Raw genomic sequence first — 115343 nt, forward strand, 5'->3', positions numbered from 1 at the left:
CAAGGTTTGTCATGTTTGAGCGCATATCTTTCTTATTGTTTGGCAGTTTACTGTCATGCTTGGCGCATGGAGAAACCTTGCAAAATCGCTGGCAAGATCTCTACCAAAATACATGGCAAAACACTCCATATGCCCTTACACAGAACGAATTGAGTCGTTATCCACCAGCCTTATTAAAAAGTAGTGCACTCTATCCCGACTTCAAAACGTTTACTTGGCATGATTTACGACTCTTAAACGCCGCCGCGACCCATTGCCAAAGCATAAAGTCAGATAACGCCAAACTTAACCGAGCGATAGAGTTTGAGCTTGCACTTTGTAGAGGAAAACAATTAAAGCCGGACTGGTTTAGCTCAAACGATGTCATGCACCCAGCAGGCGGTGGTTATGCCGATCGATACCTCAAAAAATATAATAACATTGAGCCACAATCATTAATGGCAATTGCACCATTCACCACAATTTCCAACCCAATTAACCCCTTACATCGGAAGCTGGGTCCCCTTTCTCCGCAAGGACGAGATGCCCTGCTAAATGGTTATCGAGCATGGTTAGAGGCTGATACCCTATGGCTTGGGAATGAAAGTGGCTTAAAAGCGGTGTCTGCTTCGGTTTGGCAGCCGCTAGCTCAAAAAGCCAATCTGTCTTTACAAGGTGAGAATTGCGCTTTTACTTACAGTAATTTATGCATCGCAGAAAGAAACACATCGACAATTTCATGGCAGATCGTGCTTACTCTTTTAGGAGGCATTTGCTTAGCTTTTATTGCTCGACTGAGCTTTTTAAAGCATAAACAACGTAGAGAAAAACGTTTTATTTTACAGTTGCTCACTCATGAACTTCGAACCCCTATCACTAGCTTAGGGCTAACTGTAGATATATTTCGCCATCAATTTGATGATATGGACGAGACATTACAAGATACGTTTTGGCGTTTGGTTTCAGATTATCAGCGCCTTTCGCAACTTACTGAGAACAGTAAGACCTATTTGAGCACCTCAACATCAGATAAGTTGTTGTATCAAACCGCATCACTAGAAGAATGGCTAACCTACTGCTGTGAGAAAAATAATGTGAGATATCAACTCAACCAAGATAAGCAACTCAGCTTACCTTATTACTGGTTAACCATTTGTCTTGAAAACTTAGTCAAAAACGCTCAACAGCATGGAGCCGGAGCCATCACTGTGCATGTTCAAGTTTCTCAAACACTGACGATAGAAGTGCAAGATGAAGGTCAGTTCCCTTCTTATTGGCAACGGTTATTTCCTTCAAAAGCGGCTCATTCAAACAACATGGGGATTGGTTTAGATATTGTGAAACATTTAATGAAGATGGCGAATGGAAAACTCATCATTCTTCGTAACCCTACTCGTTGTATATTGGAGCTACCTTATGAAGACCATTCTGCTGATTGAAGATGATGAACTACTCGGTCAAGGCTTGGTTGCCTTTTTCACATCTCATCAGTTCAAGTGTTTGTGGGCGACCAATGCCGAACAAGCCAACAAACTCTGGTATAAAGCGGATGTGATAATTTTAGATCGTCAGCTAAATGACGGAGATAGTTTACAACACTTAGCTCAGTGGCTATTGCTGAAAGCGGTACCTGTTATCGTTTTAACGGCCAAAATAGAGGTTGAGCAACGTATTGAAGGACTAATGGCTGGCGCAAAAGATTACGTTACTAAACCATTTTCTAGCGAGGAGTTACTTGCAAGAGTACTCACTCAATTGCGCCCTCTTGGATCTAGTTTGTTGACGTACGAGAATATCGAATTGGATTTAGGGCAAAGAGTAGTGCGAGTTAAACAGCAGAACATTTCGCTAAAACCGAAAGAATTCCAGTTACTATTGCTGTTAGTTCAAAACCAAGGGCGAGTTTTTCACCGAGATGAATTGCTGAACAAAATTTGGGGGTATGAAGCCTTTCCCAGCACTCGTACCGTAGACAACCACATATTGCACTTAAGACAAAAACTGCCAAGCTTGAACATTGAAACGCATCGCGGTGTAGGTTATCGACTTCGTGAGGAACAAAAATGACACGAGTATGCAAAAGGCTCCTATTCGCTTTAGCCAGTGCGGGGATGGTTTTGTCAACTTATGCGCACGCAAACCTATTTACAGCCTCTCCGCTGGAACATACTTATCAAGCCACGTTGACTCATCAGCCTCAGTTGGCTTGGCAAGAGCTTTTTCTCGCTCTACGTCAGAATGAAATCAGTAGCAAATACTGGGTTCCTATCAAGAATGAACTCCTATCCCAAACCGCTTGTGGAACGGAGCTGAGTTCAGGGAAGAAATTGACTTCACAACTCACGCTTGGTGTGATTAGGCGATTTGGGCTCACCTCTCAAGGTTATCAAATCCGCCTTTCTGTTGAGCAATACACAAAAAATCAATCCGTTACACTCACATCGCCAAATGGTGTTGCATTACTTAAAGGTAACTTGATTGCCAACCCACAGTATCAAGAAATCGAGAGCATTGACCTGCTGCAAAAACCAGTCTCGGGAATTTACACCTTATCTCTTGGAAACCAGAAAATCGATTTACTGATTGCAATTCCGGAAGGTGCACCATGGTTATCTCTGGAAAATAAAGAAGGGCACAGAATAGTCGAAACAACTTTGCCAAGTAGCGTCTCATCTTGCCCAAAAGCCATGGCAACGTGGCAATGGTTTGATAAGAACTACAATTTGCTAGGCAGTACGATCCCATTTACCCATTCTCTTGAAGGCATTCCTAAACAACCGTTCACCGAGGACAAAGCAGAACATTTGACTGCAAGTGTTGAATTAGTTGAGTTTCAAAATGGCGTGCAAATTGAGTATATCCAGCGATTAGCCATCCCCTATCGATAAATAGAGACATATAGGTGACACGCGCAATATCGCACTTCGATTAAATGACGTTATCGTTAATTGGAGTTTAATTATGTCACCCAAAAAAGTTTTACTGTTTCTTTTTCTTAGTAGTATTAGTCTTATCGCAATCAGACCAAGTTTTGCCCGACCTATACACCTTCACGATCAAAACAACCAAATCTATATTGCACCGCAAACACTGGAAATTCGTTGGAATACATTATCCATAAACGAAGCCTCATTAACCGTCGACAAACAGAAGCAACAAAGTTATGAGATTCTTAAAATGGCAAAGAATCTTGTTTCTTGGAAGCTTATTCCTAGCCAAATAGAAGTCACAGCAAGATTATCAGACTCTACGCTCGACCTTTCCTTTGACTCTGGATCAAACACGACCGTTTCTCGCCAAAAACCAATGTCTCTGAATTGGTTTGATCTCAATGAAAATCGAAGCCAAACGCTTCTATTACCCTTTAGCGAGGGAATGCGAATTCCTATCTCTAACGCGCAATGGGCTGCGTTCCTCGAAGATAACTATTCGAGTTCAAACACGACACAAGATCTCAAAATGCCATTTTGGACAGTCGAACAAAACGGCAAGTACATCAACTATCTCATTACAACGCCAACCAATAACCTGCTCAACTTCGAACGCGTCAATGGACGAATTAACATGTCTGCGAGCCATCAATTTACGCAACTTAATAAAGATGAACCCTTTAAATTGCAAGTATCGATTGATGACACGCAGTTGAGCGGAGCAAAAGCATATCGTCTATGGCGCCAACATGAAGGATTCAGCGATCCTCTCAGTGCAAAAGCAAAACGCAATGCCAATTTAAAGAAACTGATTGGAGCAAGCCACGTGTATTTGTTTGGTAAAGGTCCGCTTAGCATTAGTGATGTAAAAGACTGGTGGGGTCTGAAGAGTTGGTATTTGACACAATCCAATTTGACAGTGCCAAGCTCCGCAAAACAAGAGCTAGACGCACTAAAAAAACAGCAAAAATGGTTTAGCCAGTATCATAAGCAACTGCTGCTCGATTCAATTATTGACTCGTTAACGACAAAGTTCCCAGTCTCTTATCCAACCTTAGACAACAATACTATCCAAGATCAGTACCGCGCGGCTCAATCTATTAAGACCTACTTAGCAACGCATGCTGGTCGCTATTTGAATGGCACAAATACTTGGGGACAAGCGTTTTCATCTGGCATGCTCGATAACTTTCACAAAGCGGGATTAGCTCATCTTTGGCTTGGTTTTGATAATTGGATGCCAAGCTTCTATAACCCACAACTTATAGATACCGCGAAACAACAAGGCTATTTAGTTGGCGTATACGATTCTTATAACACTGCGATTCACAAAGGCAGTAACGACGGTTGGTTAACGGCAAACTTGCCTGAAGAAATGCGCCTAGGGTGCGCAATTGAACTCGCTAGCGGAAAAAAGAAATCTGGTTTTCGCGGGAATGGATATTATCTCAACCCGAACTGTCAATTGGACTATGTAAAGCGTCGGATGTTAGATATTGTTAAATATGGTCACTTTAATAGTCTTTTCTTGGATGTCGATGCGACCGCAATGGCAAGAGAGGATTACCGCGACAACAGTGGCGAAAGTGACATGCTAGACGCGTTTAATCAAAGATTAGGTTGGTTGGCAAAACAAAGCGACCTTGTTTTGGGCTCTGAGGACGGCAACGGGTTAACCACCAAAGGCATTGCATTTGCTCACGGTCTAGAAACGGTTGGCTTTGATTGGGTTGACGCCGACATGACGAAACATCGCCAATCTGAGTATTACCTCGGTCGTTGGTACCCAGACCAAAAACCAGAGTACTTCTTTAAATCTGCAAAAGTAAAAGAGCCCTATCGTTCACTACTCTTTGCACCTCAATATCGTGTTCCCCTTTATCAAACGGTATTTCATGATGAAGTGATTAACTCTCATCATTGGCATACTGACAGTCTAAAATTCAGCAATGTAAAAATGGAGCGCGATCTAGCTGCGATGTTGTACAACACCCCAGCGATGGTACATCTCACTCGAGATGAAGCTCTGACAGATCAAAGCAAACGAATACAAGCGCTAAAGCACTATCAGGATGGCTTCGCTCCTATTCATCAACAGTTGTGGAACCAAGCGTTAGTGGATTTTTCTTGGTTAGATTCTGAGGGTAAGGTCCAGCAGACAACCTTTGAGAATGGCAGCCAAATCATTGCTAACTTCTCATCTTCTCCTTATGACAACAATAATATCGCCGTACAAGCAGGTTGCATTTATGCACAACTAAGTAATGGGCAAAAGATAAATTGGTGCAGTCAGGCGCAATAATCCAAAGGGAACAATCTAATTTCTACTGACACTTTCTCTACAGTGGTTACTTAGACGTAGACTAAGCAACCACCGTAGAGGGGTGACTTTAAACCTCTACCCCAGCTTCATCTTCTTCTACGATATCCGTTTCTTGACTCGCCTCTTCCAACCATTGCTGTAAAGATTCACTTGCTAGCACCTTCTGTTGGTAAGCTTTGGCACCTTTCGATAACTCGATGCCATAAGTTTGGAAACGCAATGCCACAGGTGCATACATAGCATCTGCAATCGACCATTCTCCAAATAACCAGCCGTTCGGATGCAGCTTGGCTTGTTCTGCCCAAATAGCGTCAATGCGAGCAATATCTTTACGTGCACCTTCAGTTAAATCGACTTTTCTGCGCGCGCGGATATTCATTGGGAGTTCGTTTCTTAAATCAAAGAAGCCCGAATGCATTTCTGAAGCGATGGCGCGTGCTTTAGCTCGTACTGCGGAGTTGCTTGGCCATGCTCTACCTTGCAAGTATTGCTCGTTTACGTATTCCAAAATCGCTAATGAATCCCACACTGTTGCATCGCCATCCATCAAGACCGGTACTTTCGCCGTTGGTGTAATATCTTCCAAGGTCTTATAAAAATCTTCCGTGAATAACTTGAGCTTGGTGACTTCCACATCCAGTTTGAATTGAGAAAAGATCAGCCATGCGCGAAGTGACCAGCTTGAGTAGTTTTGGTTAGCAATAAACAGTTTCATGACGCCTCTATGCGGTTCGTGTTTTGATTACCCATTCACAATATCTGATTGTATTTAAGGGGACTAACGGATAGTTTTGATAGAACACTTCAACAAAAACGATGGATGAGTTTTAGATATGGATATCGATGCGTTGCGCAGCTTTCTTGCTTTTGTAGAAACGGGAAGTTTCACTCGTGCTGCCAAGCAGATCAATCGCACCCAATCAGCGTTTAGTGCACAAATGCGTAAGTTGGAAGACGAGCTCAGTGTCAGCTTATTTGAAAAAGAAGGTCGCAATCTTGTCTTAAGTGAAGCGGGATTGGCACTACGCTCTCATGCAGAGCAACTAGTCAGCTTGCATAATCAAGCGCTGAAACAGGTGAAACGCTATGAAAATAAGCGTCCTCTTCGCTTAGGTTGTCCAGAAGATTACAACGACAATATCCTGCCTAAAGTCATTCGTGTATTACAACAATCTGAACCCACGTGTTCGATTCAAGTCTTCAGTGAGCCCAGCATCACCTTGAGAGAAAAGCTGGATGAAGGAAAGCTAGACGCCGCTATTGTGACTAGAGCACCGGACAGTGAAGAAGGTTATTGGCTAGCAAGCGACAAAGGCGTGTGGATTGCTCACCCTGATTTTAGCATCGAGACCGCCCAACCTCTCCCTCTTGCCCTTTTCCAAACCGACTGCAAATACCATGCGGCTGCGGTAGACGGATTAACCAAACGTGGTATCCCTTATCAACTACTGGCGTGTTGCAATACAGCATCGGCACAAAGAGCGATTGTACGTTCAGGCATGGCTATCGGTGCTATGGGCAGTATTAGCGTTAGCGATGATCTCGAGATCTTAAACGATATGCCATCGCTGCCTTCCGTGGATATAGTACTGGTCACGGGTGTTGAGCCTCATCCAATACTGGACAAAGAATACTTGGCGCAATTGGTTGAGTTAATGGCTTAATCGGATTAGCTAGCCAATCACAAAGTTAAATTCGCTCGTTAACCGCCCGTCGACTCGTATAGTTTCAAACTGCAGGTAATCACGGGCTTTGCCTCCCCACCATTCATCGCCAGTATTGCCTTTCAAGTACAACTGAGTGGTCAGAAGCTCTTGATTATCTCGCCACAACTTAACGTGAATGTGCGGTGGGCGAGAAGCATAAGGTACAGGGTATAAGGTCTGAAACAAGTAGCGACCATCCGATTGAGTTTCGACTGCGCCAAAGCCAGCAAAGTGAGCATCAAACTTATCGTTATTTGGTTGCTTAGGATGATCGTAAATCCCCTGCCCATCGCATTGCCAGATTTCTACTTTGATGCCTGAGGCAGGGTTTCCCGATGTATCTAATACTCTGCCTTGCAACACGATAGGTTCACCGACCAAGCCTTCTGATTGCAGAATCAAGTTTTGACGAGGAGGAATATCCACTACTGGATAAAATGGTCCTTCTGTTTGTGCTGGCGTCGACCGCATTGGTGTTTTCGCTTTTAAAGAGGGGGCGAACAACAATGTCCACAGTGCTAAAAAGTGTCTTCTTTCCATGATGCCACCAATGCAATTGGGTTGAATTAAGTTTGGTGGAACTCGAGGAATTTGCCATGACAAATATAAAAAATGCCCCTGCAAGAGAGTCATTCGCAGAGGCACTGTGGAACTAAACGATGAGTGTTGATTGAAGGATTATGCGGCTTCGAACGCCAATGCTTTCTTCTCTACCTGACGGAAAATGAGAGTCAGCACACCATTTACCGTTAAATAAAATGCGCCTGCAACACCAAATACTGTCAACGTATCGTAAGTTTGTGCGTTAATGCGCTGCGCGTAACCCATCAGATCCATGATCGTAATCGTACTTGCTAGTGACGTGCCTTTGAAGACCAAAATCACTTCGTTCGAGTAAGCCGGAACAGCACGACGAATAGCGTATGGCAGAAGCACTTTCAGTGTTGCTGTTTTGTTCATGCCTAATGCACGACACGCTTGCCATTGACCGGAAGGAATCGCGTTAAACGCTCCTTTGAACAACTGAGTGCTGTAAGCAGCGGTATTGAGTGCTAGTGCTAGCATCGCACAGAACCAAGGTTGGCTTAACCATGTCCAGAGTACGCTTTCTCTTACGACATCAAACTGACCTGGACCGTAATACACCAAGAAGATCTGCACCAACAAAGGTGTACCAGTAAACAAGGTGATGATGCCACGACTTAACCAATGCAAACCCGGAGTACGTAAGATCAGAGTCAGCGTCATCATCAAAGCTAAGAGACAGCCCACCACCAAAGAAGCGGCGGTCAATTGAAGGCTAGTGCCTAAGCCATCCAGCATTTGCCAAACGTGTTGTTCGTTCATGCGGTAGCCTCCTGTCCCATACTCATGCCTTGAATTGAGAACTTCTTATCAATCAGTTTTACGGCACGTTGCGTAATCAAAGTAATGCCTAAGTAAATCGCCGCAGCAGTTGCGTACCATGTAAACGCTTCATGCGTTGCTGCAGATGTTAGCTGCGCTTGCTTCAATAAATCCGTTACGCCAATCAGTGATACAAGCGCGGTATCTTTCAGCAAAACCAACCATTGGTTAGTTAAACCTGGTAGTGCGTGTCTTACTGCTTGTGGCAAAACAATGCGAACAAAAGCGTGTGCTTGACTGATGCCGAGTGCACTTGCTGCCTCTCTTTGCCCTCTTCCAACGGCTTTCAATGCGCCACGTAGAGTTTGAGAAGCATAAGAGGCGAAGATCAATGACAACGCCACCACGCCGGACAAGAACGGGCTAACCTCTATAAAGTCTCCGGTGATTAAAAACAGAACCTGCGTCGAACCAAAATAGATGAACAACACGACAAGGATTTCTGGCAAGCCACGTACAATCGTCACAAACGCCGTCATTGGCCATTTAACGAAAACACGGCGAGACATTTCACCACTGGCGAATACCACTGCCAGAATCAAACCGACTAAAAGGCTTGTGAAGGCTAGCTGGACAGTCATCCAACTAGCTTGAACAAGCGATAAAGAGTAACCCGTTAGTGCCATATTACTTACCGAAGTACTTGTTGTAGATTACGTCGTATTCGCCGTTTGCTTTCACTGTTTTCAGTGCCGTGTTCAGCTTGTTCACTAGCTCGTCGTTACCTTTGTTTACTGCGATACCGAAACCGTTACCGAAGTATTTAGGGTTAGTGACGTGCTCACCCACGTAAGCTAGGTTGTCTTCTTTCTTGAACCATTCTGCTACGACTGCTGTGTCACCAAATACAGAATCAATACGACCATTTTTCATATCGATGAACGCGTCTTGGTAGCTTGAGTAAGGAACCGCGGTTACGCCCGGCATTTGCTCAATCAGGTAGCTTTGGTGTGTTGAACCGTTTTGAACACCAACACGCTTACCTTCTAGTGCTTTTTGATCAGCCACTTTTTCTTTGATAGAAACAAACGCTGCTGAGTTGTCGTAGTAAGGGTCAGAAAAGTTTACTTGTTCCAAACGTGCATCAGTAATATCCATTGCAGAGATAGCCGCATCATAACGCTTGAATTTTAATGCAGGGATCAGGCTGTCAAAAGACTGGTTGTGGAAGGTACATTTTGCTTCCATTTCTTTACATAGTGCGTTCGCCAGATCCACATCAAAACCTTGGATTTGGTTGTTTTCATCCATGTATTCGAACGGTGCGTAAGTCGCTTCCATCGCAAATTTGATCTCTTCTTGTGCTGCTGCGTTCGCTGAGAAAAGGCCGATTAGTGAAGCTAGTAGAATCTTTTTCATTGCAATACTCCGTGTGTACTTAGTGGGCTGACACTCGCAATGACAGCCGAGCTTATCTGTTAAATAGACTGAACTTTAAAAACGTAATTTAGTGATTTAGGTAATCGGCAAACTGAGTGGTTTGCGGATTAACAAATGCGTCATGCGTGCCGTGCTCTACGATGTGCCCTTTTTCTAGGTATAGAACATGGCTAGCGATTTTCTTGGCGAAATCTACCTCATGGGTCACAACAACTTGTGTAATTCCCGTTTCGCTTAAATCATTAATGATCTTGACCACTTGATTCGTAATTTCAGGGTCAAGCGCTGCGGTAGGCTCATCAAAAAGTAAGACTTCTGGTTTCATCATCAGCGCACGGGCTATCGCCACACGTTGTTGCTGACCACCAGAAAGTTGCATCGGCCATGCATCCGCTTTGTCTGCCAAATGCAGCGTTGCGAGAATTTGCATTGCCTGCTTCTTCGCTTCTTCTTTATCCATGCCAGAGACTTTGACCGGAGCCTCAATCAGGTTCTCCATCACTGTCATGTGTGGCCATAGATTGTACTGTTGGAAAACCATGCCCACTTTACGACGAAGCGCTAAACCTTGTTTCTCTTTGATTTCAGTTGAAAAGTCGAATGCGTCATCAGCGATGTTTAATTGCCCGTTATCCGCGCCTTCAAGAAGGTTAAGAACACGTAGTAGAGAGCTCTTCCCTGCACCACTTGGACCGAGTAACACCAGCGTTTCACCGCTTTCACAATTAAAACTGACATCGTGTAAAACTTGGGTATCGCCGTAAGATTTATTGATACTTTTAACTTGAATACTCATGCTGCCATACTGCATTAATTGTCATCTGGGAGTTATACTAGCAAGAAAGAGATTTTATGCAATAAAAATGTATAAAAATTTAGATTGTTAATTTTTTGTATAATAAACAACCAACATAGCAGAGTATATGACTGGTGCAATGAGTTTAGGTTTAACGAGATTTGTTGAAAAACCTAATGGAAAGGAAGTCAATGAAAGGCAATAAAAAGAGAGGCATGCGCCTCTCTTTCGTTGGTGTTAAGTCTTAAACTTGAACGATATAACTTAGTTCAACTTAAACATGCTGACACTATCACGAAGCTTATTCGACATCGCAATCAAGGCTTCTGATGTATCCACATTGTCTTGAACATCTACCGTCGTATCACGTGCAAGATCATTCACGTTAATCACGCTTTCGTTGATCTCATGCGCCACCTGAGATTGCTCTTCAGCCGCAGTGGCAATTTGGTGGTTCATATCTTGGATTCGCTGGATTTCATGGCGAATCTGGTCTAGAGATAACGTCGCCTCTTCTGCCTTATCAAGCGTGCGTTTTGCACTGTCCGAGTTGTCTTGCATCAGCAATACCGACTTGTTCGCTTGCTCTTGCAGAACTTCAATCATCGATTGGATCTCATTGGTGCTTTGTTGCGTTTTCGTCGCAAGAGAGCGAACTTCATCCGCTACTACAGCAAAACCGCGACCATGCTCACCAGCACGTGCAGCTTCAATAGCAGCATTCAGTGCAAGCAGGTTCGTTTGATCAGCAATGCCACGAATCACATCCAGAATACCACCGACATTTTCCGTTTCTGTATGAACGTTACGTATCACCTGTTGGACCTGGTTGATGTCGTTTACAAGCGTCGTAATATCAGAGTTCATTTGAGCAACAACCGTCAAACCTTGCTCTGAGCTGTTATTTGCATCGCTTGATGAGCTTGATGCCTCAACCGCACTTTGGGCAACCTCAGCCACCGTTGCTGTCATCTCGTTCATTGCGGTTGCAACTTGCTCCAGTTGCATCATTTGAGATTTAGATGAGCCATCCACTTTGATAGATGAACGCTCCAGCTTGCTCGACGCTTCAATAAGCTCTTCCGAAGACAAATTGATGTCGGTGATCATAGTCTTCAACTTATCTGCCATTAACAGTGTTGAACGATACACACCAATGTCACTGCCTTTTGCAGCTGGAATATCAGTCAGATCACCATTCGCAATCTTGTCGACTAGACGTTCAATCTCTTTCGGCTCACCACCAATTGGGTTGTATAACAACTTTTGAATTAACAATGACGCACCTAGCGTGCCAATAATAATGAACACGAGACCAGAAACTAAGTTGGTGATCACTGCTTCACGAGACGTCGCTTTAATGTCTTCCCAGCTCGCGAAAGCCCAAACGGTCCAACCAAGCGCTTTCGAACGTTCAGATACAACGTAAAACTCACCACGGTCTGGAACCGTGTAAGAGTGTGAGCTAGATGCATCACTCGCGTACTGCTTGTATGAAGGTCGTAACTCAAACAAATCTTCGCCGACAAGCTGCTCTTCATACGCCGCCATCAAGTAACCATCTTCACGAGCAACAAAAACATTGCTGTCTTCCGCCAACCCATTAATGAAGCGAGTCAAATCGTTCATCAGCAGACTCAAACCAACAATCGCCACGACCTCACCGTTTCGTTTTACCGGAATAACGAGAGAAATAGACATCTGTCCCGTGCTCGCTTTAAACGGCTTAGTGACAACTTGGTCCTGCCCAGACATCGCCTTTACATACCACTCCCTTTGCAGCTTTTTAGCATTAAAAGTTGGATGCAGACCTTTTGAATCTGAATCGTAAAGAGTTCCGTCAGGAAGCGCGATAAAGTAGTTGGAAACCCCTAGGCTCTTTGTACCTTGAACCAACATCTCCACCATACGGTTATCAATAGATGCAGTTTGGTTGTTGACTTCAATGGCAGACGCTGTCGCTTCTAAGCTCGTAAAGTAAGTTTGGATCTTTTGTTCAACAGCTGACGTTATTAAATGTGTACTGGTAGAAAGGTTAGTTTGGTAAGAGTTTGTGGAAGAAGAGTTAATTTGGTTGTAACTCAACACTGAAATAATAGTTACGATCGTAATTATTAAAATACCTATTGATGCTAAAAGTTTATTCTTTGCATTCATGCGACATTTATCCAAAAGGGTCAAATGTTTACTTATTGTAAACAAGCGATTAAATAAAATACTTATATTTTTTCTATCTGACTTTTATAAGTGTATATAGACAAAAAAAGTTAGTTTCATATGCACTTTCAATATAAGAAAGTGGCAATGAACTGAATAAACAAAAGGCGGCTAGCCGTGTGAGGACTATCTAGCACAACTTCGGATTTATACGCTCTATATGCCAAAACTGAAAGAACCCCAGCGAGGCGAACTATATTGCCACTCTATTTTACCTTTATGAGTTTATTTTGATAATCATTTTGATGAATAACTCAACAAAGTTCACTTTTAAAATATAAAATCTGATGCTTATTTTAGCTCTTCATGAAATACCATCGTAAATACGTAAATTTTCATTTTGAAAAGAACTAGAAATATCGAAACTTTTATTCTTCAAGTTTCATTTTTGAGACAGTAAATATTAATTTTATAAATTACTGAATAGCGACAACTATTGATTCGATATAAAAGTGATAAACCAAAAGACACACTCACCCTTCCTTGAATTGGTCATACCTATCGCTAATACTTCTTCTTAATTTGATTCGCAATTTGAGTAATCAACATTTTTGATTGGGACAACTCAATGATGAAGCCAATGCATTTTATGCTCTCAGCTTTGGGCGCTCTGAGCTTACTTTCTGCGCCTATGACATGGGCAGCGACAGCAATCATTCTACCAGGGTTACATGAACAAGGCGTTGATATGCAAGATACCCCAATCTCAGCCGCTGCTGCGATTGAATGGGAGCTAGAGAATGCCGATGTTGTTTTTGGAACGTATCCAAACAAAGCCGATAACGAGCGCGTCAAAGCCATTGGCTACATGTACAACCAAAAACTTGAACTCAATACAGGATGGGTAGAAACGATATTCGCAACGAGGCAGAGCTGAATGGGATTGATTACGAGGATTACTTTCTCCATTTTGCCGAAGACACCATCATCGCCGAGGTAGACGAAACTCATGGCGAAAATACCCTGCTTAATCGAAAACCGATGATCGTTGGCTATACCGCTAGCGCCGACCACGCCGGTTTTTGGCTATATCAATCACCGCCATGGGACGCTGACGTATTCGGTCAAGCTCATAATGGCGGGGCGCTCTATGTTTATCACTCAGAAAAGTTCGACCGCTTAGCTTTTGAGTTCACCCAATTTGCTCAAGGTGGCAGCTTCACCATTGAATATCCTTCCTCTGTCGATTCGTTCGGTCAGGTAACAGAATGGACAAGCTTCGATATTAAGAAAGACAAAACCGAGAGCATGACCAAAAACCAGACTGTAAACTGGTCTGTTCCATCAGATTGGGTTCGTGCCACAACGCACGATGGCAGTGGACAAACCTATGGCGGCGGTCAGTACTTTGGTTCGACCTTCTTGCGAGATGGTGGTCGCTTGTATGTTGCGAGAGTGACTTGGCATGGTGACAATATTGAGAATCGCCCTCACCTAAAAGAAGTGAAGCTCAAGAACAGTTTTCCAACCGTTAAGTTGACGAATGCACCAACGGCAACACCTGACGGAAAAACGATTCAACGTTGGCGCAAAATTCGTGGCTTTGATAAATCTGCGGATCTTAACCAAGACAATTATCTCTCTTGGAATGAATATAAAAACCGCTCAAACAAAAATGCGACCGCTCGTTTCCGTTGGGAGTCTCGAGTCATTCCATTTGGGCGAATGTGGAACCAAACCTCCTCGTGGGCATTAACCAATCTCGGCAATCCCAACTTTGCCAACGCAGTTCGCCACTATTACCAAGCAGAATGGACGAAACAAGGCTTAAACGGTGCATACAATGACGATACAAACAAACTGCTTGGTGCAAATCAGTTCTACATCTATTCCGGTGGTATGTTAGATGAGCTTGGTTTGGTTGCAGGAAGCCAAGCCGCTGATGATGCGTACAAAGCTCAGTTTTCGGCATTTTTAAACAAACTGGCAACGCTGGATCCGGATGTGCTAATTGGTCTCAACATAGGCACGGCAAACTTATATGGTCGCACTGGACAGAGTCATTTAGTTAAAGCAGGTTCCCTGTACTTACGGGAGCACTATCTATTCCCTTCTATTGGCTTTAGTGGCTATGCAGGCTTGGCTAAATTCTGGGATAACGCCGCTCTCGCCAAAGCTGGTCAGAAAGTGATTTACCAAGCAACAACACGTTATGGTCGAGTTCAGTACTTCGGTAACACTGAAGACAATTGGAAGCAGGATCAATACTCTGCATTAGCAGCGTTTTACTTAAATCACCACTCGGGATACAGCTATTTTAATCAATGGAACAGCGGTTATCTGTACGGCAGCAACAACACCACTGTCGACAACTTCTGGAAAGCCGGAGTACCCAAAAACATCGCTTATCAACCAACTACATTACTTGCCGTTGATCTGGGCGAACCAGTAAATCAAATCCCAGAAGGCTTTACAGCAATACCTTTGATGATGTCCACCAGCACTCCTTCAGCCGCTGATTACACCGTGGTTGGTGACTCTTCCATGAATGAAGTGGTGCACGCAGATCTGCCCGATGGTCTTGCTCACGTCCTACCGACATATACCTATTTTGCCTTTCGCTCAGAGGAGTCCGTAGTTTCTGATGGTCCCATTGAGATGGTTTTAGCAAGAGAATTTAGCAAAGGGCGCGTGTTATATCGCACTGATTTTTTTGGCAAAAGCGCGGACTATTTTACTGCGCCCAAAATCACCATCACGCTAGACAAACCAATGCGACCTGTCGACAAGGATGGCAATGTTGGAGACTATGTTTCCGACATTCATATTGGTGGATACGAAGGACTGTTCTTACTGTATTGATCCGCGACTTAAGCCCCCTTTCCCGCAACCTTGCTCAACATCCTTCATGTAATTATCGCACTTGATTATCAAATCATTTTTGACAGTAACTCAAAGCGTTCGCTATTTATCCCTTCCTATCTTGAGCCTACTATCACTTCGAAAACACAGTGCACGACTCAACTTCGCACGAATAAAAATAAGGAATTCAGTATGACTCAAACTAACACGTCAAAAGCTATAAAACTCGGTGTCACTAACCTCTCATTTCATCGTGTCACTGCTTCTCTTGTCAGCCATATACTCAATGATATGGGTTTTAAGGTCGAGCGTATTTATTCACCCCATGAAGAGAACTTCTCAAAGCTCAAATCTGGTGAAATCGACATGCTTTCTTCGGCTTGGTTACCATCAAGTCACGGCATTTACAAAGCATCGGTAGAAGAAGTACAACCCCTACTGGAGCTCGGCTTACACTACGAACCTTACGCACTTTGGGGTGTACCAGATTACGTTCCAGAAGCACTCGTATCAGAAGTGAGCGACCTGACTAAACCTAAAGTTGTAGCGAAAATGAAATCCGATATTCAAGGCATCAACCCTGGCGCAGGCATTACGCGCTTTTCGATCAAGATGATGGACGAATACGCACTAACCCAAGCAGGCTACCATTTCCACACAGGGACGGAAGAAGATTGCTTTACCGCATTTGAACAAGCGGTGAAAGAGAAACGATGGGTTGTTGTGCCACTTTGGAAACCTCAATTTCTTCACTATAAATACGCAATTAGAGAGCTCACCGAACCGAAAGGTTTGTTAGGCATTATTGATAAAGCCGTTTTACTACTGCGTAAGGACAAATCAGATAAATTTACTCAAGACGAGTTAAACCAACTGGACACGCTCCGTTTCTCAAACGATATCATTGCGGAATTGGATTACAAAATCAGTCGTGAAGGGCGAGATTTAGACACGGTGACACGTGAGTGGTTGGATAACCAAGCGCAATAGACTTAAATACAATCTCAGTGCCTTGCCGTGCTTAACGCGTATGGCAAGGCTCGGTGCGCTAGTACATGGTATTCCCGTTTGCTGTCTCTTTCGGTATTTCCTGCAACGCATCCCAATGCTCGACAATCTTACCGTTTAGATCAAAGCGGAAGAAATCCATCGTTACATATTCCACATCATCAGGCCACGTCTGATGAGTATGCAGTGCCACCAAATTCCCCTCTGCAACTGCGCGAACAAACGTAATATCTTTGTTGGGATACTCTTCCTGCATTCGCTCGAAATAAGCGATAAATGGCTCGGTACCGTTACCCACTAACGGATTGTGCTGAATGTATTCATCCCCCACGTACAGCTCGACCGCTTTTCTCGGTTCTCCTCGATACGCCATCTCATAGAAGGCAATGGCATTGCGCTTATTCTCTTCTATATCGATTTGCATGGTGCTCATTTGATTCTCCTTCGTCATGCAAACAACCTGTCATTAGCGTAGTTGAGAATCATAATCCTGCTTTATTCTTAAACGAAAAGAGGCAGCATTCAGCTACCTCTCTGTCTATTCCCAATGATGCCGTTTTGGTTGCGCTACACTAACTCACCCGCGCCTTGTACCGAGCGTTCACTGTTCTCAACAAGGAAGACTGTGGCAGTTTGTTTAAGAGCTTCCCATTCTGCGTCTTCAACAAAGATACCCTCTTCCCACGACGTTTTCTGCGCACGATTCAGTTCATCTCCATCAATATGAATTGCGTAACCTTGTGAACTTGCTTCGATATCAAAATCCGTTACGGCAAGCTCTATCGTCATACTGTGATAATCGGTACTGTTGTCTTCAATCTGATCAGAAAAGAATACCTCTGGTGCAATCCGCCCACGGTTTAACACATACAAGGTTCGCTTTGGGCTAGTGCCATTAACCCACTGAGCACGGCACGCAATGCCTTTGGCAGATAGCCTAACTAGCTCACTAAACGCTAACCAACGATTGTGGCATTGTTTGAGTGTGATGGTGACGCTCTTGTTGTTGACCATTTTCTCAAGCGCAAAATCCAACACCGCCGGTAAATGACAGGCGATACTGCCATTGTGTAACTCGACTTCGATATGAGAGTCGGTGTTACTCGTAATAGTGACCGCGCAATCTGAATCTAAGTTGAGAAACAGGCTGGCGTTGTTGAAGTGACGCACGCCGTGCAAACCCACCATTTGCAGATCCGCAACCATATTGGCAATCACATCGGCTTCACCGCAATGACGGCGCATACCAAGAAAAGCTTTGTTTACTGCTGCTACCAGCTCGTTATGCGAAACGATCATAATGCAAAACCTCCAGTGATTTTTTGATTGTCGCTTTGCGCGATTTCTTCACGCTCTGGCATGGTTGGGAAAATCCACGTATCGCTGAAACGCGGGTCCTGAATCTCATCAAGCAATGGTGCGCCTTGGAAAAAGGTCACGCGCACCCATCGGTCTGAACGCGGATCAAACTTAGTCGCACCAAAGATTGCTAACTTACAGCGTAGTAGATGCATCGGTAGTGCGTCTTCACGTAGTACATTCATCTGGATATCGCCCATTTCTCGATTGCCGAGCGTCCATACACGACGAGTGATTGCACGATACTGCGGATGCTGCAGTAAGAACTCCGCCAACGATGTTTCTGGCTGGCACGTTTGCAGCGCATGGTAGAGGCGGTTTACTTGTCGCCCTATATCGAGTGGCAACTCACGTTCTTCACCGATTTCTTCCCCACGAATGCCTAATCTCGGTTCTTCTTTGTCTTGTGAGCGATACCAGAACCAATAGTTGTTCTCTGGTAACGTGTAGTCGGCATCGATTGACCAACGGTATTTGCTCTCTAGTATTTGCGAAACATCTTGAACGCTTTTTCCACCAGGAATAGAGAGTGACTCATCGGTGTTCATTTGGTTTTCAAATTCATCAACCAAAGACGGGTAAAGCTCGATCAAACATGAAGTTAAGATTTCTTGGGCTTCCAAACTCATGGTTGTGGTTTGTTTGATCAAGCTTGCCCAATTCGAGTGCTCTGCCATCAAAGCATTTAAGTTAATTTGTAGCGCTTGGAGATCCGCAATCGCTTGATGATTAAGCTGATCTTGATGTTCATTGATTGTTATCACTTGCTCTAAGTGTCGCTGTGCTTTTTTAAGCAGGGCTTTTAACGGCAGCTCTAACTCGGTAGATTCACATGGCATGGCAAGCACATTGGCAATAGCACGCTCACGTGATGTCATCCACTGGTCAACAATACATGGATGGTTGATTAAATATGGCGCCATACCCAAGCCAGTTGCGTTCCCTACACCTAGATAGCGCTGCAGACCTTTGTGAAGTGCAACAGCATTATCTCCGCCTTTTTTCGCAGCAAGGTAATGAACCCAATCTAAACTGAATTCACGCAGCATATAAACGGCACACATTTGTGCACTGAACGATTGGTTGAAGTCAGGGTTGTTCTCCAGCAGTTTAAAATCGGCAATACCAAATTTACCGTTACCATAAACGGCGGTGGTTCTTAGGATGTAACCCACTTTTGCCAGTTCCGAAGGCTCTGGCTGCTCACCTTTAGAAAGCGCATTCACAATGTGTTCAAACACACGAACACTCTTATTCGCACGAGCAAGAACAAGCACATTGTTTGGATTGCGCCCCGCTTCTTGCAAAGGCACATTGGCTCGAAGTTGCTCTAACAACTCAACATTAACTTCACCTTTGACCAGCGCAAAGGTTACGTCCCATTTTTCAGCAATGACTCGGTCGTTACGCTCTTCATCAGCAATTTCATCGCAAAAAACAACCAAGTGATAAATGTGTTCCGGCGTCGCTAATTTGTAAATTACATGACCAAAACCGCGTGGACACAATTGCCACTCATGTTTGCTCACTTGCCATTCCTGACTCGCCATTTTTCGGCTCAAGCTTCGTACAAAGCTGATTCGATTTTGGTGCATAGCCCCTAGCCTATCTGGTGCCATCACAATTGCAGCGTTGCGAAGTGTTGTTTCAGTGTAAGTAGAACGATGTGCATCCATTTTGCTCACCACCTATTTTTTATTGTAAGAATAAGGGCTTGTGCAGGTGTGGGGAGGATTCACCCACACAAGCGCCACGTTATTGGGTTTGATCTTTTTGTTATAACCGTTGTTATAGCCCTTGCTCTTTCGCCATCTTCATAGCGATCTGCGGTGCATTCCAAAGTGACGGTAACAGAATTAATGACACTGGAACGGCTGTAATCACGATGAAGGATTGCAGGGCTGATATACCACCAGAGCCAAGTGAGATGAGAATCAACGCGGTGATACCCATAGCCACGCCCCAGAAAGTACGAATAATCGCATTTGGTTCTGTCTCACCACTGATCACAACACTGATGGTGTACGTCATTGAGTCACCAGTAGTAACGATGAAGATCGTGGTCAAAATCAAGAACAAGATTGAAACAAGTAGCGGCATTGGCAGTTGTTGAGTCACTGCGAGTAACGCGCCCGGTAAATTGAAGCCTTCAAATGCTGCACTCACACTGCCTGGGTTCGCAATTTCAAACGCTAAGCCAGAGCCACCAACAATGGTGAACCAAAAACACGTAGTAAGCGGAGCAACAATGCTGATCGTCGAGATAATTTGACGAATACTGCGACCACGAGAGATACGTGCAATGAAGATCGCCATCATCGGTCCGTAGCCCAAGAACCAGCCCCAGAAGAATACTGTCCACCAGCTCAACCAACCTTCATCACCACGGTAAGTTGCCATTGGGATAAAGTTATCCAGCATGGTACCCACGCCTTGAATATAACCATTGAAGATAAAATCTGTTGGACCAAATAGAAGGATATAAACCATCAACACTAACGCGAGAATCACGTTGTAACGACTCAGCATTTGCATCCCGCGGTTTAAGCCACTCAGGGCAGAGACGGTGTACAACACAATCGCAAATAAGATGATGATCAACTGTGTGGTAAAGCCATCCGGGATATCAAACAATGCATTTAACGCGTAGCTAACCTGTAAACCTAGGAACCCAATCGGTCCAATGGTTCCTGCCGCTACGGCGATGATGCAACATGCGTCAATCAGCGCACCCGTTTGACCTTTTAGCGCTCGCTCACCCAGCACTGGATAAAGCAAGATACGAGGTTTTAACGGCAGTCCTTTATCGTAGTGTAAATGCATGACCACGATAGACGTTAAGCTGCCAACAATAGCCCACGCGAGAAAACCCCAGTGCATAAACGACTGTGACAACGCATTAATGGCACCTTGCTGAGGATTGTCTTGCGGACCATACAAAGGTGGAGGACTCACGTAGTGCGCGATAGGCTCTGCCGCCGCCCAAAATACGCCGCCGCCAGCTAAAAGCGTACAGAAGATGATTGCCATCCAACGAAAACCATCCATTTCAGGCTTCGTTGTTCCGCCTAAAATCACCTTGCCTGTTCGCCCTGCAGCCAAGCCAAGACCAATAAGAAAAGTGAGAAGAAGCAGTATCTGCCAGTACGGGCCGAAGACTTTTACTGACCACGCAAATCCCGTATTAACTAACGTTGATAGCAACTCTCCATCGTAAAGCGCGATAGCTACGAACAAGGCAATAAAGCCACCGCTATACCAAAGTGCCGGGTTACTTAACCCTAACTTATCCGGTGAATTTTCCGTTGCTGAAGTGTCGTTGTGTTTTGCTTGTTGCTTCTTTGATGACACGCTCATCGTTGAAGCTTTCATGCTATTGGTTAGATCAGACATACTCTGACTCCAGAGGTTTATTGCAGCTGCCATAACGGCTACAAAAAGTGACTTTAACACTCGCCTTGTTATTATTTTTTGAGCGAGCTATTCCATGTTTATTTGGGTTACGACCTAGCTCGCCTCCAGCCCTTCTTCAAGGAAGTTAAACCAGTTCTCACCCAGGATTTTTCCTGCCTCGGATTCACTGAATCCATGACGCATTAAGCCGTTGTAAATGTTCTCCATCCCTTTACTGCCACTAAACCAAGGCAAAGCATCAGGCCACCCCGCATTACTAGCGGAGCCTTCACCATAGTCCATTGCTTTGGACCAACGACCGTTGCGCATCCACTCAAGCACTTGTTGTGGTTGGTTTAAACAAAGATCACTGCCGATGCCTAAGTGATCCACACCGAACTGATCGGCAGTTTTCGCGACCATTTGGCAGAAATCTTCTAGCGTGCATTGGCTTCCGTTTGGAAGATGGAATGGGTAAAGACTAAAGCCAATCAAGCCGCCACGTTCGGTGAGCGCTTTAATGACGTTGTTCGATTTGTTGCGCAGAGCATCATGAGCAAACGTTGGGTTCGCGTGACTAATACAAATGGGACGTGAAGAAAGGTCAATCGCTTCCAGCGTTGAGCGCTCAGCACTGTGGGACATATCGATGATCATCCCGACACGATTCATCTCTTCGATGGCTTGTTTACCAAAACGCGTGACACCAGAATCGTTCTGCTCATAGCACCCTGTTGCCAGCAAGCTTTGGTTGTTGTACGTCAACTGCATAATCAGCAAACCTTGACGGCGCATGACTTCTATTAAGCCGATTTCATCGTCAATTGGAGAGCAATTCTGTGCACCAAAAAAGACACCAACCTTACCCTCTGCCTTTGCTTTCTCAACGTCAGCCATCGAGTAAATAGGCATAATCAGGTCTGCATTTTGTTCGAATCTCAGGTTCCATTCGGCAAAGCGAGTTAAGGTTTCTCGTGCATTTTCATGATAAACAATCGTCGCATGCACAGCCGTAATACCGCTCGCCTTCAGCGTTTGGAAGTATTCTCGATCCCAATTGCAGTACTGCAATCCATCAATCACAATCCGTTGTTGGTACATAACCACTCCTTAAACGTTAATGAGCCTTTAAGGTTGGGCAGCGGAATGCTCGGCTGCCCTATTTCACTTAGTAAGGACGTTGATAAGCGGTTTTCACCACGGTGTAGAATTCTTTTGCGTATTGACCTTGCTCGCGAGGACCAAAGCTCGACTCTTTACGACCACCAAACGGCACGTGGTAATCCGTTCCTGCGGTTGGTAGGTTGACCATGACACAACCAGTTTGAGCTTGTTGTTTGAAGATGGCGCTATTACGGAGGCTTTGCGTGATGATGCCGCCCGTCAAGCCAAAACGAGTATCGTTTGCTACAGCAATGGCTTCGTCCAAGTCAGAAACTCGAATCACGCTTGCCATTGGCGCAAACACTTCTTCTTGGTTCACTTCCCAACTGTTTTGCGTATTGAGGAAAAGAGTTGGCGACATGTAGAAACCGTCATGCTCTAAGTTCAAGCGCTCGCCACCGAACGCTAACTCGGCACCGCTTTGACGTGCTTTCTCAATCCATTCGAAGTTGGCATTCAATTGGTTTCCATCCACAACAGGTCCCATGAAAACGCCTTCTTCTAAAGCGTGACCGACTTTAAGCTCGCTCATTCGTTTGATCAGTGCTTCCACGTAAGCATCGTGAATGCCATCCATGACGACTAAGCGAGAAGACGCGGTACACTTCTGACCTGCGCCAGAGAAAGAGCCTGCAATGGTTGCTTCAACGGCGATTTGAATGTCTGCATCATCAGCAACCACAAGTGCGTTCTTACTGCCCATCTCTAACTGGCAGCGCACAAAATTCGGTGCCGTTGCTGCCGCTACTTTGCGTCCGGTATCAACAGAGCCAGTAAAGCTCACACCATTTACATCTTTCGAGTTGATAAGCGTGTTACCCACTTGCGAGCCACTGCCCAACACAAGGTTGAACGTGCCTGCTGGTAATCCTTGACGATGAATAATCTCAGTCAGTGCAACCGCACTAGCAGGTGTTAGGTTAGCGGGCTTCCAGATTACGCTGTTGCCGAACGCAAGCGCTGGTGCGATTTTCCATGCAGCCGTTGCGGTTGGGAAATTCCAAGGAGAGATAATGGCGATAACGCCGACGGCTTCACGAGTGACCTCAACGGAAACGCCTGGACGGACAGAAGCTGCGTTATCGCCAATTTGACGCAGCACTTCCGCCGCGAAATATTGGAAGAATTGACCAGCACGGTAGATTTCACCGCGACCTTCAGCAAAAGGCTTGCCTTCTTCACGTGAAAGCAGCATACCAAGCTCATCACAGCGAGCAATTAGCTCATCACCAATCGCCTGCAAAACCGCTTGTTTGCGCTCAATCGGCGTTTTTTCCCACTCTGGTTGCGCGACTTTGGCAGCTTGAATGGCTTGTTCTACTTGACCTTCACTCGCTTGAGCAAAATCGCCTAAACTCTCACTGATGTCTGAAGGGTTAATGTTCGCAACCGTATTAATACCAGATTGCCATTCGCCTGCAATGTAGAGAGATTTCTCTGCTTGAACATTATCGATAAAAGTCATTGCTCTGTCCTTATTCTTCCTGACGTCTGGTGATCGCCACCAGCTCACTGATCTCACTGACAAAGCCCGGTGATGAGGCTTTGATTATTATTCTTTACTCTGGTTGACTCGCTGATGCGTACACCACAAACTCCACCAGCATCTCTTCACGCGCTAGCCCTGCCACAACCATAGCGGCACGATTAGGGTAAGGCGCGTCAAAATACTCAGCGTAGACTTGGTTAACCGTTGTTAAGTACTCACGATCCGTCACATAAATCAGCACTTGCAGAACAGAATCTAAAGACTCCCCTGCACACTCCAGCGTGTGAACGAGATTATTAAAGGTTTGACGAGTTTGCGCTTCGATACCGCCTTCCACGACAGCACCAGTATCATCAATCGGGATTTGCGCGGTGTATAAAGTACCACTGTTAACAATTGCCCATTCAAGCGGCGCTTTAGAGGCAAACAATGCAGTTTTGACTGGGTATTTTTTCGTAGAAGTATTCACGTGCCTTTCAACCTTTGTAACAGCCTTGTTTCAAGATAGTTAAATACTGCACATTGACAGGCGATAAATCGAACGGTAAATTTTTTACATTTGATAAGAAAAATCTATCACCTTATTAAAACTAAGGTAAATAAAGGGATTGCAGAGGTTTCGCCGTGAGTATCAAGCTTCAACAATTAAAGCATTTTGTGATGGTGGTCGAGGAAGGTGGCTTTCGAGCCGCTTCACATAGAGCAAATCGCTCTCAAGCAGCACTGTCGACATCCATAAAAGAACTAGAAAAGATACTTGGTCAGAGCCTATTTGAATCTGGAAATAAATCCAAACTCACACCTTTCGGCGAGATCTGCCTGCCTAAGATCATTCAGTTTCTCAACATCTATAACGCACTGGATAATGACTTGAAAGCCGCCGCCGCAGGGCAGCAAGGGCGGGTACGCATCGCCAGCGTTCCTTCTGTTGCTGCCAAGCTGATTCCCAGTGTGCTCGGCGCATTCTGTGAACGATACCCGAATGTAGAAGTCAGCCTAATTGATGATAACGCCGCTGGCGTCGAAGCGCGTTTGTTATCAGGCGAAGTGGATTTAGCGTTGGGTAACCCATCACACTTGGACGAAGGCGGTATCGAGTTTACTCCGTTAATCTCTGATCCCATTGGTGTAGTGTGTTTGAAGGATAACCCTATTGCTCAGCATCCAGAAGGAATCGAGTGGCAAACGCTGTTGGAACAACCTTTTATTCGAAACGGGACTTGTACCCTACTCGATCCCACTCCTGCACGTGCGCTAAGTGAACAAGCTTTGTATTCCGTGGAGAACATTACGTCTTTGTTCTCAGTCCTTGAGCTCGGTATTGGTGTCACCACCTTGCCAAAGTTAGCTTTCCCAACCAATGAAACTCGATTAGTTTGGATTCCGCTTATTGATCCACCTTTGAAAAGGCAGGTGGGAATCTTTACCTTAACGGACCGAACAATATCGCCTCAAGCTAAAGCTTTCCATGAGCTGTGCATTCAATACTTAAACTACCAAGGGAATGAGGAGTAACAATATCGATAAAATCGTTACTCGCCTCTCTCCAAGACGAAAAAAAGCCCTTTCCAACCGGAAAGGGCTTTGACTTAGTTCCCAAAATTTTTGCCGTTTTACAGCAGTTCCACCGACTGTTGAGCGATAACCCACTCTTCATTGGTAGGAATAACTAGCGCTTTCGCACCAAGTAACTCAGATGTAGCAACAACACCTGCGTTACCAAATCGTGCATCTTCATTACCTTTCACATCTTCAACAAAACCTAGAAGTTTTAGGTTGTTTAGGATTTCGCGACGAATTGGCATAGAGTTTTCGCCAATACCACCAGTGAAGATGATGCCGTCGAATGAATCAAGAGCAGCAAGGTAAGACGCGATGTATTTAGACACACGGTATGTGAATACTTGGAATGCTAGAGCAGCGCCTTCGTGACCTTCTTCCATCGCTTCCAAAATACCGCGTGCATCGCTTGTTAGACCTGAAACACCTAAGAAGCCAGAAGCTTTGTTCAATGAGTTGAACACTTTCTCTTGAGACCAACCTTTCTTCAGTAGGTACTCAATGATGCCTGGGTCAAGGTCACCACAACGTGTACCCATCATTAGACCAGACAGTGGCGTGAAGCCCATAGACGTATCTACAGATTCGCCGTTGTTGATTGCACAAACAGAAGCACCGTTACCAAGGTGAACAGAGATGAAGCTCGATTCTTCAACCGGCTTGTTAATCATCTTCGCAGCTTCGCGACTTACAAAGTAGTGGCTAGTGCCGTGGAAGCCGTAACGACGGATGCCGAAGTCTGAGTAAAGCTCTTTCGCGATGGCACCAGTGTAAGCTTTTGCAGGCATTGTTTGATGGAAAGCAGTATCAAACACAGCAAACTGAGGTAGCTCAGGGAATGCCGCCATTGAAGCACGCATACCAATCGCATGAGCAAGGTTATGTAGAGGAGCCAAATCACTTAGCGCTTCTACGTCTGCAATAACAGACTCATCTAAACGGACTGTTTTGGTAAACTTCTCACCGCCGTGAACCACTCGGTGACCAACAGCAACAACATCTTCAATTAATTTGTACTCTTTTACTAACTCAACTAGTTTTGCTACTGCAAGTTGATGGTGATTCTCATCGCCTTGAATAGCGTACTCAAATTTCTCACCGTTGAATTTCCAGCTCATACGAGCGTCCGATAGACCAAAGCATTCGCCCAGACCACTTAGCACAGCATCGCCAGATTGAGAGTCGATTACTGCAAATTTTAGTGATGAGCTACCAGAGTTGATCACCAGTACAAACGAATTAGACATGAAATAGTTTCCTGTTGTGGAGCAGAGGTTGTAATTGCGCTTCCGCGCTGCGTACTTCTTGTTTGTGCTTTCTATTATTCAATAATTTTTTAATCTTTCAACTATCTTTTAGCATTACTTAATTAGTTGAACATTTTTTGTTGATCTACGACAAGTTTGAATTTTATTTGAAGACTAAAAAATATGTGTTGTTACAACAAATGTATGAATACTCATATTTGTACAAAACCTAAAGTATGAGCTACGTTGTTTATTGGGGAATGAAAATTAACAAACCTATCAATAGGTCAGAATGATAACGTGCCTACTTTTGCCTTTGTATTGGTCATCATAGGTCTCATGTTACTCTGCTGGGGATGGCAGATGACAAGAAATATTTGCTCGAAAACAGACGTTCCTGGTTGGATAGTTCTGTTGATTTTGATCACCGGGTTCATATTTGCTTATGCGGCTTTTCTTAACGAAATCATCCATAAACCTGCCGCTTCTTTACTCGAAACGGGAGTCGCTCTACTGTTGCTTGGCGGCAGCATATTCATCGTTTTGATGATTAAATGGAGCAACGATTCGATTTTAGAACTTCACGAAATCGCTGAACGCGAGAAGCACAATGCTGTTCATGATTCATTAACTGGTCTGCCCAATCGCAAATACTGCTTAGAATCGATAGACAACCGAGTTCAACAAGGAATCCCCTTCTCTGTCATCTTATTTGATGTCGTTAACTTCAAACAAATTAACGACGCCATGGGACACTTCTGCGGTGATCAACTATTGATTCAAATCGGTCAAAGGTTACAAGAAGAACTGGCAGGAGAAGACCGCCTCTTTCGTGTAGGCGGTGACGAATTTGTGATCCTCACTTCATGCGCTTGTGATCACACTGGCACTGAATTGATAGAAAAGTTAGACCATGCGATGGCTCAACGCTTCCATCTTGATGAGTTTCAAGTGTCATCACGTGTTGTATTCGGCTTAAGCACTTATCCGAGCGATGCAGAATCAAACGATCTTCTCATCAAATTTGCGGATATCGCCATGTATCACGCAAAACGCAATGGGCAATTGATGGCGTTCTACAATGAAGACATGAACGTTGGCGCGAAGTACCAGCTCGAAATCTCCTCACGCATCCAGTGTGCATTAGACAAAGAAGAGTTCCAGCTCTACTACCAGCCATTAATTGATGCGCGCTCTAACCTTGCTGTGGGCTTTGAAGCCGTCATCCGCTGGCGCGATAGTAATGGAAAAAATATATCCCCAAATGATTTTATTCCTATTGCCGAAAGAAGTAATCAAGTGCATAGCATCACCATGTGGGTGCTCAACCAAGTTGAAAAAGATTTGCACACTATGAGCGAACAAGGAATAAACCTACCTGTACACGTTAACTTATCGGCTAAGGATCTCTCTTCTAACCGCTTGTTTTCTAGACTAGATAAGATGCTGTCAGACAATCCGCACTTCGCCGATATGATCAGTCTAGAAATCACAGAGACCATGGCTATTGACAGAGTTCGGGAACTCAACCCTCTCATTCACCAAATCAAAGGACTGGGTATTAAAATCAGCTTGGATGATTTTGGTACAGGCTACTCTTCCTTGTCTTTACTGCGCGACTTGCCTGTCGATCAAATTAAGATTGACCGCTCTTTCCTTTGTACAGCAAGTAAGACTGAAGGCACTCGTTCGATTGTGGAGAACACCATTGCGCTCGCACACGGTCTTGGGTATTCAGTGGTTGCAGAGGGAGTCCAAGACATGGATACGCTTCACTTCTTACGTAGTCGAGGCTGTGACATCATCCAAGGCTACTTATTCTGCCCTGCACTACCGTTAAACGAAGTGATAAGTTGGGTAAACACCCATGACGAAGAGCAAAGCCGCATTCGACGCGCATAAAAAAACCGAGCACTTAGCTCGGTTTTTAAATTTATCTAGTGATTAAGCAATTATGCTTCTTGTGAGCGACGACCACGGCCGTGACCACGTTCACCACGGTGTGCACCACGGTGGTCACCACCACGGTTACGATCGAAACGACGTTCGCCACCTTCACGGTTACCATCGCGGTTGCCGTCACGGTTACCACGGAAGCCACCTTCGCGACGACCGCCTTCACGACGACCACCTTCGCGGTTGCCATCACGGTTGCCACGGTAACCGCCGCCATCACGACGACCGCCATCGCGACGACCACCGTCACGGCGACCACCACGAGACTCACGGAAGTCATCGAAGTCACATACTACAGCACCAACATCTTGTTGACGGATACGTAGCTTGCTTAGCTTGTTTGCAGCATCTGAAGTCATTGCTTTAGGTAGCTGAACGAATGTGTGACCTTGTGCTAGCTTGATTGCACCGATAGAGCCTTTACCTAGACCTAGTTCGTTTGCAAGAGCACCAACGATGTCTTTAACTTGAACGCCTTGCTCGCGACCAACTTGAAGCTGGTAAGTATCCCAGTCTTGGTTGTTGAAGTTGCGACCACCGTCACGACCACCTTCACGGCGCTCTTTACGACGTTGCTTGTCACGCTCAATCGCTTCAATCATTGGGTCTTCGCCAATGTAGAATAGCGGGCGTTTACCTTGCTGACGCTTAAGAAGCATTGCAGCAAGCATTGTTGGGTCGATTTCTAGAGAAGTTTGTAGCTTCTCAACAAGCTCTGCGAACTTGTCTAGAGCTTTGTGCTCTTTCTCTGCTTCCAGTTCAGCCGCTAGCTTGTTTAGACGAGCTTCTGCAACTTGGTCACGTAGAGGAAGTTGGATTTCTTCCATAGATGACTTAGTTACGCGCTCGATAGTGCGAAGCATACGGATTTGGTTAGTGCGAACTAGAAGGATCGCTTTACCTTTACGTCCAGCACGACCGGTACGACCGATACGGTGGATGTAAGACTCAACATCGAATGGGATGTCGTAGTTAAATACGTGAGTAATACGTGGAACATCAAGACCACGTGCAACAACGTCAGTTGCAACTAGGATATCGATAACACCTTGTTTGATGTGATCAACAGTACGTTCACGTAGAGACTGAGGAATGTCACCGTGTAGTGCAGCAGCTTTAAAGCCACGTGCAGATAGCCAATCAGCTAGACGCTCAGTGTCTTGACGAGTACGTACGAATACGATTGACGCGTCAGTTTCTTCAGTTTCAAGAAGACGAGACATAGCTTCATCTTTCTCTACACCCTTCACTACCCAGAACTGTTGTTGAACTTTGTCTACAGTGTGGTTTTTACCAGCAACGTCGATAGTTACAGGATCACGTAGGAAACGCTCAACAATGTTTTTAAGCATTGGAGGCATAGTTGCAGAGAAAAGAACGCGCTGTGCAGATTCTGGAGCGTGCTCCATGATTGCAGTTACGTCGTCCACGAAACCCATGTTTAGCATTTCGTCCGCTTCATCAAGTACGAAAGTGCTAACTTCGTCTAGATGCAGACGTTCACGGTTGATAAGGTCTTGTACACGACCAGGAGTACCAACTACTACGTGTGCACCGTTTTTAAGTGCACGCATTTGATCTACGATAGATGCACCACCGTAGATTTCTAAAACTTTAAGACCCTTGATGTTTTTACCAAGGTTCTTCATCTCAGCCGCAACCTGAATCGCTAGCTCACGTGTTGGAGCAAGTACGATTGCTTGTGGTTTACGTTGGTCAAGATCAAGCTTGTTTAGAAGAGGCAGAGAGAATGCTGCCGTTTTACCTGTACCCGTCTGTGCTTTACCCAGCGCGTCAGCACCTTCCAACAGGTGTGGGATTGCCGCAGCCTGAATTGGAGTTGGTGACACGAAACCCATTCCGTCTAGAGCAGAAAGGATAGAATCATTCAGAGATAAATCGCTGAATTGAATAACAGAATCTTGCATTGGGATCCTACTTAATTAAACAAAAAAACAGTCCCATATGCTCTTCCAATTCGATACTGATCCATCCAATTACTAAATCCGTTCAGACAGGAGCTAGTACAGTACACAACCGCGATAAGCCATTAGGGACGACTAAGGGAGGCGGATTATTCCTTAAATGCATAAAAAAAGCTAGAAAAAATTGAATTACATCACAATTTATTCTCACTAATGGTATTATTCGCATAAATTTCCACCTCTCCCCCCAATCTCCGGAGAGAAAAGCACCAACAAGCTGTTCAATTCATCAATAATTCACAGCGAATTTCTGTGCTTTAGGTGGTAATAATAGTGCGCAATGATTATAGTGTGCCCAATTCCAACGGTAAGTTAAGAAAAGATGTTTCAAGATAACCCGCTATTAGCTCAGCTTAAGCAGCAAATCCAAGAAAACCTGCCTAAAAAAGAAGGCTCAATCAAAGCAACCGATAAAGGCTTTGGCTTCCTGGAAGTGGACAGCAAAACCAGCTTCTTCATCCCACCTGCGTACATGAAAAAGTGCATGCACGGCGACAAAGTCGTTGCCATCATCCGCACTGAAAACGAACGTGAAGTCGCAGAACCACAAGAACTGCTAGAACAAGCCGTAACTCGCTTTATTGGCCGAGTAAAAATGTTCAAAGGCAAGCTAAACGTAGCTCCTGATCACCCACAGCTTAAAAAGCTTTCTCTTAAAGCAAAACTAAAGAAAGGTCTAAAACCTGACGAATTTGCTGAAGGTGACTGGGTTGTCGCGCATCTTATTCGTCACCCACTTAAAGGTGATAACACTTTCTTCGTAGAAATTTCGGAGAAGATTACCGATTCAAATGACAAGATCGCGCCTTGGTGGGTAACGCTTGCTCAGAATGATCTACCAAACTCTGAGCCAGCAGGCATCGAGAACTGGGAACTGAAAGACGACGCCGATCTAGAACGCGTAGACATGACGCATGTTCCTTTCGTAACTATCGATGGTGAATCAACCAAAGATATGGATGATGCACTTTACGCGAAGAAAACAGAATCTGGTGATTTCGAACTGACTATCGCAATCGCAGACCCAACAGCGTACATCACACCTGAAGATGATATGGATAAAGTGGCGCGTGAACGTGGCTACACTATCTACTTACCAGGTCGTAACATCCCAATGCTACCTCGTGATCTAGCGGACAACCTATGTTCTCTAATTGAAGGGGAAATCCGCCCTGCTATCTGCTGCACAGTGACAGTAAATAAAGAAGGCGTGATTGGTGATGATATCAACTTCTTTGCAGCGAACATTAAATCACACGCTCGTCTAGCTTACGATCACGTATCAGACTGGCTAGAAAACGGCAGTTCAGACGTATGGCAACCGTCGGAAGAGATCGCGACTATCGTACGCGACCTATTCGACTTCTCTCGCGCTCGTGCTGAATGGCGTGAAAAGAATGCCGTGGTATTCCCAGATCGCCCTGACTACCGCTTCGAGCTAAGCGAAGACAACGACGTTGTTGCAATCCATGCTGACATGCGTCGCAGCGCAAACCGCCTAGTTGAAGAATCTATGATCACGGCAAACATCTGTGCGGGTCGTACGCTACGTGAAAAGTTCGAAACGGGTGTATTCAATACGCATGCTGGCTTCAAAGCTGAGAAGATTGAAGAAGTAGTTGAACTGGTAAACCCAGAAGGCGCACTAGAGTTCACTGCTGAATCTATCGCGACACTAGAAGGCTTCGCAGCGCTTCGCCGTTGGTTGGGTGAGCAAGAGACTTCTTACCTAGATAACCGTATCCGTAAGTTCCAAACGTACAGCGAAGTGGGCAATCAACCTCTTCCTCACTACGCAATGGGTCTTGATATCTACGCAACTTGGACTTCACCAATTCGTAAATACGGTGACATGATCAACCACCGCATGCTGAAAGCTGTGATTTTGAACAAAGAACCGGTTCAAAAGCCAGACGATGAAGTGGGCGAAGAGCTAGCTCTACACCGTAAACACCACAAAATTGCCGAGCGAAACGTGTCTGATTGGCTATACGCACGCACTCTTGCAGACGAGCCGAACAAGCAAACGTGTTTCACAGGTGAGATTTTCGATATTAATCGTGCCGGAGCACGTGTTCGACTTCTCGAAAATGGTGCAGCAGCCTTTATTCCTGGTAGCTTGATTCTTGATAATAAAGAAAGAATTGAGTGTAACGGCGACAACGGTACCATTTCTATCGATAAAGAAGTGGTATACAAGTTAGGTGATACATTGGAAATCGTTCTAGCAGACGTGAACCAAGAGAACCGCAGCATCGTTGCAAAGCCGACCCAGGTATTCGCTGATAAACCAGCACCACAAACAGAAGAAACTGTGAGTGAGTAATACCGATTGAAGTTTAAAGGCGCTCAATGGAGCGCCTTTTTTATATGTCATGCAAAAAGATAAGAACGAATATGCCGAACATTGAGATCATTCGCTTTAATCACTTCACTGCCCGCAAAAGTGAACGCTACACCGCCACTCACAATGGCTTATATGTTGTTGAAGAAGGCTCACTCATCATTAACCAACCAAGTGGTGAGCAAATTGAATTAAATGCAGGAGACTTCACTCTATATAATTCTGCAGACCTACGCAGCGCTGAAGCTAAGCCCGGAGTGTTTAAAGCACTCGCGCTTGTGTTTGATATTGGCTTGTTTAGCGAGTTTAAATCTGCGCATCCAGGCGTACAGTCAGAGACAGAAGAGCGTCGCTTCTACCCTTTCTCTTCAGAAAGCCAATCATCAATTGTAAAGCTTAAAGACACGTTAATTCAGTTAGCAGACCATAAAGCGCCACAATACGCCCAAGGTCATATTGCGCTTTCCTTGTTATCACTGATGGTTGAAGTACAGCCGGACATCTTATCGATCATTGATGACGCAAGCAGTCTCACTGCCTCTCAGAAGGCAATTAAGTACATTGAAAAGAACATCGAGAAAGACATCACGTTGGAAGCGCTAGCAACACACATGAGCATGTCTATCGCGACATTGAAACGCAGACTAGCAGCAGAAAACCTTTCGTTCTCGCACATTTTGAAGGTGAAACGCATCAACCACGCAGCAACACAACTGCGAGTGTCACAAAAGTCGATTACTCAAATTGCATTTGAATCCGGCTTTAAGAGCGCCGCACACTTTAGTACTGCGTTTAAATCGATTTATAGCATTACACCAAAAGAATTTCGTAGCCAAATCGCAAAGTAACGCTTGATACGTTACGCATTAGCAGATAGAGAAACCTGTTAATCCCAGAAACACGCTTGAGGATCGCTTTCTAATTCGGCGAGAAGCACCTCAAGCGTCTCACTACTTGGTAGCTTTTCATAAGGCACCCACATCAACTCCTCTCCACGATATGTAGGCACATAGAAACACCAAAGTTGAGTGTTGGCATCAAATAGAATTTTAGCGATAGGAGACGTGTATTCACTGTGTTGTGAATCAAGTAAGAAGTGTGCGTGATAAAGCTCTACACCGTTCTCTATGGGCTCGTATAAACACTTCCCTATCGCTTCTACTGGCAAATTGACATTACGCCTAGCGCAGAGCGTTTGAACCAACTTGTGCAAGCGACTGGTCGCCATTTGAGACACGGACATGAGCGTACTCCTGATATGTTGTTCTTAGTATATACCCAAGTGCCTGAGAGAGGCAGAAATCACCATCGGGGCATGCGCCCGCTCAAACCTAGAATAACACCCCATCTGATGCCGAAAAGCTAACTGTGTCACCTCTTTCGTTTCAAATCAGTAAAATCCACTCATCCTACATTACTGATAGTTATCAACTTAAAGTGAGTGCAATCGATCTTTCACTATGGATATCAACGACCATTCACAAAAGTGTAACCTGAACGAAATATGATGAGCGCTGCTTTATACCGTATTTGGAGTTAAATATGTTACGTCTTTCTGTGGCGACCTTACTAGCCATGGCTTTGTCTCTTCCTTCTGCTATAGCAAAAGAAGTCAACATTTCAGGTTCTACCTCTGTGGCACGCGTAATGGATGTACTGGCTGAAGAATATAATAAAACGCACCCTGACGATTACATTGCAGTACAGGGCATTGGATCAAGCGCTGGTATCACTATGGTGAACAAGGGCGTGGTTGAAATTGGAATGAGCTCACGTTATCTAACAGAAAGCGAGAAAGGCGAAGATCTCAACGTATTCCCTATCGCTTATGACGGTCTTGCTGTTGTCGTTAACCGCACTAACTCTGTAACTAACCTTTCGGAACAACAACTGTTTGATATCTACAAAGGTAAAATCGACAACTGGAAACAGGTGGGTGGATCAGACCAACCTATCGCCGTTGTAACGCGTGAAGCCTCTTCTGGCTCTCGTTACAGCTTTGAAAGCTTGCTAGGTCTCACTAAGATCATCAACGACCGTTTGGTATCAGACATCAATCCGAACAACTTGGTGGTAAACAGCAACAGTATGGTAAAAACCATTGTGAACCATAACCCACACGCTATTGGTTTTATCTCGGTAGGCTCAGTTGATCGCTCTGTAAAAGCCATTCAGTTTGAAGGTACAGACCCAACCGCAACTAACATCGCTAACCACAGCTACAAACTCGCTCGTCCATTCTTAGTTTTGTACAAAGTGGATGGTTTAGATAAAGCAGGTAAAGACTTCGTGAAGTTCCTGAAATCGGAGCAAGGTCAAAAAGCGATTGCAGATTACGGCTACACCCCAGTAAAAAGCTTTAATCAATAAAACGCAGACACAAAAAAAGAGAGCCAATTTCGGCTCTCTTTTTCGTTTGAATCTTTGAATTCGATTAGAAGTGCAATTGAATCACTGAAACAACTACAGCACCAGGTCGACGTACGCCTTCAATTTCTACTTTGATTTCACGCTCAATCTCAAGACCTTTCTTAATTGGCGTAATTTTAGTTAGCGTACTTGATGCACGTACGTTGTTGCCCGCTTTTACTGGGTAAGGGAAACGTACTTGGTTCAAACCTAGGTTCACCACTAGTTTTGCTGTTGGGAACATTGGTTTTTCTGGATCCACAGAATCTGTCAACTTAGGCAACAGCGCTAGCGTTAGGAAGCCATGTGCAATCGTTGTTTTGAATGGAGATTCAGAAGCCGCACGCTCTGGATCTGTATGAATCCATTGCATATCTTCGGTTACAGAACCAAATTGATTAATGCGCTCTTGAGATACGTGAACCCAATCACCTACATGGATCACTTCACCCACCTTCTCGCTTAGCTCATTAAATAGAACTTGCGCTTCAGGCTTTAGCACGATTGGCTCAGGTTGAGGGATCACCTCTTCGTTCACCGCTGGTTGCTGGTGATCGCGAACTTTAGAAAATAGGAAGCTGCTTTGTGCTCGACCTAAGAAGTCACTCCAGTAATCGCGTAGCGTTGGAGACATCCAATTCATAAACTCTGATTGGTGAGCAGAAATCGCACCAACTTTGTCTTTAAATAGATTCGTGACTTTCATAAAAACCCTTAGATAAATTCAGCACAACTGGCTATACCAGTTAATTTTGAATTAGTTCACAATATGTTGCAAACACTTTCGGGCGAACACATGTTTACTCAAAGTCATTTTATTCTTACTTTTCATTAAGATATCAATAAAACACTATTTTATTAAGTAACCACAACATAAAGTAAATACTCTACAAAATACTGTAACAAGCGCCCTTTTGAGCATTCCATCAGACTTCATCCGTCTATAGGTGTGACCACAAAACAAGCAAACAGTTCTTTTTCATTAAAACAATGCTTTACAACGTTTATGCCTCCCCCTATTATACGTCCCGCAACGGAGAGATGGCTGAGTGGTTGAAAGCACCGGTCTTGAAAACCGGCATACGTTAATAGCGTATCTAGGGTTCAAATCCCTATCTCTCCGCCATATTAAGAAAGCTCGTTGAGAAATCAACGAGCTTTCGTCGTTTTAGCATTTGGAAAATTACGGGATTTCTATATCCCTAGTCGTGTGCGCCCCCAGCACTCCGCCACATTCCAGTAAAAAGCCCGCTAAGAGATTAGCGGGCTTTTTCGTATTTCAGTGATTTAAAGGGATTAAACTAAATCCCTCCTTGAATGCAAACCCAAACTAGGCGTCCCCGAACTCCGTCACATTTGCCGTGTGACAGCTAGGGAAGAGATTCGAGACTCCCTGCGATTCAGCGATTCATGATCAGTATGACTTGCCCACCTGCGTTGGTGTTAGAGAGTAGAACTCGCCCATTCAGGTAATTCGCTAGCTCGTAAATAAGTAACATACCAATACCAAAGCCATCTTTGGGTGAAACGTCGTTAACCTTGCCACTATTGAAAGCCTCAATCGTGGCAGGTTCAAAACCATCGCCATCATCACTGATCTTTACAACGTCAACGTTTGGATAAGCCATAAATACAACTTCAATTTCAGAATGACTGTAACGACTCGCGTTCGAGAGAATGTTGAGTAGCAATACTTTAAGCACCCTCTTGTCGGTAAATACAAGTTGCTGTGTGTTCACACGTTTGATTTGTCGCTCACATCCCTGAGCCTCTAACGCAAGATCTAAAATAGCTTGAAAACTGATGAACTCTCGTTGTAAAGGGACTTCTTTGTTCAAGATTTTAAGTAGATGTAAGCTCGATTCACACAGAGTATTTAGGCTGTTTACCTGAGCCCCTAAACGGTTCACCAAGAAGGTATTGTCCACACCTCCCTCTTCCATCATGTCGCTCGTAAGCTGAATAGCAGAAAGTGGAGTTCGTATATCATGAGGCAGAGCGGCAAAGATCATTTTTTGCCTTGTCATCAACGAGTCGATAGCTTGTGCCATCTGATGTTGATTATTGATAAGTGTTTTGATCGCCTCCGGACCAACGACATCGGTTCTTGCCTTAAAATCACCTTTGGCATAACGACTCGATAGGTACTGGAGAGACTGAATGCCATTCGTCCACGTTCTCAGTGAAACAACCAGTACCAGTAAAGTGCATAGAATCTGAATTAAGTCTTCAGCCAACTCAACCCACATCAGCTTTTTGATGATGGGATCATTCTGATAAGCGGTACTATTAAAGGTCGCTCGAATATGGCGATCTTGATATTTTCTCGTCAGCGAGTATTCATCTTCATCTACGCGTTGTAGCTCACCAGTCGCGACATCACATTGAAACAACCAAATCGCATCTTTCTGTTCTTCCAAGGGAGGGCGAGACTCAAAACCATTCAGAACCAACTCCACACGATGAAAGTTAAACGCCTCTTCTAATGCATTTTTGTAATCTTGAATAAACAGTTTAGATAGACTGGCACTGATTGCATACCCCAACAGCAGTGATGCAAAGATTTGTAGGATAAAAGTTTTCATCTTACAACAACCGGATAGTTCAAATAGAAACCTTTCGTGCGGCGGTTTTTAACCAAGTCTATATCTGGAAGAAACGACGCTAGCTTTTTGCGGATAGAAGAAATTCGCATGTAGACCGAACGATCTTCACAGTGATAAGAAAAGCCATGAATTTGTTCAAATAATTCATGTACTGGAATCGGTCGGCTCTCTTTAGACAGAATTTCTAACAGCTCAAACTCTGAAGGTGTTAAAGGAATCTTTACCTGCTCGTAGAGCAAACATGTCGCCTTTCTTTCAAGTATAAAAGGGCGTTCATCGATACTTGGCACCTCGTGAGAATAGTGCCTCGCTAGTGTGATTTGTCTTTTGATTCGCTCTCGCAAAGCATTAGTGCGTATGGGTTTGGTAATGTAATCATTCGCCCCTAGTGCTAAAGCATTGGTTTCTGTGATTTCATTGTCATTGGCAGTCATCATAATCACTGGGTAGTGATGCCCCTGCTCTCTCAACGACTTGAGTACGCAAAGCCCCGACGTATGAGGGAGTTGAATATCGAGTAACACTAACTCAGGATTTAATTCCACAATGTGTTCTGCGGCATTCTCACCAGACGTAAGGCAACTGACCTCATAGCCCTCTACAGTAGAAAGAAAGTAACACAGCATGTCTCTCAACTGCTGATCATCTTCTACGATAATGACGTTTGGCATGGAATGGTTCTCCAAATTTATCGTTCGGTTAAAACTCAAAAGTCATGACTTAAAGTATATATACCTACGTGACTTCAAGATGAGGATTCAGAGTATTGGCTTGGATACTTTGTTGCCGATTCTTGATTTAGGCTCACTAAACCTTTGAATCACTGCCGCGTCTACAAACCAAGTCATTCTCGCTGAACCTAGCACCTCAAGGTAGCTTGGGTATAAGCCATATTTGTTACTTGTATTGACTAACAGCAGTTGCCGCGCAGTGTATAGAGGTGAGGTTTCACTTTCTTTAAGCGAATGTAAGCACACGACGAAAAAGCGCTCGATATTAAGAGAAGATGCTGAATTAACAGAAAAATTAATTTGAGAGTTTTAAAGAAACTTGGCATTCCTTTGCCAAGTAACCAACAGAAGAGTAAAAACTAGATGTGTTGTTTCGCGATGTTGATCGCTGCTTCTAGATCTGGAATGGTCGTGAGTTCAGGAACGCGTTGTACGAATAATATTTTATTGTCTTTATCCGTGACTACAATGCTTCGGGTTAGCAAACCTAGCTCTTTAATTTGAGAGCCCGTTTTTAAACCAAACTCATGCTCAGCCGCGTCTGAAAGGTAAGTAGCATTCTTAAGAGAATGGGCTTTTATAAAGCGTTGCTGAGCAAAAGGCGTATCTGCACTCACTGCATAAAACTCAATACCCTGAAGCTCACTTTGGTGCGCAGAGATGTATTTTGACAACTCTATTGCTTGTTGAACGCAAACTGGTGTATCGACAGAAGCAAGCACGCTATAAATCTTAATTTTGTCAGATTTAGCACTGGTATCGTATGACTTCAGTTCTGACGTCAGTAAAGTAGCAGAAGGCATATATTGCCCAACTTTTACTGACTCACCAATCAGGTTGAATGTGTTCTCTTTCTCAAGTGTGACAATCTCGCCTGCCCCCAACTTTGCGTGGTCAGTGCTTGTCATAAATTGAGCCAACGCGGAACCAGAAGCTAAAGCGGTAAGTAATAATGTAGCCAATTTCATCCTAGTACCCCAAAGCCTTCATCACTGCGTCGTAGTTTGGTTCCTCAGTGATTTCTTTAACCAACTCGCTATAAAGTACGACTCCCGACTCATCAATGACGACAACCGCACGAGATGCCAAGCCTTTAAGGGCACCTTCGCTAATGTTCACGCCGTAACTCTGAGTGAACGAAGGGGAGCGGAAGAAAGAAGCAGTTTGCGCAATATCGATGCCTTCTGCACCACAAAAACGCCCTGTTGCAAAAGGTAAATCCGCTGAGATGTTAAGAATCTCAATTTCCTTTTTCGCTAACTTCTGGTTAAAAGTACGAACACTAGTCGCACATACTGGTGTATCAATACTCGGGAAAATATTGAGTACAACTTTTTTACCGCTTAAGCTTTCTAACGGAAAATCGTTAAGTTCTGCTGAGCATAAAGTAAAGCTAGGCGCTTTCTGACCGACTTGCGGGAAAGAGCCTGTGATACAAACTGGATTTCCTTGAAAAGTTACCGACATGATTTCCTCTTTACGTATTTAATAATTTTAATTATGTGAGCGATATTTTTATCGCGGAGAAATAATACTCTCGTTCAAAACAAATCAAACTAAGCAAATGTAAGTGATAGACTAACTATTAGATTGAATCTGTGGGTTTAGGGCACGACCCTTTAATTCCAACTTGGTTAATAGAACACCAATGAGCAATGGAATTAACATGAATAAAGAATGGTCCGATATTACTTTACCGGTCATATGAGCGTTAATAGAAAGGGCTACTAAAGGAAATATTAGAAAACACAGTGAAGCGACGAAAGGAGAAGATACTTTACCTAGTTTAAAGTAAGCCACAATACCACCGACACTTGCAAACACGCCAAGGTAGCCAACAGCCAACATAGATTGGGTAGAAAACACCAAGGTATTTGGCTTTTCAAACAGGAATGAGCTGATTAAAAGCAGCAGTGCAGCAATAAAACTTGGTGTGGCGTTGTAGGTAATGACTTGGATATCAGCACAATACTTTTGCACCACCACATACATCACTGCATGAATCAGTACCGCAGTGATCAGCGCAACGGAACCAAGAATGATTGTCTCTCCTCCGATAGCAAGTTCATTCGACAAAATCACACACAAACTCACAACTGCTGCAAATACACCAAATATCTGATGCGCTGCTAAGCGAAGCCCAAGAAATATCATTGATGTCATCATGACCGCAATAGGCATGTTGGCAAAGATAATAGAAGCTAATCCAGAGGAGATAAACATCTCGCCCGCAATCATTAAGGTAAATGGGATAGCAAAATAAAAAACAGAGACCACAATAACCCAGTGCTCTTTACCTCTTGGAAATAACAATGGTTGGTTTAATAGCCTAGCCAAGAAAATTAGAATGGGGCAAGCAATAAGAAAGCGCATTCCCGTCGCAAATAAAGGAGGAATCGTCGATACGGCTACTTCCATAGCAAACCAGGTCGTACCCCAAATTATGCAAACCGAAAAAAACAATAATATTGTTAATTTGTTTTTGAACATCTTGAAACTCGTTATATAAACTTGAAAAGAAATTTTCGTCACTAAATATCGCCGCCTATCTAGGAGAACTTAGGTAACGTTTATCAGAACTGTCAGGTTTGAGGAGCACATTAGCATCCACGTTGGCTTCCAAGTTCCGAATGAGGGTCACCATAGTGATAACATTTTTAACATTCAATCCGGGGTGTGTAAGTGCGGGTAAGGAATTGTCAGCCTCAATACTCAACAAGACTAATAATACGCATCTACTTTTGAGGTCACATTTCCCCCAATAAACGGGCTTTTCTCGTAGCAAAACATTGGCATTAGAAAGAGTAAGCTTGGTATAACAAACAAAACGACAATAAATCATGGAAGAAAGACACAATGCCGATTCAATTTCATCAGCTTACTGCAAAGGAAAACACTTCTACTCTCTCTATCGACGATTGGCAGATTGACGCCGGACAATCTTGGGGAATTTTTAGCTCTGAAGGCGATATTGGCTCAATGCTTGGCGACCTACTGTGCGGAGAAATCAAGCCAGAAACTGGCGAATTGAAGCTCGAAGGTTACCATATCGCACAGGTATCTCTTTCTGAACAGCAAAGGTTGTTGGAGTTAGAGATCGAAAAAGACGATACAGACTTTCTTGATCGTATTGACCAAGGTAGTTCAGTTTATCGATTGATTTTTGAGATCAGCCAAGATGACAACTTAACTCGAGCACTCATTGAAGACCTCGACCTATCTCATTTAACCGAAAGCGGATTTCGAGTGCTTTCAACGGGTGAAACACGACGCGTAATGCTTGCTAGAGCGCTTGCAGCAAAGCCTGACTTGGTGTTGTTAGATAACCCATTCACTGGTTTAGACGTCGCGCACCGTGCTTCACTAGCGGCTTATCTTCAAACATTGTCTCAATCAGTACAAATGCTGATTACCTTCTCCCGTGAATCTGACATGCCTGACTGGATAGAACGCATTGCGCTGTTCAGCGGTGGCAAACTTGACAGCACCATGGACAAACAAAGTTGGGATCAGCACCCTATCATCGCGCAAATAAAATCCCAGTCCGAGAAGCAAAGCGAAGAGATGATGACGTTGATTCGCCAACACCAGCATTCAACGCACTTCGATAATCCAATCTTCGAGCTAAAAAACGGTAAGGTGGAATACACCGAAAAGACCATTTTTACTGATTTAAACTGGCGTATAGATAAAGGTCAGCATTGGCAAGTAAAGGGACCAAATGGCTGCGGTAAAAGCACGTTGTTAGGGCTGATATTTGGCGACCATCCGCAATGCTATAGCAACGATATCCATATCTTTGGTAAGAAGCGTGGCACCGGAGAAACTATTTGGGAAATCAAACAACACATTGGCATGGTTTCTTCGGCATTACATCTTCAGTACCGAGTCAACTGCAGTGCCTTGGAGGTGATTCTGTCCGGCTTCTATGACTCAATTGGTCTTTATTCACAACCAAGTAAAAAAGAAATCAGCATAGCCAAAGAATGGCTAACGATTCTCCACATGGCGCAGTATGAGAAAACGTCGTTTAAACAATTGGAATACGGACAACAACGCTTACTTTTGATTGCTAGAGCGATTGTAAAACAGCCTACCCTGCTGATTTTGGACGAACCCTACCAAGGTCTGGACTACTTAGGACGAGTGCTAGTAAAGAACACCTTAGAGCTGATCGCCAAAGAGCACCTAAGCCAACTTCTCTACGTTTCCCATTATCAAGAAGATGGCTTAGACAGCATTCAGAATTATCTTGAGTTTAAGTTTGATCAAACGGCTCAATGTTACAAAGGGCACATCGAATAAGACGCCTACTTCGCATTGCCGACCACTTCTGCGTAAGGGAGTGGTTTGGCATACAAGTACCCTTGATGAAGGGTTACGCCCAGCGATCTTAAGTGGGCAGCTTGTTCCTCTGTTTCTACCCCTTCAGCAATAAGCTTTAGGTTCAGATCACCCGCAAGCCTTACGATAGCGTTGAGCACTGTCGAGTTCACGCTATCGATGCCAATAGTATCAATAAAACACTTATCTATTTTTAAATAGTCTACCTTCATATGCTGAAGGACTGCTAAGGCTGTCTGACCAGTACCAAAATCATCTATCAGGACTGGTATACCATGCACTCGCAGCGCAGCAATGTGTTTTCTCGCACTGTCATCAATCAACTGCCTTTCAGTGATTTCTATACTCAATTCGACATTGTTTGTTTTGAGCTTGCGATGAATATTCTCGATCTTTCTTATTACCTGAGAACCAACGAGGTATCCAGGAGGCACATTCACTCCCAAATGAATTGGCGTTTCAAACTTAACTTTAGAGAAATCGTTCGACACTTTTTCGAGAACGTAATCGGTCAGCGATTCGACTAACCCATTGCTTTCTGCCGCAGGAATGAACTCATCGGGTGATATAAAGCCTCTTAATTTGTGAGGCCAACGAATCAACGCTTCATAACCAAATGCATGCCCTGTTGTCGCGTCATATTGTGGTTGGTAATAAAGCAAAAGATCTTGGCGTTTTAATGCCTTTCTTAGTTCGGAAACCAGACTACGTTGTGGGTCAACAAAACGATGAATAACGACAATGAGTAAGTAGAACACCAACAAAATAGGTACCGCAGAGATTGCGTAGGAAAGCAGTTTTTGATCGACATAGATATCACTCGCCTCTATCAGTGCGTCGTAATTAAACTCGTTTGAATGGGCTAATGACACCGCATTCTGTCCGTGCTTTGAAGCGTTTTTAGGTGCCGACGCTCCGCCAACAAACATCGCAGACCGCTTCAGACGTACATCGTTACGATAACCAACAGTGACGCCAAAATAATCGCGATCAACGACAGTAATCGCTTTATATTCCGGACGCTTTTCACTTTTGGTGATCAGAAAAAGAACCTGTTCTTCGTAACCTTTAAGATGACCGAAAGACAATTGCCCGTTGCTATAAATATGCGTGTAATCGGTCAAAGGTCGAGACATCGCGCCTTGTTTTGACGAGCACACTATTTGCTCCCCCTTCACAATGAGCATTTCATCAATGTCACGTTCGAACATCAGGTTCTGTTGCAGGGCTTCACAACGCTCAGGGTTAATCAGTGCCGTCCTATTTTCGGTCTTGATCTGAGAGAGGATCTCGTCCGCCACTTGGACATTTTTATCCAATATATGATCGAGGTTTCTCTGAATGCTTTGGTTTGCTAAATAAAACACCTCCGCAACAATCAATGGCAGCGGGAGCATGTAGATAACGGCTTTTTTCAAAAGCTCTTTATTTATCATCAAAAAGGTGCCTTTTTTCAATCAGAATTAGTAATATCAAACGATTACTCTTCATTTATCAGCAAGTTAGAAACAACGTTTCATTCACTCCACTGAAAGCACTTCCACTGATTGAGTATGGTTAACAAGACTCAAAGTGGCAAATATAACAATAACTTATTGATATGTGGCTCATTTGCGAGACAGAGGTTATCAGGTTTCTTTACTCAGGTACGATGCGTGAAGAGGAATTCACATAAAATTTGCGTTTGGTTGGTCACTCAAAATCTGGCTGGCTTTCGCTATCTCTAAAGAACAGTAACCATCAAACGAGGGCTGCCAATTTACCTCTAAAATATTAATATGCCATTTTCTCACTGTATGAGAATATCCACTTCTAATTATTTTCCTTTTCTCAGCAACTAAGAATTATAGTTGTTGCATACTCATTATCACGTTACAACACACTCATGACGACAAACAAAGCCAACGCTAACCAAGTCAACGAAAAGGCGCTGCAATTGCTAATGCAAGTCGCAGTTAGTCCATTCCCAGTCTCTGCGAAAACACTCAGTGAACAACTGAATGTGCCTTTAAGCAGTCTTTATAGACACTTAAAGCTCCTCAAAGAGTGGAACTTGATAGAGGAAAGCGTGCACGACAAAACATTTGTGGTTGGTCCTGCCGCCTTGCTGTTAATGCACAGCTATGAGACCGCTCAACACGGTTTGGACATGGTAGAAACCATCCTTGCTCGTTTGGTTCAGCAAACCGGCGAAATGGCAGCTTATATGGTGCCATCTGGTTATCGTGCGCTTTGTGTCAGACAAAAAGAGAGTATGCAGGCGCTTCGATGCAGCTACGTCCAGGGTCAAAGTCAACCATTGCTTCGTGGCGCCTCATCTAAGGTGATGCTGGCTTTCATGCCTCAAAGTCGTTGTGAAAAGATCTTACGCCACTTTGGTCAAGATCATCGTCTCAACGAGTGGGAACAGGAACTCAGCACCATTCGTAAGAACGGATACGCTGTCAGTACATCAGAAATCGATCCTGGTGTCTCTGGCATCAGTGCACCAGTCATGAAAGGAAGTAAATTGATTGGCGCCGTCTCGGTTATGGCTCCGGCTCACCGAGTCGAAAAGGATAAGCAGCGTATCATTTTGCATGTGTTGCAGGCAGCGAGGGCGTTGCCGCCAGAAAGGTAATTCATCATGTTGAGCTTTTTCAAACGTTACAAATTTCATCGAGCTGACAAGCCAATTCATCACTACCCTTTTTCATTTATGACGGTATGTGAGCATTTAGCCCCGATGAGCCGCGGAACGTTTGAATTAGCTGATCAAAGCTTAGAAAATGCCAGCGATTGGCTATATCAGCAACATGATCAAGGCTCAGCAGCCAACCTTGGGCACTTTTCCCATCATCAAATCGAGACTGGTGATTTTCAAGAAGCACTGAGCTTATCTCTTTCTCGTCATTCCGTTCCCGTTGTGTTGTCCAATTGCACAGAAGCAGTGCTATCTATGCTGCCCGTTGTCGTTTGTGATGATGACGAAGTGGGCATTATTCACATTGGTCATAAAATGAATTTAAATCCAACACTTGAGCCTCGTGTTGGGTCTGCGTTCCATTTTGCGTTATCCCGTTACCAAAACGTGCGATTGTTCTTTGCAGGCTCTAGTGAGCAAGATACCAAACAAGAAGTATGGGAATACGCAGAAGACCAAGGCTGTGACTGGGTAACCGACCGAGAGTTCTGCTTTCGTCACCGCAACCATCTAAAACAACAAATGGGTAACTACTTAGATCACTGCAATCAAGTGATTGTCTCGATTGATTTGGCATCACTACTGACCAAAAACAGCCTTGATGGAACACCAGCTCTCGATATTCAAATGGTGTTACGCACCATTCGTTTGTGCTTGGTATCTGGCAAAGTAAAAGCCATTCAGTTAGTCGGCGATCGAGATAGACTTGTATACTCAAAACAAACCAAAGCGATCCTTGAAGAGCTGTACCAAATGGCACCTTTAATTGATCACGCAGCCTAATATCTTTGCCTACTGAAACTGAGAGCCAATGACCATTCGTTGGCTCTGCTGCACTTCGTACAAAAATCACCCTTTCTTATTATTTTCTAACAATTTATTACGTCAAAAGTGCGACACAGTTCAGCTCCACATCTTGAACTAAGATCACATTCAAGTTTTAATACTCATCATATGAACTTGGAACAACATACGAAATAAAAAATAACCACAGTTCAATAAGTAAGCGTTAAATAAAAAATAATATAAGTCGTTGAATCATTCTCTGTGAGTCCATTGCTCACTCTCGCTTGGTGCCATTAAGTTCCACTAAATTTAGGACACTTGATGATGCGCTTTATTAGCATTTTAAGTACAGCATTACTCTTACCCACGATGGCTGAGGCAAAAGTTTATGATCTTGCCGATATTCCAACGTTGAACGAAATTTGTGCGGGTGATGGATTCAAAGTGCAAGGAAACCTCTACACCTGCTCTAGTTCCATTAGCATCCCTGAAGGTGCTCACATTACCAACTCAAATCCTACCCCTCAAACTGCAACGATCGTTGCTCACGGCAATGTTGAGCTCAAAGGGAAAAACAATATTGGCTCTGAAGCAACGCCCATTAATATCAAGACCGAAGGCGGGGACTTTGAGATCATCGTCAAAAATACCGGAGAACCAAGCAAGATAGTCGGTAATTTAACCTCGCATGGTCTGCTTTCTATCAAAGATACGATTGTTTTTGGTCATGTCGAAAGTGCCGGTGGCAGTATTTTATTCAAAGGACGATCCAACTTTGTGTTTGGCGACATTCATGCTCTTCGAAAAGTAGAACTTGAACAAACTCAGGTGGATGGTGACGTCTATGCCGGTTCTTCGAGCTCGAACATGTTAGACACATCTCTATTGGCGAAAGACAGCGTGGTCAATGGCAACCTGAAGAGCGCCGGCAATATCAAGCTAGTTCAAGCAAAAGTCTGCGGAGATTTAAACTCAGAAGGTCAACACATCTTTTCAGAAGGCGGTCGGAGCCAAATTGTTGGCAATACGAGTGCATTTGCAACAGTCGACTTTAAGAATATCGATATCTTTGGTACCAACAACCTAACCAATAGCGTTAAAGGTAACAAAGTCACCATCGATGCCATAAGTAACGTTTACGCACCTAAATTAGCAATAAACTCATTTCAAAAAGCCACGCTGCAAGATACCTCAATATGTGGCTTTGTTTACTCTGCAGTTGCGATTGATACGGTTCCTGCAAACTACTGCGGCTTTGACGATGCAGATTGTACATACAGCAACCAAGTATCTAAGTTGTGTCCGATACCAGAAGAGATACCAATCTGCGATATCACACCACCAACTGATGACGATTATGACCTTATCGTCTCACCGACAGATGATATGGCATTAATGTGCGGTGACGATTTACCGATTTTTACCGTAAAAACAACAAACAAAGGGGAAGCTGCGAGTGCAAAAGTTGTCGCTGCGTTATCTGATCCAAAATTGTTTTCGCTGCAAATGGTCGAAGGCAAAACCGAAGTTGACGAAAACACCTTTGTTTCAAACGATGAAGGAACACTGATCATTAAGGTCATCCCGAAAGACGTAGACTCAATCGCACTGGATGCAAGCTATAGCCTAACCTTCTCTCTGCTCGACGACACAAACAAAACTCAAGACGTAAAGTTCATGTTTGCGCCTTTCATGTTTGAAGCTTACTCGGTCATGTCTGGGGAGTCTCTGGATGATATCAAAGTCATTGCAGGTAAGGAGAAAGATGTACACATGAGATTGCTCGCGTGTACCTCTGGAGATCAACCCGTTATCGCTTCCAATTACAATGGGTCACCCACAGTTAATCCAACAATTACACAACCTAAAAGTGGCAAGTTCGGTGATTTTAAGCTTTTAAACGACTTTAAGAATGGTGAATCAGAAGAGTCGAAGTTGAAAACCTATGAATCAGGGCAATTTAGAGTCGAATTATCGGATAGTTTTCAATGCGCTGATTATAAAGACTGTCCAAGTAGTGGCTCAGTCATAGTCACAGGGCATTTCAACGTTAGTTCTCGTCCTTGGACTTTGGCTATCTGTGACGGCTCTACCCCACTTGCCTCAGGTACATCAGAAAGTGGAGAGGGTTTCATCGCGGCGGGAGACTACTTTTCTCTTTCAGTAAAACCCATCGTTTGGCAAAACAAAGCGCTGCATACGAATGAAGTAAATACCTCGAATTACTGTAACGCCAGAGTAACGAGTAACTTTATGATGGAGGATGCTCCTGCGGCCAGCATCGTCCTTACCAGTTCACAGCAAACACCAAAGGCAACTGCCGAGCAGACTCATACCTTACTGCGCAGTTCAAATACCCTAAAACTGAGCCATACCGAGAGTGAAAACTCACGCTATTACTTCTCTCAGCTAGTTTGGGACGAAGTCGGCAGCTTAAAAATTAAAGCGCAGCTCGATACTACCTATCTGGGAATGACAGTGAACACAGGCTACCGAAATATCGGTCGCTTCTATGCCAAATACTTCGAGGCAAAAGATGCAGAATGGCAATACCCTGAGAAGCAAAACTTCATCTATATGAACCAGCCATTTGAGCAAGTTACCTATGATGTTGTGGCCCTTAACGCCAAGGAGAAAAACATCGAAAACTACGTGCATTTTAATCCCGCTTTGCGCGAGAGTTTTTACCTTGGGGAACTCAGTGACTATGCGAACCGATTTATTCCACCAGCAGCAAACAGCGCGGTATGGAACCTAGAGGCAGGAGCAAGCGTTGGAACTTTCACTATTGTGAAACCAGCAAACCATGCGACTTGCGAGAACAGTCCTTGCTGGAAGAAAGATGAAACCGATGGACGCTATCCAGACGGACCATTCAACAAAGTAAAAGACAATACAACAACCAAGACAAAAATAGGTTTGGCTTTCATCAGGCCAGTCGACGAAATTCACTTCATTGACGACACTCATATTCTGAAAGAGCAGCCAGATATTCGCTTTGGTAGACTCAACTTTAAAGATGTCGGGGGCAACCAAGGCATGACCATAAAAGTCCCACTGGATGTCGAAGTTTGGCACAACGGACGCTTTGTTACCCACTTTGACGACAGCGCGACCACGGCAAATGGACAGCATCATTCACGCACGCCAATTTGGTCCAACTCTGCTCCTGACAACACTAAGTTATCTGGTGAAGGCACCATGCTGGCTGGCAGAACCTACGATATCGTAGCCAGCCAAGTCGATTCCGCGCGAGAGCAAGTTCGATTCAACTTAGACTTAAGCGACAAGGGAAACAACTTACCTTGGCTTAAATACAATTGGGATAAGAAGAGCAAAGCCGAAGACAACCCACCCACTGTGGTCACCTTCGGGATTCATAGAGGGAATGACCGCATTATCTACCGCGGAGAACCGAACTTCATTGGTATGAATTAAACCGTTTGTATTTCCCCAGTTCACCGAGGTGATGGTTAGGTATCGTAAGTATAAACACAAACAAAAACGCCCCTCGTCATGAGGGGCGTTTTTTATATTCTGAAGTTAGTTAGAAGAGCGACGTGCTTTCAAACGTTTTACCATTGCTAGGCGACGTTCAGCTGAACCTTGGTCTGTTGCCGATTGGTTCGGGTTGTTACGACGACCTTGGCGGTTCTTGAAAGCTGGTTTTGAGTTTAGCTTCTCAATGTACGTTTCACGTTGTTTTGGTTCGTAACCTGCAAGTTCGATACGGCGAATACGCTGTTGAATAAGGTTTTCAACCTGTACTACCGTTAGCTCTTCTTCGCGGTTAACAAACGAAACGGCGTGACCTTGCTTACCAGCACGACCTGTACGACCGATGCGATGAACGTAATCTTCCGCTAGGAATGGCATATCGTAGTTCACAACGTGTGGTAGATCTTCAATATCCAAACCACGCGCTGCAACATCCGTTGCGACCATTACACGAGCTTTGCCCGTTTTGAATTCTTCTAGCGCACGACGACGAGCACTTTGCGCACGGTCACCATGACAAACAACCGCTTTAATGCCATCAAGCTTAAGCTCTTTTACTACATCGTTCGCTGTTTCTTTGTAGTTCACGAACACCAATACTTGCTTCCAGTTTTTACGACCAATTAACTCAGAAAGCAGTTCTGTTTTACGTTCTTGATCCACTGGGTAAAGGACGTGCGCAACCGTCTGTGCAGTCGTGTTCGCACGCTCTACTTCGATACGTTTTGGCTTGCGCAGAATGTCTCTCGCCAATAGGTTTAGCTGACTAGACGTCGTTGCTGAGAACATCATGATTTGTGGGTCAGTATCCACATCCAGCATGATCTTACGTACCGCATGGATAAAGCCCATGTCCAAGATACGGTCTGCCTCATCAAACACAAGAAACTCGATGTTCGCCACTGACACATTACCTTGTTCGATGTGCTCTTCAAGACGACCTGGCGTCGCCACCAAAATGTCGACACCGCGCTCTAGTGCAGAAATTTGAGAAGACATCTTGCGACCACCAAAGATCGCAGCAACCGATAGCTCAGTATACTTAGTGTACGCTTTAATGTTATCTGCGATTTGCTCTGCTAGCTCGCGAGTTGGAGCCATGATAAGCGCACGTGCCGTTTTACGAGATGCACTACGACCAGATTCCAACAACTGTTGAATCATAGGTAGCGAGAACGCGGCAGTTTTGCCCGTACCCGTCTGTGCAGTGGCAAAAATATCATGACCTTTACGAGCCATTGGAATCGCCTTCTGTTGAATTGGCGTTAACTTCTCATAACCGCATTCTGCCAGTGCTTTTACCACTTCTGGCGCAAAACCTTGAGATGAAAATGACATTGAGCGTATTCCTTAAACAAATCACTAAATAGCTTTAAAAATTTTAGCGGTGCACTATACCCGAATTCGAGTGATTTATCTCACTTTTCTCATGCGTTCACGTAAAAACTCATGGAATCACGCGAGTTTCGATTCGGTACTCTTTATTTTATGCCCAACTTTCGTTTACTGAATGAAGAAATAACGATTTTTCCCCGATTTCTTCGCTTCGTACATCGCCATATCGGCTTGGTGCATGAGGTCATCAAACGTGCATTCCGGTTCGCAGGAATAGCAGCCACCTATTGAACTGGTCACTTGATGGAACTTGCCCTCTACCACTTCGATTGGGTCTTGAATTAAATGAATAAGAGACGCCGCGTAATGCTCAGGGTTTTCCATATGTTCGGTATTGCTCAAAAGGATGGCGAACTCATCGCCACCTAAGCGAGCGAGCAACGCTCTAGAACCGAATACGCGACGCATTACCGATGCAATGTGAACCAGTGTTTTGTCCCCTGCAGCATGCCCATATTCATCATTAATGAACTTAAAGCCATCCAAATCGAGATAGATCAAACACGCCTTTTTGCCCTCTTTAAAACAACGCGCTAGGGTTAGCGTCGCTTGTTCTTGAAACGCAGCGCGGTTCACTAATCCTGTTAAGCTATCGTGGTGTGCAAGGTAATGAATGCGTTGATTATCGGAGAAAGCACGTAGCTGGAATCGAGCGATAAAATACGCCAGAGCGACAGCCAAAACCATACCCACTTGCATTAACCATTGACGTTCGTAAATGCCACTACTGATCTCTTTGCGTTTCGCAAAATCAACATAAGACACCAACTTCCATGCTGTTGAGCTGTTTTCGCTCACATGGTAATTCTGGAAACAATAGGGGTTAATTCTGTCCACAGCGCCAACAGACTCTATGGTCATGATGCCATGTTCAGTCTCAATCTGACCGGATTGCGTTTGCTTGATTTGAGCAGCTAATTCAGGGTAAGCATTGTAGACGGTCTCTTGTTGCCTATCGGAATACATAAACGCAAATTCTGCGTCTCGGTTTTGCTTGTTAAAAAGGAAATAGCCGTCTTTATTCAAAAGCATGTAGTTAGTACCCATGTCGAGATTGAACAACGCCATACCTTCCATCAAGTACTTGGCTAAGTAGTTAACCACCACGATCCCTCGCTTGTTTCCCTGCTTATCAAATACTGGCGTCGCCAAGCGGATCATTGGTTTGAGAGGAACTTCGATCTGTCCGTGTTCTATATTTAGGTCCAGAGGAGATACATAGATTTTACGGCATCCAAGTTTAAGGGCTTTTGAAAAATAGTAGCGTTTCGCTTTATTCTGTAATTCTTTCTTAGGTACGACTTCAGAATGACCACCATTAAAGTTGATTCGGATAACTTCATTACCCTGCATATCAAGATAGCGGAGCTGGTCATACACTTCTTTACGTTGACTCACAGCCTCTAGAATCGAATTCAAGCGAGACAATTCAGCACGTTGCGCTTGTTCAGAAGGAAGCTCAAGGGTTTCATAAACTCGTCTCGCTGCCATGATATCCGCCAACAGAGCCGTCTCTCTCACTACCGACCCCATCACCCACTCAATGTACTGTTTCTTGCCTTTTAATAGCGCTTGTTGCTGCACACGAATATTGCTTTTTGCCGCTTCTTCCGATGCTGATTTGTCGTAATGAATGATGGCGCCAAATACGGCAACTAACAAAAAGAAAATCGCGACAAAGCGTAAACAAAAGAACTTCAGTTCCGAGAGGGTAAAGGTAGGATTCAAGAGATCTCCGGTTTCTTATAGCGCGAGAAAACCGGCGATTATAGTGATACGCGTCGCATATATATAGAGCAACGGCGATAATAAATTTCTATCGTCTCAATAACAAGATTCTATCGAAAAAGACCCAAGTCGATACTCAGGTCTTAATTTTGAGCACTTAACGCTCAGTTATCGATGCCACAAAGCTTAAGTAGAATCGCTTCGAGCTGGTCCCATGGCATTAGTTGTGAGTCGATCACCTCAAGACGAGATTCGAAACCTTCTAGGCTCATTTGGTTTACCGACACCACGCCATTTGCCACGTTAAACGCGAAACAACCTTGGTCTGTGTTAACAACCGCTTTAACACGTTCTGCTGTCAGATCCGATAACATGGAGAACAGTTGATCAAAATTAAAGTGGTATTCGGCACCAAACAACCAACCACAGCTGTAATAGCCCTGTCCTTTGTTTTCTTTACGGATGAACGCTTCGCCAGGAGGCAATTGAAATTGTGGCTCTTGATGCGCGTGATCATGATGATGAGCTTCGATATGAGAAGAAGCACTACCGTGCACGCGTTCAATATCCAACACTTCAATGGGAAGATCACCATCATGAATCAGTTTGCTGAACACTTTTGAAGGCGATTGGTCCGTCACCCAATCGTTGAAAACATCAATGTCATGGCTGGTACACAGATCAACTTTGCTGCCAATAACCACATCCGCGCTATCTAGCTGATCGACGAAGTTCTTATTTGATAGGTACTTCTCAATGCTGAGGTTACGAGGGTCCACCAGCGCGATGGTTGCTTTTAAATCAACATACGGCAGGTACTGATCAGAAGTCAGCGTTGCAATGACTTGCTTTGGATGCCCCAAGCCCGTTGGTTCAATAAGAAGACGATCAGGTTTTTGGCGTAACAATGCCGTAATACCAACAGACATCGGCACACCAGCCGTACAACACATACAGCCACCAGGAACTTCTTTGATCATTGCACCCTGGTCAGTCATCATCGCGCCATCGATACCAATCTCGCCGAACTCATTCACTAACACTGCCCAGTTTTCATTTTCTGGTTTGTTTTTCAATAAGTTCAGAATAGTCGTGGTTTTACCGACGCCAAGAAATCCCGTCAGTATGTTGGTAGGTACTCGATTTGACATGCTTTTCTCCGACAAGCTTGTGCTTTAATGCTTAGCCAAAGTATACGGAGAATGTGACATGCTTCAACGCTTTTTATCTCGGGAGTTTAAGCCCTGATGAAGCGCTTTTGCTTTAGTTTGCTGTGATCGTTCGTAATAACCAAACGCATCTGCATTGCCTACGCCAGATAGATGCATGCTGGTATGAATGACACAAGTAAAGAACGCCACAATGGCAACGAGTATAGGAAGCAGTCCGAGAGTGTTTTCGAATTTTAGGGCCGCAATAGCCAAAGCGAAAACAACCGCAGAGGAAAGCGCAATGATCTTACTTCTATTGCTTTTCATGATAGTTCGCCTTTTTTATTGAAACGAGAGAGCAAAATGAATGAGTTAAACTCTTTCATCTGTCACCTCAATGCTACTCCTTTCATAGCCCACAAAATTTGAGCAACTTAACAGATACAAGAACACCGAGCGATGTGCCTAATGGCAGATGCTCGATGATATCTCATCAGCAAATCTGCCCTGCGGTCACGGCGATATCTGATTCATTATCTATGGCTACCTGAGCCAATCGCGCCAACCCTTCGACAATGACGTCCAGTGACATCGTAGGCTGGTTGCCCGAGCTATCTTGTTCTGGCAAAAGTGGGATATGCACAAAACCATGACGTACCGATTTATTGCGTAAATAATGTTGAACACCATAAAAGAGATGATTACATACGAAGGTCCCTGCCGTGTTTGAGACTTGGCATGGAATGTTTTCTTGTTGCAGTGCTCTTGTTATCGCCTTAATCGGTAACGTCGTAAAATAAGCATCCGGACCATCAGGGATCACTGGTTCATCTATCGGTTGATGACCACCATTATCCGGAATACGAAAGTCATCCACATTAATTGCAACGCGCTCAGGAGTAATCGCAGTACGTCCTGCCGCTTGACCAACTGTGATAACAATATCGGGCTGATGCAGTTCTATTGATTCAATCACTGCTTCAATGGATTCATATCGAGTAACAGGCACTTGGCACATTACCACTTCACCCCCATCGAGTTTTCTACCGTTTAAGCGCTTTACGGCCTCTAAGGCAGGGTTGATAGATTCCCCACCAAAGGGTTCAAAACCAGTAATCAAAACTTTCTTCATAGTGGCGGGTCTCATAGTAGTGGTCTTAACGACTTGTTGATGATGAATTTACAACAGCTTAGCTTTAGAACGTGAAGCATTATTACATCGCTTTTCCCACCCACCAAAGATTACGCTGCGCTTCGGATTGAAAATCTGAGATCCACCCTGATTTCACCATTGCTTGCTTGAATTCAAACCACTCGCATGTCCCTACTCCTCGTCCCTTGAGCCATTTGGTTAGTACAAATCCTTTCTTGGTTTCTGTCCGTAACTTAGGTAGAGTACGCGACCATTGAGTATCTACAATTCGAAGAGATTGAATACGATGAACATTGATAATCAAGTTATCGAAACACTAGAAGAGCTTGAAGCCTTCTTACACCTTATTGAAAGTGGCGCACTGGGTCTTGAGGGCGTAACCGGTGTGGCACTTGCGACAACGAACACAGATGGCCGTCCATTTGTGGCAGTATTGGGTGACAAACACCAATTGATCCTTGGTCGTTGGGTTTCTCAGCACGTTTACGATAACGGTAAAGACATCGTTCGTAACGGTCCACAGCGCAAACATTAATCGAATGTTTTTACCTCTAATCTTAGAGGGTTCTAAAACAGTAAAGCTCGCTCAAACAGCGAGCTTTTTTATGTCTATTGTCAGAGATTTAAGGTAATTCCTACAAGCCCTGTTTGGTTTCTAAGCTATTGTTCAAAAATAAAAAATAAGCTTGCCACCAACGACTTAACTCGTGACATTTCGCTGACAAAACTGCGAAAGAAACTCCTAGAATTTATCTCGGAAGCGATTCTAATGTTCGTTTCCGGACACCATCGCAGAGCAGTGTTCCTAGTTGCTCTGTTTGCCTCGTTTAGTCCGCTTGACAGCCTTGGACTAAGCGGGGCTTTTTTCTGGCATCAACGAAAAGATAACGGCTAATTAGCGAACCCAAGTGAGCTCGATTGTTTCTCTTCGTGAGAACATCTCGATATGAGAAGCCACAACAGCCTTCACTTTTACCAACAATTCTTCAGATTCCGCTTCACAGATAACCAAGAGGCACTCCCCTTCCAACCTAAATTCCGTGCTTCCGACAGGAAACGTCACTAAGCCCTTTTCGTCATTCCAAGTCGCAGGTACCTTGCGAGCAAAATGGCGGCATAAGGTGACGAGGTATTTACTCGCATGCTCGCTTTCGATTTTCGTCGTTTCTTTGATCATTGGTTTACACTTCCCTTCATAAACAAATCTCTCTCGCTAGGCTGTACCTTTCGAGCTCTCCAGAATAAAAAATGGCTCTCTGATGAGAGCCAAATAGCTAAGGTTGTTATACCCAAGTGACTTCAAGATGCAGGATTCAGAGCGCTGTCATTGATTCGAGAGTAAGGAAAACAACGCAGTGTAATAGCTAGCTCTTTCCAAGTTGTTTGACGCAGCAATCGGGTCAATGACACGCTCCCAAAGGGCGAGCTGCCTTGGCTTGTATACTTTGTTGCCGATTCTTGATTTAGAATGACTAGATCTTTAAATCGCCGCCGCGTCTACAAACCAAGTCATTCTCGCTGAACCTAGCATCTCGAGGTTACTTGGGTATATTAGAATTGATAAGCCGCCGATAACTTATAGTTACGTCCTGGCTCGTAATCATCCAAAGTAATACCTCGGGCAGTCCCCGAACGAGATGCATGAGACGTATATAGCTCGTCAAAGACGTTATCGATACCAAACGTTACCGATAGACCATCGATGTCAGAAGGCACCCATTGTGCGTACAAGTTATGTACATCGTAGCTGTCTTTCTTAGGTTGACCATCAAACACATTGTCTTCTTCAAGAACAAACATTGAGTTCCAACCGAAGATGGTTTCTAGCGAATCAGATTGGTAATCCAACGTCAGCGAGATGCTGTCACCCATATCAATACTGCGACCATTGCCGCCCGCGACAGGACCACCAGTATCTTTGTTCTCTGTATCTGATTTAGAGTATGACAGTTTGCTACCGAAGCTTTCATAACCATAGAAGACACTTGCTTCGAAGCCCTTGATTTCCACATCACCCAAATTGTAAATAAGATAAGTTTTCGTAGTACGTTGGTACTCTTCAGCAATGTAGTTATCAATATCAGTTTGGAAGAAGGTTAAATTTGCACCAAATGAATGCGCATCCATGGTTTTGTCAAAGCGCACGCCACCTTGTGTGTTTTGCCCCGTTTCTGGTTTCAAACCATCTTGTAGGTAAGCCACATCTTGGTAAGCGATAAAGGTTTCCATTAATTCTGGACCTTTAAAGAGTGAACGAGAGCTTGCAAATAGCGTCCAGTCTTGTGTTATTGCCCACTCTGCTGCCAGTGCCCATGTCACTTCATCGTAATCGTTGTTACCTGTTTCTGCTTTGCGCTGGTAATCGTCAAAACGCAGACCCGCTGTGATGGAGAGAGCATCAGAAATGAAGAATTGGTCTTCAACAAAGAACGCTGTAGAGACCGCGGATTCATCCATGAACTTACTGCTACCGTAGTAACTCTCCGAAGTCTTATCCATGTAATCAAGACCGTACGTCGCACGATGATCAAAATCACCCAATGTCAGCAGTGATTGGAATTTTACACTTAAACCAAAGTTCTGGTTTTTCGCCGTGTTTTTCGACAAACGATTTGCCGGCCAACGCGGTGCCATTACGGATTCATCACGAACAATTTCAGTCTCGGTGTTGTAAAGTGTTACGTCACCTTGGTGTTGATCGCCGCGCAATTCATAACTAAGAGTGACCGTGTCACGATCATAATCAGTCGGAATCAATAAGTTGTTGGATAGACCATTGTTCGCGCCACCAGACATATCAGGTCGTGGGTTGTAATCACCACTGTCACGATACATGTCATAAGAAATTTCAATGCGATGGATATCACCAAATTCGTACCCTAATTTCCCTAGGATATTGTAAACGTCACCTTCCGAGCCAAAGGTTTTATTTCCGTCACCATCTTTAAAGTCATCACGCGTCACATAGTGACCGTAGACCATAGCGTCCACGCTTTCAGACAACAGCCCATAAAGCGTTAAAGAGCCCTGTTGGTTATCATTAGACGCATAACCACCGTAAACACGCGCACCAAAGTTTTCATCGTAACGCAGCAGATCACGTGCATCTTTGGTTTCAAAGTACACCGCCCCACCAAGACCACTTTGAGTTACCGAGTTATTACCCACTTGGATATCCGCTGACTTCAAAATGTCCGGGTTAAGCGTAAGGTTACCAATATGGTGGAACATGTTGGCGTGCTGAGAGGCACCATCCAAACGGATATCAAGGTCGGTTTCACCAAGACCGCGAATCGTAATGCGTTGGTTGACAGAGTGCGTACCACCCACATCAACGCCCGGAATATCACGAAGTAAATCCGACATGTGATCGGCTTGCTTGAGCGACATATCGTCAGCAAACATTGATTCGGTGTTGCTGGATACTTTCGTCCCCCATACAACTACCTCTTCGAAGTGAGAGTCTTGATCTTGAGCTAAAGCTGGATGGACAAGCGCCATCCCCACTGCTAGGCATAGGCTTGAGAGCTTAATTGGTGAGCAAACTGGGCTTTCCATAAACGTCTTCCTAAATATAAATGATAATAATTCTCACGCATGATAGGATCTCAATTCATAAATACAAAGACGAATCACTTATGCAAAATCGCATAGGTGTTATGAGGAAACGTCAAATGGCGGCAGAGACCAAAAAAAGAACTAAAATTGCCAAAGTAGCTCTGACCAAAAAGCTTGAGCAGACGGAAAAACAAATAATTGTTACGGAAGGTCAAAGCAGCCAAACTCAGCTTGCTGAAGGGAAATTTCTCTCCTACCAATACAACGACCAGATCTTTGTCCATGGCGGACGATGCATCGAATTAGTCGATTCCAATATAGTCTCTACTGCCCATTCAGCCCTACTGATTACTATCCTTCTTGAGGGAAAGCTATCTTTTGGCTATGACGATCTTCAATTCGACTTTGACGCTAACAAAGCACCACAAGGTGTGGTTGTTAACCTAGCAAAACCCGCTAACTTCCGCCGCTCACTTATTCAAAATAACAGAATGAATAAGATCAACATTCTTATTAAACCACCTTGGTTAGAATCGAGAATGGCGGGAAATTGTGGACACAAGCGCTTCATTGAAACTCACCAAGCTTTTTACACGCTGGAGCTTAATGAGACGTTAATTGAGCTTGCACGCTCTCTCACTCAACGTGAATCTCCGACAAATATGAAAGATCGTATAGAGGTCGAAAGCTTGATTTACCAAGTGCTTTCCCACTCAATCGGGCAAATGCCTGACGATTACTGCGCGGTATGTGAAAAACAGCATCGCTCCGCTGACACTCGCGTAGAAAATGTAGTCAGTTACATAGAAACACATCTCGATGAAGATTTAACCTTAGAGCGTCTAGCAGAAGAGTTTTCAATGAGCGTTTCAAACCTCCAACGACGTTTCAAACAGGCTTTTAACATGACCATTAATGGTTACATCCGCTATCGCCGCTTAGAGATCGCTCGCCAGCATTTGGAACGCGGATTAGTGACTATCACAGAAGCGGCATACGAAGCGGGTTATCATCATCCATCAAACTTTACCAACGCCTTCAAGAAAGTATTTGGTGTTCCCCCACATGAAATCGTCAACAGCCATTGAGTATATCCATATAAATTTGCTCTCAAAGCTATTTGGGAAGACAAACACTTGGCGTTATACTCGCGAGAAAGGTTATCTGAAATACAGAGGTCATCATGAATATTGGTGCAGTTGCGAAACTAACGGGGTTGTCTTCTAAATCGATTCGTATGTATGAAGACAAAGGCATCATTTCATCACCAGCTCGTAGCGATTCAGGTTATCGCGAATATTCTGACAAACACATCCAAGAGCTCAACCTTGTTTCCCGGGCAAAAAATGCGGGATTCTCACTGCAAGAATGCAAAGAATTTGTGCAACTGGCGCATAATCCAAATCGCAAAAGTAGCGAAGTAAAAGCGCGTACGATGGATAAACTTCATGAAGTAGAGCAAAAAATCGCTCACTTGTTGGAAATTAAAAAGCAATTAGAAGGTTGGGTTTCATCTTGTCCGGGCGATGCCGAGAGCCGATGTCCAATCATTGATGAGCTCACCAAATAAGCTCATCAACATTTCTATTTCGGTTTACAGGGCTATTGTTCTAGTAAGGTACTGTTTTAACGTAATTCTGTTTTAGTAAATATCGTTTTAATGGTAAGTACACATACGCTTGCCATTAAGCTCAATGATATTAAAAGGTGTCTCGTAGATGTCTTCTAGCGTGGACGCCTGAATTACCTCATCTACCTTGCCACTGGCAACCACTTTACCCTTCTTCAGAGCAAGGATCTCATCGGAATAACAAGCTGCAAAATTAATATCGTGGATCACCACCACCATAGCTTTATTCATATCATGCGCAAGACGTTGAACGACTCTCATGATTTGAAGCGAATGCTTGATATCAAGGTTATTCAATGGTTCATCGAGGAAAACATAATCCGTATCTTGGGCTATCACCATCGCAATAAACGCCAACTGTCGTTGACCACCACTCAATTCATCTAAGAACTTATCTTGAATTTCTTTCAGATCTAAGTAGTCGATGGCTTGGTCGATAATCGCATGGTCATCTTTGGACAAGTTGCCTTTTGAATAAGGGAATCGCCCAAACGATACCAATTCTTTTACGGTAAAACGCATCGTAATCGTGTTAGCTTGACGTAATACCGCCAGTTTTTTCGCAAGTTCTTTGGTGTCCCAATCTGCAATCTCTTTGCAGTCGATCATGACACTACCACCATCTCGCTCGGTCAATCGTGACGCCATGGACAGCAAGGTACTCTTTCCTGCTCCGTTTGGACCAATAATCGATGTCACCTTCCCTTTCTCAAATTGGGTATCCGCGCCATCAACCACTTTGTTGGAACCAAATGCTTTGGTTAATTTATCTATAACTATCATGTTTATACGACTTTGTTTTTCAGCAGTAGATACAAGAAGTAGATACCACCAATAAAGTTAATCACTACACTCAGCGTCGTTTCAAATGAAAAGACGTTTTCTATAATCCATTGCCCCGACAATAAGGCACAAATTGCCATCAAAGAGCAACCTATTAACAAGGTACGATGCTGGTAAGAGCGGAACATTTCACGGCTCAAGTTTGTCACCAATAAGCCAAAGAACATGATTGGTCCGACTAAAGCCGTCGAAATAGCAATGAGAACCGCAGAGAGAATAAAGACATTGCGCGTCACTTTAGGGACATCAACCCCAAGACTCTTAGCATTGTCTTGGTCTAGCCAAAAAACATCTAAAGTACGATGCATGCGATACAACAACCAGCAAGCGATAAGTAATATTGGTGAACTGAGATACACCAAGTTCACCTTCACATTATTGAAACTCGCGTACAGTTTAGATTGCACAAACGCAAAAGTATTTGGGTCCATAAGAAGGGAGAAGAACACCGCAATGTTGTTAAACAACTGCCCAAAGATCAGCCCAACCAACAGCAAAGTGATGAGGTTGCGCCCGCCTTTTGAAAAATAAAACCCAAACAGCAATAGCGAAAATCCCACCATGACCAGCACAGCAATCGAGAAGTTGATGTAAACATTCAGAACGAGCGCGCTTAAACCACCAAACAGTAAAACAATCAGCACTTGCGTCAACACATACAACGCATCAAACCCCATGATGCTTGGAGTAAGAATCCGATTATGGGTAATGGTTTGGAACACCAACGAAGATTGAGCAATCGCAATACCCGCCAGTACCATGGCTAATACTTTAGGCACACGTCGCGACAAAAAGTATTGGTAGTTATCAGCCGTTAAGCCGATACCAATAAACAGAAACGCAAAAAGCAGCGCGACGGCTGCCAATAAGAACAGTTTCTTGGAATCACGCACTTTGCTTCCCTCGCAACAACATCGCGATAAACACCACTCCGCCCAAGATACTGATCACGATTGAAATCGGCATTTCATGAGGGAAGATGATCAATCGGCTAACCAAGTCACACGCCAAAACGAGTATTGCCCCATACATGGCAGTAAGCGGGATATTGCGTTTAAGATTATCACCGTAGAAGTAACTGACTAAGTTTGGCACGATAAGCCCAAGAAATGGCAGTTGACCTACGATCATCACCACACTGGCTGACATTACCGACACCAAAAGTACGCCTAACGTCACCACTTGCTGATAGTTCAGCCCAAGGTTTACTGCAAAGTCTTTACCAATGCCAACCGCAGAAATGCGTGCCGCAAATAGGTAACTTAAAAGAGCGACGGGAACAGCAATATAAAGCAGCTCAAAATCACCACGCAAAATGTTTGCAAAGTTTGCGACGCTCCATGCTGACAGGCTTTGTAGTGCATCGTATTTGTAGGCAATGAAAGTAGTAACAGCGTCAACAACGTTACCAAAGATGATGCCCACGAGTGGCACAAACACGACGCTTTTGAATTGAATACGTTGAACGAACTGGACGAACATCAAGGTACCCAGGATAGAGACAGCAAAGACAAGCCAAAGCTGTTCGCCATTACCAAAAAACACCACACTCATTACGTAACCAAGCATGGCACACTCAATCGTGCCTGTTGTTGAAGGCGCGGCGAATCGGTTTTGGCTAATTTGCTGCATCACTAATCCAGCGATGCTTAGCCCTGCTCCCGCAAGAAGGATGGCAAATAAACGCGGAACCCGGCTAGTAAAGAAAAGTTCTAGTGCTTTTGCATTGCCCGAAAACAACTGTTGGGGTGTCATATTTGCCACCCCAACAAACAACGATGCAACGCTTAGAACAACAAGAACAAGCAATAACTTTTTCAAAGTTAACCTCAGCTAGCTTCGCTTACAGATCGATCGTGTGTTTAATTTCACTCACCATCTTTTCCGTTGCGGTCACGCCGGACATTGCTAAATACCATGCGTCAACATCTAGAAAAGTAATTTTCTTGTTCTTGTAAGCCGAAGTCGCTTTAACCAAATCGTTATCCAGCGCTTTAGCGAGGTCATGATCAGACTTTGCGTGAAGTGAATTTCTATCAATAACTAGAATATTTTTCGGATTAGCTTCGCGAATAAACTCATAAGAGATTACGTCACCGTGCGTGCCTGTTTTGAGGTTCTTCACTGTTTCTGTAAAGCCAAAATCTGTGTAAATCGCCCCAAAACGAGATTTCGCACCAAATGCGCTGATGTTGTCACCAATACTTAGAATCGTAAGCGCATCATTATTATGAGCTTGGTTATAGTCATGAATTGCTTTGAATTGAGCGTCTAACTTCGTAATTTTTTGCTCGACCTTATCCTCGATATTGAAGATTTTGCCAATATTTCGCCATTGTGCTTTGGTCCCTTGCCAGTAATCTTCATTCTCGCCTGAAGCAAATACTACCGTTGGGGCAATTTCACTTAACTCATCGTATTTTGACGAACCGCGAGGACCAACCAAAATCAAATCTGGTTTTTGCATGTAGATGGTTTCGAAGTCTGGTTCGAACAGACTACCTGCCGATTTGTAATGAGCTTTACTGTACTTAGATAAGTACTTTGGAAGATGGGAGGCGTTCGATACCGCTACAGGGTCAATACCAAAACTGTCGAGTGTATCGAGTGGACCAAAGCCAATCACAACCACACGTTTTGGCGATTGTTCGATTTCTGTCGTTCCCATGTAGTGATCGATTTTGACGGTTGCAGCAAAAGCAGGTGAGATTGTTAGCAGCGAAACAAGAGCCGCACTGACGAGTTTTTCCATTATTCTAAGCCTTAAATGAGATCCATTATCATGCGCATTCGCAATATATCGTTACTCAATCAGGCATTCAACCGATTCTTTAATAACTTTATACCCAAGTAACCTCGAGATGCTAGGTTCAGCGAGAATGACTTGGTTTGTAGACGCGGCAGCGATTTAAAGGTTTAGTGGGTCTAAATCAACGAATTACACCTCACCAATATCGAATTTGAGACGGTAAGCGCAAAGTTATCAAATTAATATTTATCACTTTAATGAATGTTTATACTTCTTTTAAATGACTCACTAAAAAGGACTAGATAATGAAGAAGTTAGCATTGGTTTTATTTGTAGCAGCACAGCTAATGGCATGTACGGAAGTTGGCAGTGAAGCGTGGTGTAACGATATGAAAGAGAAACCAAAAGGCGATTGGAGTGCTAACGAAGCTTCCGATTTTGCTAAGCACTGTGTTTTCTAATTCAGAAATAAGCGCTTATCGCTCTTAGTAAAAAGTGATCATGATGACCCACAACATTGTATTTCGGAATTCTAACGTTGTGGGTTATTCGTAAGCATCAAGAAATGTTTTTAGTGCCGCTTCATCAACAATCTCAAGCCCCTGCTCGCCTTTTCTGATCAAACCTTTGTCCATCAGATCTTTTACCGCTCGACGATAAACGCGTCCTGACGTGCCAAATCTTTCGGCTTCTTGGTTTACTTTGTCAAACCCACCCAACAAGGTGTTGGTCTGCTTTTGTACTAGCAAATCATAAGCAATGTTGTAAGTAATTGGGTGCAACAAGCGATTGGTATAGATATCCATTGAATCTTGATAATCCTCCGCCAAAGCAGAAGCAAAGAAAAACATCATGTCAGGTTGCTGATGCAATGCCTCAGTCAGTTTTTGGATGCAGATAATATCCACTTGCATATGTTCATCGGCGACGACGTTCCACTGACAAGGCGTTTGCGTGAAGTACTCCATTTCACCATAGATATGATAATCGCAATTGGCTTCACCCAATTGAAAACGACGACCGTTGACAGCAATAATACTCATTGAAACTCGACCGACTGGCACAACATACAGATATTGAAGCTGCTCGCCTTGGCGAAGGATCTCTTCACCAGAGTCAAAGTATCGACTGCCGATTTGGCATTGATAGATTAAGTCACGAAACTCGGCACTTTTCTGTTCTAGAAAGCTTTTGAAACGTCCGGTTGAGTAAGGGCTGATTTTCACGTGAGTTTCTCTTTAATGACAACAATCTCAAATAGATTGTACTTGCTAGAATCGTTTGATGACAGCCAATAAAAAAGCGACACCAAAGTGCCGCTTTAAAAATTAACTAAGCTGTGATCCAGTTAACTTTGCGCAATTAAGGCTTCAAGAGCAGCGTAAGACGCTAAACGCTCCCCTTCCATCATCACTTGCGCTTCGTCTACGTACTGTCCTACGCCTTCTTTCACATCCTGCTGATACAAAACCACATTGTTCAAGATAGAAGCAACATTCAGTCCACGCAGGCGACCGACGGTAAACAGAGCCGAGGTCTCCATATCCGCACCGAGAATACCTTTCTTGTTCCAGTATTCACAAATCGCTTCTTCGTCGTCGGTGTAGAAGCTGTCATGGGAGCGAACCACACCTAAATGATAGTGCGCCTCTTTTTCGGCTAAATAGCTATCCAGCGCTTTCAGTAACGAAAAGCTTGCGTAAGCCGGATACGAAGAGCGAACGTATGCTTTCGAACCACCTTCGTCTCTTACTGCGCCTTCAGCCACTATCAACTCACCGAGTTGAATGCCTGATTGCATCGCACCAGCCGATCCCACACGAATCACGTCTGTCACACCACACTGTTTTAGCTCTTCCACCGCAATGATCATCGAAGGAGCGCCTATGCCTGTACTGCATACTGAGATTTGCTGACCTTGGTATGTGCCAGTGAATACTCTATATTCACGGTTTTCAGAGACCAATTCTGCGTTATCAAACAACGCGGCAATACGGTTTGCTCGATCTGGCTCACCACAGACGATCACTCGCGATGCTATCTGGGTGTTGTCTACGCCAATATGAGGTTGTTTCATCATTGGCTTAACCTTGCGCTGTCGCTTGAGTTAGGGTCTTATCACCATTGCGTTTCGCACTACGTGCCCATTCTCTTGTGCCGTTTGCGGCGATGAACATTAGAATCGCGTATTGAACCGACATTGCGTACACGCCTTGTGTTGCGTAAATACCAACGCTGATGATGTTGATTACGACCCAAAGAATCCAGTTCTCAACGTACTTACGTGTCATTAAGATTTGCGCCACGATAGACAGAACGGTCATAGTTGCATCCCAGAATGGGAAAGCATCTGGCTCCAACACAGGTTCAGACAAACCTGCACCGAACACATTTAACGTATCAACGGCAATGTTAGCTAACGCAAAAAAGAATGGGTCGATATAGATGGTTAACAGCGCAATCGCAACAATGCTTACTGAACCTGTCGCGATGAGCTTCTGCTTGCTTAACCAGCGCACCTCTAGTGTCTCACCTTGTGCATTTGGTCTTGTCCACGCATACCAACCATAAATGTTGGCGCAGAAGAAGAACAATTGAAGCAGAAGCAATCCGTAAAGCTGAATCTGGAAAAAGATAACGGCGAAAAGTGTTACGTTCAGCAAACCGAACAAGTAGTTAATGGTTTTTTCTTGGCTCGCAAACCAAATACAAAGCAGACCGAAAACCGTACCAAAAGCTTCGATCCAACTCATCGCATAGCCACCACCAATAGGAATATTAACAAGGGTGTTATTGATGTCTAACAGGGCAAATAGGTCCATGAAGATGTCCTTTATTATTGTGCTTGGGATGTGCTCATCTTATTGCCTCGCAGCAAACAAAAAGGAGGACATTTGTCCTCCCTTCGATGTACCCGATCATAAATCAGATCAATACTTGCTTTAAAGTGCCTGAAGCACACTTATTCCTTCGCCACTATTTAGGATTCATGTCCCAAGTAACGCTTCTTGAAAGATGATGCCGCAGCAAATAGTGCTGTAGCTATGAACGTAAATGCGATACCCAATAAGTAAATGAATTCTTCATTGGCAAGCAACTCATAAACACTCAAAGAAAACACGAATAAGACTAAGAGAATATTGATACGGTGAAACCACGGTCTCTTAACTGAATGCAGTGCGTATCTCTTGACGAACATAAAAATTTTCCATTTGCTACAATAATTTATAAATCTATTTATAGACCCTTTTAATAATAAGCTTTTTGGAATATTTCTACACGAAATCTTTTACTTTACGCGCAAAAAATCACATTTTGTTGGGCTTATTGTTCAAAAGGCGTGGGGTTGCTTCCTAAATCCTTGTAAAAAGCACCTTCAATAAAAGTATAGGTCTATAACTTATTGAGAATGAATAAATTTTGAGCTAAGAGAGACGCTTCACACTTTTACGTTCAATCAGTGTCGGCTCTAATTGCACAACCTGAGCTTCGTCAGACTTATCATCCAATTTACGCAACAATGTCTCTACAGCAGCTTGTCCAAGACGGTACTTAGGCTGATGAATAGTGGTGAGGGATGGCGACATAAACTTAGCGATGTGGATATCGTCATAACCAATGATAGAAAGCTGCTCAGGTACTTGAATACCCAACTCATTTGCCGCGTTAATTGCGCCCATGGCCATCATGTCGTTGGAAACAAAAATAGAACTTGGTAACGGACCACGTTCCGCCATTTTTTTGAAGGCTTGATAACCACCTTCGCATTCAAAGTCCGATTCAACAATCCAGTTGGCGTTGAACTCAAGCTCTGCTTCGATCATCGCGCGTTTGTAGCCTTCGTAACGCATTTGCGCTTGATGCTTAATTAATGGTCCAGTGATACAACCAATCTCTTTGTGACCACAATCGATAAGGTATTTGGCTGCCAAGTAACCACCACGAAGTGAGTTATCTTGGATCTTATCGCTTGTGAACAGCATTGGTCCCCAATCCATCACTACAACTGGAATATCAGGGTAACGTTCAAATACATCAATGCGCTCCCCTTCTAACGATGAACACATTAGAATCAGACCATCAACTCGCTTTTGTAGCAACGTATTGATGGAATCACGCATGCGTTCGTTATCGCCTTCAGTGTTACACAGGATCAGGCTATAGCCTTTATGGTAGCAACTGCGCTCAACACCTTTTACGACTTCACCGAAAAATGGGTTGGTTGAGGTAGTCACCAGCATACCAATGGTTTTGGTGCGATTGACTTTGAGGCTACGCGCCAAAGCTGAAGGCGCGTAGTAATTGAGCTCTTTGGCAGCGTTGTTGACTCGTTCCGAGATCTCTTCGCTGACAAAGCGAGTTTTGTTAATAACATGGCTCACAGTTGAGGTGGAAACCCCTGCCAGTTTTGCGATGTCTTTCATCGTTGCCATGTTATTACTCCTTAATTAGTTTTTAACCAGAAACTCCTCAACCTCTTTTCGGGTTGGAATGGAGGTTTGCGCGCCAAAGCGAGTTACTGAGATCGCTGCTGCTGCGTGGGCAAACTTAATCGCTGATTCTAAAGGTAAGTCTTCCAATAAACCAGTGACTAATGCCCCATTAAACGTATCGCCCGCCGCTGTGGTATCTGTTGCTTCTACGCGGAAACCAGGAATGATTTCACCGCGACCGTTTTGACTCAACCACACTCCTTTCGCACCGAGCGTGATCATGACGATTTCAATGCCTTTCGAATGCAGGATGTTTGCCGCTTCTTGTGCGCTGTCATCGTCCGTTACCGTCACACCTGTTAGTACTTCCGCTTCCGTTTCATTTGGTGTGATGACATCAATGCAAGACAGTAACTCATCAGACAATTCACGCGCTGGCGCTGGGTTCAGAATGACGTTGGTTTTGGCATCTTTCGCGATTCGCGCAGCTTTCTCGATGCCGCACATTGGCGTTTCTAGTTGCATCAACAAGTAATCAGCCTGACGAATGCGCTCTAGATCTGGCTCAATCGCCTCTGCAGTCAGCTTGGCGTTGGCTTCTGCGGAGATACAAATGCTGTTCTCGCCGCTGTCCGCCACTTGAATCATGGCAATGCCCGTTGGGCAGTTCGGCTGCATTTTCACGCCAGCAATATCGATGCCATCCATTTTGAAGTTCTCACGAATGTTGATGCCGAATGAATCATCACCCACACACGCAATAAAACCGATATCTGCGTTTAATCGAGCTGCCGCAACAGCTTGGTTGGCACCCTTGCCACCTGGGATAACTTGATAGTTGCGACCATGCAGCGTCTCGCCTGGACGAGGGAAAGAAGGCACTTGAAGAACATGGTCAGCGTTTACACTACCTAACACCACTAACTTATTCATACGGTTATCCTCGGTTCTGAATGAACCCTTTATATTTGAACAGGAGTAATAGGTTTACGCTCTTTGAAAAAACGTAAGCGTATTACGATTCAAATAGATTCAGTTTTCTAACGTACCATTTTTGTTGTTTGGAATGACCCAACACATTCATTGGGTCATTCCATTATCTTCAACAAAGAAGAATCACTGAGTTGGGAGTTAAACTTACTTAGTCACGACTTTAAGCGGAACAGGAATGTACTCCTCAACCTTCTCACCTTTCAATACTTTGTCGGCCGTTTCTACACCCAAAGCACCAATAAGATCTGGCTGCTGCGCGATAGTTGCTGCTAGCTTGCCACGGTTAACTGCTGCAATGCCGTCGTCAGTGCCGTCGAAGCCAACGATGAGTACATCTTTACCAGACGCTTGAACTGCGCGAAGCGCACCCAGTGCCATCTCATCGTTCTGAGCAAATACTGCTTGAACGTCAGGGTTCGCTGCAAGCAAGTTTTCCATTACGTTCAGACCTTTAGTACGGTCAAAATCAGCAGGTTGGCTTGCTAGTAGCTCCATGTTGCTGCCCTTCACTGCTGTCATGAAGCCTTCACCACGCTCACGCGCCGCAGACGTACCGGCAATACCTTCTAGCTGGATAACTTTCGCTTTCTCACCTACTTTTTCCATGATGTAGTGACCAGCCATTTCGCCACCAACTACGTTGTCAGAAGCGATGTGGCTCACTACGTCACCACGGCTTGCACCACGGTCTAGTGTCAACACAGGGATCTTAGAACGGTTCGCCATACGAATTGCGTTTGACACAGCGTCTGAATCTGTTGGGTTAATCAGAATCGCTTTTACGCCACGAATCGTTAGGTCTTCGATGTTTGACAGTTCTTTACTCGGGTCATTTTGCGAGTCCAGTACAATCAAGTCGTATCCCAGTTCTTTCGCTTTCGCTTCTGCACCGTCTTTCATCGTTACGAAGAACGGGTTATTCAATGTAGAAACTACAATCGCCATTGTATCTTGAGCGTGCGCCGCTACCGATACGGTTGAAGAAAGAAGTGCAGCAGAGATAAGAGTTGCGAGTTTTTTCATCGTTCTAGTCCTTTGTGTAGGGTGAGCCAGCACACGTCCTCTGGCTCGGTTTGTATTCAGGATGTAATGGAGCTCTTTATTTTAAATATCAATTACTTGTTTTTGTTGTCTACCAGTACTGCTAGCAAGATAACCACTGCTTTCGCAATCATTTGGTAGTAAGAAGAAACATCGAGTAGGTTCAGCGCGTTGTTTAGGAAGCCGATGATTAGAGCACCAATCAATGTTCCCATTATGCGACCTTTACCACCCATCAAGCTGGTACCGCCAAGAACAACCGCTGCGATAGCGTCTAGCTCGTAGCCCATACCCGCTGTTGGTTGTGCCGAAGACAGACGAGACGTCACGATAATGCCAGCAAGCGCTGCCAACATGCCGCAGATGGCGTATACACCAATTTTCACACGGTCAACGTTGATACCAGAAAGGCGCGTTGCTGATTCGTTGCCACCAAGTGCGTACACGTAGCGACCAAAACGAGTGTGGTTCAGTAGGTACCAAGCTGCCGCAAAGACAATCACCATCAACCAAACTGGAACCGGGATACCAAGTGCGTAACCTGTACCAAACCATGCAAATGCATCTGCTGTGTCAGTAAAGCCCGTAGAGATAGGACGACCGTCGGTGTAAACCATGGTTACGCCGCGTAGTAACGTCATGGTAACCAGTGTTGCGATAAAGGCTTGAACCTTACCTTTGGCAATGATGATACCGCTGATCGCCCCCAAAGCTGCACCAGCGAACAATGCAGTCGGAACTGCGATAAGCACAGGCACTTCTAATGCAATCATGCTCGCGGCAAACGCACCACATAGTGCGAGTACAGAACCTACGCTTAGATCGATGCCTGCAGTCAGGATAACCAACGTCATACCTACCGCGATGATTGCGTTAACTGAGGTTTGACGAAGGATATTAAGAATATTGTCTACCGTAAAAAAGTTCGGGTTCAAAAATGACACGACAACAATCAAAAATAACAGTGCAATCAGTGACTTTTGTTCAATCAGCCACTCTTTAGTGAACAGCTTCTTGCTGCCCGTTTCGTTTGGTTTGCTCATGGTATTAGTACTCATGCTGCTTCCTCATTGATCTTCTTGCCTACGGCACAAGCGAGTAGTGTTTCTTGGTCGGCGTCTTTCGCATCAAATTCGCCCGTGATTCGACCTTCGTGCATCACCATGATGCGGTCACTCATGCCTAGCACTTCAGGCATCTCAGAAGAAACCAAGATGATGCTCATGCCATCGGCTTTAAATTTGTTGATTAGCTGGTAGATTTCTTTCTTCGCACCCACGTCGACGCCGCGAGTTGGCTCATCCAGAATCAGAACTTTGGGTTTGGTCATCAGCCCTTTTGCGATTGCCACTTTCTGCTGGTTACCACCAGACAGGTTGCCAATGATTTGGTCTCGGGTTGGCGTTTTGATGTTGAACAGTTTGATGAAGTCTTCTACCGCCACGACTTCTTCGCCATGTTGGATTTGGAAGCCTTTGGTAAGTTTATCCAATGCACACAGAGACATGTTCTCCTTCACGGATAAGCCAAGCACCAAGCCATCGCCTTTACGGTCTTCAGAGATGTAAGCAATACCATTCGCCAAGCCATCTTGTGGGCTAACCGGGTTAATGGTCTTATTGTCTAAGTTGATGACGCCACGCTCACTTGGTAGCGCGCCGTAAATCACCTTCATCAACTCTGTACGCCCCGCGCCCATCAAGCCTGACACACCAAGGATTTCACCACGTTGAAGCGTGAAGCTAATGTCATGAACACCCGAGCCCGTCAAACCAATCACTTCAAGACAAACATCACCATGCGTCACATCGATACGCGGGTATTGCTCTTCCAACTTACGACCAACCATCATTTCGATGAGTCCATCTTCGTTGGTGTCTTTAACTTGGCATTCGCCAATGAACTTGCCGTCACGTAACACAGTAATGTCATCACAGATTTCGAAGATTTCTTTCAGACGGTGTGAGATGTAAACGATGCCGCAACCTTGGTCGCGAAGTTCGTTAATCACTTTAAACAGCGATTCCGTCTCTTTGTCGGTCAACGCATCCGTTGGTTCATCCATGATGATGACTTTGGATTCGAAAGACAGCGCTTTGGCAATCTCCACCATTTGCTGCTCACCAAGACTTAAATCACCAAGCAATGTTTTTGAAGAGTGCTTTACGTTAAGGCGTTGAAGCAACTTATCTGCTTCTTCGTACATTCTGCTCCACTGAATACGTCCCATCGTGCCGGTAAATTCACGACCTAAATAGATGTTTTCAGCAATCGTCAGCTCAGGGATCAAGTTCAATTCTTGGTGAATGATACTGATGCCCGCTTCTTGAGAATCACGCGGACCTTTAAACGCCGCTGGCTGACCTTGATATTTGATGCTTCCTGCATCCATGTGGTAGATGCCTGTAAGCACTTTCATCAAGGTCGACTTACCTGCCCCGTTCTCGCCCATCAGCGCCATCACTCGACCCGGGTATACATTAAGGCTGGCTTTATCCAACGCCTTAACACCCGGGAAGGCTTTCTCAATGTCGCTTAGTTGTAGAATGGCTTGAGTCATAATTTGTCCTCAATTAGTTGTGGCTTAAAACACCACGCCAGCTTGGAAAATCACGTTCGCATACGGTGTGCACTCGCCTGTTCTAACAACAGCGCGACTCTGTTCTGTACGAACTTTAAAATCTTCATGCGATACATAGTTAATCGCGATTTGCTTACCTGTTTGCTCACTCTCTTTGGTTAGTTCAGAGATCAGCGCATCGTGGTGAACTGGGCTAACTGTTGCGAATTCTTCAGAAATGATGACCCCTTCAATTTGGGACTCAGACAGAATCACGCGAACGGTATCAAGGAAACCAGGTACGCCATGAGTCAACGCTAAGTCAATACGTTGTACATGATCAGGAATTGGCAAGCCCGCGTCACAAATGGTGATTTCGTCGGTATGACCCAGCGTCGCCACCAAGTAAGAAATTTCTGAGTTAATTAGGGTACTTTTTTTCATCTCATCGACCTTTCGGTTACACGTTCATACAACTGTGAGTGTCTCTCTTGGACTAATTTCTATATTGACAAAACACTCATCGAAACGTTTCGATGCAATAATAGAACGCCAAGGAGAATTGACCAGTCGCAGATCGATAAGGTGTGAGAATGATCCGTAATTGAGTGCTAACTGATTAAGAAAAAGATATTGAGGTCACACTTCGCCATCGAAACGTTTCGATGGCATCTGTTGAACGGGAGAGAGACTTCCATTCAATCGGTATTAATCTGAATTCATAAGTCGGACGAATGAGTTGAAGACCTTTTCGCTGGAATAAATCTGTTCAATTTATGAGACGGTGACACCTGTGAACATGAAAAAACCTCACACAGCATCACAAATATCGGAAACCTGACTGACTTTCGAAAAACACACACTTACAATTTCCTCGAATACAAGGAAAGTATCATCATCCGTTCGATACCTCAGGTAGGCACCAATAGGTAATACTCTCAGGTTAGAAGCGTTTGTAGGGACACAAACGGAAAGTAAGAAATACATGAAATTAAGCAACAGAGTCGTTTTGCTTGTCGCCCCTGTCATTCTAATTAGCGCACTGGTGTCGAGTTACATCATCTATAGCATTCAAAAAGTCACGCTAATCAAAAGGGAAGACAGCTATATCCAGCTGCAAATGGAAAAGCTCGCTGGACAGTTTCGCCAAGCCAACATTTTTCTCAACAGTTATGCCTATACCTTGGGTAAAAGCGAGGTACTGCAAGATTATTTTGTAAATCATGATAACCGCTATCGTGAGAGGCAACTGTTCAAACGTTTAGATGAAACCATAGAGGTGCTCAGCCACGGGTACCGAGGGGATGCCAACATGGCGATCCTCGATGGTAGACAAGACCTTCTCTACTACACCGAAAATCAATATTACGAATCAAATGGTCGAGTGGACCCTAAGATCCTTGAGTATGTCGACAAAAGCTATAAAGCCAATGGGGATGTCAGCCATACCGGTTTTATTTACAACAGCAGCGGGCAAAGCATTCTATTGCAATATGAGTTGTTTGATAAACGTACCGGAGAACCCCCGTTAAGCTTTGACCCACAAAACGTTTTCTTTGTTATCGTGTCTGTGTCACTCGAAGCGTTCAATGACATCAAACATGAGATCGAATTTGATACGCACAGCGTGATTACCTTTTCTGACAAGCCGATTATCTTAGATATTCCCCTCGCCCAGACGATTGAACTTCTACCCCATTTCTATGCCATTTTATCGCCAGCAGAATATCTGATGTGGAATAAGGTCGATAAGGTCTGGCTAGAACTGGCATTGTCGTTTGGCATTGCCTCGTTTTGTACCATCACATTAATTGTCTTGGTGCTGTATCGTTACGTACTTAGCCCGGTATCCCACTTAGACAAACAGCTTAGAGAAATTGAGTCCAACAAGCGTGCTAACATTGAAAAACTAGACACTGATGACGAGATTGGACGCCTTTCTTCTCGCTTCTTTGATATGTATGAAGAGCTGAACAACGTCTACCACAAGACCAAGCGTTTGGCAGAAACCGACCACTTAACTCAACTTGCTAATCGTCATCGCTTCCATGAACTTGCAAGCCGTGAACTGGCGGATCCTTCAGATCAGCTTTGGGTAATTTATATTGACCTAGATAACTTCAAATACGTCAACGACAAATACGGTCACGAACTGGGCGATAAGTTGCTGCAAGTCTTCTCCAGACACATCAAAAATGCGTGTCAGAAGTTCACTCAACAATACAATAGCCCATGTTTCGGTGCGCGTTTGTCCGGTGATGAGTTCGCAATCTTACTCAGTTCTAATCAAGAGAATAGCGACATACCCGATCTGTTTGCCGCGGAGTTGCTAAAGCCAATTAACAACTTAACTCAGTCAGCGAAAAACTCATTTCCAGTAACAGCCAGCGTGGGTATCGCTCAATACCCAACAGACGGTGGTGATATCGCCAAGCTCTTATCGAGTGCAGACGCAGCAATGTACCAAGCTAAGCGTGCTGGTAAAAACCAATACGCTTACTATTCTGCAGCACTCAATATCGAGGCTCAACGTCGTAGCCAAATTGAACGCGCATTGCGCAAAGCTAACGTTGAAGAAGAGTTTCATCTTGTTTTCCAACCATACATGAACAGTAATGCCAACGAGATAGAAGGCTTGGAAGTCCTATTACGTTGGGAAGCTGAAGGGATCGGTTCAGTACCACCAAAAGAGTTCATTCCTATTGCTGAACAAACCGGTTTGTTCGAAAAGATTGACCGCTGGGTATTCGCGAATGCCATGGCGGAATACCACCAGCTCAAAAATATCTTTGGGAAAGACATTATTTTGTCCATCAACTTATCGTCTGCAGAACTGAACTCACTGTCTATGGCGGAATTCATCCATGATAAAGCATCACAAAATGGTGTTCCTGCGCATTGTATTGAGCTAGAAATTACCGAAACTTTTGCGTCTGATAAACAAGGTACAGCCCTACTCGATGAGCTATCGAAACTAGGTTATAAACTGGCAATAGACGACTTTGGTTCTGGTTATACTTCTTTGACGCAATTAGTGCAGTACCCGGTACAGAAAATCAAATTTGACCGAGAGTTTTTGTTAACCCTGATGAACACCGATAATGGGCATGTCATCAAACCAATTATAGAACTGTGTCATGCACAGAATAAGACCGTTACGGCTGAGGGCATTGAGCATAACGTGATGCACGAGTGGCTTTCTTCTTACCGCTGCGACTTTATGCAGGGCTATTTGTTTGGCAAGCCAATGAACAAAGAGCAACTCGATCATTGGTGGAAATCTGCAAACGATCAGCCGTTCAAGAGCACGCACATCGCTTAGTGGGTGAAGCGAATCTTCAAGAAAAAAGCAGCATTCTAAGTGCTGCTTTTTCGTCTTATTACGGCTTGCAAAAGTTTGCCGAACCTATTTTCAATTACATGCGTTTCAGCATATTCAGAGTAATGTTTGCAGAATTGTCTGCAGTTGCCTTCTTCAGGTCTGAGTAAACAACATCTGCTGAGCCATCCGCTTTATCAGAGATTGTGCGAATCACTACGTAAGGTACATTGAAAGCGTCTGCGACTTGACCTAGTGCTGCGCCTTCCATTTCTACCGCCATCGCGTTGTATTCTTGGTAAATGCCGGTTACCTTCACTTTGCTCGCAATGAACTGGTCACCTGATGCGATAATGCCTCGATAAACACTCTCTTTCCCAAGTGTGTCAACGGCGGCATCGAATGCATACTTTTGCAGTGTTTTATCGGCGTAGAAGTAACGCTCTTCATAATCAGGCAGCAAGCCTTTCGGCATGTTAAATGCGGTTAGGTCCACATCGTGTTGCACCAAACGCGTAGAGACGACCACGTCTAGCGGATCCAATTTCGGATCACTTGCGCCCGCAATACCTGTAAAAATAAGTTGGTCAACACCGAAAGATTCAATCAGAAGGGTTGTCGTCATCGCTGCATTGACTTTACCAACACCCGATTGAGTCACAACGACCGTTTTTCCCTCTAACTCACCCATATAAAAGCGATGGCTACCGATTTTCTTTACTTGTTGATTTTGGATTTTTGGCAATAGCGCTTCAACTTCAACATCCATCGCACCAACGATACCGATGGTAGAACCTGCAACGGAAGGAAGTGAGTACGCAGCAAGCATGAGAGCAAGAGATTTCTTCAACATGGGAGTCCTGAAATGTAATACGTGTCACCAAAGTGTGACGCGACGCAGATTATACAACACATCCCAAACCAAGCAATCGTTTGCATTGGTCAATGCATACTGATTGGCTAAGAAATTCTCAATTAATGAGAAAGACTTAGCCATTTTTGGTTTTCATTGAAGAAGCGACACGCTCTTTTGCGCTAACGGTTGGCATAAAATAGTCACACGCTGGACGTTTTGCATCAGTGGGATGCCCCCATGCACCGCAAATATCTGCGCTACCTTTTTGACGAGTAAACTGGCGGCATTGCCCGCATCGATAGTTCATCACTCTTCCTTGAGTTCGTTGATCTGATTAAGCCTGTTAAGCGAAGTCTCACTTTGAGTCGAGGGCTTTTTCTACCGCTGCTTTCGCGTGGATTTCAGTTGTGTCATAAAGCTTGACGTCAGTGTGCTGAGATTCAACTAACATCGCGATTTCAGTACAACCCAGAATGACTGCTTCAGCCCCCTGTTCCACGAGTTTCTCAATAATAGTAAGGTAGTGTTGGCGCGAATCATCATGCACTTCGCCTTTACACAATTCGTTGTAGATAACGTCATGAACAATCGCCTGGTCATCTGAACTGGGTACGACGACATCAACACCAAATTTATCGATAAGTCGTTGCTTATAGAAGTCTTGTTCCATGGTAAAACGCGTACCAAGTAAACCAACCTTCTTAATGCCATCCATCACCAGCTGCTCTGCAGTCGCATCGGCAATATGAACAAGCGGTACATTAACAGCCTGCTGAATTTGGTCTGCGACTTTGTGCATCGTGTTTGTACAAATCAAAATAAAATCTGCACCGCCCGCTTCCACTGATTTTGCTGCCTGCGCGAGAATGATTGCAGTATCATTCCAACGGTCTTGGTGTTGCAGCGTTTCAATTTCGGCGAAATCGACGCTGTACAAGCAGACTTTACCTGAATGCAAACCACCTAAGCGCGCTTTCACTTCTCGGTTAATAATTTGGTAATAGTTTGCGGTAGACTCCCATGACATGCCACCAATCAGACCTATCGTTTTCATTTTCTTCCTTGTATATTTAGCTTTTGTTCAACTTTTACAGAAACTAGCATAACTTACTGAGAGAAAAGTTTATTTTTGATCAATGTTTTATACCCAAGTAACCTCGAGATGCTAGGTTCAGCGAGAATGACTTGGTTTGTAGACGCGGCGACGATTTAAAGATCTAGTCACTCTAAATCAAGAATCGGCAACAAAGTATACAAGCCAAGACCCTTACTATTTGCAAAGAGTGCCCTTTGGGAGCGTGTCTTTGACTCGCTTTTTTAGTCAAACAAATGGCTGCGTCAAACAACTTGGAAAGAGCTGGCTATTACGCGGTGTTGTTTTCCTTGAACTCGAATCAATGGCAACGCTCTGAATCCTGCATCTTGAAGTCACTTGGGTATACAATTCATTTAAACTCTTTTTCAGAAAAATCTTATTTCAAATGTACTCGTCATTTAATCATTAATTAAAAATATTATGATTATCCACAAACATTATTTATTGAGAAGTCATTATTAAATACCGATTTTAATACATGCTTTAATCTTTGATATTCACTTAAAGCTATGCGATCCACTTCTGTAGCAACAGGCGCATTTATTATTGGATACCAATTGACAGATTCTGCTTCTAGGCTCTGAATATCTCCCACCCAATCAGTGACTACATAATAATGAAGCAATTGAAGTTCGGTGGTTGGGTGATATAAAGAACACAAATATCCGCACCTTTGCGGTCTGATGTTTAGCTCCTCGTCTAATTCTCTCAGCAATGTCATGGACTGACTTTCGCCTTGTTCCATGTGCCCACCGGGTATCGCGATCATACCTGGGTCAGAGTCCTTGTCCTTCGATCTTGTTTCTAATAACACTTCATCATCCTTAACTAGGATAAATGAGACACACTCATGAACTTCCATCTTCAATGCCTTCTGCTAACAGTTTTATAGCACGCTAACATAAAAAGTTTGGATGATGTGAATGGTGAACACGAATAACTTAACGATATACAACAATCTAGCTGGCCGTTTGGTTGAATATGCCCCGCAACCCATAGTAGCTATCAATACATTCACCTTTATTCAGTCATGATTTGTTACGACTAGGATCACAGTCTAAAAACTTTTCTCCGAATGACCAGTTAGAAATAAGTTCATTGAATTCAAACAATATTTTTATTAAAAGTATAATTAAACGATGTTTTATTGAGTATCCATCTCAGTAAATATTGGTAAACACAGTTTTATTAATTAGCCAAATCGGCTAGTATTTGTTCTGAAGATTTTTAAAGTCATCAATTAACCTCTCAATATTGATTAAATTCAGTAAGTTAGTTGGATAGTCTTTACCAAATACTAAAAATATTTGAGTAATAGGCGTCACTACGCATAATAAGCAACATTGGGAATAGAGTTAAATTGATGAGCATGCTGTATTAACGACTGCACGAAGCAATCGCTAAATTTGTTGCACCAAGAGTTTTATTTAGTACAAATGAAAAAGCTATTTTTATTATTGATATGGACATCGCTGGCAGTTTCTCCTTTTGCCTTTGCTCATCATTCAGGCAAAGCGACAGAAACGAAAGCCACTAAACAACTTGTTGAAAAGACATATAAAGAAGCCAAGTTGGAAGGCGTCATTGACTTCAGTTTATTCAATGATGCGTTCTTAGCTTATAAGAAAACCTCAGACCGCAAAAAGCCACTTTTGACTATCATCGATTACAGTAAACCATCTACTGAAAAACGCTTTTATGTGGTCGACTTGGACAAGAAGAAGCTCATTTTTAATACTTATGTCTCTCACGGCGTAAACAGCGGCAAGAAGACCGCAACGAAGTTTTCTAATGTTGTGAACTCTCGTAAAACTTCTCTAGGAACATTCTTAACCGATACCACATACTATGGTTCTAACGGTTATTCACTTCGCTTGGATGGACTGACATCCGGCGTTAACGATAAAGCACGAGAGCGTTACATCGTGGTTCATGGTGCAGACTACGCGAATCCTTCTTTTATTAAGAAGAATGGTTATCTTGGTCGCAGTTGGGGTTGCCCCGCTCTGCCACAGAAGCTATCACGAGAAATCATCGACACCATTAAAGGTGGCAGTGTTATCTACGCTAGCGCTTGAGGTTTCTTGACCTAATGTTGAAAAGGGAGCTGATACGCTCCCTTTTTTAATGCGACAAAAAACTGTTCATCCTTTCAGCAAGTCGTTAGTATACGCAAGCGCCACCTTCAGGCAGCAAACGAATATCGATTCCATAGTGTTTTAGGGTTAGTTTTGGTTCACGTATTTCGCCTTTTGCTTTTGTTGTCACTCTCCCTGTTCTCAGGGCAAATGCTTGCAGCGCAAAATCAGCCATCCTCAGAATTCCACTACACGCATTCAGAAAAGCTTTATAAGCTCACTCAATACGATTATCACGCAATAAAAGCGCCTTATCGTGCATGGAATACTCGCGACTCTTGGAGTCCAGACGGTTACTTTCGTCACCTAAAACGTGATTTGCTTGGTTTACTCCCTTGTCGCCGTACATCCGGTAACGATGGTGATTTACCACTAAATATAACGCCCGACTATCACCTGTTAGTCGCGTTTTTGTCTCCATCACTGTTGGACATAGCGCTCAAAGCAACGCCATTACCCGATGCTGCCGATGTATTTGCATACCGTCGCTCGTATCATCTAGCTAGATGGAAGCAAGCCAATTTACTGTACGTGTTTGCACACAGTCGCGACGCTTAGCTCGCACATTGACTGTACTGACACAATATGGAAACCGTCAGTACCAGCCATGGATGATCTCATCTGAACACCGAATTAACTCGAGATCCTGATTATGAAAAAAATCGCGACTATTGCCACTTTGGCGCTTATTACTTTATTCACAACAACTACGCACGCAGCAAAACCAGAAGAAATGAGCAACAGCGCTCTGATGGAGTGTGCCAATGCTTCTAACGCCCGAACTGCGGTTCCTGAACACCGTGCAATGTTTCGTCATTACTTAATGGCAGAACGTGGGTACACATTCAGCCAGCTTTCTTCGGCAGAGACCGAATTCAAAGCAAAAGGCATGGATGAAACCAAAATGGAGCAGCTCTACAAAACTGAGTGCAAAGAAGCAGGCGAATACCTTTATAACAATGGTTACTGATTCCAGCTCATTTCAATTTACGTAGAGAACCAAAAAGGCGCGATTATCGCGCCTTTTTTGCTTTTCGAACTTCAGGTTTATAAGACTATGGCAATTGCGGCGTGGTTTTCGATTTACTCCAAGCCTTACGCACCTTCACCAATACAAAGCTCATAATGGCAATGGTCAGGGTAATCACCGGTGCAGCCATCAATCCCATGGTCACAATCTTGTTAAGCTTCTCTGGCAGTAGAGGCAATAATAAGCCTAAACCACACAGCAGCAGCGTCCATAGAATCGCACTCAACCATGCGAAGTAATGGAACTTACTCACGCGATTAACGCGCAAACCCATCATTAAAGGCAGCAAAGAACGCACAACCGGAATAAAGCGCGCACAAAACAATGCAATCAAGCCATGCTTACCAAGTAACATGTCAACTTGCTCCAAGCGTTTTGCGGGAACTGCATTTACCCAACCCTGCACCTTTGGTAAACGGTTTAACCATTTGCCTTGTAGGTAAGCAGCCCAGCTTCCCATTGCCGCACTCACTACGATCACTAACATGATCATCACTGGGTCCAATACACCCACCGCCGCTAAAGTGCCAGAAAGCACAACAACACTGTCACAAGGGAAAGGCGCCGCAGGAATAAAACCACTCTCAAGAAAAATAAGCGCACCCACAACAAAGTAGATAAGTCCTGCACTACCGGGTGCCATCAGTGCAGTAAAATCCTGGTGCCACAAAGCAAACAGCACCTGCGTAATTGAATCAAACATAACAAACTCCTAAACATCACAATCAAACTTCGAAAATTAATGAATAGGAATTACCGCGCATGAATAAAGCGATAGATCAGGTTGGACTCTTGCCCTGCCCCCAGCCGATATTTGGAGTGCGAATAAAAAATTTGAATGACAGGCAACGCTACGTCAGTAAACTCGCGTTTGTTGAAATCCTGCACGTCATTTAGCCAACGTGCAGGCAGCACATCGAAATCATCCGAATCTGGCGACGTATTGGAATGGTTGACGCGGAGTGCATTGCGGCTGAATAAACTCACAGCGACTTTACGTGAAGGAGAAAACGGTGCTTTCTCTAGATGCGCCTCACCATCGATCAATGAAGAGGTGTAACTGACGGCGTAGGAGATTTTTGGTGACGGTGAAGCCTGACTCAACCCAAAAGCCATCAGCGCAACAAAGAGTCCTAATACAGAGACTAAGTAAGCACGCACAGAATTCACCTAAACCACAACGATACGCTGTTGTAACTCCGTGCGTGCAAATTTGCAATTCAAATTCTTAATCGATAATAAAAAGAGCGTTTTGCAAATGATTGTTGGCGCGATTAGGCGATGATTTAACCTTCAATTTACTCTTTACCATACGGGTAGTTTTCAAACATTTTCGTGACTTCTTCCGAGATCAACTCTTCGCGCTTTTCAGTACTCATTGACTCGGTGAGCTTACGGCTAGAAACCCCCTTCCACACCACTTGATTGGCTTTAGTATCGACAAGCTCAACGACCAATTTGCCGTACTTCTTCTCTTTGTAACGCTCAGGACTGGACGTCACCACACCAAAACTGTTCCAACCGTAACCGACACTAAAACTTGAACCAGAAGATACGATCTCCGATTCTTTGATAATGTCGTGGTGCACATACAGATCACCGCCGCTTTTCACGCGCGACATTCCTTTTGATTCCAGTTGAGCTGCTAACCCTTGCTCAATGCGACGAGCATCCAAACTGGTTGGGGTGTCTGATTGTTCACCAAAATCAAACGTCTTGTAGGATGAGAAATCCGCTTGCTTGTCAACATCAGTGGTTACCGTGGTACAAGCAACCACCGAGATAGCAAACAACGTTGCCAATAAACCTTTCCACATACTCTTTCTCCTCTCTCTATCGCGCCGGTCTCTCGGCAAGTTGTGGTGTTTAATCTTACGAACCTGAGAAAATATTGAATCATTTCAACATTTAGTCTTGACCATGAATGCCAAGTGTTCAAATTCAAGACGTAATAGAGACTAAGAACAGAGTAAAACACTGGTTGAGAAAGAGAGTGAAATCGTATTCAGAGCGACATATTGCCAACAGTGCTGTGCGCTTTTTGAACGAATCGGTATTTATTTACTCACTAAGCAACTTATTGAGCAAAAAAGACTTTTCTTTTGCACTCAATCTGGCATATTGAATGAGTCCTATCGATGCGCGGGCATCGTATAATGGCTATTACCTCAGCCTTCCAAGCTGATGATGCGGGTTCGATTCCCGCTGCCCGCTCCAAGCTTTCCCTAAGCTAACTTTTTATCAGTTCCCTAAAATACCCTTTAAACTCGTACTTCATTGCTATCATGCTGTGGCTGTAATCGATCTCTGTATTTGCTACCTCTAACTGCAGGCATAAAAAAGCCCCTGCAGAGTGCAGGGGCGCGTCTTCGTTATTGTGTTCCCCATATCTTTGGGGTTAATCCAACTGAAGTGTCGTGAACGTGTCGTTTTTCAGCCCGCCACCAGCGCGTTTCTTCATGGTGACCTCAACCGATCGCTTCCCTTCATTGATGCGATAACGTAAGGCTTGAGCGAGATATTTATCATTTCGCTTCAAGTCCCTAGCATCAATCTTTAACGTACGATTCTGACGATTCACCGTGCAGCGGTAATCCCAATCGTTTTTGCCATTTTTCAAAGCCAGCAAAATACGTTGACCCGATGTTCCCGCTGATTTAATCCCGCGAGGCTGCTTATCAATAGCCAGTGCCAACCCTGCTTTACACAACTGATCTGCACTAAAAGCAGGTGCTGCGTATGCGTACCCAGAGCTGAGCATAGCGGCGGTCATCGTTACAATTGAGAAAACTCGATTAAATGTCATCGTCCGTCCCTTAAAACTTACAAAACACCGTACGCATTAAAACAACATCACCGAACACTGTCAAGCATTAATGGTATGGCGTTTAGTTAATCATTCAGAGCAGTTACTCAATTGTATCGGACGGTGGAGCAAACAAGCACCGCCAGCGCTGACGCCAAGACAAATTGGGACGGGTCACCTCTTTGAACATGTCTTTCCATTCTGCAAACGTCACGGTAATAGGATTAAAGCTGTTAACGGGCTTTGAGATGCCATAACGGACGGTTTCTACTTCAGGCTCGAACGTCCCGAACATGCGATCCCAGATAATCAATACACCAGCGTAATTTTTATCAATGTATTGACGATTCACACCATGATGAACTCGGTGATGGGATGGTGTATTGAAGACCCACTCCAAAGGGCCAAGGGACCGAATCGACTGAGTATGAACAAAGAATTGCAGACCAAGATTGAGCAGTACAACAAACACCACCCATTTAGGATCAAATCCAATAATGACCAGTGGCAACCAGAATAACCACATGCCTGCCAATGGGTACATCAGGCTTTGGCGAAATGCGGTACTGAAGTTCATACGCTCTGAACTGTGGTGCACCACGTGCGCTGCCCACATCCAACGGATACGATGGCTTGCTCGGTGGAACCAATAATAGAAGAAATCTTGCAAGACCATGAGTAACAGGAAGGTAGAAACCGTCATCTCGATATCAAACAAGCGCCAACCAAACCACCACAAATACAGTTTAGCGATCAGCAGTCCTGTTAAGATATCTGTCGCTTGATGAAGCCCAGCCAATACAAAGTTACACATGACTTCTGGCAAGTAATATCGCGCACTCTCAGGTAATCGACCACCACGTTGCCCAAACCAATATTCTGCCGCAATACAAAGAAAGAATATTGGTGCGAGCAACATCAACAATAAATCAGGATGTTCCGTAATCTGTGACCATTCCATAGTCCGTTCCTACCATTTCGCGTAATGATCTTCGGTGAGTCCCATCACCTCATCAAGTTCATGTTTAATGCCATTGTCATCAGTCAAATAACCAGAAAAGTAACCGACAAACTGACGAAAGTTACTCTTCAAAAACCAAAAGTTCTTTTTCTCTGAGCGTTGATTTTTAGGCTTGAAGATCAAGTCGATGCGCTTGTCTTGTGAGGTAATTCGCCATGACGCTTCTTGATGCAGGCGAGAAAATTCGAATTGGACAGGTGGCATCAAATGCCGTTCACCATCAATCCAAATGACGTTTTCACAATACCCAGTTTCATTCACACCAGCCGCAAGGTTCAGTCCTATCCGTTTGCCTTCCCTTTGGTGATTGATGCTCGCCCATCGCCAACTGGTCTCTCTGCGCATGTAACCAGCAGAGAAATCATACCCAGCGACTGCGTTGGTGAGATCTTGTGGCTGCCCTTTCACGCTCATTTCACCTTGAACAGCGAGTGCGTTGTGTTTTTGAGTGTAAGTCCAGCCCGAATATGCTGTTGGCGTGCAGAGCATCAAAGGCAAACTTTCTGGCTCAGGCGTTAACCTTAAGTCAGCTTGAATAAGGTCTGTTGAAAGCTGTATATGCCAGAGTCCATTTTCAATGTTGAACTGGATGGTGTCACTAGCGAGATAGGCTTGGCTGTTCCAACTAGAAGGTTGTGTTTGATAGCCCATGTTGAGCGGCTTTAGCCACTGCTGCTCGACAAGTTCATGAGTTTCGATATCAAACACATAGCAAAAGCCAGACGCCAAATAACGAATATCAGCAATCGCGACACCAATGATGTATTTCTCTGTCACGATCGAGATGAACTGGAATTGCTTATAGTCGAATCGCTTACGCCAACTCGATGCAGGCTGGTCCATCTCATTAAGATACTGAAACGCATCCAACTGAAGCGATTCGGGAATCGATGCTAAATGACCAAATTGAGGTAATCCATTCGCTTGAATAAAGGGATTCAAAGGCGTTTGCACATCCATGCTCGCTATTAATCAATGACACACCATTCGATATTAACATTAATTTAACAACAAACAGTTTGCGCCACTGCACAACATTGATTCACATACCGACTTAAAATGAACCAAAATGTGAAACCAGTCACCCATATTCAAACTATTAAACGGTTAATTAGAGCTTTATACCCAAGTAACCTCGAGATGCTAGGTTCAGCGAGACTGACTTGGTTTGTAGACGCGGCGGCGATTTAAAGGTTTAGTGGGTCTAAATCAAGAATCGGCAACAAAGTATACAAGCCAAGGCAGCTCGCCCTTTGGAAGCGTGTCATTGACCCGATTGCTGCGTCAAACAACTTGGAAAGAGCTGGCTATTACACTGCGTTGTTTTCCTTGCTCTCGAATCAATGACAACACTCTGAATCCTGCATCTTGAAGTCACTTGGGTATAACTTAGGTTACACAACAAGCAAGATTATGAAAGCTTCACCTCACTAACGCTTTTAATGGCTCATTCTCCTAATCCAATAACTCTGTCACGACGTCGGTCTTTACAGAGTTAGCGATAAAGCAGTTTTCATGTGCCATATGATGCATTTTTTCTAACTGTTCACGTGTCGGCTGTTTGTCTCCTGAAAAGACAATGTTTGGTCTAAGTGTCACTTTTGAAACCCACTCTTTACCATTTTCTCCCGTTGTAAGTTCGCCCACCGCTTCATCTACGTAGGAGTCGATCACATAACGGCGTTTAGCAGCAATAGAGAGAAAGACCAGCATATGACAGCTTGAAAGTGCCGCAATAAACGCTTCTTCTGGGTCCACATTCTCAGCTACAGATAAAGGCAATGGAACAACATGAGGAGATGGCGAAGCAGGAACACAAAGCCCACCATCAAACTGCCAAACGTGCGCTCGGCTGTATTGATTATCACTGAAAATTTCGTCGGTTTGACGTTGCCATTTAATCACTGCGGTATGTTGACTCATTGCAATTCCCTGCCCTGTCGTTGCGCACTCCAAAAGGAGATGATTTCAAAAGAGAGCTAAGTAGACCACAACCTAGTGCTTACTCCCACTCACAAGGCAGAAAATGCGGGTATAGAGCGATCAAATCACTTGGTTTGAATCTGTTTGTTGCTTTCGGCAACGATCAATCAAACGCTGTCCTTGATGAATATTAACTTGCAGTCGGTTGATCAACTTTTGCAATTGTTCAATATCAGGAATCTGCTTGTTCTTAACTTGAGTTTCGATTTCTAGCGCCTGATTCGCCAGTGTGTCTAACCCAAGATTCAACGCCATCCCTTTGGTGGTGTGCAAGGTGCTGTAAAGTGACGATAAGTCTTCTGCCATGAAATACTCAATCAACTCATCAACCGATTTTTCGAAATCATTCACTATGCTTTCAAGCAGATCTAACAGTGCATCAGGCTCCTCTTTGAGCATTTCTACCGTCTCAGAATGAGTCAGCTCTTCTTCTGTCAGTCTCAGCCTCTCAATTGGTTCACGATGTAACTCAACCACGTTTTCAGCTTGATCCGATACGTCATTTTGCACAGGTAAACGAGAGGCAAACTGCTTGAGCGCATCAGCAAAGCTCTCTCGCTGCAATGGTTTGGTCAGTACATGGTCAGCACCCGCGTCGATAAAGTTATCGTGCGCTTCTCTAAACACATCGGCGGTGTAAGCAAACAATAAGGTCTTCACACCAATCTTCTCTCGGATAAATCGCGTCGCCTCAACCCCATTCATCTCCGGCATGTGATTGTCCATCAGTATCAAGTCATATTGGTTCTCTTGCGCTTTCTTAGTCGCAATCAAACCATTCTCAGCAATCTCGACCGTATGCCCTAACTTTTCGCAGAAACCTTTCGCCACAATCGCATTCACACGGTTGTCTTCGGCAAGGAGAATGTGCAGATTGCGTTTATTCTCCTGCTGTTGCTCAGCTTTGGTGTTTGGCATTGCCGGCTGTTCTTTCTCTACCCAAGGGATAGGAAGATCCACTAAAAACTGAGTCCCAATGCTCTCAACACTCTTGAGCTTAATCTCTCCACTCATCAATTCAGTGAGCTTTTTGACAATCGCGAGACCAAGCCCTGTACCTCCAAACTTACGCGTGGTAGAGGTATCAGCCTGTTCGAACGAGTTAAAAATGCGACCTTGTTTATCTTCCGGAATACCAATACCAGTGTCGTTCACCGAGAGGAGAAGACGTTTTCTTTGTTCATCAAGCTCAGCGCGGATCAATACATGCCCATCACCCGTAAACTTCACGGCATTGCCTGCGAGATTGAACAAGATCTGTCGAATACGCGCGCAGTCACCGTTAAACTCGATGTTTTCTGGCACTTCGTTCTCGACGTAAAGCTGAATGTTTTTCTCTTCGATTAAAGGCTGAATCGCACTACAAACTGGGGTTAGCACTTGAGGTAAATTGAATGGTGCGGCTTCTAGTTCCAACTTGTTCTCTTCAACTTTAGAAAAGTCCAAAATGTCATTGAGAATCGTCATGAGGTGTTGACCAGAGTCCAAGATCACTTTTACATGCTCTTTGGTTGTCTTTTCTTGAGTTTCGCTGGCGATGATTTGCGAAATGCCCAATACACCATTCATTGGCGTTCTTAACTCATGGCTCATGGTTGCTAAGAATTGTGACTTGGCTTTTGCCGCACGTTCCGCCTTTTCTGTCGCTTCAGTTAATTCGTCATTGAGATGTTTGAGCTTATTCACACGATGTTGAGTTTGCAGCACAAATACGGTTACCAATAAGATGATGGACAAAAGAACAAACACCCATGTGAGTCGAGCTTCACGCTGTGCGATCTCAAGTAACTGATGTTCAGAATACTCAACAAACTCAAAATAATGGCTTTCTAAAATCTTGTTAGTAAGCAACTCTATCTTTCGCTCACTTTGGCGCAGTCGATTCAAGAACAATGAGATGTTTTGACTTTGAGGATTATCGCCTTGTAATGCGGCATTGGTTAGAAAGTTAAAATAGTGCTTCTCTAACCAAGAGTCATCATTTTGCGCCGCAAACTGACGTTGATAAATATTGTGTAGAGTGAGTGACTCGTACTGGTTTGCAACTTGAACACCAATTAACATGTCCAGGGTTTGCGTCGCATCGCGAACCTTACCATCAAATTGAGCTACGATATTTTTTACACGATTTTTCGTAGGCGTAAATTCAAACCAAATTGACTGTTTAAAAACCGAACATAGATTCTCGGCGGCAAGTTCAAGCTCAACCAAACTTTCGGTAATTTCGTACGTTTTTCTCTCTTCCATTGAATAACGATTGACGACTCTGTCTCGGGCTTCTATCAAATGGTGACCAATTTCAGAAAGCGATGCGTGCAACCCTTGAGTATTTTTTGAATTCACATGGCTCATGCACGCTAACACCGCCATTACGGCAATAACGACGAATAAGGCGGCGTTCACTAAACGGAATTTATTCATTTTCAAACACCTCCAAAATTGCAGGTCTTGGGGCGCTCAAGGTCTTAAGGAAGGCTTCGATATCTGCCACGTTATCGTCGCTCATCGTTACACCCTATTGAGTCTGCGACATGATTTGTATGGCATCCGATAACTTATCAATTTGCCCATTGTGAAAGTAAGGGCTGGTTTGTCCTACATTCCGTAAGCTTGCCACTCGAAAGTAGAACTTGTCTTCTCCATCAGAGGTTCTTAAATGCCGTCCTGTGTCGAGGTTGTCATCAGGTACTTGAAAATAGCCAAACCGTTGAATCATCGCCCCGCCAATATTTCGTCCTTGATGACATTGAACACAACCCACTTGCTGAAAAGTCTCCCAGCCTCGTATTGCCTGTTCATTCATAGCATCTGTCTCACCAAGCAAATAAGCATCAAATGGAGAACTTGGCGTCTGGAGCCCTTTAACAAACTCCACAATTGCACGCTTAATGTTGTTCACATCAATACTTCGGTTATCCGCTTGCTTAAAAAGCGCCTGATATGACGGGTTGGTCTGAACATATTTTTCTATCTCTTCCCAATTAGAGTCCATCTCCAATGGGTTTTGAACTGGACCATCGATCTGAGCCATCAGCGAGTTTGCTGTACCATCCCATAGAAATCGATAATTTAAGGCGGCATTAAAAACGGAGATTGAATTGCGAGTGCCAACGCCATGCACCCCAGTAGAAACTGGCGTCAATTCTGCACCATTCGTCGAGAGATCATGGCAAGTCTCACAACTGATCGTGCCATTAGATGAAAGCTTTGGGTCTCGGAACAAGTGCCAACCAACTCGAGCTAGATCCATGTCGATCGTAGGTTTGCCATCAATTGGTTGCACCAACTGAAAATTCACTTCGTCATCATGCGTAGTACCAGCAATAGCGAAAGCGCAAAAACCTATCATCAAACATCCACATAACCCTTTTGTGGTAAGCCTTTTGTTCATAGTTCTGGGTATCCTTACCTAACCTCTTAATATGAACTTAGTTGCTTTTAACTTTTTTTCCATTACTGCCCGTATGGATATTGAGCACCCTCCCATAACTTATTGATTAATCGTGCGCAAGTTTGCACAAATCCCCCTCTTTAATATCAAGCGGAACTTGTCGACAGGACAAACATCCTTGATTGGCGGAAAGTGGCGAAAAGCTATACGATTCCGCCCCCTTTTTTGGATTCCGTCCTTGGCTGGAAATTTGAACCTAGTGAAACTTTTCGCTTTCATCACCGCATTACTGACTACTCTTTCATTCAACGCCTTTGCTCAAGACTTTCTGAGCTTTGAAGAGAGGGAATTTCTAAACAACAAAGAATCACTAAAAGTCGGTGTTCTCGAAGGTGACTGGCTACCCTATTGGGGAGACCTAGCATCAAAAGAAGGCATCAACATCGAATACGCGGAATCCATGCTGCACGACTTGCATGTTGGTGCTGAGTACGTGCCATATAAAAGCCTCAACACTTTATTTGATGGCTTGGAAAACGGCGAAATCGACTTAACCGTCGGCTTTGTTGCGACTCAAAAACGTGCGCAACGCTTTCTGTATTCTCAACCTATTTTCAATACGCTAAGACTGATATGGCTTCGAGATGACAGCCTCGCAAACAAACCTCTTGATGAGCTGAAATGGGTTTGTGTTAAAGATTCCAGTGCGTGCGACCAAGTTCACGCGCTGGGGTTCAAACACGTTCATGCTGTTAAGAACAACTTAATGATGACAGCATCACTCAACAGTGGCGCTGCTGATGCTGCTGTCGTGGGTCTCTCTACACTGAGTTCTTACGGCTTTAAAAATCCGAATGGCGAACTTGTTGGTAAGGTGGTTTACAACCGATCTCTTAAACCGGGAGAGGTCACGGTGTTTACTGGCAAGAACTCACCAAAGCTAATGAGCATCATCGACAAGTACATTAAGCACTCGAAAGAGTCTAAACATAGTCGTTTACACATTGAAGCCAACATCAACATTCTTCACAACGAGTTGATGTTGGATATTTTGAAGCAGCAACAAGGGCACAAAACAGTTCGTTATACGATTCAAGATAACGTATACCCATTGTCTTACCTCGACCGAGAAACAGGTGAGCTAAAAGGCTATGTCCATGACTTATTAAAGCTTATGGAACAAAAGAGCATGATCAAATTCGAATACGTGCCAACGAATGGACGTGATGTGGATTTGATGCTTCAAGAAAAGATGGTCGATTTGCTGCCTGCAAGAAACATCAACCTAACAGATAAAAAGCGCTTTATTACCACTCGCACACTTGGGTTCCTTCAATATGGTTTTATTGAGTCACTCAACGAACGAGCGAAGAAATCCGTCGCGATTCTGGATCGTTCAGGGAACTTCTACCCTCATTTTCTCGAACATCCAGAATATGAGTTTGCTGCGGTCTATAGAGAGTTTGACTGTTTGATGAAAGCGTTTGAAGACGGCGACATTTCTCACGCATTCGTCAACCAAAGCCTGATTGACAATCATTACTACGGTGGTCAAGGGGTGAAGTTTAAGCCAGCGACACCACCCAACGATATGCCGTTGAAAATCAAATTGGGTATGGAGTTAAGAAAAGACTCGGAGTTTCTGCGCAGAGTACTAAACACGGTACTTAAGATCACGACCGACGCTGAACTAAAACAGTTAATGGATCGCCACAATAAAGTAACGGTTCAATACGGTGTCGACAAAGAAACCGTCGTCATTTGGGCGTTGGGTGGCGTCTGCCTTTTATTGGTTGCAGTACTGATTTACATCGTTAGAACCGGACATCTGACTCGTACCATCAAACGCAAAGAATACGAAACTCAGATTCGCCAAAAGCAAAACAAGTGGTTGTCGTCCGTACTGGATCAACTGCCCAATAAAATTCTGATATCGGATGACAATAACAAGCAGATTCTGGCAAACAAGCCGTTTATTAACATGCTTTCGCGCTGCAATGTCGATAAGAGCATTCCAGATGATGAACGAGAGCAAGTGCTCAAGTTGACCCGAGAGTGCGTAAACACAGATTCAGAAAGCTCAGAAACGTCTTTATGCTCTTTGGGAGACAAACACTACCGCGTTCGTAAGCAGACCCTACTCCACCCGGAAGAAGGGGCTCAATATTGCATGACGGTGTTTGATGACATCAGTGAACTTAAACAGAAAGAAACCGCACTGAAAGCATCCAACTTAAAGGCAATGCAAGCGATCGAGGCTCGCGAGCATTTTCTAGCCGTGGTTAGTCACGAACTCCGCACCCCAATCGCTGCAATGTTGGGCTTAATGGAGTTGTTAGAACAAGATTTAGAACGTTCAGAAAGCAAAGAGCTGCTGAAAAGCGCAATGCAATCTGCAGAGCGATTACAGCTGCACGTCAATGACATTCTAGATTTTTCGAAGATTGATGCGAACCAGCTTCAGTTGGATGTTCATGCAGGCAATGTTTATCAAGAGCTTGGTTCAACACTAAGAAGCTTTGAGAAAGCCATAGAGCAAAAATCGTTAACGTTTGAGTTGAACTGGACTCCGACGCCGCATGCGTTGGTGGTTCTTGATTGGTTGCGAGTCAACCAGATCATCAATAACTTATTGAGCAATGCCGTAAAGTTCACCGAACACGGTAAAGTCATTGTGAGCGTCCATGTCAGCAAAAATCAGCTTGAATTTAGTGTACAAGACACCGGGTGCGGCATGAGCACGGCGCAATTGGCTGCTCTTTTCCAACCTTTTGTCCAAGGGGATAAAAGTATCAGTCGCCGCTTTGGGGGAACTGGGCTTGGTATGTCTATCGTCAAAAGCTTGGTCGACATCATGGAGGGCAGCATTAAGGTTGAAAGCCAAAAAGAGCAAGGCACAACCATCAAGGTGCAACTTCCGATGACCAGTCAACCGCTTGATTTGACTGCTTTGGTTCCGGTTTATACTGAAAGCAAACAAGTCCAGCGTTGGCTGAATACATGGCAAGTCACGCTAGATGAATTTGAGAGCAAGCATCATGTTGTCGAGGTAGATCCGCATTACTCTAATGTGTATCCCGATTTGATTTTGCAGAAATTGAACCGTAATACGACCACGCAAAGCCCTTTGGAACTAACAGAAGCGTATCATTGGGATGGTCGTGTGTTAGTCGTCGATGATGATGCTATCAATCGACTGCTATTTAAGCGTCAGTTTGAAAAGCTGGGGGTTAATTGCCAGCTTGCAGCCAGTGGCATCGAAGCCATTGAGGTGTTAGAACAAGCGCAAAGCGACAATACGATCACCTCTTTTAGTTTGGTGATTACTGACTGCCACATGCCTGATATGGACGGCTACCAACTGACTAAGGCACTCAAAGCAGATAGTAAGTTTGCCTCTATTCCCGTTGTAGCGTGTACCGCAGAAAACTCACGTAATGTGATTGAAAAAGCGGAACACAATGGCATGGAAACAGTACTGTTTAAGCCATATAACTTGGGCGATCTACAAGCCTTATGCGAGCAATACTTATCGAGAGCGTTTAACAGTGAACGCCAAGAAGACTGGCTTGAAGACTACAGCTACGAAGAAAAGCTCGAAATGGCACAGGTGATTTGTGAGGCTTTGAGCAACGATATTGCGTTGATTCAGTCTGGAGAAGAAAGCCTCAAGTCCATCGCGCACCGCATCAAAGGATCAGCCGCCGCCCTCAACTTAGTCCAGCTTGGATATGTGGCAATGCAATGTGAGTCTTCAGTAGGCAGTGAGCAAGAAACTCAGGCTCGCACCGCGCTTATTAACGAATTAGAAACCATAGTCAGTACCACACAACAGTGGCTGGAAATGAGTGAGAGCAATTAATTGAATATTTTGATTGTTGAAGACGATCGATTACAAGCAACTAATCTTAAGATTTTGCTCAATCGTCTGTTTGAGGGCACGATTACTATCGTCCATCGAGGTGCTGAAGTCGCGACCATTTGCGAGACTCAGCCTGTCGATCTGATGTTCTGCGATATTGATTTGCCAGACATTAACGGGGTGAACCTGCTGTCCAACCTGGCAGAAAGCGCTCGCCCTAAAGGTGTCGTGATTTTAAGTGCAATGAGCCAAGATGTGGTCGAAATCACCTACAACATGTGTTTGTCTGCGGGTTATGGCTTTGTTCGAGCGTTAACTAAGCCGATCTCTCATCAGCAGTTGAATCAGATCTTTAATGAGTTCAAACAATACACATTGGAAGAACAAGTGGTGGCCTTGCCCATTTTGATAGGTAGGGATGAAATTAGCACTGCTTTTGAGCAAGGTTGGTTTCTCAACTATTACCAACCTCAATACTCCGCGAAAGATAACCGCCTGATCGGCGTCGAAGCATTAGTGCGTTGTCGACATCCACAACACGGCATTATTGCACCCGCACAGTTTATTACTGAGATTCAGGCTCGTAACGAGTTAGATAAGCTGTTCTGGATTGTATTAGAGAACGCGCTGCAAGACATGTCTCAACTGAAGGTAAATATCAATTTATCGGTAAACATGAATCAAAAGACACTCAAGCAACCTATGAGTGCTCGCTTGTTTGCGTTGTGCGATCAATACCAAATCGCACCTGAACGCATCACGCTTGAACTCACCGAGGATGAAGTATACGACTGCAGCGTCACGTCCTTGGCGAATCTCGCTAACTTACGTTTAACAGGCGTTGGCTTAGCGATTGACGATTTTGGTACGGGTTACTCATCACTCAGCCAACTGGCAACACTGCCATACACCGAGTTGAAAATTGACCGCCAGTTCATCAAAGATGCGTTGACGAACTTCAAAAGCCAGCAGATCACCATATCGAGCCTACATCTAGCTAAGTCTTTGGGGCTTAAGTCAGTGGCTGAGGGTGTGGAAGACACTGAAACGTTAAGTTATTTGCGCGAACTTGGTGTGGAACTGTACCAAGGATTTGTTCGCTGTCGCCCTATTCCCTTTGAGCAGTTGGAAGCTTTGATCTAATTCTAGCCAGTGACTGTTCATTCGCGGTCACATGGTTCATATGATGAGTCTCTTTGAAATGAATACCAAATCTTTCTCACAGTACAATGTGTTAATCGTCGACGATGCACCTATCGTGGTACTGACATTACGTAACATGCTGACCAAGCTTGGCTTTTCTGACAAACGCATCTTCACCGCTCGCTTAGCCAAGGGGGCGGTTTCCATTGCTCACCAAGAGCGTATCGATCTGATCATTTGTGACTATAACTTCGGTCGAGGTATGAATGGCAAGCAGCTGTTTGAAGAACTAAAACATCTCAAATTACTCAACCATGACACGGTGTTTATTCTAGTGACCGGTGAAAGTTCTGCGACCATCGTACGCGCTATTATCGAGCTAAAACCAGACGAGTACCTACTCAAACCTTTTAATTCCATTACGTTGCGAGAACGCATCTCAGCAGCGGTGAAACGCAAGAACGTGTTGCAGGCTATCTATCAAGCAGAACTCAACAACGACTCTCACGCCGGTTTAAAAGCATGTGAAGAGCTGATGCCTTTTCATCCCGAGTATTTTTTCATCATTGAGAAGTTCCGCGCTGATTTCCTAACGCGCCTAAAGTTGCATCACGAAGCCAAAATCGTCTACGAACAAGTCATTGAACGCAAAGACGTTAACTGGGCAAAAATCGGCTTGGCGAACACATTGGTTTCTCTGGGTGAAAACGACGAAGCGCATCGCTTAGTGCGTACTCTGCTAGAAGAGTCTCCGAACAACGTAGAAGTACGTGAATGTGCCGCGAACTTCAATATGTTGAACCGCGAAGTACCAAGTGCAATCAGACACTTGGAGCTAGCAAACAGCTTGGTTGAAGGAAATTCAGAACGTGAACTGGTGATTGTAAACTTGTGCCTTGCAGAGCACGATTACCACTCAGCATTGCAGCACTATCACGCTTACATGGAGATCAACAAAGATACCTATCGCAACAACACCTTCTCTAAGCTAAATTTGATCCGCAATTTGCTTTACTGCGTGCGAAAATTAGAAGGTCGTGAGGATTTGCTGGCTCAGGCAAAAAGCCTGTTTAAATCGATCACTAATGGCCCAGAAAACAAAGCAATTAAGGACGAATTGGATTTAATTGCCGCGCACATTGCGATTGAGGAAAACCAGTACGTTGCAGCGTTTAAAGTGCTCAGTGATTTGTATCGCCGTAAGCCTTTCGCTCACTTTTATGCACAATTTCACCTCGCTTGGTTATTGCATGAGATGAACTTCGAATCTGAGTTTTCTCAAGCCATCACTTGGTGTTTTGAAAACCTACAAACCGACTCAAGCGATACGATTCTATCGAGTAAAATTGCCCTTGGTCGCTCTTTAGAAACCGACAACGCGGAGCGCCAAGCTTGGATGCAAGAACAGTACAAGAAGATTCGTGCTGCTGAGCAAGATTACCAAGCTTTGATCGATGCCTTAATTGAGCTTCAGGCTCGTTGTCCGCTGCTAAGAACCGTGTGTATTAACATCATCAAAGTGCTAACACGTGCTTTTCCGAGCAACAAATCGTCATTAGAGGTCGAACTGCTGATCAAGCGCTGCGATAACATTGTAAAGCAATTGGTTTCTAGTGAAGAGCTTGAGAAAAGCGGCTACGACAAGTTTCTTTTTTTAGCTCAAGATCGATGTCAACAGATGTCTGTGGTGAACACCCCACCTACGCAACCAGAACTGGCAAACTAGACAGTAAAAAGGGGCACGATGCCCCTTTCATTTCAGATTATAGATTGAAGAAACGATTAATCCAAGTCACCTCACCGAACGCAATCAAATCGTAGATAGTGAAGAACACTGCACAGATAACGGCAAGCTTCACCAATCGAATCGCAATTAACATCATAACTTCCCACTTACCTTCTTGTCTGAGTGTCGTTGATTCCTCGCAGTTTACTGGTTTTCTTACGAACCACAACGCATGAAAACCCAGATTACGTGAGAAAGTGTGTATTACAGCTTAAGCCTCACCCTTGTACATTTGCTTATACATTTGGAGACGACGGATAAATCCATTCTGTTGTCCACGCGTATCTATACCCAAGTAACCTCGAGATGCTAGGTTCAGCGAGACTGACTTGGTTTGTAGACGCGGCGGCGATTTAAAGGTTTAGTGGGTCTAAATCAAGAATCGACAACAAAGTATACAAGCCAAGGCAGCTCGCCCTTTGGGAGCGTGTCATTGACCCGATTGCTGCGTCAAACAACTTGGAAAGAGCTAGCTATTACACCGCGTTGTTTTCCTTGCTCTCGAATCAATGACAACGCTCTGAATCCTGCATCTTGAAGTCACTTGGGTATATACTTTAAATAGCGTTTTCAATAAGTCCCAGTGGTAACACAAGGAGGGCTGTATGAAACAGATACGATTGTGGCTTCTTCCTCTACTCTTGTTCGCTAGCCAAGCGCTAGCGAGCACCGTTTGGGTATTGCCAGTCAAAGGCGCAATTGGTCCTGCTCTGAGCGATTATCTGTCGCGAGAGATTGAAGAGGCTCAGCAAAACGGCGTCGACCTCGTCATACTAAAAATGGATACCCCCGGCGGACTTGATAGCTCAATGAGAGACATCATTCACGCCATCACAACCTCTTCCGTACCCATTGCTACTTGGGTTGGTCCGTCAGGCTCTCGGGCAGCCAGCGCTGGCACCTACATTCTGCTGGCTAGTCATGTTGCCGCGATGGCAGAAGCCACTAATTTAGGCTCAGCTACGCCCGTTTCACTAGGCGGAGCACCACAGCAACCTTCGAGAGCCGACGACAAAGGCAATGACGAATCGAATGATGAATCATCAGGCAAAAACTCTGATGAAGTGCCTGCTAAAACCGCATTGGAAAAGAAAGTCATTAATGACGCCAGAGCATATATCAAAGGTTTGGCTCGCTTGCATGGCAGAAACGCAGAGTGGGCAGAGAAAGCCGTCAGCGAAGCTGCAAATATAGACGCTTCAGAAGCGCTAGAGTTAAACGTTATTGATTACATTGCTAACTCGCCCGAAGACTTGGTTTCAACGATTAATGGCATCGAAGTCAAACTCAACGGCAAACCGTATAAGCTGACGTTAGATAATCCAACGTGGGTGGAACGCGTCCCAGACTGGCGTGCAGAAATGTTGGCGGTGATCACCAATCCCAACGTCGCTTATATCCTGATGCTGATTGGTATTTACGGACTGCTATTAGAGTTTTACAACCCCGGCATCGGCTTGCCCGGCGTGCTCGGTGGGATATGCTTGTTACTCGCCATGTATGCCCTACAAATGATGCCAGTGAATTACGTTGGTTTAGGGTTACTGCTGCTCGGTATTGCTCTGATGATTGCTGAAGCCTTTAACCCGAGCTTTGGCATACTCGGCTTAGGTGGTGTCGTTGCGTTTGTTCTCGGCTCGATCTTCCTAATGGACAGCGACATCCCCGGCTTCCAAATCGCTCTGCCATTGATCATTGGTATCGCTATTTTCTCTGTTGGGTTAATCGTGATTACCGTTGGCTTGCTGCTTAAAATTCGCAGCAAAAAAGCCACTACTGGACTAGAAACCTACCCGGGCAAGCTCGCAGTTGTGAGCGATGATTTTGTTGATGGAACGGGGCTTGTCCAGCTGGATGGTGCTTTGTGGCAAGCCAAGGCTGACGCCCAGCTCAAACAAGGAGACCACGTCACCGTGGTAACAATTAAAGGGTTGACCTTAACCGTGAAACCCAGTGACCGCCCTAAGGAATAGGAGGCGCTTATGATGCTCTACACTGTTGCCGTTATCATTGTTTTATTGGTTGCACTGGCAACGCAAATGTTCAAGGTGCTGCGTGAGTACGAGCGTGGCGTGGTGTTCTTCCTCGGTCGCTTCCAAGAAGTGAAAGGACCGGGTTTGATCATCTTAATTCCTTTCATTCAACAAATGGTTCGTGTCGACTTACGTACCATTGTTTTGGATGTTCCGACTCAAGATTTAATCACCCGTGACAACGTATCAGTCCGAGTCAACGCCGTGGTTTACTTCCGAGTTGTTGACCCACAAATGGCGATCAACAACATTGAAAGCTACAGCGATGCCACCAGCCAACTTGCGCAGACAACGTTGCGCTCGGTACTTGGTCAGCACGAACTGGATGAATTGCTTTCTGAACGTGAACGCCTCAACAAAGATCTGCAATCCATACTCGACCAACAGACCGACGATTGGGGTATCAAGATCGCAACGGTTGAAGTGAAACATGTCGATCTTAACGACAGCATGGTGCGCGCCCTCGCCCGCCAAGCCGAAGCAGAGCGTAACCGCCGTGCGAAGATCATCCACGCAACCGGTGAATTAGAAGCGTCCAACAAGCTAAAAGAAGCGGCAGAAATGCTTAACGAAGCACCCAATGCGTTGCAACTTCGATACATGCAGACGCTCACTGAAATCACCACAGACAAGACATCGACCATCATCTTCCCGATGCCGATCAATCTCGTCGAAGCGGTCTCTGATATCGCCAAAGCTGTGAAGAACAATCAAGGCGAAAAAGAGGAAGGAAAAGAGTAAACTTGAGCAACAAAATGAAAGGGAGTAGCCGCCGTCTACTCCCTTTGTTATCTCTTTAAGCGTTAGCACACTCTTTTTTCATTATGGCTAATCCCGTCTCAAAGCAGTGACGCCACGCATACTCGACCCTTTCATCAAAGTCAGAATCACATTGGGCGACGGTTTCTAACAGGCTTTCAAACCAGACATCGATATCTTCAGGGGCGACGCCAATATTGTTATGCCCGTGCTTGTGCCCGTATTTCCGCATCATATCTCGAGCATCTACAGAGGTATCCGCCATCATCACAAACACGATAGACCCTTTAAGCATCCGGATTTGCTTCTTCATGTCCACGCCATCGAACTTTTGTCTGAAGTTCTCACCTTTCGACCAAAAGTTCTCATAGAACAAATCAAAGAAGCCCTCATGGGTAACACAGCGTTCATAGCTGTTGTTAAAAACTTCGATTACGTTCATCCCCTAGCCTCCAACCAACTTATCTATTTTCATTATGAATGTAATTTGATAATCCTACCAAGCTCGTTGGGACGGTTTTGTGGTTTCTGAACGTCGGCATACGAAGAATGCCAACCTGCCCTTCAGCCGTTCAAATTCGATTTTCAATAAAAAATAGAAAGTGATTTAAACGAAACACGTATTATCAATTCGATAAAAGTCGATATTATGGACTCACTTTCGAGGTACGCATGGTTGTCGATGCTAAGCGCATCCTCATTTGTCTAATAATATTAAGAGGATATAAACGTGTCTCATCAAATCATTACAGACCTAAACAACCGTTACACAGCTAAAAAATACGACGAAGAGAAACGCATCTCTCAAGAAGATATGGCAACCATCAAAGAAGCAATCCGCCTATCTGCGTCTTCTATCAACTCTCAGCCTTGGAAATTCATCGTCATTGAGAGCGACGAAGCGAAACAGCGTTTCCACGACACGTTTGCTAACATGCACCAGTTCAACCAACCGCACGCTAAAGCAGCATCTCACACTATTCTGCTAGCGTACGACCCAAAGTTCACTAAAGAGAAATTCGCGAAGCGTGTTGATGCTGAAGTAACTTCTGGTCACCTACCAGCAGACATGTACGACATGTTCATGGGTGCTTACGCATTTGCTGAAGCAAACACAGATGAAAACGGCTACAACGGCGGCTGGACGAAAGCGCAAGTTTACATCGCGCTTGGTAACCTACTGCACACACTAGCGCGTCTAGGTATCGACTCTACTCCAATGGAAGGTGTTGACCCAACGCTGATCGGCGAAGAGTTTAAAGCAGAACTAGACGGTCACGTATGTGAAGTTGCACTAGCAATCGGCTACCACAAAGACGGCGAAGACTACAACCACGGTCTACCAAAAGCGCGTCTAAACATGGATGACGTAATTACTACTCTTTAATGAGTATCGTCTCCTAGCTCCTGGGTTCCTAGCCTAGAGCTTAGCTATCTAAATCATTGTTCAAATTGAAAGAGCCGTACTTCTTAGTTTCTCAATCTAAGAGTACGGCTCTTTTTTATTTTGCTGAGGGGAATCAACAAACGTTTTGAGATAAGAGACAGCTACGCCACTTGCTTGGACTTAAAATTACCAAGCAGTGCGTCATACAACTCGTTATCACTCAATACGCCCACTAGCTTGTTCTCTTCCACCAGCAAGATAGGTTGATTGCTGCGCTGCTTCAGTTCAATCGCCTCACGCATGCTGATGTCTGGATTGGCTTGAACGACCGTGCTTTCGCCGATGTCGTCGAGCGTGGTTGAATCGCTTTCCCAATTCACCAACGACTTATCGGAATCCACCAGCGTGACACCTTTCGGCTCTTGCTCGACCCAAATCTGCTTATCTGCACACACCAACACACGGTCATTCTGCTGCTTAAGCTCGGTGCTGGCTTGCATCAATGAACGACCTTTCAATACATTAAGCGGATTAGTGTGAGCCACAAAGTCCGCCACATACTCATTTTCTGGAGCAAGGATGATTTGCTCAGGCTTGCCGTGTTGAATCAATTTGCCTGATTCCATAATGGCAATGTTGTTACCGATTTTCAGCGCTTCATCTAAGTCATGGCTCACAAACAAAATCGTCTTGTTGAGCTTCTCTTGCAGTTGAATCAATTCATCTTGAAGCTGAGCGCGAATCAGTGGGTCGAGCGCAGAGAACGGCTCATCCATCAACAAGATATCGGTATCCATAGCAAAGGCGCGAGCCAAGCCAACACGCTGCTGCATACCGCCAGAAAGCTCATGCGGGAACTTACTCTCCCACTCGCTCAGCCCAACCATTTCAAGTTGTTCACGCGCCTTTTTTCGACGTTCCGCTTTGCCAATGCCCTGCATCTCAAGACCAAACGCCACATTATCCAATACAGTTAACCACGGCATAAGCGCAAACTTTTGGAACACCATAGAAACGCGGTGAGTACGCAAGTTACGTAAAGTCTGTTCGTCACAATTGGCAAGCTCCACCATATCTTCGCCATCTTTGATTTTGAGGGAGCCACGAGAGATCTCATTCAAACCATTGACGGCACGAAGCAAACTTGATTTACCCGAACCGGACAGCCCCATCAATACACAGATCTCACCTTGTTTGACGCTCATTGAGACCTTATCAACACCAACCACTTGTCCGGTTTCATCAATGATCTCTTGGCGAGACTTACCTTGGTCTAAAAGCGCCAATGCTTGCTCTTGCTGCTGACCAAACACAACGTCGAGGTTTTCAATCGTAATTGCATCCATGTTATGCCTCCTTTTGGTTTGGTGCTTTGCACAAGCGGTCAAGAATAATCGCGACTAACACAATCGCTAAACCCGCTTCAAAGCCTTGAGAAATATTCACGGTATTCAGAGCTCGTACGACTGGTTTACCTAGACCATCGGCACCGACTAGCGCCGCAATCACCACCATAGAAAGCGACAACATAATGCACTGGGTTACACCCGCCATAATGCTTGGCAATGCTGCTGGGAGTTCGACTTTGAATAGCAATTTCATGCGGCTTGCACCAAAGGCTTTACCTGCTTCAATCAACTCTTCTGGCACTTTGGTGATACCAAGGTAAGTCAGACGAATCGGCGCGGCGATGGCGAAGATAATGGTAGAAATTAGCCCCGGAACGATGCCTAAACCAAATAGAACCAATGTTGGGATCAGATACACAAACGTTGGTACGGTCTGCATTAAATCGAGTATCGGGCGCAATAAGGTGTACAACCACGGGCGATGCGCCGCCATGATGCCAAGCGGCACGCCAATTAATACGGAAATCGTTGTCGCAGCGAAGACGAGAACAAAGGTTTCCAGCATTTCTTGCCAGTAGCCGAGGTTAAGGATAGTCAGCAGCGCCAGCACGATAAACACAACTAGAGGAATGCTGCGGTGTAGGAACCACGCAATCGCTGCGGTCATGATGATTGGTGCTGCCGGTGGCATCCATTTGAAAATATCCACCACGAATAGAATGATGGTTTCGAGAAAAATAGAGATAGCATCAAAGAAACCCGACGCGTTCATGGTTAACCAATCCACGCCTGTTTCCATCCATTCGCCCAACGGAAGTTTGTTGTCCGTAATAAAATTCACAATAAAACCTTTGTGTTAAAAGGCGGGCATCGCTGCCCACCTTTTCCTAAAGAGAGGAACGATTAAGCGTTTGTTTTTAGGTAAGAAGTAATCGCTTGTTTTGCATCTTTACCGTCTAGCGTCTTCACGCCTTCTAGCCACGCTTCAAATTGTTGTGGGTTAGCATTCAACCATTCTTGCGCTGCTTTCGCTGGCTTCTGTTTTTGGTTAAGAATCGCTTCCATCAACTGGTTTTCCATTTCTAGGCTGAACTCTAGATTCTTAAGCAGTTGACCCACGTTTTGACACTCAGATAGGTAGTCTTGGCGTACGTTGGTGTAAACATTTGCACCGCCGTAGTTAGGACCAAAGAAGTCGTCACCGCCAGATAGGTATTCCATCTCAACATTGCTGTTCATTGGGTGTGGTGCCCAACCTAGGTAAACGATCCATTGGTTACGACGCACTGCACGAGACACCTGAGACACCATGCCCGCTTCGCTTGATTCCACTAGGCTGAAGTCTTTCAAGCCGAATGCATCGCTGTCGATCATATCTTGGATCAAACGGTTGCCATCGTTACCCGGCTCAATCCCGTAGATGCGGTCTTTAAATTTGTCGGCATGTTTTGCCAAGTCAGCAAAGCTTTTCACGCCTGCGTCATATACATACTTTGGCACGGCTAGAGTGTATTTCGCGCCTTCAAGGTTTGCGCGAACGGTTTCCACTGTGCCAGCTTCACGGTACTTGGCGATATCGCCTTCCATGGTTGGCATCCAGTTACCTAGGAATACGTCAATGTCGCCGTTTGCCATTGAAGAGTACGTTACAGGTACAGATAGAAGATCGGTCTTGGTTTTGTAGCCCAAGCCTTTTAACAGTTCAGAGGTAACAGCAGTGGTTGCGGTAATGTCTGTCCAGCCTACATCGGCAAATCGAACAGTTTTACATTGGTTAGCGTAGGCACCTGTCGCTACTGCACTCAGCGCGATAGATGAAAAGATTTTTGTCATCGTAGACATGTTTAAATTCCTTGTAATGATTACTGACTTTATGAGATTGAGCTTAAGTCTCTTTTCGGCGGACGCATTCTTTGCGTCTCTTGCCAGTTCGGAGCAATCCAAACCGGAGTGTTATTCGATTCTTCGAGTACGTTCCCCAAGATCATGTCCGCGGCACGCTCTGCGACCATGATGGTTGGTGCGTTTAAGTTGCCATTCGGAATGGTTGGGAAGATGGATGAATCCACCACGCGTAAGCCTTCAATGCCGCGCACTTGGCAGGCTTCATTTAGAACTGCCATTGGGTCATCGTCTGCACCCATTTTGCAGCTACACGAAGGGTGGTAAGCACTTTCCACATTTTGCTTGACCCATTCATCAATCGCTTCATCGCTGGTGATGTTAAGACCGGGCTGGATCTCTTCCCCACGGAACGCATCCATTGCAGGTTGATTGAGGATTTCACGCGTTAGACGAATACAGTCTCGCCAATCCTGCTTATCTTGTTCCGTCGAGATGTAGTTGAACTCGATTTTTGGCTTGTCATTTGGGTTAGCAGAAACCACTTCGACACTGCCGCGACTCTCAGGCTTGTTTGGACCAACATGCACTTGGAAGCCGTGACCATCAAATGCCGCGCGTCCGTCATAGCGCATTGCCGCTGGTAGAAAGTGATATTGAATGTTTGGCGATTTCAATCCTTCACGAGAACGGATGAACGCGCACGATTCAAAGTGGTTGGTTGCGCCCAGACCTTTGCGCGTCAAAATCCACTCGGTACCAATCAAACCTTTGCTGATCAAACCTAGCTTGCTGTTAAGCGTGATCGGCTGTTTACAGTGATACTGGAAGTACACTTCAAGGTGGTCTTGCAAATTTTTACCCACGCCTTCTAGCGCGTGTTTCACTTCAATGCCCGCTTTTTCAAGCACAGTCTTAGGACCAATACCCGAGAGTTGCAGCAGTTGTACTGAACCGATAGAACCTGCGCTCGACACAACCTCTTTGTTGGCGAAACACTGTTTGATTTTGCCAGATTGTTCAAACTCAATGCCGACCGCTTTCTTGCCTTCAAGCAAAATGCGATGAGCTGTCACGCCTTTCATCAAGGTGAAATTACTGCGCTTTTTTGCACGGCTTAAGTAAGCATTAGAGGTAGAAGCGCGCACGCCTTTGTCTACCGTCATGTGCATCGGACCGAAGCCCTCTTGCTGATAACCGTTGTAGTCTTTTGTTTCTGGGTAGCCAGCATCTTTACCTGCTTCAATAAACGCTTGGTAAAGTGGGTTCAACTTCATGTCGTTGCCGTTGCACGTCCCTACCGGACCGCTGTCGCCACGGTATTCGTCTGCGCCGCCTGTCCATGTTTCCGCTTTACGGAAGTACGGAAGACACGCTTGGTAGTTCCAGCTTTTCGCGCCTTCTGCTTCCCATTCGTCAAAATCACAAGCATGACCCCGAACATAAACCATGCCGTTGATCGAAGAGCTGCCCCCTAACACTTTGCCGCGTGGACAATGCAGTTGGCGTCCGTCTAACCCCTCTTCTGCAACAGTTTCGAACTGCCATGCGTACTTTTCGGTGTTCATTGGGTAAGACAGCGCCGTTGGCATTTGGATGAAGATGCTCTTGTCTGAGCCACCCGCTTCCAGCAGTAAGACTTGGTGCTGACCGCTTTCACTCAGGCGATCCGCCAAGACACAGCCTGCCGATCCAGCACCGACGATGATGTAATCGTAGTGTTGTTGCATTACAAATCCTCCAGACTGATTACGCGTAAGGGCTGTCGAAATCACCCAAATGCACTAACACGCTCTTGGTTTGGGTGTAATGCTTAAGGGTTTCAACGCCGTTTTCACGTCCAATGCCAGACAGTTTGTAACCGCCAACTGGCATTTCAGCTGGGGAATCGCCCCACGTATTAATCCAACAAATACCTGCTTGGATTGAATGAATGACGCGATGTGCACGAGAGAGGTTTTGCGTGAACACGCCAGCTGCCAGTCCGTAATCGGTGTTGTTAGCACGAGCAATAACTTCGTCTTCGTCACTGAACTTAAGCACTGACATTACGGGACCAAAGATCTCTTGCTGCACGTGCGGCATGTCGTCTTCGCAATCAATGAAAACCGTTGGCACAACAAAGTTACCGCTCGCCAAACCATTGTCTGTGACTTTGTAACCACCAGTCAGCAACGTTGCTTTGCTTGCTTTCGCTTGTTCAATTGCGGAAAGAACTTTTGATTCATGCTCTTTGGAAATTAGCGCGCCGATTTGGGTTTGCTCATCAAGCGGATCGCCAACCACCAGCAGCTCAGTACGCTTCTTAAGTTGAGCGACAAACTCATCATAAATACCTTCATGAACGAACACGCGAGTACCGTGCGTACAAACCTCACCTTGGGTATAGAAGTTCGCCACCATTGCAGCAGAAACCGCGTCGTCTAGCTTGGCATCATCAAAAATGATCATTGGCGATTTGCCGCCAAGCTCCATAGTGACTTGCTTCAGCGTATTGGCACTGTCACCCATCACCACTTTGCCCGTACCGGATTCACCCGTGAAAGAGACTTTGGCGATGTCTGGATGTGCGGTGAGCATCTGCCCCACTCGGTAATCACCCTGAATGACGTTGAACACGCCATCAGGCAATCCCGCTTCGCTGTAGATTTCTGCTAGTTTGAGTGCGGTTAACGGTGTTTCTTCTGATGGCTTAAAGATCATCGCATTACCCGCAGCAAGCGCAGGAGCAGACTTCCACATCGCGATTTGAATTGGGTAGTTCCATGCACCAATGCCTGCACAAATGCCTAGAGGCTCGCGGCGAGTGTAGAAAAACTGCGATTCATTCAGCGGTTGCTGTTCGCCATGCATGCTAGGCGCAAGGCCTGCGTAGTATTCGATCACATCAGCGCCCGTTGCAATGTCTACGCAATTCGCTTCTTGAATCGGTTTGCCCGTATCCGCGACTTCTAATGCTGACAGTTCGTCGTTTCTTTCACGAAGTAGCGCCACCGCTTTAAGCAAAATGCGGCTTCGTTCTGTCGCCGTCATTGCAGACCAAATCGCAAAACCACGTTTGGCAGATTCAATTGCTGCTTGCATGTCTTGCTGGTTAGCCTGCTTCACATTTGCAAGCGGTTCACCATTGGCTGGATTGTATGTGGTGAAGTGTTCTTCTGAGCATCCTAGGTGCATGGCACCATCGATGTAGTGTGCTTTCATATCCATTTGAAGGTTTGACTCTTTATTTTAGTTTTGAGTAGAACGTGAGCTGTTTATCGAGATAGTCGTTGATGATGACGCGTGCTTTCTCGGCATCGATGCCTTGCGGGTTGAGCGTTCCGCGCAGCCAAATGCCATCAATCAGTGACGCAATACCATGCGCAACGAGCTCTGCTTGGTCTTGATCCAACAAAGCTTTTAATTCTTTTTTTAGATGAGAAAGGAGACGTCGTTCATTCACTCGTTGCAGACGTTTGAGCTGTGCGTCATGCATAGAGTACGACCAGAATGCCAACCAAGTTTTTGCCACTTGGTTCTCGGCTTGGAAACCCACAAAGTTGCCGTCGATGATGGCATTAATACGTTGATGATGCGCATCAGCTGGCAGTTGGCTTAAGTTCTCTTTGATGGTGGCAGAAAGCTGGCGCAGGATCTCACGCATGGTCTCTTCTAACAGACCGTGCTTTCCACCGAAATAGTGATTAATGATCCCCGTTGATACCCCTGCTTCTTTGCTGATCAACGAGATACTCGCAGCGTGCAAACCTACTCTGTCGATGACCGACATCGTCGCTTTGACTAGCTGCGGTTTTCTGATTTCAGGCATCCCAACCTTGGGCATTTTGCATCCTTGTTATTTTTAATTGAACGGTTAGTTAAATATAAAATGCCTCAAATTTAGTTAGAACTCAAACTAATTATCTACAAAAAACAACAGAAACAGCCGAATCATTTCGACAACAATCATTATTAAAACTTGAGAAAAGAGAGAGTTTATGAAGATTTAACACGTAAAAACAGAAATACAAAAACCATTAAAATCAACAATTAGAGCATTTATAGCGCAAGTTATAGATGCAAAGACTCATGAAAACCCCGTGCTTATCAAAAGTACAAACAAAGACAAATGCAATGAGTTCAAATATTTTCTGCACATTTTATTTTTAAGTTTGTTAATTGACCAAGGAATGGCATACCACTTCACCAAAGCGAATCCACAGCAACAAAATGTAAACGTTTCGTGTCAATTAAAATCGCCCAGTACAGCAAGGAAAACAACGAACCGGAATAGCTAGGTGTCTCCGAGTCGTTTGACGCCCCTATTTAGTTAACTAAGAGCGAGCTTCAGCAAAACGGCTTTCATTTTCGCACTCAATATTTCTGCTGAATTTGATTCAGCAATCAAAAAGATCATTAAAAAACTCTCTAATGAGCATATTGATCACAACTCATATCAGCCTACTTTGCTCAAAAATAGCGCAATTTATATAATAATGCTGAATCGATTCAGCAATACTTAGATTTGAAAAATAAATAAGGAATAAAGGATAAAAAATTCGTACATCGCTTGTACCGCTATGCTACTCGGACTCACTACCCTACCTGTTTCTTCAGCAGAATTTGTTCTAACTAATTCTGCTTTAAATCAAGACGTTGGAGATTGGAAAATGTCTAGTCGCTCCCTCGGCTTTAATCCAGACTTGCCCTTCAGCATTGAAAAAAAACGTTTGCACGGCGGAAAACAATTTGGTGTTGATGTTCTCGTCATAGACAACGGCATTTTGGAAGTTACCCTTATCCCAACTCGTGGGATGGGCATCTTTGATGTCAAAATGGATGGAGAGCGAATTCTTGGCTGGGACTCACCTGTCAAAGAGATCGTAAACCCAGCATTCATCGAGCTGGAAAGTCGCAATGGTCTTGGCTGGCTCGATGGGTTCAATGAAATGCTTGTACGTTGTGGGTATGAATGGACAGGTCACCCGGGCGTTGATGATAACGGTCAGCTTCTAAGCCTGCATGGTCGAGTCCAAAATACACCCGCTTCTACAGTAAAAGTGATCATTGATGATAATCCCCCACACAGAATTAGGGTGCAAGGTACCGTTTCAGAACGCACTTTCAAAAAAGCTGAACTGGTGACTCATACAGAGTTATCAATACTGCCAGGTAGCAACTCATTCTCTCTACACGATGAGTTAACCAACATGTCTGACTACGATGACGAGTACCAGATTATTTACCACTCTAACTTTGGTAGACCTATTCTTGAAAAAGGGGCGAAGTTTTCCGCAGCAGTCAAGGAAGTCTCTCCATTCAACAACTATGCAAAGGCGGGCTTAGATAGTTGGCAAACCTATCAAGGACCAACAAAAAGCTATGATGAAATGGTTTTTAACTTGAAGCCTATAGGTGACGATTCCGGACAAAGTTTAGCGGTGCTTCACAACAAAAAAAGCGATAAAGGTGTGGCGCTCAGTTATAACGTAGAGCAACTGCCTGTACTGACACTATGGAAAAATACCGATACATACAAACAGGGTTATGTGACTGGCATTGAGCCCGGAACCAGTTACGCCTACAACACGAAGTACCAACGGCCATTAGGCTTAGTTCCAACCATACGAGCAGGTGAAAGCAAATACTTTGATCTAACTTACTCAGTACTTAGAAACCAAAATGAAGTCAAACAAGCACTCACTGAAGTCGCTAAAATCCAACAGGGTCAAAAAGTGGAACTGATCAGCAAGCCACTCGTAAACCTAGATAATTAACAATGCTTCAGCAATAAAAAGAGCCGCGATGTGCGGCTCTTAATCTAATGTATGCTTTAGGAAGTCGACTATCGAGAACTAGTAGCAATCAGCGCTTCCATCTCAGAAACGTGCTCGCTTAGCGGTTCACCTTTCGCGCCACAAACACGATTTCGCCCTAAATTTTTGGCTTGGTACAAAGCCTTGTCTGCTCGACGATAGGTTTGCTCAACCGAACGATTGATTGCCGTAATGCCACCACTGACCGTGATGTCCAATACACTTTTCGACTGAATGATTTCTTTCAGACGGTAAATCGCTTCAAACGCGTTTCGAGTATTGGTCTCAGGCATAATGATGGCAAACTCTTCTCCCCCAACACGTGCAACAATATCAGTTTCACGACACTCCGACTTCATCAATCTAGCGAGGTCTTTGAGTACGGCATCGCCCACATCATGACCGTGCTGGTCGTTGATTTGTTTGAAATGGTCAATATCTATGATGGCTAAGGTGGCATTAGAAAACCCATATCGACCGGCGATGTTTGCGTAGCGAGCTAATTCTTCGTCAAAACGACGACGGTTCCAGCACGCCGTTAAAGGATCTTTTTCTGCTAAGTTCTTTAATTTGCTCTCTAGTCGAGCACGATGACTAACATCTCGAAAACTCACGACATAACGATCTCGCGTACCTACCCCCACTTTATAATGTGTGATGTGCACATCTAACGTTAAGCGGTCTCCAAAACGATTGGTCACTTTGATCTCGTCTTTCCAATTCGCTTTAGCGCCCAACTTAGTAAGTGCTTCATTTAATGGACGAAAGCCAAACTGCTTTAGATTTTCACCATTTAATTGTTCACTTGTGTACCCCGTCAGCCTCAAGAAACTTTTGTTGACGTAGTCTACTCGCAAATATTGATCAAGAATCACCACACCAATGACTGAGTGAGCAGCAATACTGGCAATCTTTTCATCAATTCGTTCGCTCTCAAGATAATAATTACGAATAACCATCAATAACCCGATGGCAAAAAGCATCAGTGCCTGCCAACTGTAATCATACGTAAGTGTGTAAATACCCCAGCCGGTTATCGTCAACAGATAAACAATGGGCAGCAACTTCCGTTTATTGTCGTTAGTAAATTGTCTCGCATTCATGACGTATGCTCCGAATAATTCAATGAGCAGAGGTTATTCAATTCGGAGAATAGAAATTTACCAATTCGCGCCACTGGTTTATCGCTAACCTCGCTCTGACAAAACAGACAAAGTGATTGATTGTTCGCAAATGTCGCTTAATGGCAATTTTTGTTATCCATTTCTCCCTACCTTATTCGTCAACTTATTTGAATTAGGAAACAGAAATGAAAGCACGCAATGCCCTTTTAATCTTATTGACGAGCACAATTGGCTTTAACGCTTACGCGATTACAGACGCCAGCAAGATCGGTGCGAATGCAGGAGCAATGAGTTATTGCTACGACCACGTCGCCTCTGGCAAAGACAAATCGAAATACCGTTTGTTGAAGCTGAAAACACTGGAAGAGTATCAAGACCTAGACAGCGGTGACCGAGCAAGAGCCTTAGTAATGAAGAAAGCCGCTGAAGATGGAGAATACCTTGGTGACCCGTTAGATAAATCTCGCTGTAACAGCTTAAGAAAAATGTTGTTCGTAAAATATTAGTCGATCAAGTGCCCGACAAAGCCATCACTGTTTAGTGGTGGCTTTTTTGTATCTGTAATCCACTCATCATAAATTCACCTTGGTTATTTATAACCATTCCAAGCAATACTCATTTTCTATCTTTACGTGCGAGGTGGCGCCAAATGGTAAGTCCCTAATCTCACTTATTCCTACTATATCGCTACAGGGTATGCATTGAGCGACAGGAGTCCCCCACTTAAAAATGAGAGACCAACATGACTTACGCAGAGTTCAAACAAACTGATTTACACACGTGCCTTACTGTTTCTGGCGAATTGATTGTAACGATTGGTAAAGTTGCTTTTAAAGCCGTAAAAATTCTAAGCAAAGCCTTTGGCTGGTTGGTAATCAAAACCTATCGTTATGTGATGAAGTAAGCCCTACAAGCCCTTTCACCAAAACCTTTTTAGTCCGAACCGCGCCTTATTTAAGGCGCGGTTTTTTGTTTGCCTTGTTTGTATTTCATCAACCCTTTTATGCTTTACCCAGGTAACCTTGAGACGCTTGGGACATCTCCGTCTCTTTCCCCTATCTTTTTTCTTTACGCACGCCATCTAATAACCAGCCAGTAACGATGTCGCTCTAAGAGATGAAATCTCTGCCTCTGTCTTCTCCTATACCGCTTAATTTAAGGTGTTCTCCCTTCGACACTCCCGTGGTAGAACATAACTAAACTCAATGCTAGAAGAACATTAAGTTGCTCTCGATAGCCAATACGAATGAGTTTAAAGTGGGCACGATGGTTTAACACGAGTAGATGTTGGCAGTAAGAACCAAATGGATGGAGCAAGCAATAGATTAGCCGATAAGGTTTTGAAAAGTGATATCCACTCTAATCCCAAGACGCAAAAAAGGCGCTCGATGAGCGCCTTTGATAACAGGATAATGTTTTTACAATGTGTTCTTATAAACCACGCCATCTTTCATGATGACTTTCTTAGTTTCGTCTTTCATTACACAATCAACTCCCTCAAGTGGATTCCCGTCGACGATAAGTAAATCTGCATACGCACCTTCCACAATTTGACCTAATTTGCCTTCTTGATAAGGGTGCTTGTAAGTCGACAATTCAAACAAACGACCACAGTTTGAAGTTGCCGTGCGCAGTGCAGTGATGGTGTCGAACGTTTTTTCAATCGCACCAAGCTCTTGCATCTGACTTTCATGAACGTTTGCTTTACCGACACAGTCAGTACCAAACGCTAGGTTTTGAATATCGTATTTCTTGATAAGCTCAGCAGACTTAAACATTGCCTTACCAACGCGTTCTGTCTTGCGGTAAGTCTCTTCGTTTGGCAGCGGGATCTTACGCTCCGCAATCAGTGATGACGTGAAGTATGACGGAACAAGCCAAATGCCTTTCTCTTTTACAATTTGAGCGATTTCATCGTCCATAATAGTAGCGTGCTCAAAGGACATTACCCCTGCTTCTGCTGCACGTTTCATCGCTGGTGCAGTGTGAATATGAGCCGCGACATAGGTACCATAGTCGCTTGCAGCTTCCACCGCTGCTTTCATTTCATCTAACGTGTATTGCAACGTATCCAGCGGGTCGAAGGTAGAGGATGCACCGCCACCTGCCATCACCTTGATTTGGGAAGCACCCATGAACAGTTGCTCACGAACAGCTTTTAATACTTCAGCACGACCATCCGCGACTTTAAACGCGCCCGTCTTCATCAGTGGCGAGTCTTCATGACCGCTCGCTAGACGTTCTTGCGCTTGGTTTTGACGGTAGTCTGAGTGACCACAAGTTTGCGAAATCGCCGCCATACAAGGCAAAATTCGAGGACCTTTGGCGTAACCTTTATCGATGCTGTTTTTCAAGCCCAGTGTGTTGCCAGCAACATCACGAATGGTCGTAAAGCCACGCATCAACATCTCTTCAGAAATTCTCGCAGAACGAATCGCAATCTCTTCTCTCGTCATACCATCTAACTCATTAAAGCCTGCTGAAAGCGTGATGTGTACGTGCGCATCAATCAAGCCTGGCATCACCGTTTTGCCTTCTGCATCGATGATTTGCTCAGCATTCGAGTCATCCACTTTCCCGATTTGTGTGATTAAGTTGTTTTCAATCAGAAGGTCCACGTTCTTCAGAAGTTGCTCATCCACACCGTTAAACACGTTTGCATTTTTAATTACGATACTCATGGTTTCTATCTCCGAGTCAGTTGTCTCAATACAGGTGCATCATATCGAGTGGTTGAGAAATAGAATTGCCATTTCACGACAAGTGCACATTATTGGTCTAAGCAGTGAATCAACAACAACCAGAAAAAGTGCCGGAGTAGAAGTGTTAGATGCTAAGGAAGGAGACAAACAAAGAAACTCTGACCAAGAATTGTCAGAGTTTCTTTAGTTCACAGTAATCAGTGAGTGGCTTGGAGATGCTGCTCTACGTTGAGTTGAAGTTGATGGATTTGATCAATCGCACTAGGCGTACCTTTCGCGAAATCGAAAGGCTCATTATTCAGTGCGCACACCGTCCCAATAACTTCACCTTTAAAGGTGATTGGCACACCGTAATACACACCGAGACCAAATTTCACTAAGTCTTCATTGCCCTTCCACTCTTCATCCATACTTGCATCCGCCACCAGCAACGGCTGTGCAGTATCAACGACGCGTTCGCAGTACAGCTCATGACAACCTTGTTGATTACTTTTAGGACCAGCATCACCAACGTGGTAAATAGGTTGCTCATTCGCCGCAAACACCACCATTTGATCCGGCTTAGATTCCATAATCAATAAG

Annotated in this window: 99 protein-coding genes, 2 tRNA genes and 2 pseudogenes (1 of these 103 only partly in view); 35 read left to right on the top strand and 68 right to left on the bottom strand. The window is 44.5% G+C overall.

Annotated elements, in window-relative coordinates:
• Nucleotides 1-11 precede the first annotated feature (11 nt).
• From OH463_RS18275 to OH463_RS18290, 4 genes are all read left to right on the top strand, one after another.
• Nucleotides 12-1418, top strand: a complete 1407-nt coding sequence (locus OH463_RS18275) for an ATP-binding protein (RefSeq protein ID WP_269991948.1) — start codon at nucleotides 12-14, stop codon at nucleotides 1416-1418.
• Nucleotides 1396-2046: a response regulator transcription factor gene (locus OH463_RS18280; protein ID WP_269991950.1), complete on the top strand. Its 651-nt coding sequence runs from the start codon at nucleotides 1396-1398 to the stop codon at nucleotides 2044-2046. The genes OH463_RS18275 and OH463_RS18280 overlap by 23 nt, the downstream gene beginning before the upstream one ends.
• Nucleotides 2043-2867: a DUF2861 family protein gene (locus tag OH463_RS18285; RefSeq protein WP_269991952.1), complete on the top strand. Its 825-nt coding sequence runs from the start codon at nucleotides 2043-2045 to the stop codon at nucleotides 2865-2867. The genes OH463_RS18280 and OH463_RS18285 overlap by 4 nt, the downstream gene beginning before the upstream one ends.
• 73 nt (nucleotides 2868-2940) lie before the next feature.
• Complete coding sequence (locus OH463_RS18290; protein WP_269991954.1) at nucleotides 2941-5211, top strand: glycoside hydrolase; 2271 nt, start codon at nucleotides 2941-2943, stop codon at nucleotides 5209-5211.
• A gap of 88 nt (nucleotides 5212-5299) precedes the next feature.
• Here the strand turns inward: OH463_RS18290 and OH463_RS18295 are convergent, their stop codons facing one another.
• On the bottom strand, nucleotides 5300-5947 hold the full coding sequence (locus OH463_RS18295; RefSeq protein WP_047516023.1) for a glutathione S-transferase family protein: 648 nt from the start codon (nucleotides 5945-5947) through the stop codon (nucleotides 5300-5302).
• Between the two features lie 118 nt (nucleotides 5948-6065).
• On the opposite strand from OH463_RS18295, the gene OH463_RS18300 reads away from it, so the two are divergent.
• Nucleotides 6066-6896: a LysR family transcriptional regulator gene (locus tag OH463_RS18300; RefSeq protein WP_269991959.1), complete on the top strand. Its 831-nt coding sequence runs from the start codon at nucleotides 6066-6068 to the stop codon at nucleotides 6894-6896.
• Between the two features lie 9 nt (nucleotides 6897-6905).
• Here OH463_RS18300 and OH463_RS18305 read toward each other — a convergent pair whose 3' ends face one another.
• From OH463_RS18305 to OH463_RS18330, 6 genes are all read right to left on the bottom strand, one after another.
• Complete coding sequence (locus OH463_RS18305; protein WP_269991961.1) at nucleotides 6906-7478, bottom strand: protocatechuate 3,4-dioxygenase; 573 nt, start codon at nucleotides 7476-7478, stop codon at nucleotides 6906-6908.
• Between the two features lie 138 nt (nucleotides 7479-7616).
• Nucleotides 7617-8285 carry an arginine ABC transporter permease ArtM gene (artM, locus tag OH463_RS18310; protein WP_269991963.1) on the bottom strand — a complete coding sequence of 223 codons (669 nt, stop codon included), beginning with the start codon at nucleotides 8283-8285 and terminating at the stop codon, nucleotides 7617-7619.
• The gene (artQ, locus tag OH463_RS18315) at nucleotides 8282-8971 is read right to left on the bottom strand and encodes an arginine ABC transporter permease ArtQ (RefSeq protein WP_005388570.1); all 690 of its coding nucleotides are present in this window, start codon (nucleotides 8969-8971) and stop codon (nucleotides 8282-8284) included. Before artQ ends, artM begins: the two co-directional genes overlap by 4 nt.
• Before the next feature lies 1 nt (nucleotide 8972).
• Nucleotides 8973-9704, bottom strand: a complete 732-nt coding sequence (locus OH463_RS18320) for an arginine ABC transporter substrate-binding protein (protein WP_029790703.1) — start codon at nucleotides 9702-9704, stop codon at nucleotides 8973-8975.
• Nucleotides 9705-9792: 88 nt separating this feature from the next.
• Nucleotides 9793-10521 carry an arginine ABC transporter ATP-binding protein ArtP gene (gene artP, locus OH463_RS18325; protein ID WP_005450159.1) on the bottom strand — a complete coding sequence of 243 codons (729 nt, stop codon included), beginning with the start codon at nucleotides 10519-10521 and terminating at the stop codon, nucleotides 9793-9795.
• A gap of 264 nt (nucleotides 10522-10785) precedes the next feature.
• On the bottom strand, nucleotides 10786-12678 hold the full coding sequence (locus OH463_RS18330; protein WP_005450160.1) for a methyl-accepting chemotaxis protein: 1893 nt from the start codon (nucleotides 12676-12678) through the stop codon (nucleotides 10786-10788).
• A gap of 628 nt (nucleotides 12679-13306) precedes the next feature.
• Between OH463_RS18330 and OH463_RS18335 the strand changes: the two are divergent.
• Both OH463_RS18335 and OH463_RS18340 read left to right on the top strand, forming a co-directional pair.
• A pseudogene (locus tag OH463_RS18335) lies at nucleotides 13307-15540 on the top strand (hypothetical protein).
• Between the two features lie 192 nt (nucleotides 15541-15732).
• Entirely contained in the window at nucleotides 15733-16530 is a 798-nt protein-coding gene (locus tag OH463_RS18340) for a glycine betaine ABC transporter substrate-binding protein (RefSeq protein WP_269991968.1), read from the top strand.
• 58 nt (nucleotides 16531-16588) lie between these two features.
• Here OH463_RS18340 and OH463_RS18345 read toward each other — a convergent pair whose 3' ends face one another.
• The 7 genes from OH463_RS18345 to OH463_RS18375 all read right to left on the bottom strand — a co-directional run bounded on the left by OH463_RS18345 (nucleotide 16589) and on the right by OH463_RS18375 (nucleotide 24422).
• Entirely contained in the window at nucleotides 16589-16981 is a 393-nt protein-coding gene (locus OH463_RS18345; RefSeq protein ID WP_017190898.1) for a nuclear transport factor 2 family protein, read from the bottom strand.
• A 134-nt stretch (nucleotides 16982-17115) separates the two neighbouring features.
• Nucleotides 17116-17847, bottom strand: coding sequence for a DUF3726 domain-containing protein (locus OH463_RS18350; protein ID WP_053053089.1), 732 nt, complete (start codon nucleotides 17845-17847; stop codon nucleotides 17116-17118).
• The gene (locus tag OH463_RS18355) at nucleotides 17844-19583 is read right to left on the bottom strand and encodes a hypothetical protein (RefSeq protein ID WP_269991972.1); all 1740 of its coding nucleotides are present in this window, start codon (nucleotides 19581-19583) and stop codon (nucleotides 17844-17846) included. The genes OH463_RS18350 and OH463_RS18355 overlap by 4 nt, the downstream gene beginning before the upstream one ends.
• A 112-nt stretch (nucleotides 19584-19695) precedes the next feature.
• The gene (locus tag OH463_RS18360) at nucleotides 19696-21264 is read right to left on the bottom strand and encodes a BCCT family transporter (protein WP_370445504.1); all 1569 of its coding nucleotides are present in this window, start codon (nucleotides 21262-21264) and stop codon (nucleotides 19696-19698) included.
• A gap of 150 nt (nucleotides 21265-21414) precedes the next feature.
• Entirely contained in the window at nucleotides 21415-22401 is a 987-nt protein-coding gene (locus OH463_RS18365) for a membrane dipeptidase (protein WP_182025440.1), read from the bottom strand.
• A 67-nt stretch (nucleotides 22402-22468) separates the two neighbouring features.
• Nucleotides 22469-23929 carry an aldehyde dehydrogenase family protein gene (locus OH463_RS18370; RefSeq protein ID WP_269991977.1) on the bottom strand — a complete coding sequence of 487 codons (1461 nt, stop codon included), beginning with the start codon at nucleotides 23927-23929 and terminating at the stop codon, nucleotides 22469-22471.
• A gap of 94 nt (nucleotides 23930-24023) precedes the next feature.
• The gene (locus tag OH463_RS18375) at nucleotides 24024-24422 is read right to left on the bottom strand and encodes a RidA family protein (protein ID WP_269991979.1); all 399 of its coding nucleotides are present in this window, start codon (nucleotides 24420-24422) and stop codon (nucleotides 24024-24026) included.
• A 155-nt stretch (nucleotides 24423-24577) separates the two neighbouring features.
• Between OH463_RS18375 and OH463_RS18380 the strand changes: the two genes are divergently transcribed.
• The gene (locus OH463_RS18380; protein WP_005450182.1) at nucleotides 24578-25468 is read left to right on the top strand and encodes a LysR family transcriptional regulator; all 891 of its coding nucleotides are present in this window, start codon (nucleotides 24578-24580) and stop codon (nucleotides 25466-25468) included.
• Nucleotides 25469-25566: 98 nt separating this feature from the next.
• On the opposite strand, the gene OH463_RS18385 is transcribed toward OH463_RS18380, so the two are convergent.
• Nucleotides 25567-26760 carry an acetate/propionate family kinase gene (locus OH463_RS18385; protein WP_009696351.1) on the bottom strand — a complete coding sequence of 398 codons (1194 nt, stop codon included), beginning with the start codon at nucleotides 26758-26760 and terminating at the stop codon, nucleotides 25567-25569.
• A 363-nt stretch (nucleotides 26761-27123) separates the two neighbouring features.
• On the opposite strand from OH463_RS18385, the gene OH463_RS18390 reads away from it, so the two are divergent.
• Nucleotides 27124-28662, top strand: coding sequence for a putative bifunctional diguanylate cyclase/phosphodiesterase (locus OH463_RS18390; protein ID WP_033007694.1), 1539 nt, complete (start codon nucleotides 27124-27126; stop codon nucleotides 28660-28662).
• A 50-nt stretch (nucleotides 28663-28712) separates the two neighbouring features.
• On the opposite strand, the gene OH463_RS18395 is transcribed toward OH463_RS18390, so the two are convergent.
• Nucleotides 28713-30644 (bottom strand): DEAD/DEAH box helicase, encoded by a 1932-nt coding sequence (locus OH463_RS18395; protein WP_009696353.1) that lies wholly within the window; start codon nucleotides 30642-30644, stop codon nucleotides 28713-28715.
• Between the two features lie 379 nt (nucleotides 30645-31023).
• Between OH463_RS18395 and rnb the strand changes: the two genes are divergently transcribed.
• Nucleotides 31024-33027 carry an exoribonuclease II gene (rnb, locus tag OH463_RS18400; protein WP_005452178.1) on the top strand — a complete coding sequence of 668 codons (2004 nt, stop codon included), beginning with the start codon at nucleotides 31024-31026 and terminating at the stop codon, nucleotides 33025-33027.
• Between the two features lie 71 nt (nucleotides 33028-33098).
• A complete protein-coding gene (locus OH463_RS18405; RefSeq protein WP_269991983.1) occupies nucleotides 33099-33893 on the top strand; it encodes an AraC family transcriptional regulator in 795 nt (264 codons plus the stop codon).
• 38 nt (nucleotides 33894-33931) lie between these two features.
• Here the strand turns inward: OH463_RS18405 and OH463_RS18410 are convergent, their stop codons facing one another.
• The gene (locus OH463_RS18410; RefSeq protein WP_005452180.1) at nucleotides 33932-34288 is read right to left on the bottom strand and encodes a DUF3024 domain-containing protein; all 357 of its coding nucleotides are present in this window, start codon (nucleotides 34286-34288) and stop codon (nucleotides 33932-33934) included.
• Nucleotides 34289-34587: 299 nt separating this feature from the next.
• On the opposite strand from OH463_RS18410, the gene OH463_RS18415 reads away from it, so the two are divergent.
• Complete coding sequence (locus OH463_RS18415) at nucleotides 34588-35415, top strand: phosphate ABC transporter substrate-binding protein (RefSeq protein WP_269991985.1); 828 nt, start codon at nucleotides 34588-34590, stop codon at nucleotides 35413-35415.
• A 64-nt stretch (nucleotides 35416-35479) separates the two neighbouring features.
• Here the strand turns inward: OH463_RS18415 and OH463_RS18420 are convergent, their stop codons facing one another.
• Nucleotides 35480-36160, bottom strand: a complete 681-nt coding sequence (locus OH463_RS18420; RefSeq protein WP_005452183.1) for a MaoC family dehydratase — start codon at nucleotides 36158-36160, stop codon at nucleotides 35480-35482.
• 329 nt (nucleotides 36161-36489) lie between these two features.
• Between OH463_RS18420 and OH463_RS18425 the strand changes: the two genes are divergently transcribed.
• Nucleotides 36490-36580, top strand: a tRNA-Ser gene (locus OH463_RS18425).
• Between the two features lie 274 nt (nucleotides 36581-36854).
• On the opposite strand, the gene OH463_RS18430 is transcribed toward OH463_RS18425, so the two are convergent.
• From OH463_RS18430 to OH463_RS18450, 5 genes are all read right to left on the bottom strand, one after another.
• On the bottom strand, nucleotides 36855-38039 hold the full coding sequence (locus tag OH463_RS18430; protein WP_074051390.1) for a sensor histidine kinase: 1185 nt from the start codon (nucleotides 38037-38039) through the stop codon (nucleotides 36855-36857).
• Nucleotides 38036-38731, bottom strand: a complete 696-nt coding sequence (locus OH463_RS18435; protein WP_074051389.1) for a response regulator transcription factor — start codon at nucleotides 38729-38731, stop codon at nucleotides 38036-38038. The genes OH463_RS18430 and OH463_RS18435 overlap by 4 nt, the downstream gene beginning before the upstream one ends.
• A 419-nt stretch (nucleotides 38732-39150) precedes the next feature.
• Complete coding sequence (locus tag OH463_RS18440) at nucleotides 39151-39759, bottom strand: thiol peroxidase (protein WP_050933004.1); 609 nt, start codon at nucleotides 39757-39759, stop codon at nucleotides 39151-39153.
• A 1-nt stretch (nucleotide 39760) separates the two neighbouring features.
• Nucleotides 39761-40258 (bottom strand): thiol peroxidase, encoded by a 498-nt coding sequence (tpx, locus tag OH463_RS18445; RefSeq protein WP_005452211.1) that lies wholly within the window; start codon nucleotides 40256-40258, stop codon nucleotides 39761-39763.
• A gap of 111 nt (nucleotides 40259-40369) precedes the next feature.
• The gene (locus OH463_RS18450) at nucleotides 40370-41281 is read right to left on the bottom strand and encodes a DMT family transporter (RefSeq protein WP_053053380.1); all 912 of its coding nucleotides are present in this window, start codon (nucleotides 41279-41281) and stop codon (nucleotides 40370-40372) included.
• A gap of 366 nt (nucleotides 41282-41647) precedes the next feature.
• On the opposite strand from OH463_RS18450, the gene modF reads away from it, so the two are divergent.
• Nucleotides 41648-43096, top strand: coding sequence for a molybdate ABC transporter ATP-binding protein ModF (gene modF, locus OH463_RS18455; RefSeq protein ID WP_269991992.1), 1449 nt, complete (start codon nucleotides 41648-41650; stop codon nucleotides 43094-43096).
• Between the two features lie 5 nt (nucleotides 43097-43101).
• Here the strand turns inward: modF and OH463_RS18460 are convergent, their stop codons facing one another.
• A complete protein-coding gene (locus tag OH463_RS18460; RefSeq protein WP_269991994.1) occupies nucleotides 43102-44571 on the bottom strand; it encodes an EAL domain-containing protein in 1470 nt (489 codons plus the stop codon).
• Between the two features lie 449 nt (nucleotides 44572-45020).
• Between OH463_RS18460 and OH463_RS18465 the strand changes: the two genes are divergently transcribed.
• The 3 genes from OH463_RS18465 to OH463_RS18475 all read left to right on the top strand — a co-directional run bounded on the left by OH463_RS18465 (nucleotide 45021) and on the right by OH463_RS18475 (nucleotide 50042).
• Nucleotides 45021-45755: an IclR family transcriptional regulator gene (locus OH463_RS18465; RefSeq protein WP_005452217.1), complete on the top strand. Its 735-nt coding sequence runs from the start codon at nucleotides 45021-45023 to the stop codon at nucleotides 45753-45755.
• Between the two features lie 6 nt (nucleotides 45756-45761).
• Complete coding sequence (locus OH463_RS18470; protein ID WP_009696019.1) at nucleotides 45762-46601, top strand: arginase; 840 nt, start codon at nucleotides 45762-45764, stop codon at nucleotides 46599-46601.
• 324 nt (nucleotides 46602-46925) lie between these two features.
• The gene (locus OH463_RS18475; protein ID WP_269991996.1) at nucleotides 46926-50042 is read left to right on the top strand and encodes a polymer-forming cytoskeletal protein; all 3117 of its coding nucleotides are present in this window, start codon (nucleotides 46926-46928) and stop codon (nucleotides 50040-50042) included.
• Between the two features lie 105 nt (nucleotides 50043-50147).
• Here the strand turns inward: OH463_RS18475 and OH463_RS18480 are convergent, their stop codons facing one another.
• The 5 genes from OH463_RS18480 to pcp all read right to left on the bottom strand — a co-directional run bounded on the left by OH463_RS18480 (nucleotide 50148) and on the right by pcp (nucleotide 55508).
• Complete coding sequence (locus OH463_RS18480) at nucleotides 50148-51440, bottom strand: DEAD/DEAH box helicase (protein WP_009696017.1); 1293 nt, start codon at nucleotides 51438-51440, stop codon at nucleotides 50148-50150.
• 165 nt (nucleotides 51441-51605) lie between these two features.
• The gene (locus tag OH463_RS18485) at nucleotides 51606-53225 is read right to left on the bottom strand and encodes a sensor domain-containing diguanylate cyclase (RefSeq protein WP_009696016.1); all 1620 of its coding nucleotides are present in this window, start codon (nucleotides 53223-53225) and stop codon (nucleotides 51606-51608) included.
• 164 nt (nucleotides 53226-53389) lie between these two features.
• On the bottom strand, nucleotides 53390-54376 hold the full coding sequence (locus tag OH463_RS18490; RefSeq protein ID WP_269991999.1) for a CobW family GTP-binding protein: 987 nt from the start codon (nucleotides 54374-54376) through the stop codon (nucleotides 53390-53392).
• Nucleotides 54377-54439: 63 nt separating this feature from the next.
• Nucleotides 54440-54703 carry a hypothetical protein gene (locus OH463_RS18495; protein WP_005452225.1) on the bottom strand — a complete coding sequence of 88 codons (264 nt, stop codon included), beginning with the start codon at nucleotides 54701-54703 and terminating at the stop codon, nucleotides 54440-54442.
• Between the two features lie 166 nt (nucleotides 54704-54869).
• Complete coding sequence (gene pcp / locus OH463_RS18500; RefSeq protein WP_258455789.1) at nucleotides 54870-55508, bottom strand: pyroglutamyl-peptidase I; 639 nt, start codon at nucleotides 55506-55508, stop codon at nucleotides 54870-54872.
• A 307-nt stretch (nucleotides 55509-55815) separates the two neighbouring features.
• On the opposite strand from pcp, the gene OH463_RS18505 reads away from it, so the two are divergent.
• Nucleotides 55816-56064, top strand: coding sequence for a hypothetical protein (locus OH463_RS18505; RefSeq protein ID WP_005452227.1), 249 nt, complete (start codon nucleotides 55816-55818; stop codon nucleotides 56062-56064).
• Between the two features lie 360 nt (nucleotides 56065-56424).
• On the opposite strand, the gene OH463_RS18510 is transcribed toward OH463_RS18505, so the two are convergent.
• Nucleotides 56425-56706 carry a DUF2218 domain-containing protein gene (locus tag OH463_RS18510; RefSeq protein WP_017818692.1) on the bottom strand — a complete coding sequence of 94 codons (282 nt, stop codon included), beginning with the start codon at nucleotides 56704-56706 and terminating at the stop codon, nucleotides 56425-56427.
• A gap of 374 nt (nucleotides 56707-57080) precedes the next feature.
• Nucleotides 57081-59087 carry a TonB-dependent siderophore receptor gene (locus tag OH463_RS18515; RefSeq protein ID WP_269992002.1) on the bottom strand — a complete coding sequence of 669 codons (2007 nt, stop codon included), beginning with the start codon at nucleotides 59085-59087 and terminating at the stop codon, nucleotides 57081-57083.
• Nucleotides 59088-59203: 116 nt separating this feature from the next.
• On the opposite strand from OH463_RS18515, the gene OH463_RS18520 reads away from it, so the two are divergent.
• Both OH463_RS18520 and cueR read left to right on the top strand, forming a co-directional pair.
• On the top strand, nucleotides 59204-60175 hold the full coding sequence (locus tag OH463_RS18520) for a helix-turn-helix domain-containing protein (protein WP_269992004.1): 972 nt from the start codon (nucleotides 59204-59206) through the stop codon (nucleotides 60173-60175).
• Between the two features lie 95 nt (nucleotides 60176-60270).
• Nucleotides 60271-60657 carry a Cu(I)-responsive transcriptional regulator gene (gene cueR, locus OH463_RS18525; protein WP_005437780.1) on the top strand — a complete coding sequence of 129 codons (387 nt, stop codon included), beginning with the start codon at nucleotides 60271-60273 and terminating at the stop codon, nucleotides 60655-60657.
• Between the two features lie 87 nt (nucleotides 60658-60744).
• Here the strand turns inward: cueR and vctC are convergent, their stop codons facing one another.
• The 4 genes from vctC to OH463_RS18545 are packed head-to-tail and all read right to left on the bottom strand — an operon-like array spanning nucleotide 60745 to nucleotide 64312.
• Nucleotides 60745-61500: an iron chelate ABC transporter ATP-binding protein VctC gene (gene vctC / locus OH463_RS18530; RefSeq protein ID WP_009696072.1), complete on the bottom strand. Its 756-nt coding sequence runs from the start codon at nucleotides 61498-61500 to the stop codon at nucleotides 60745-60747.
• A gap of 2 nt (nucleotides 61501-61502) precedes the next feature.
• Nucleotides 61503-62453, bottom strand: a complete 951-nt coding sequence (gene vctG, locus OH463_RS18535) for an iron chelate uptake ABC transporter permease subunit VctG (protein ID WP_009696071.1) — start codon at nucleotides 62451-62453, stop codon at nucleotides 61503-61505.
• Complete coding sequence (gene vctD / locus OH463_RS18540) at nucleotides 62446-63381, bottom strand: iron chelate uptake ABC transporter permease subunit VctD (RefSeq protein ID WP_050926514.1); 936 nt, start codon at nucleotides 63379-63381, stop codon at nucleotides 62446-62448. Before vctD ends, vctG begins: the two co-directional genes overlap by 8 nt.
• A gap of 22 nt (nucleotides 63382-63403) precedes the next feature.
• On the bottom strand, nucleotides 63404-64312 hold the full coding sequence (locus OH463_RS18545; protein ID WP_045487384.1) for a siderophore ABC transporter substrate-binding protein: 909 nt from the start codon (nucleotides 64310-64312) through the stop codon (nucleotides 63404-63406).
• Between the two features lie 302 nt (nucleotides 64313-64614).
• Here OH463_RS18545 and OH463_RS18550 point away from each other — a divergent pair, with 302 nt between their 5' ends.
• Nucleotides 64615-64770 (top strand): DUF3012 domain-containing protein, encoded by a 156-nt coding sequence (locus tag OH463_RS18550; RefSeq protein ID WP_269992013.1) that lies wholly within the window; start codon nucleotides 64615-64617, stop codon nucleotides 64768-64770.
• An 84-nt stretch (nucleotides 64771-64854) separates the two neighbouring features.
• Here OH463_RS18550 and OH463_RS18555 read toward each other — a convergent pair whose 3' ends face one another.
• The 10 genes from OH463_RS18555 to rbsD form a co-directional block, all read right to left on the bottom strand.
• Entirely contained in the window at nucleotides 64855-65535 is a 681-nt protein-coding gene (locus OH463_RS18555; protein WP_005452238.1) for a Crp/Fnr family transcriptional regulator, read from the bottom strand.
• A 122-nt stretch (nucleotides 65536-65657) separates the two neighbouring features.
• A complete protein-coding gene (locus tag OH463_RS18560; RefSeq protein WP_017190705.1) occupies nucleotides 65658-66389 on the bottom strand; it encodes a nucleoside phosphorylase in 732 nt (243 codons plus the stop codon).
• Nucleotides 66390-66393: 4 nt separating this feature from the next.
• A complete protein-coding gene (gene pnuC, locus OH463_RS18565) occupies nucleotides 66394-67131 on the bottom strand; it encodes a nicotinamide riboside transporter PnuC (protein WP_005452241.1) in 738 nt (245 codons plus the stop codon).
• 158 nt (nucleotides 67132-67289) lie between these two features.
• Nucleotides 67290-67508 (bottom strand): hypothetical protein, encoded by a 219-nt coding sequence (locus tag OH463_RS18570; protein ID WP_005452242.1) that lies wholly within the window; start codon nucleotides 67506-67508, stop codon nucleotides 67290-67292.
• Nucleotides 67509-67734: 226 nt separating this feature from the next.
• Nucleotides 67735-68742, bottom strand: coding sequence for a substrate-binding domain-containing protein (locus OH463_RS18575; protein ID WP_005452243.1), 1008 nt, complete (start codon nucleotides 68740-68742; stop codon nucleotides 67735-67737).
• Nucleotides 68743-68757: 15 nt separating this feature from the next.
• Nucleotides 68758-69675 carry a ribokinase gene (rbsK, locus tag OH463_RS18580; RefSeq protein ID WP_005452244.1) on the bottom strand — a complete coding sequence of 306 codons (918 nt, stop codon included), beginning with the start codon at nucleotides 69673-69675 and terminating at the stop codon, nucleotides 68758-68760.
• A 204-nt stretch (nucleotides 69676-69879) separates the two neighbouring features.
• Nucleotides 69880-70758 carry a ribose ABC transporter substrate-binding protein RbsB gene (gene rbsB / locus OH463_RS18585; protein ID WP_005452246.1) on the bottom strand — a complete coding sequence of 293 codons (879 nt, stop codon included), beginning with the start codon at nucleotides 70756-70758 and terminating at the stop codon, nucleotides 69880-69882.
• Between the two features lie 92 nt (nucleotides 70759-70850).
• Nucleotides 70851-71834, bottom strand: coding sequence for a ribose ABC transporter permease (rbsC, locus tag OH463_RS18590; protein ID WP_005452248.1), 984 nt, complete (start codon nucleotides 71832-71834; stop codon nucleotides 70851-70853).
• Nucleotides 71831-73336, bottom strand: coding sequence for a ribose ABC transporter ATP-binding protein RbsA (rbsA, locus tag OH463_RS18595; protein ID WP_005452250.1), 1506 nt, complete (start codon nucleotides 73334-73336; stop codon nucleotides 71831-71833). The genes rbsC and rbsA overlap by 4 nt, the downstream gene beginning before the upstream one ends.
• 24 nt (nucleotides 73337-73360) lie before the next feature.
• Nucleotides 73361-73780, bottom strand: coding sequence for a D-ribose pyranase (gene rbsD / locus OH463_RS18600; RefSeq protein ID WP_269992016.1), 420 nt, complete (start codon nucleotides 73778-73780; stop codon nucleotides 73361-73363).
• Between the two features lie 541 nt (nucleotides 73781-74321).
• On the opposite strand from rbsD, the gene OH463_RS18605 reads away from it, so the two are divergent.
• A complete protein-coding gene (locus OH463_RS18605; protein WP_005452254.1) occupies nucleotides 74322-76658 on the top strand; it encodes a putative bifunctional diguanylate cyclase/phosphodiesterase in 2337 nt (778 codons plus the stop codon).
• A 94-nt stretch (nucleotides 76659-76752) separates the two neighbouring features.
• On the opposite strand, the gene OH463_RS18610 is transcribed toward OH463_RS18605, so the two are convergent.
• The 4 genes from OH463_RS18610 to OH463_RS18625 all read right to left on the bottom strand — a co-directional run bounded on the left by OH463_RS18610 (nucleotide 76753) and on the right by OH463_RS18625 (nucleotide 79469).
• Nucleotides 76753-77508: a 5'-methylthioadenosine/adenosylhomocysteine nucleosidase gene (locus OH463_RS18610; protein ID WP_005452257.1), complete on the bottom strand. Its 756-nt coding sequence runs from the start codon at nucleotides 77506-77508 to the stop codon at nucleotides 76753-76755.
• Nucleotides 77509-77644: 136 nt separating this feature from the next.
• Nucleotides 77645-77818, bottom strand: coding sequence for a hypothetical protein (locus OH463_RS18615; protein WP_009696122.1), 174 nt, complete (start codon nucleotides 77816-77818; stop codon nucleotides 77645-77647).
• A 48-nt stretch (nucleotides 77819-77866) separates the two neighbouring features.
• Nucleotides 77867-78565 (bottom strand): aspartate/glutamate racemase family protein, encoded by a 699-nt coding sequence (locus OH463_RS18620; RefSeq protein ID WP_269992020.1) that lies wholly within the window; start codon nucleotides 78563-78565, stop codon nucleotides 77867-77869.
• Between the two features lie 466 nt (nucleotides 78566-79031).
• Nucleotides 79032-79469, bottom strand: coding sequence for an NUDIX hydrolase (locus tag OH463_RS18625; RefSeq protein WP_053053862.1), 438 nt, complete (start codon nucleotides 79467-79469; stop codon nucleotides 79032-79034).
• 574 nt (nucleotides 79470-80043) lie between these two features.
• Between OH463_RS18625 and OH463_RS18630 the strand changes: the two genes are divergently transcribed.
• The 3 genes from OH463_RS18630 to OH463_RS18640 all read left to right on the top strand — a co-directional run bounded on the left by OH463_RS18630 (nucleotide 80044) and on the right by OH463_RS18640 (nucleotide 81715).
• Complete coding sequence (locus OH463_RS18630) at nucleotides 80044-80685, top strand: murein L,D-transpeptidase catalytic domain family protein (protein ID WP_005452264.1); 642 nt, start codon at nucleotides 80044-80046, stop codon at nucleotides 80683-80685.
• A gap of 210 nt (nucleotides 80686-80895) precedes the next feature.
• Entirely contained in the window at nucleotides 80896-81303 is a 408-nt protein-coding gene (locus OH463_RS18635) for a hypothetical protein (RefSeq protein ID WP_009702315.1), read from the top strand.
• A 94-nt stretch (nucleotides 81304-81397) separates the two neighbouring features.
• Nucleotides 81398-81715, top strand: a complete 318-nt coding sequence (locus tag OH463_RS18640) for a hypothetical protein (protein WP_005452266.1) — start codon at nucleotides 81398-81400, stop codon at nucleotides 81713-81715.
• 85 nt (nucleotides 81716-81800) lie between these two features.
• Here the strand turns inward: OH463_RS18640 and OH463_RS18645 are convergent, their stop codons facing one another.
• The 3 genes from OH463_RS18645 to OH463_RS18655 form a co-directional block, all read right to left on the bottom strand.
• Nucleotides 81801-82478: a DedA family protein gene (locus tag OH463_RS18645; protein ID WP_005435728.1), complete on the bottom strand. Its 678-nt coding sequence runs from the start codon at nucleotides 82476-82478 to the stop codon at nucleotides 81801-81803.
• Between the two features lie 50 nt (nucleotides 82479-82528).
• Nucleotides 82529-82936, bottom strand: coding sequence for a hypothetical protein (locus OH463_RS18650; protein ID WP_005452269.1), 408 nt, complete (start codon nucleotides 82934-82936; stop codon nucleotides 82529-82531).
• Between the two features lie 137 nt (nucleotides 82937-83073).
• Entirely contained in the window at nucleotides 83074-83592 is a 519-nt protein-coding gene (locus OH463_RS18655; RefSeq protein ID WP_005452270.1) for a DUF4136 domain-containing protein, read from the bottom strand.
• A gap of 325 nt (nucleotides 83593-83917) precedes the next feature.
• Here OH463_RS18655 and OH463_RS18660 point away from each other — a divergent pair.
• Nucleotides 83918-83992 (top strand) — tRNA-Gly (locus tag OH463_RS18660).
• A gap of 181 nt (nucleotides 83993-84173) precedes the next feature.
• Here the strand turns inward: OH463_RS18660 and OH463_RS18665 are convergent.
• The 6 genes and pseudogenes from OH463_RS18665 to OH463_RS18690 all read right to left on the bottom strand — a co-directional run bounded on the left by OH463_RS18665 (nucleotide 84174) and on the right by OH463_RS18690 (nucleotide 90976).
• Nucleotides 84174-84581, bottom strand: a complete 408-nt coding sequence (locus OH463_RS18665) for a hypothetical protein (protein WP_269992025.1) — start codon at nucleotides 84579-84581, stop codon at nucleotides 84174-84176.
• A gap of 103 nt (nucleotides 84582-84684) precedes the next feature.
• Complete coding sequence (locus OH463_RS18670) at nucleotides 84685-85542, bottom strand: sterol desaturase family protein (protein WP_038899429.1); 858 nt, start codon at nucleotides 85540-85542, stop codon at nucleotides 84685-84687.
• Nucleotides 85543-85551: 9 nt separating this feature from the next.
• The gene (locus OH463_RS18675; RefSeq protein WP_269992030.1) at nucleotides 85552-86562 is read right to left on the bottom strand and encodes a DUF2804 domain-containing protein; all 1011 of its coding nucleotides are present in this window, start codon (nucleotides 86560-86562) and stop codon (nucleotides 85552-85554) included.
• A gap of 495 nt (nucleotides 86563-87057) precedes the next feature.
• Entirely contained in the window at nucleotides 87058-87525 is a 468-nt protein-coding gene (locus tag OH463_RS18680) for an OsmC family protein (protein ID WP_005452274.1), read from the bottom strand.
• A gap of 120 nt (nucleotides 87526-87645) precedes the next feature.
• On the bottom strand, nucleotides 87646-90006 hold the full coding sequence (locus OH463_RS18685) for an ATP-binding protein (RefSeq protein ID WP_269992031.1): 2361 nt from the start codon (nucleotides 90004-90006) through the stop codon (nucleotides 87646-87648).
• Nucleotides 89999-90976, bottom strand: a pseudogene (locus tag OH463_RS18690) (cytochrome-c peroxidase). Before OH463_RS18690 ends, OH463_RS18685 begins: the two are co-directional and overlap by 8 nt.
• 259 nt (nucleotides 90977-91235) lie before the next feature.
• On the opposite strand from OH463_RS18690, the gene OH463_RS18695 reads away from it, so the two are divergent.
• The 5 genes from OH463_RS18695 to OH463_RS18715 all read left to right on the top strand — a co-directional run bounded on the left by OH463_RS18695 (nucleotide 91236) and on the right by OH463_RS18715 (nucleotide 100541).
• Complete coding sequence (locus tag OH463_RS18695; RefSeq protein ID WP_333482791.1) at nucleotides 91236-94838, top strand: ATP-binding protein; 3603 nt, start codon at nucleotides 91236-91238, stop codon at nucleotides 94836-94838.
• A complete protein-coding gene (locus tag OH463_RS18700) occupies nucleotides 94839-95981 on the top strand; it encodes an EAL domain-containing response regulator (protein ID WP_269992035.1) in 1143 nt (380 codons plus the stop codon).
• A 58-nt stretch (nucleotides 95982-96039) separates the two neighbouring features.
• The gene (locus OH463_RS18705; RefSeq protein WP_269992037.1) at nucleotides 96040-97707 is read left to right on the top strand and encodes a tetratricopeptide repeat-containing response regulator; all 1668 of its coding nucleotides are present in this window, start codon (nucleotides 96040-96042) and stop codon (nucleotides 97705-97707) included.
• Nucleotides 97708-98372: 665 nt separating this feature from the next.
• On the top strand, nucleotides 98373-99740 hold the full coding sequence (locus tag OH463_RS18710; protein ID WP_269992039.1) for an NfeD family protein: 1368 nt from the start codon (nucleotides 98373-98375) through the stop codon (nucleotides 99738-99740).
• 9 nt (nucleotides 99741-99749) lie between these two features.
• Nucleotides 99750-100541 (top strand): slipin family protein, encoded by a 792-nt coding sequence (locus OH463_RS18715; protein WP_045408932.1) that lies wholly within the window; start codon nucleotides 99750-99752, stop codon nucleotides 100539-100541.
• 55 nt (nucleotides 100542-100596) lie between these two features.
• On the opposite strand, the gene OH463_RS18720 is transcribed toward OH463_RS18715, so the two are convergent.
• Nucleotides 100597-101001, bottom strand: coding sequence for a globin (locus tag OH463_RS18720; RefSeq protein ID WP_269992043.1), 405 nt, complete (start codon nucleotides 100999-101001; stop codon nucleotides 100597-100599).
• Nucleotides 101002-101289: 288 nt separating this feature from the next.
• On the opposite strand from OH463_RS18720, the gene OH463_RS18725 reads away from it, so the two are divergent.
• Complete coding sequence (locus tag OH463_RS18725) at nucleotides 101290-101946, top strand: NAD(P)H-dependent oxidoreductase (protein ID WP_269992045.1); 657 nt, start codon at nucleotides 101290-101292, stop codon at nucleotides 101944-101946.
• Between the two features lie 161 nt (nucleotides 101947-102107).
• On the opposite strand, the gene choV is transcribed toward OH463_RS18725, so the two are convergent.
• The 6 genes from choV to betI all read right to left on the bottom strand — a co-directional run bounded on the left by choV (nucleotide 102108) and on the right by betI (nucleotide 108963).
• Entirely contained in the window at nucleotides 102108-103292 is a 1185-nt protein-coding gene (gene choV, locus OH463_RS18730) for a choline ABC transporter ATP-binding protein (RefSeq protein WP_101960990.1), read from the bottom strand.
• A gap of 1 nt (nucleotide 103293) precedes the next feature.
• Nucleotides 103294-104136 (bottom strand): choline ABC transporter permease subunit, encoded by an 843-nt coding sequence (choW, locus tag OH463_RS18735; RefSeq protein ID WP_005425967.1) that lies wholly within the window; start codon nucleotides 104134-104136, stop codon nucleotides 103294-103296.
• Nucleotides 104137-104198: 62 nt separating this feature from the next.
• Entirely contained in the window at nucleotides 104199-105137 is a 939-nt protein-coding gene (locus OH463_RS18740) for a choline ABC transporter substrate-binding protein (protein ID WP_269992048.1), read from the bottom strand.
• Between the two features lie 29 nt (nucleotides 105138-105166).
• Nucleotides 105167-106867 carry a choline dehydrogenase gene (gene betA / locus OH463_RS18745; RefSeq protein WP_269992049.1) on the bottom strand — a complete coding sequence of 567 codons (1701 nt, stop codon included), beginning with the start codon at nucleotides 106865-106867 and terminating at the stop codon, nucleotides 105167-105169.
• Nucleotides 106868-106886: 19 nt separating this feature from the next.
• Nucleotides 106887-108347: a betaine-aldehyde dehydrogenase gene (gene betB, locus OH463_RS18750; protein ID WP_269992050.1), complete on the bottom strand. Its 1461-nt coding sequence runs from the start codon at nucleotides 108345-108347 to the stop codon at nucleotides 106887-106889.
• Between the two features lie 16 nt (nucleotides 108348-108363).
• Nucleotides 108364-108963, bottom strand: coding sequence for a transcriptional regulator BetI (gene betI / locus OH463_RS18755; protein ID WP_009700210.1), 600 nt, complete (start codon nucleotides 108961-108963; stop codon nucleotides 108364-108366).
• Between the two features lie 826 nt (nucleotides 108964-109789).
• Here betI and OH463_RS18760 point away from each other — a divergent pair.
• Entirely contained in the window at nucleotides 109790-110896 is a 1107-nt protein-coding gene (locus tag OH463_RS18760; protein WP_269992053.1) for an aldose 1-epimerase family protein, read from the top strand.
• Nucleotides 110897-110964: 68 nt separating this feature from the next.
• Here OH463_RS18760 and OH463_RS18765 read toward each other — a convergent pair whose 3' ends face one another.
• Nucleotides 110965-112038, bottom strand: a complete 1074-nt coding sequence (locus OH463_RS18765) for a sensor domain-containing diguanylate cyclase (protein ID WP_258455774.1) — start codon at nucleotides 112036-112038, stop codon at nucleotides 110965-110967.
• A gap of 206 nt (nucleotides 112039-112244) precedes the next feature.
• On the opposite strand from OH463_RS18765, the gene OH463_RS18770 reads away from it, so the two are divergent.
• Both OH463_RS18770 and OH463_RS18775 read left to right on the top strand, forming a co-directional pair.
• Nucleotides 112245-112565, top strand: a complete 321-nt coding sequence (locus OH463_RS18770) for a hypothetical protein (RefSeq protein ID WP_005452298.1) — start codon at nucleotides 112245-112247, stop codon at nucleotides 112563-112565.
• Between the two features lie 236 nt (nucleotides 112566-112801).
• Entirely contained in the window at nucleotides 112802-112963 is a 162-nt protein-coding gene (locus OH463_RS18775) for a hypothetical protein (protein WP_187993150.1), read from the top strand.
• A gap of 514 nt (nucleotides 112964-113477) precedes the next feature.
• Here the strand turns inward: OH463_RS18775 and OH463_RS18780 are convergent.
• Nucleotides 113478-114740 carry a metal-dependent hydrolase family protein gene (locus tag OH463_RS18780; protein ID WP_269992058.1) on the bottom strand — a complete coding sequence of 421 codons (1263 nt, stop codon included), beginning with the start codon at nucleotides 114738-114740 and terminating at the stop codon, nucleotides 113478-113480.
• Between the two features lie 218 nt (nucleotides 114741-114958).
• Nucleotides 114959-115343, bottom strand: the 3' portion of a protein-coding gene (locus tag OH463_RS18785) for a GAF domain-containing protein (protein WP_005452302.1). The gene runs 83 nt beyond the window's last position; only the last 385 of its 468 coding nucleotides appear in the window; its start codon lies beyond the right edge, outside the window; the stop codon is at nucleotides 114959-114961.

The sequence above is a fragment of the Vibrio sp. NFR genome (assembly GCF_027587095.1).
Classification (GTDB): domain Bacteria; phylum Pseudomonadota; class Gammaproteobacteria; order Enterobacterales; family Vibrionaceae; genus Vibrio; species Vibrio harveyi.

Coding starts and splice junctions, on each gene's coding strand:
- OH463_RS18345 (WP_017190898.1), bottom strand. CDS start 16,981: ATGAGCACCATGCAAATCGATATAGAAGAGAATAAGCGCAATGCCATT.
- cueR (WP_005437780.1), top strand. CDS start 60,271: ATGAATATTGGTGCAGTTGCGAAACTAACGGGGTTGTCTTCTAAATCG.
- betB (WP_269992050.1), bottom strand. CDS start 108,347: ATGGATATGAAAGCACACTACATCGATGGTGCCATGCACCTAGGATGC.
- OH463_RS18285 (WP_269991952.1), top strand. CDS start 2,043: ATGACACGAGTATGCAAAAGGCTCCTATTCGCTTTAGCCAGTGCGGGG.
- OH463_RS18570 (WP_005452242.1), bottom strand. CDS start 67,508: ATGTTCGTCAAGAGATACGCACTGCATTCAGTTAAGAGACCGTGGTTT.
- OH463_RS18385 (WP_009696351.1), bottom strand. CDS start 26,760: ATGTCTAATTCGTTTGTACTGGTGATCAACTCTGGTAGCTCATCACTA.
- OH463_RS18390 (WP_033007694.1), top strand. CDS start 27,124: ATGACAAGAAATATTTGCTCGAAAACAGACGTTCCTGGTTGGATAGTT.
- OH463_RS18515 (WP_269992002.1), bottom strand. CDS start 59,087: ATGGAAAGCCCAGTTTGCTCACCAATTAAGCTCTCAAGCCTATGCCTA.
- OH463_RS18635 (WP_009702315.1), top strand. CDS start 80,896: ATGCTTGCAGCGCAAAATCAGCCATCCTCAGAATTCCACTACACGCAT.
- OH463_RS18295 (WP_047516023.1), bottom strand. CDS start 5,947: ATGAAACTGTTTATTGCTAACCAAAACTACTCAAGCTGGTCACTTCGC.
- tpx (WP_005452211.1), bottom strand. CDS start 40,258: ATGTCGGTAACTTTTCAAGGAAATCCAGTTTGTATCACAGGCTCTTTC.
- OH463_RS18720 (WP_269992043.1), bottom strand. CDS start 101,001: ATGAACGTAATCGAAGTTTTTAACAACAGCTATGAACGCTGTGTTACC.
- OH463_RS18305 (WP_269991961.1), bottom strand. CDS start 7,478: ATGGAAAGAAGACACTTTTTAGCACTGTGGACATTGTTGTTCGCCCCC.
- OH463_RS18355 (WP_269991972.1), bottom strand. CDS start 19,583: ATGGATGCACATCGTTCTACTTACACTGAAACAACACTTCGCAACGCT.
- betA (WP_269992049.1), bottom strand. CDS start 106,867: ATGCAACAACACTACGATTACATCATCGTCGGTGCTGGATCGGCAGGC.
- OH463_RS18760 (WP_269992053.1), top strand. CDS start 109,790: ATGTCTAGTCGCTCCCTCGGCTTTAATCCAGACTTGCCCTTCAGCATT.
- rbsC (WP_005452248.1), bottom strand. CDS start 71,834: ATGAGTACTAATACCATGAGCAAACCAAACGAAACGGGCAGCAAGAAG.
- OH463_RS18300 (WP_269991959.1), top strand. CDS start 6,066: ATGGATATCGATGCGTTGCGCAGCTTTCTTGCTTTTGTAGAAACGGGA.
- OH463_RS18630 (WP_005452264.1), top strand. CDS start 80,044: ATGAAAAAGCTATTTTTATTATTGATATGGACATCGCTGGCAGTTTCT.
- OH463_RS18675 (WP_269992030.1), bottom strand. CDS start 86,562: ATGGATGTGCAAACGCCTTTGAATCCCTTTATTCAAGCGAATGGATTA.
- rbsD (WP_269992016.1), bottom strand. CDS start 73,780: ATGAAAAAAAGTACCCTAATTAACTCAGAAATTTCTTACTTGGTGGCG.
- OH463_RS18705 (WP_269992037.1), top strand. CDS start 96,040: ATGAATACCAAATCTTTCTCACAGTACAATGTGTTAATCGTCGACGAT.
- OH463_RS18360 (WP_370445504.1), bottom strand. CDS start 21,264: ATGAGCGTGTCATCAAAGAAGCAACAAGCAAAACACAACGACACTTCA.
- OH463_RS18450 (WP_053053380.1), bottom strand. CDS start 41,281: ATGTTCAAAAACAAATTAACAATATTATTGTTTTTTTCGGTTTGCATA.
- OH463_RS18665 (WP_269992025.1), bottom strand. CDS start 84,581: ATGACATTTAATCGAGTTTTCTCAATTGTAACGATGACCGCCGCTATG.
- OH463_RS18460 (WP_269991994.1), bottom strand. CDS start 44,571: ATGATAAATAAAGAGCTTTTGAAAAAAGCCGTTATCTACATGCTCCCG.
- vctC (WP_009696072.1), bottom strand. CDS start 61,500: ATGATAGTTATAGATAAATTAACCAAAGCATTTGGTTCCAACAAAGTG.
- OH463_RS18620 (WP_269992020.1), bottom strand. CDS start 78,565: ATGAAAACGATAGGTCTGATTGGTGGCATGTCATGGGAGTCTACCGCA.
- OH463_RS18775 (WP_187993150.1), top strand. CDS start 112,802: ATGACTTACGCAGAGTTCAAACAAACTGATTTACACACGTGCCTTACT.
- OH463_RS18495 (WP_005452225.1), bottom strand. CDS start 54,703: ATGAAAAGCAATAGAAGTAAGATCATTGCGCTTTCCTCTGCGGTTGTT.
- OH463_RS18550 (WP_269992013.1), top strand. CDS start 64,615: ATGAAGAAGTTAGCATTGGTTTTATTTGTAGCAGCACAGCTAATGGCA.
- modF (WP_269991992.1), top strand. CDS start 41,648: ATGCCGATTCAATTTCATCAGCTTACTGCAAAGGAAAACACTTCTACT.
- OH463_RS18655 (WP_005452270.1), bottom strand. CDS start 83,592: ATGTGGAAAGGTTTATTGGCAACGTTGTTTGCTATCTCGGTGGTTGCT.
- OH463_RS18420 (WP_005452183.1), bottom strand. CDS start 36,160: ATGAAAGTCACGAATCTATTTAAAGACAAAGTTGGTGCGATTTCTGCT.
- OH463_RS18430 (WP_074051390.1), bottom strand. CDS start 38,039: ATGAAAACTTTTATCCTACAAATCTTTGCATCACTGCTGTTGGGGTAT.
- OH463_RS18275 (WP_269991948.1), top strand. CDS start 12: ATGTTTGAGCGCATATCTTTCTTATTGTTTGGCAGTTTACTGTCATGC.
- OH463_RS18605 (WP_005452254.1), top strand. CDS start 74,322: ATGAAATTAAGCAACAGAGTCGTTTTGCTTGTCGCCCCTGTCATTCTA.
- OH463_RS18645 (WP_005435728.1), bottom strand. CDS start 82,478: ATGTTTGATTCAATTACGCAGGTGCTGTTTGCTTTGTGGCACCAGGAT.
- OH463_RS18770 (WP_005452298.1), top strand. CDS start 112,245: ATGAAAGCACGCAATGCCCTTTTAATCTTATTGACGAGCACAATTGGC.
- artM (WP_269991963.1), bottom strand. CDS start 8,285: ATGAACGAACAACACGTTTGGCAAATGCTGGATGGCTTAGGCACTAGC.
- OH463_RS18780 (WP_269992058.1), bottom strand. CDS start 114,740: ATGAGTATCGTAATTAAAAATGCAAACGTGTTTAACGGTGTGGATGAG.
- OH463_RS18520 (WP_269992004.1), top strand. CDS start 59,204: ATGGCGGCAGAGACCAAAAAAAGAACTAAAATTGCCAAAGTAGCTCTG.
- OH463_RS18410 (WP_005452180.1), bottom strand. CDS start 34,288: ATGTCCGTGTCTCAAATGGCGACCAGTCGCTTGCACAAGTTGGTTCAA.
- OH463_RS18465 (WP_005452217.1), top strand. CDS start 45,021: ATGACGACAAACAAAGCCAACGCTAACCAAGTCAACGAAAAGGCGCTG.
- OH463_RS18405 (WP_269991983.1), top strand. CDS start 33,099: ATGCCGAACATTGAGATCATTCGCTTTAATCACTTCACTGCCCGCAAA.
- OH463_RS18575 (WP_005452243.1), bottom strand. CDS start 68,742: ATGGCAACGATGAAAGACATCGCAAAACTGGCAGGGGTTTCCACCTCA.
- OH463_RS18330 (WP_005450160.1), bottom strand. CDS start 12,678: ATGAATGCAAAGAATAAACTTTTAGCATCAATAGGTATTTTAATAATT.
- artP (WP_005450159.1), bottom strand. CDS start 10,521: ATGAGTATTCAAGTTAAAAGTATCAATAAATCTTACGGCGATACCCAA.
- OH463_RS18280 (WP_269991950.1), top strand. CDS start 1,396: ATGAAGACCATTCTGCTGATTGAAGATGATGAACTACTCGGTCAAGGC.
- betI (WP_009700210.1), bottom strand. CDS start 108,963: ATGCCCAAGGTTGGGATGCCTGAAATCAGAAAACCGCAGCTAGTCAAA.
- OH463_RS18560 (WP_017190705.1), bottom strand. CDS start 66,389: ATGATGAAACAACCTCATATTGGCGTAGACAACACCCAGATAGCATCG.
- OH463_RS18340 (WP_269991968.1), top strand. CDS start 15,733: ATGACTCAAACTAACACGTCAAAAGCTATAAAACTCGGTGTCACTAAC.
- pnuC (WP_005452241.1), bottom strand. CDS start 67,131: ATGGACCTATTTGCCCTGTTAGACATCAATAACACCCTTGTTAATATT.
- OH463_RS18415 (WP_269991985.1), top strand. CDS start 34,588: ATGTTACGTCTTTCTGTGGCGACCTTACTAGCCATGGCTTTGTCTCTT.
- OH463_RS18680 (WP_005452274.1), bottom strand. CDS start 87,525: ATGAGTCAACATACCGCAGTGATTAAATGGCAACGTCAAACCGACGAA.
- rbsK (WP_005452244.1), bottom strand. CDS start 69,675: ATGAATAAGTTAGTGGTGTTAGGTAGTGTAAACGCTGACCATGTTCTT.
- OH463_RS18370 (WP_269991977.1), bottom strand. CDS start 23,929: ATGACTTTTATCGATAATGTTCAAGCAGAGAAATCTCTCTACATTGCA.
- OH463_RS18470 (WP_009696019.1), top strand. CDS start 45,762: ATGTTGAGCTTTTTCAAACGTTACAAATTTCATCGAGCTGACAAGCCA.
- OH463_RS18475 (WP_269991996.1), top strand. CDS start 46,926: ATGATGCGCTTTATTAGCATTTTAAGTACAGCATTACTCTTACCCACG.
- OH463_RS18505 (WP_005452227.1), top strand. CDS start 55,816: ATGAACATTGATAATCAAGTTATCGAAACACTAGAAGAGCTTGAAGCC.
- OH463_RS18320 (WP_029790703.1), bottom strand. CDS start 9,704: ATGAAAAAGATTCTACTAGCTTCACTAATCGGCCTTTTCTCAGCGAAC.
- OH463_RS18490 (WP_269991999.1), bottom strand. CDS start 54,376: ATGTCAAATCGAGTACCTACCAACATACTGACGGGATTTCTTGGCGTC.
- rbsA (WP_005452250.1), bottom strand. CDS start 73,336: ATGACTCAAGCCATTCTACAACTAAGCGACATTGAGAAAGCCTTCCCG.
- OH463_RS18625 (WP_053053862.1), bottom strand. CDS start 79,469: ATGGAAGTTCATGAGTGTGTCTCATTTATCCTAGTTAAGGATGATGAA.
- pcp (WP_258455789.1), bottom strand. CDS start 55,508: ATGAAGAAAGTTTTGATTACTGGTTTTGAACCCTTTGGTGGGGAATCT.
- OH463_RS18685 (WP_269992031.1), bottom strand. CDS start 90,006: ATGAATAAATTCCGTTTAGTGAACGCCGCCTTATTCGTCGTTATTGCC.
- OH463_RS18290 (WP_269991954.1), top strand. CDS start 2,941: ATGTCACCCAAAAAAGTTTTACTGTTTCTTTTTCTTAGTAGTATTAGT.
- OH463_RS18670 (WP_038899429.1), bottom strand. CDS start 85,542: ATGGAATGGTCACAGATTACGGAACATCCTGATTTATTGTTGATGTTG.
- OH463_RS18395 (WP_009696353.1), bottom strand. CDS start 30,644: ATGCAAGATTCTGTTATTCAATTCAGCGATTTATCTCTGAATGATTCT.
- OH463_RS18365 (WP_182025440.1), bottom strand. CDS start 22,401: ATGTACCAACAACGGATTGTGATTGATGGATTGCAGTACTGCAATTGG.
- OH463_RS18510 (WP_017818692.1), bottom strand. CDS start 56,706: ATGATCAAAGAAACGACGAAAATCGAAAGCGAGCATGCGAGTAAATAC.
- OH463_RS18440 (WP_050933004.1), bottom strand. CDS start 39,759: ATGAAATTGGCTACATTATTACTTACCGCTTTAGCTTCTGGTTCCGCG.
- OH463_RS18545 (WP_045487384.1), bottom strand. CDS start 64,312: ATGGAAAAACTCGTCAGTGCGGCTCTTGTTTCGCTGCTAACAATCTCA.
- OH463_RS18615 (WP_009696122.1), bottom strand. CDS start 77,818: ATGAACTATCGATGCGGGCAATGCCGCCAGTTTACTCGTCAAAAAGGT.
- OH463_RS18715 (WP_045408932.1), top strand. CDS start 99,750: ATGATGCTCTACACTGTTGCCGTTATCATTGTTTTATTGGTTGCACTG.
- OH463_RS18350 (WP_053053089.1), bottom strand. CDS start 17,847: ATGATCGTTTCGCATAACGAGCTGGTAGCAGCAGTAAACAAAGCTTTT.
- OH463_RS18480 (WP_009696017.1), bottom strand. CDS start 51,440: ATGTCATTTTCATCTCAAGGTTTTGCGCCAGAAGTGGTAAAAGCACTG.
- rnb (WP_005452178.1), top strand. CDS start 31,024: ATGTTTCAAGATAACCCGCTATTAGCTCAGCTTAAGCAGCAAATCCAA.
- OH463_RS18435 (WP_074051389.1), bottom strand. CDS start 38,731: ATGCCAAACGTCATTATCGTAGAAGATGATCAGCAGTTGAGAGACATG.
- OH463_RS18765 (WP_258455774.1), bottom strand. CDS start 112,038: ATGAATGCGAGACAATTTACTAACGACAATAAACGGAAGTTGCTGCCC.
- OH463_RS18710 (WP_269992039.1), top strand. CDS start 98,373: ATGAAACAGATACGATTGTGGCTTCTTCCTCTACTCTTGTTCGCTAGC.
- rbsB (WP_005452246.1), bottom strand. CDS start 70,758: ATGAAAAAACTCGCAACTCTTATCTCTGCTGCACTTCTTTCTTCAACC.
- artQ (WP_005388570.1), bottom strand. CDS start 8,971: ATGGCACTAACGGGTTACTCTTTATCGCTTGTTCAAGCTAGTTGGATG.
- OH463_RS18610 (WP_005452257.1), bottom strand. CDS start 77,508: ATGTTGAAGAAATCTCTTGCTCTCATGCTTGCTGCGTACTCACTTCCT.
- OH463_RS18740 (WP_269992048.1), bottom strand. CDS start 105,137: ATGTCTACGATGACAAAAATCTTTTCATCTATCGCGCTGAGTGCAGTA.
- OH463_RS18640 (WP_005452266.1), top strand. CDS start 81,398: ATGAAAAAAATCGCGACTATTGCCACTTTGGCGCTTATTACTTTATTC.
- choV (WP_101960990.1), bottom strand. CDS start 103,292: ATGGATGCAATTACGATTGAAAACCTCGACGTTGTGTTTGGTCAGCAG.